This window comes from Fictibacillus phosphorivorans, from assembly GCF_023715845.1.
Classification (GTDB): Bacteria; Bacillota; Bacilli; order Bacillales; family Fictibacillaceae; genus Fictibacillus; species Fictibacillus phosphorivorans_D.
Map to the genome: position 1 here is coordinate 57,672 of NZ_JAMBOR010000004.1, position 115,343 is coordinate 173,014.

At 38.9% G+C, this 115,343-nt stretch carries 113 protein-coding genes and 1 other annotated feature (1 of these 114 only partly in view); of the genes, 21 read left to right on the plus strand and 92 right to left on the minus strand.

Annotated features, from left to right (window positions below; translation table 11 throughout):
* From M3206_RS04840 to M3206_RS04850, 3 genes are all read right to left on the minus strand, one after another.
* Positions 1-558, minus strand: the 5' portion of a protein-coding gene (locus M3206_RS04840) for an amino acid ABC transporter permease (RefSeq protein ID WP_251311364.1). Its footprint begins 99 nt before the window's first position; only the first 558 of its 657 coding nucleotides appear in the window; its start codon is at positions 556-558; its stop codon lies beyond the left edge, outside the window.
* Positions 559-576: 18 nt separating this feature from the next.
* On the minus strand, positions 577-1,380 hold the full coding sequence (locus tag M3206_RS04845; protein ID WP_425590708.1) for a basic amino acid ABC transporter substrate-binding protein: 804 nt from the start codon (positions 1,378-1,380) through the stop codon (positions 577-579).
* Between the two features lie 120 nt (positions 1,381-1,500).
* Positions 1,501-2,226 (minus strand): Crp/Fnr family transcriptional regulator, encoded by a 726-nt coding sequence (locus tag M3206_RS04850; RefSeq protein ID WP_251311365.1) that lies wholly within the window; start codon positions 2,224-2,226, stop codon positions 1,501-1,503.
* Positions 2,227-2,379: 153 nt separating this feature from the next.
* On the opposite strand from M3206_RS04850, the gene M3206_RS04855 reads away from it, so the two are divergent.
* A complete protein-coding gene (locus tag M3206_RS04855) occupies positions 2,380-2,886 on the plus strand; it encodes a hypothetical protein (RefSeq protein WP_251311366.1) in 507 nt (168 codons plus the stop codon).
* A 21-nt stretch (positions 2,887-2,907) separates the two neighbouring features.
* On the opposite strand, the gene M3206_RS04860 is transcribed toward M3206_RS04855, so the two are convergent.
* From M3206_RS04860 to M3206_RS04965, 22 genes are all read right to left on the minus strand, one after another.
* Positions 2,908-4,539, minus strand: a complete 1,632-nt coding sequence (locus tag M3206_RS04860; RefSeq protein ID WP_251311367.1) for a b(o/a)3-type cytochrome-c oxidase subunit 1 — start codon at positions 4,537-4,539, stop codon at positions 2,908-2,910.
* Positions 4,536-5,006: a cytochrome c oxidase subunit II gene (locus M3206_RS04865; RefSeq protein WP_251311368.1), complete on the minus strand. Its 471-nt coding sequence runs from the start codon at positions 5,004-5,006 to the stop codon at positions 4,536-4,538. The genes M3206_RS04860 and M3206_RS04865 overlap by 4 nt, the downstream gene beginning before the upstream one ends.
* A gap of 12 nt (positions 5,007-5,018) precedes the next feature.
* Positions 5,019-5,165 carry a cytochrome c oxidase subunit 2A gene (locus tag M3206_RS04870; protein ID WP_251311369.1) on the minus strand — a complete coding sequence of 49 codons (147 nt, stop codon included), beginning with the start codon at positions 5,163-5,165 and terminating at the stop codon, positions 5,019-5,021.
* A 133-nt stretch (positions 5,166-5,298) separates the two neighbouring features.
* Positions 5,299-6,405: a cyclic dehypoxanthinyl futalosine synthase gene (gene mqnC / locus M3206_RS04875; protein ID WP_251311370.1), complete on the minus strand. Its 1,107-nt coding sequence runs from the start codon at positions 6,403-6,405 to the stop codon at positions 5,299-5,301.
* Positions 6,406-6,541: 136 nt separating this feature from the next.
* Complete coding sequence (dnaI, locus tag M3206_RS04880) at positions 6,542-7,486, minus strand: primosomal protein DnaI (RefSeq protein ID WP_251311371.1); 945 nt, start codon at positions 7,484-7,486, stop codon at positions 6,542-6,544.
* A gap of 13 nt (positions 7,487-7,499) precedes the next feature.
* Positions 7,500-8,885 (minus strand): replication initiation and membrane attachment family protein, encoded by a 1,386-nt coding sequence (locus tag M3206_RS04885; protein ID WP_251311372.1) that lies wholly within the window; start codon positions 8,883-8,885, stop codon positions 7,500-7,502.
* A gap of 127 nt (positions 8,886-9,012) precedes the next feature.
* A complete protein-coding gene (nrdR, locus tag M3206_RS04890) occupies positions 9,013-9,474 on the minus strand; it encodes a transcriptional regulator NrdR (protein WP_130294516.1) in 462 nt (153 codons plus the stop codon).
* 72 nt (positions 9,475-9,546) lie between these two features.
* Positions 9,547-9,942: a cytosolic protein gene (locus M3206_RS04895; protein ID WP_251311373.1), complete on the minus strand. Its 396-nt coding sequence runs from the start codon at positions 9,940-9,942 to the stop codon at positions 9,547-9,549.
* Between the two features lie 125 nt (positions 9,943-10,067).
* The gene (gene speD, locus M3206_RS04900) at positions 10,068-10,451 is read right to left on the minus strand and encodes an adenosylmethionine decarboxylase (protein ID WP_251311374.1); all 384 of its coding nucleotides are present in this window, start codon (positions 10,449-10,451) and stop codon (positions 10,068-10,070) included.
* Positions 10,452-10,734: 283 nt separating this feature from the next.
* Positions 10,735-11,778, minus strand: a complete 1,044-nt coding sequence (locus M3206_RS04905; RefSeq protein WP_251311375.1) for a glyceraldehyde-3-phosphate dehydrogenase — start codon at positions 11,776-11,778, stop codon at positions 10,735-10,737.
* 319 nt (positions 11,779-12,097) lie between these two features.
* Positions 12,098-12,703 carry a dephospho-CoA kinase gene (coaE, locus tag M3206_RS04910; RefSeq protein ID WP_251311376.1) on the minus strand — a complete coding sequence of 202 codons (606 nt, stop codon included), beginning with the start codon at positions 12,701-12,703 and terminating at the stop codon, positions 12,098-12,100.
* A 14-nt stretch (positions 12,704-12,717) separates the two neighbouring features.
* Complete coding sequence (gene ytaF / locus M3206_RS04915; protein WP_251311377.1) at positions 12,718-13,350, minus strand: sporulation membrane protein YtaF; 633 nt, start codon at positions 13,348-13,350, stop codon at positions 12,718-12,720.
* Between the two features lie 60 nt (positions 13,351-13,410).
* A complete protein-coding gene (gene mutM, locus M3206_RS04920) occupies positions 13,411-14,232 on the minus strand; it encodes a DNA-formamidopyrimidine glycosylase (protein ID WP_251311378.1) in 822 nt (273 codons plus the stop codon).
* A 64-nt stretch (positions 14,233-14,296) separates the two neighbouring features.
* On the minus strand, positions 14,297-16,966 hold the full coding sequence (polA, locus tag M3206_RS04925) for a DNA polymerase I (RefSeq protein WP_251311379.1): 2,670 nt from the start codon (positions 16,964-16,966) through the stop codon (positions 14,297-14,299).
* 114 nt (positions 16,967-17,080) lie between these two features.
* Positions 17,081-17,539 (minus strand): hypothetical protein, encoded by a 459-nt coding sequence (locus tag M3206_RS04930; RefSeq protein WP_251311380.1) that lies wholly within the window; start codon positions 17,537-17,539, stop codon positions 17,081-17,083.
* Positions 17,540-18,013: 474 nt separating this feature from the next.
* Complete coding sequence (gene pnpS / locus M3206_RS04935; RefSeq protein WP_251311381.1) at positions 18,014-19,744, minus strand: two-component system histidine kinase PnpS; 1,731 nt, start codon at positions 19,742-19,744, stop codon at positions 18,014-18,016.
* Positions 19,744-20,451: a response regulator transcription factor gene (locus tag M3206_RS04940; protein WP_251311382.1), complete on the minus strand. Its 708-nt coding sequence runs from the start codon at positions 20,449-20,451 to the stop codon at positions 19,744-19,746. Before M3206_RS04940 ends, pnpS begins: the two co-directional genes overlap by 1 nt.
* A 175-nt stretch (positions 20,452-20,626) precedes the next feature.
* Complete coding sequence (locus M3206_RS04945; protein WP_251311383.1) at positions 20,627-21,103, minus strand: MaoC family dehydratase; 477 nt, start codon at positions 21,101-21,103, stop codon at positions 20,627-20,629.
* 82 nt (positions 21,104-21,185) lie between these two features.
* Entirely contained in the window at positions 21,186-22,124 is a 939-nt protein-coding gene (gene mdh, locus M3206_RS04950; RefSeq protein WP_251311384.1) for a malate dehydrogenase, read from the minus strand.
* Positions 22,125-22,202: 78 nt separating this feature from the next.
* The gene (gene icd, locus M3206_RS04955; protein WP_251311385.1) at positions 22,203-23,474 is read right to left on the minus strand and encodes an NADP-dependent isocitrate dehydrogenase; all 1,272 of its coding nucleotides are present in this window, start codon (positions 23,472-23,474) and stop codon (positions 22,203-22,205) included.
* A 114-nt stretch (positions 23,475-23,588) separates the two neighbouring features.
* Positions 23,589-24,704: a citrate synthase gene (gene citZ / locus M3206_RS04960; RefSeq protein WP_251311386.1), complete on the minus strand. Its 1,116-nt coding sequence runs from the start codon at positions 24,702-24,704 to the stop codon at positions 23,589-23,591.
* Between the two features lie 206 nt (positions 24,705-24,910).
* A complete protein-coding gene (locus M3206_RS04965) occupies positions 24,911-25,369 on the minus strand; it encodes a DUF441 domain-containing protein (protein ID WP_251311387.1) in 459 nt (152 codons plus the stop codon).
* Positions 25,370-25,464: 95 nt separating this feature from the next.
* Between M3206_RS04965 and ytvI the strand changes: the two genes are divergently transcribed.
* Positions 25,465-26,580: a sporulation integral membrane protein YtvI gene (gene ytvI, locus M3206_RS04970; protein WP_251311388.1), complete on the plus strand. Its 1,116-nt coding sequence runs from the start codon at positions 25,465-25,467 to the stop codon at positions 26,578-26,580.
* Positions 26,581-26,804: 224 nt separating this feature from the next.
* On the opposite strand, the gene M3206_RS04975 is transcribed toward ytvI, so the two are convergent.
* The 8 genes from M3206_RS04975 to dnaE all read right to left on the minus strand — a co-directional run bounded on the left by M3206_RS04975 (position 26,805) and on the right by dnaE (position 37,523).
* Positions 26,805-27,203 (minus strand): FxsA family protein, encoded by a 399-nt coding sequence (locus M3206_RS04975; protein WP_251311389.1) that lies wholly within the window; start codon positions 27,201-27,203, stop codon positions 26,805-26,807.
* A 135-nt stretch (positions 27,204-27,338) separates the two neighbouring features.
* On the minus strand, positions 27,339-29,093 hold the full coding sequence (gene pyk / locus M3206_RS04980) for a pyruvate kinase (RefSeq protein WP_251311510.1): 1,755 nt from the start codon (positions 29,091-29,093) through the stop codon (positions 27,339-27,341).
* A 92-nt stretch (positions 29,094-29,185) separates the two neighbouring features.
* Positions 29,186-30,145 (minus strand): 6-phosphofructokinase, encoded by a 960-nt coding sequence (gene pfkA / locus M3206_RS04985; RefSeq protein WP_251311390.1) that lies wholly within the window; start codon positions 30,143-30,145, stop codon positions 29,186-29,188.
* A 118-nt stretch (positions 30,146-30,263) separates the two neighbouring features.
* On the minus strand, positions 30,264-31,241 hold the full coding sequence (gene accA, locus M3206_RS04990) for an acetyl-CoA carboxylase carboxyl transferase subunit alpha (RefSeq protein ID WP_251311391.1): 978 nt from the start codon (positions 31,239-31,241) through the stop codon (positions 30,264-30,266).
* Between the two features lie 2 nt (positions 31,242-31,243).
* The gene (gene accD / locus M3206_RS04995; RefSeq protein WP_251311392.1) at positions 31,244-32,098 is read right to left on the minus strand and encodes an acetyl-CoA carboxylase, carboxyltransferase subunit beta; all 855 of its coding nucleotides are present in this window, start codon (positions 32,096-32,098) and stop codon (positions 31,244-31,246) included.
* Between the two features lie 16 nt (positions 32,099-32,114).
* A complete protein-coding gene (locus tag M3206_RS05000; protein WP_251311393.1) occupies positions 32,115-32,762 on the minus strand; it encodes a FadR/GntR family transcriptional regulator in 648 nt (215 codons plus the stop codon).
* A gap of 23 nt (positions 32,763-32,785) precedes the next feature.
* Complete coding sequence (locus M3206_RS05005; protein ID WP_251311394.1) at positions 32,786-34,024, minus strand: NAD(P)-dependent malic enzyme; 1,239 nt, start codon at positions 34,022-34,024, stop codon at positions 32,786-32,788.
* A gap of 115 nt (positions 34,025-34,139) precedes the next feature.
* Complete coding sequence (gene dnaE, locus M3206_RS05010; RefSeq protein ID WP_251311395.1) at positions 34,140-37,523, minus strand: DNA polymerase III subunit alpha; 3,384 nt, start codon at positions 37,521-37,523, stop codon at positions 34,140-34,142.
* A gap of 161 nt (positions 37,524-37,684) precedes the next feature.
* Between dnaE and M3206_RS05015 the strand changes: the two genes are divergently transcribed.
* From M3206_RS05015 to M3206_RS05025, 3 genes are all read left to right on the plus strand, one after another.
* Positions 37,685-38,017: a YtrH family sporulation protein gene (locus M3206_RS05015; RefSeq protein ID WP_251311396.1), complete on the plus strand. Its 333-nt coding sequence runs from the start codon at positions 37,685-37,687 to the stop codon at positions 38,015-38,017.
* On the plus strand, positions 38,017-38,526 hold the full coding sequence (ytrI, locus tag M3206_RS05020; RefSeq protein WP_251311397.1) for a sporulation membrane protein YtrI: 510 nt from the start codon (positions 38,017-38,019) through the stop codon (positions 38,524-38,526). The genes M3206_RS05015 and ytrI overlap by 1 nt, the downstream gene beginning before the upstream one ends.
* Positions 38,527-38,645: 119 nt before the next feature.
* Entirely contained in the window at positions 38,646-38,828 is a 183-nt protein-coding gene (locus tag M3206_RS05025) for a hypothetical protein (protein ID WP_251311398.1), read from the plus strand.
* 36 nt (positions 38,829-38,864) lie between these two features.
* Here the strand turns inward: M3206_RS05025 and M3206_RS05030 are convergent, their stop codons facing one another.
* Positions 38,865-39,812, minus strand: coding sequence for a DHH family phosphoesterase (locus M3206_RS05030; protein WP_251311399.1), 948 nt, complete (start codon positions 39,810-39,812; stop codon positions 38,865-38,867).
* A gap of 85 nt (positions 39,813-39,897) precedes the next feature.
* Between M3206_RS05030 and M3206_RS05035 the strand changes: the two genes are divergently transcribed.
* The gene (locus tag M3206_RS05035) at positions 39,898-40,197 is read left to right on the plus strand and encodes a YtpI family protein (protein ID WP_251311400.1); all 300 of its coding nucleotides are present in this window, start codon (positions 39,898-39,900) and stop codon (positions 40,195-40,197) included.
* Between the two features lie 373 nt (positions 40,198-40,570).
* Here the strand turns inward: M3206_RS05035 and M3206_RS05040 are convergent, their stop codons facing one another.
* The 7 genes from M3206_RS05040 to M3206_RS05070 all read right to left on the minus strand — a co-directional run bounded on the left by M3206_RS05040 (position 40,571) and on the right by M3206_RS05070 (position 47,216).
* Positions 40,571-41,887: a DRTGG domain-containing protein gene (locus M3206_RS05040; protein WP_251311511.1), complete on the minus strand. Its 1,317-nt coding sequence runs from the start codon at positions 41,885-41,887 to the stop codon at positions 40,571-40,573.
* Positions 41,888-41,969: 82 nt separating this feature from the next.
* Entirely contained in the window at positions 41,970-42,197 is a 228-nt protein-coding gene (locus M3206_RS05045; protein WP_251311401.1) for a hypothetical protein, read from the minus strand.
* A gap of 54 nt (positions 42,198-42,251) precedes the next feature.
* Positions 42,252-42,932: a metal-dependent hydrolase gene (locus tag M3206_RS05050; RefSeq protein ID WP_251311512.1), complete on the minus strand. Its 681-nt coding sequence runs from the start codon at positions 42,930-42,932 to the stop codon at positions 42,252-42,254.
* A 139-nt stretch (positions 42,933-43,071) separates the two neighbouring features.
* Positions 43,072-44,196: an alanine dehydrogenase gene (gene ald / locus M3206_RS05055; RefSeq protein WP_251311402.1), complete on the minus strand. Its 1,125-nt coding sequence runs from the start codon at positions 44,194-44,196 to the stop codon at positions 43,072-43,074.
* Between the two features lie 207 nt (positions 44,197-44,403).
* Positions 44,404-44,565: a hypothetical protein gene (locus tag M3206_RS05060; RefSeq protein WP_251311403.1), complete on the minus strand. Its 162-nt coding sequence runs from the start codon at positions 44,563-44,565 to the stop codon at positions 44,404-44,406.
* Between the two features lie 66 nt (positions 44,566-44,631).
* A complete protein-coding gene (argH, locus tag M3206_RS05065) occupies positions 44,632-46,017 on the minus strand; it encodes an argininosuccinate lyase (RefSeq protein WP_251311404.1) in 1,386 nt (461 codons plus the stop codon).
* Positions 46,014-47,216 carry an argininosuccinate synthase gene (locus tag M3206_RS05070; RefSeq protein WP_251311405.1) on the minus strand — a complete coding sequence of 401 codons (1,203 nt, stop codon included), beginning with the start codon at positions 47,214-47,216 and terminating at the stop codon, positions 46,014-46,016. The genes argH and M3206_RS05070 overlap by 4 nt, the downstream gene beginning before the upstream one ends.
* 214 nt (positions 47,217-47,430) lie before the next feature.
* Here M3206_RS05070 and M3206_RS05075 point away from each other — a divergent pair, with 214 nt between their 5' ends.
* Positions 47,431-47,745, plus strand: a complete 315-nt coding sequence (locus tag M3206_RS05075; protein ID WP_251311406.1) for a hypothetical protein — start codon at positions 47,431-47,433, stop codon at positions 47,743-47,745.
* 61 nt (positions 47,746-47,806) lie between these two features.
* Here M3206_RS05075 and M3206_RS05080 read toward each other — a convergent pair whose 3' ends face one another.
* From M3206_RS05080 to M3206_RS05115, 8 genes are all read right to left on the minus strand, one after another.
* Positions 47,807-48,313, minus strand: a complete 507-nt coding sequence (locus tag M3206_RS05080; RefSeq protein WP_251311407.1) for a MogA/MoaB family molybdenum cofactor biosynthesis protein — start codon at positions 48,311-48,313, stop codon at positions 47,807-47,809.
* A gap of 11 nt (positions 48,314-48,324) precedes the next feature.
* Positions 48,325-49,161 carry an EcsC family protein gene (locus tag M3206_RS05085; RefSeq protein ID WP_251311408.1) on the minus strand — a complete coding sequence of 279 codons (837 nt, stop codon included), beginning with the start codon at positions 49,159-49,161 and terminating at the stop codon, positions 48,325-48,327.
* 82 nt (positions 49,162-49,243) lie between these two features.
* The gene (locus tag M3206_RS05090) at positions 49,244-49,909 is read right to left on the minus strand and encodes a GNAT family N-acetyltransferase (RefSeq protein WP_251311409.1); all 666 of its coding nucleotides are present in this window, start codon (positions 49,907-49,909) and stop codon (positions 49,244-49,246) included.
* 182 nt (positions 49,910-50,091) lie between these two features.
* Positions 50,092-51,279, minus strand: coding sequence for an acetate kinase (locus tag M3206_RS05095; RefSeq protein WP_251311410.1), 1,188 nt, complete (start codon positions 51,277-51,279; stop codon positions 50,092-50,094).
* A gap of 205 nt (positions 51,280-51,484) precedes the next feature.
* Positions 51,485-52,483 (minus strand): class I SAM-dependent methyltransferase, encoded by a 999-nt coding sequence (locus M3206_RS05100; RefSeq protein ID WP_251311411.1) that lies wholly within the window; start codon positions 52,481-52,483, stop codon positions 51,485-51,487.
* A 155-nt stretch (positions 52,484-52,638) separates the two neighbouring features.
* Positions 52,639-53,139 carry a thiol peroxidase gene (gene tpx / locus M3206_RS05105; RefSeq protein ID WP_251311513.1) on the minus strand — a complete coding sequence of 167 codons (501 nt, stop codon included), beginning with the start codon at positions 53,137-53,139 and terminating at the stop codon, positions 52,639-52,641.
* Between the two features lie 84 nt (positions 53,140-53,223).
* The gene (gene ytfJ / locus M3206_RS05110; RefSeq protein WP_251311412.1) at positions 53,224-53,679 is read right to left on the minus strand and encodes a GerW family sporulation protein; all 456 of its coding nucleotides are present in this window, start codon (positions 53,677-53,679) and stop codon (positions 53,224-53,226) included.
* A 2-nt stretch (positions 53,680-53,681) separates the two neighbouring features.
* A complete protein-coding gene (locus M3206_RS05115; protein WP_251311413.1) occupies positions 53,682-54,353 on the minus strand; it encodes a DUF2953 domain-containing protein in 672 nt (223 codons plus the stop codon).
* Between the two features lie 117 nt (positions 54,354-54,470).
* Here M3206_RS05115 and M3206_RS05120 point away from each other — a divergent pair, with 117 nt between their 5' ends.
* A complete protein-coding gene (locus M3206_RS05120; protein WP_251311414.1) occupies positions 54,471-55,268 on the plus strand; it encodes an NAD kinase in 798 nt (265 codons plus the stop codon).
* 127 nt (positions 55,269-55,395) lie between these two features.
* Here M3206_RS05120 and M3206_RS05125 read toward each other — a convergent pair whose 3' ends face one another.
* The 6 genes from M3206_RS05125 to ezrA all read right to left on the minus strand — a co-directional run bounded on the left by M3206_RS05125 (position 55,396) and on the right by ezrA (position 63,398).
* Positions 55,396-56,979, minus strand: a complete 1,584-nt coding sequence (locus M3206_RS05125) for an amidohydrolase (RefSeq protein ID WP_251311415.1) — start codon at positions 56,977-56,979, stop codon at positions 55,396-55,398.
* 81 nt (positions 56,980-57,060) lie between these two features.
* A complete protein-coding gene (mbcS, locus tag M3206_RS05130; RefSeq protein ID WP_251311416.1) occupies positions 57,061-58,635 on the minus strand; it encodes an acyl-CoA synthetase MbcS in 1,575 nt (524 codons plus the stop codon).
* A gap of 145 nt (positions 58,636-58,780) precedes the next feature.
* Positions 58,781-58,969: an alpha/beta-type small acid-soluble spore protein gene (locus tag M3206_RS05135; protein WP_251311417.1), complete on the minus strand. Its 189-nt coding sequence runs from the start codon at positions 58,967-58,969 to the stop codon at positions 58,781-58,783.
* Positions 58,970-59,177: 208 nt separating this feature from the next.
* Entirely contained in the window at positions 59,178-60,389 is a 1,212-nt protein-coding gene (gene thiI / locus M3206_RS05140) for a tRNA uracil 4-sulfurtransferase ThiI (RefSeq protein WP_251311418.1), read from the minus strand.
* Between the two features lie 5 nt (positions 60,390-60,394).
* The gene (locus M3206_RS05145) at positions 60,395-61,537 is read right to left on the minus strand and encodes a cysteine desulfurase family protein (protein WP_251311419.1); all 1,143 of its coding nucleotides are present in this window, start codon (positions 61,535-61,537) and stop codon (positions 60,395-60,397) included.
* 169 nt (positions 61,538-61,706) lie between these two features.
* Positions 61,707-63,398: a septation ring formation regulator EzrA gene (gene ezrA, locus M3206_RS05150; RefSeq protein ID WP_251311420.1), complete on the minus strand. Its 1,692-nt coding sequence runs from the start codon at positions 63,396-63,398 to the stop codon at positions 61,707-61,709.
* A gap of 214 nt (positions 63,399-63,612) precedes the next feature.
* Between ezrA and hisJ the strand changes: the two genes are divergently transcribed.
* Positions 63,613-64,446, plus strand: coding sequence for a histidinol-phosphatase HisJ (hisJ, locus tag M3206_RS05155; RefSeq protein ID WP_251311421.1), 834 nt, complete (start codon positions 63,613-63,615; stop codon positions 64,444-64,446).
* Here hisJ and refZ read toward each other — a convergent pair.
* The gene (gene refZ / locus M3206_RS05160) at positions 64,411-65,097 is read right to left on the minus strand and encodes a forespore capture DNA-binding protein RefZ (RefSeq protein WP_251311422.1); all 687 of its coding nucleotides are present in this window, start codon (positions 65,095-65,097) and stop codon (positions 64,411-64,413) included. The two genes, hisJ and refZ, sit on opposite strands and share 36 nt — an antisense overlap.
* 151 nt (positions 65,098-65,248) lie before the next feature.
* Here refZ and M3206_RS05165 point away from each other — a divergent pair, with 151 nt between their 5' ends.
* Positions 65,249-65,734 carry a GAF domain-containing protein gene (locus M3206_RS05165; RefSeq protein ID WP_251311423.1) on the plus strand — a complete coding sequence of 162 codons (486 nt, stop codon included), beginning with the start codon at positions 65,249-65,251 and terminating at the stop codon, positions 65,732-65,734.
* Between the two features lie 38 nt (positions 65,735-65,772).
* On the opposite strand, the gene megL is transcribed toward M3206_RS05165, so the two are convergent.
* On the minus strand, positions 65,773-66,951 hold the full coding sequence (megL, locus tag M3206_RS05170) for a methionine gamma-lyase (RefSeq protein ID WP_251311424.1): 1,179 nt from the start codon (positions 66,949-66,951) through the stop codon (positions 65,773-65,775).
* 342 nt (positions 66,952-67,293) lie between these two features.
* Here megL and rpsD point away from each other — a divergent pair, with 342 nt between their 5' ends.
* Positions 67,294-67,896 (plus strand): 30S ribosomal protein S4, encoded by a 603-nt coding sequence (rpsD, locus tag M3206_RS05175; protein WP_251311425.1) that lies wholly within the window; start codon positions 67,294-67,296, stop codon positions 67,894-67,896.
* A 115-nt stretch (positions 67,897-68,011) separates the two neighbouring features.
* Here the strand turns inward: rpsD and M3206_RS05180 are convergent, their stop codons facing one another.
* Together M3206_RS05180 and tyrS are read right to left on the minus strand one after the other, a co-directional pair.
* The gene (locus M3206_RS05180; protein ID WP_251311426.1) at positions 68,012-68,914 is read right to left on the minus strand and encodes an aldo/keto reductase; all 903 of its coding nucleotides are present in this window, start codon (positions 68,912-68,914) and stop codon (positions 68,012-68,014) included.
* 64 nt (positions 68,915-68,978) lie between these two features.
* Positions 68,979-70,238: a tyrosine--tRNA ligase gene (tyrS, locus tag M3206_RS05185; RefSeq protein WP_251311427.1), complete on the minus strand. Its 1,260-nt coding sequence runs from the start codon at positions 70,236-70,238 to the stop codon at positions 68,979-68,981.
* A 53-nt stretch (positions 70,239-70,291) separates the two neighbouring features.
* Positions 70,292-70,516, minus strand: a binding site (T-box leader).
* Between the two features lie 124 nt (positions 70,517-70,640).
* Between tyrS and M3206_RS05190 the strand changes: the two genes are divergently transcribed.
* A complete protein-coding gene (locus tag M3206_RS05190; RefSeq protein WP_251311428.1) occupies positions 70,641-73,493 on the plus strand; it encodes a transglycosylase domain-containing protein in 2,853 nt (950 codons plus the stop codon).
* Between the two features lie 501 nt (positions 73,494-73,994).
* On the opposite strand, the gene acsA is transcribed toward M3206_RS05190, so the two are convergent.
* Positions 73,995-75,710, minus strand: a complete 1,716-nt coding sequence (acsA, locus tag M3206_RS05195; protein WP_251311429.1) for an acetate--CoA ligase — start codon at positions 75,708-75,710, stop codon at positions 73,995-73,997.
* Between the two features lie 159 nt (positions 75,711-75,869).
* On the opposite strand from acsA, the gene M3206_RS05200 reads away from it, so the two are divergent.
* The 3 genes from M3206_RS05200 to M3206_RS05210 are packed head-to-tail and all read left to right on the plus strand — an operon-like array spanning position 75,870 to position 78,341.
* Positions 75,870-76,502 carry a GNAT family N-acetyltransferase gene (locus tag M3206_RS05200; protein WP_251311430.1) on the plus strand — a complete coding sequence of 211 codons (633 nt, stop codon included), beginning with the start codon at positions 75,870-75,872 and terminating at the stop codon, positions 76,500-76,502.
* Positions 76,503-76,546: 44 nt separating this feature from the next.
* On the plus strand, positions 76,547-77,197 hold the full coding sequence (locus M3206_RS05205; protein ID WP_251311431.1) for an acetoin utilization AcuB family protein: 651 nt from the start codon (positions 76,547-76,549) through the stop codon (positions 77,195-77,197).
* Complete coding sequence (locus M3206_RS05210) at positions 77,187-78,341, plus strand: acetoin utilization protein AcuC (RefSeq protein ID WP_251311432.1); 1,155 nt, start codon at positions 77,187-77,189, stop codon at positions 78,339-78,341. The genes M3206_RS05205 and M3206_RS05210 overlap by 11 nt, the downstream gene beginning before the upstream one ends.
* Before the next feature lie 37 nt (positions 78,342-78,378).
* Here the strand turns inward: M3206_RS05210 and M3206_RS05215 are convergent, their stop codons facing one another.
* From M3206_RS05215 to M3206_RS05240, 6 genes are all read right to left on the minus strand, one after another.
* Positions 78,379-79,089 (minus strand): 5'-methylthioadenosine/adenosylhomocysteine nucleosidase, encoded by a 711-nt coding sequence (locus tag M3206_RS05215; protein ID WP_349773994.1) that lies wholly within the window; start codon positions 79,087-79,089, stop codon positions 78,379-78,381.
* 260 nt (positions 79,090-79,349) lie between these two features.
* A complete protein-coding gene (gene ccpA / locus M3206_RS05220) occupies positions 79,350-80,348 on the minus strand; it encodes a catabolite control protein A (protein ID WP_251311434.1) in 999 nt (332 codons plus the stop codon).
* A gap of 243 nt (positions 80,349-80,591) precedes the next feature.
* A complete protein-coding gene (locus tag M3206_RS05225) occupies positions 80,592-81,680 on the minus strand; it encodes a bifunctional 3-deoxy-7-phosphoheptulonate synthase/chorismate mutase (protein WP_251311435.1) in 1,089 nt (362 codons plus the stop codon).
* Between the two features lie 137 nt (positions 81,681-81,817).
* The gene (gene ytxJ, locus M3206_RS05230; RefSeq protein ID WP_251311436.1) at positions 81,818-82,156 is read right to left on the minus strand and encodes a bacillithiol system redox-active protein YtxJ; all 339 of its coding nucleotides are present in this window, start codon (positions 82,154-82,156) and stop codon (positions 81,818-81,820) included.
* An 81-nt stretch (positions 82,157-82,237) separates the two neighbouring features.
* A complete protein-coding gene (locus M3206_RS05235) occupies positions 82,238-82,663 on the minus strand; it encodes a YtxH domain-containing protein (RefSeq protein WP_251311437.1) in 426 nt (141 codons plus the stop codon).
* Positions 82,664-83,119 carry a DUF948 domain-containing protein gene (locus M3206_RS05240; RefSeq protein ID WP_251311438.1) on the minus strand — a complete coding sequence of 152 codons (456 nt, stop codon included), beginning with the start codon at positions 83,117-83,119 and terminating at the stop codon, positions 82,664-82,666.
* 173 nt (positions 83,120-83,292) lie between these two features.
* Here M3206_RS05240 and M3206_RS05245 point away from each other — a divergent pair, with 173 nt between their 5' ends.
* Positions 83,293-84,405, plus strand: coding sequence for an aminopeptidase (locus M3206_RS05245; protein WP_251311439.1), 1,113 nt, complete (start codon positions 83,293-83,295; stop codon positions 84,403-84,405).
* A 107-nt stretch (positions 84,406-84,512) separates the two neighbouring features.
* On the opposite strand, the gene murC is transcribed toward M3206_RS05245, so the two are convergent.
* From murC to M3206_RS05280, 7 genes are all read right to left on the minus strand, one after another.
* Entirely contained in the window at positions 84,513-85,820 is a 1,308-nt protein-coding gene (murC, locus tag M3206_RS05250; protein ID WP_251311440.1) for a UDP-N-acetylmuramate--L-alanine ligase, read from the minus strand.
* A 238-nt stretch (positions 85,821-86,058) separates the two neighbouring features.
* Complete coding sequence (locus tag M3206_RS05255) at positions 86,059-87,156, minus strand: nicotinate phosphoribosyltransferase (RefSeq protein ID WP_251311441.1); 1,098 nt, start codon at positions 87,154-87,156, stop codon at positions 86,059-86,061.
* Between the two features lie 213 nt (positions 87,157-87,369).
* Complete coding sequence (locus M3206_RS05260; RefSeq protein WP_251311442.1) at positions 87,370-90,111, minus strand: DNA translocase FtsK; 2,742 nt, start codon at positions 90,109-90,111, stop codon at positions 87,370-87,372.
* Between the two features lie 152 nt (positions 90,112-90,263).
* On the minus strand, positions 90,264-91,076 hold the full coding sequence (locus M3206_RS05265; protein ID WP_251311443.1) for a DUF1444 family protein: 813 nt from the start codon (positions 91,074-91,076) through the stop codon (positions 90,264-90,266).
* 67 nt (positions 91,077-91,143) lie between these two features.
* Positions 91,144-91,569, minus strand: a complete 426-nt coding sequence (gene queF / locus M3206_RS05270) for a preQ(1) synthase (protein ID WP_251311444.1) — start codon at positions 91,567-91,569, stop codon at positions 91,144-91,146.
* A gap of 62 nt (positions 91,570-91,631) precedes the next feature.
* Entirely contained in the window at positions 91,632-91,958 is a 327-nt protein-coding gene (locus M3206_RS05275) for a thioredoxin family protein (RefSeq protein ID WP_251311445.1), read from the minus strand.
* A 13-nt stretch (positions 91,959-91,971) separates the two neighbouring features.
* Entirely contained in the window at positions 91,972-92,979 is a 1,008-nt protein-coding gene (locus tag M3206_RS05280; protein WP_251311446.1) for a PTS transporter subunit IIC, read from the minus strand.
* Positions 92,980-93,147: 168 nt separating this feature from the next.
* Here M3206_RS05280 and M3206_RS05285 point away from each other — a divergent pair, with 168 nt between their 5' ends.
* Complete coding sequence (locus M3206_RS05285; RefSeq protein ID WP_251311447.1) at positions 93,148-95,310, plus strand: methyl-accepting chemotaxis protein; 2,163 nt, start codon at positions 93,148-93,150, stop codon at positions 95,308-95,310.
* A gap of 300 nt (positions 95,311-95,610) precedes the next feature.
* Here the strand turns inward: M3206_RS05285 and mltG are convergent, their stop codons facing one another.
* The 6 genes from mltG to queD all read right to left on the minus strand — a co-directional run bounded on the left by mltG (position 95,611) and on the right by queD (position 100,317).
* Positions 95,611-96,627: an endolytic transglycosylase MltG gene (gene mltG / locus M3206_RS05290; protein ID WP_251311514.1), complete on the minus strand. Its 1,017-nt coding sequence runs from the start codon at positions 96,625-96,627 to the stop codon at positions 95,611-95,613.
* Between the two features lie 118 nt (positions 96,628-96,745).
* Positions 96,746-97,267, minus strand: a complete 522-nt coding sequence (locus M3206_RS05295) for a DUF84 family protein (RefSeq protein ID WP_251311448.1) — start codon at positions 97,265-97,267, stop codon at positions 96,746-96,748.
* Between the two features lie 14 nt (positions 97,268-97,281).
* A complete protein-coding gene (locus tag M3206_RS05300; protein WP_251311449.1) occupies positions 97,282-98,355 on the minus strand; it encodes a M42 family metallopeptidase in 1,074 nt (357 codons plus the stop codon).
* An 87-nt stretch (positions 98,356-98,442) separates the two neighbouring features.
* On the minus strand, positions 98,443-99,114 hold the full coding sequence (gene queC / locus M3206_RS05305) for a 7-cyano-7-deazaguanine synthase QueC (protein ID WP_251311450.1): 672 nt from the start codon (positions 99,112-99,114) through the stop codon (positions 98,443-98,445).
* 4 nt (positions 99,115-99,118) lie between these two features.
* Positions 99,119-99,847 (minus strand): 7-carboxy-7-deazaguanine synthase QueE, encoded by a 729-nt coding sequence (locus tag M3206_RS05310; RefSeq protein WP_251311451.1) that lies wholly within the window; start codon positions 99,845-99,847, stop codon positions 99,119-99,121.
* A complete protein-coding gene (queD, locus tag M3206_RS05315) occupies positions 99,844-100,317 on the minus strand; it encodes a 6-carboxytetrahydropterin synthase QueD (RefSeq protein WP_251311452.1) in 474 nt (157 codons plus the stop codon). The genes M3206_RS05310 and queD overlap by 4 nt, the downstream gene beginning before the upstream one ends.
* 231 nt (positions 100,318-100,548) lie before the next feature.
* On the opposite strand from queD, the gene M3206_RS05320 reads away from it, so the two are divergent.
* Positions 100,549-100,857, plus strand: a complete 309-nt coding sequence (locus tag M3206_RS05320; protein ID WP_251311453.1) for a PepSY domain-containing protein — start codon at positions 100,549-100,551, stop codon at positions 100,855-100,857.
* A gap of 46 nt (positions 100,858-100,903) precedes the next feature.
* On the opposite strand, the gene M3206_RS05325 is transcribed toward M3206_RS05320, so the two are convergent.
* The 3 genes from M3206_RS05325 to trmB all read right to left on the minus strand — a co-directional run bounded on the left by M3206_RS05325 (position 100,904) and on the right by trmB (position 103,143).
* A complete protein-coding gene (locus M3206_RS05325; protein WP_251311454.1) occupies positions 100,904-101,440 on the minus strand; it encodes a hypothetical protein in 537 nt (178 codons plus the stop codon).
* 126 nt (positions 101,441-101,566) lie between these two features.
* Positions 101,567-102,406 carry a YtnP family quorum-quenching lactonase gene (locus M3206_RS05330; RefSeq protein WP_251311455.1) on the minus strand — a complete coding sequence of 280 codons (840 nt, stop codon included), beginning with the start codon at positions 102,404-102,406 and terminating at the stop codon, positions 101,567-101,569.
* A gap of 95 nt (positions 102,407-102,501) precedes the next feature.
* Complete coding sequence (trmB, locus tag M3206_RS05335; RefSeq protein ID WP_251311456.1) at positions 102,502-103,143, minus strand: tRNA (guanosine(46)-N7)-methyltransferase TrmB; 642 nt, start codon at positions 103,141-103,143, stop codon at positions 102,502-102,504.
* Positions 103,144-103,263: 120 nt separating this feature from the next.
* Between trmB and M3206_RS05340 the strand changes: the two genes are divergently transcribed.
* Positions 103,264-103,548 (plus strand): YtzH-like family protein, encoded by a 285-nt coding sequence (locus M3206_RS05340; protein ID WP_251311457.1) that lies wholly within the window; start codon positions 103,264-103,266, stop codon positions 103,546-103,548.
* 51 nt (positions 103,549-103,599) lie between these two features.
* Here M3206_RS05340 and M3206_RS05345 read toward each other — a convergent pair whose 3' ends face one another.
* The 6 genes from M3206_RS05345 to thpR form a co-directional block, all read right to left on the minus strand.
* Entirely contained in the window at positions 103,600-104,382 is a 783-nt protein-coding gene (locus M3206_RS05345; protein WP_251311458.1) for a phosphotransferase family protein, read from the minus strand.
* Positions 104,383-104,523: 141 nt separating this feature from the next.
* Positions 104,524-106,665, minus strand: a complete 2,142-nt coding sequence (pulA, locus tag M3206_RS05350) for a type I pullulanase (protein WP_251311459.1) — start codon at positions 106,663-106,665, stop codon at positions 104,524-104,526.
* A 100-nt stretch (positions 106,666-106,765) separates the two neighbouring features.
* Positions 106,766-106,966 carry a hypothetical protein gene (locus tag M3206_RS05355; protein ID WP_251311460.1) on the minus strand — a complete coding sequence of 67 codons (201 nt, stop codon included), beginning with the start codon at positions 106,964-106,966 and terminating at the stop codon, positions 106,766-106,768.
* 29 nt (positions 106,967-106,995) lie between these two features.
* Positions 106,996-107,919, minus strand: coding sequence for a diacylglycerol/lipid kinase family protein (locus tag M3206_RS05360; protein ID WP_251311461.1), 924 nt, complete (start codon positions 107,917-107,919; stop codon positions 106,996-106,998).
* Between the two features lie 50 nt (positions 107,920-107,969).
* On the minus strand, positions 107,970-108,752 hold the full coding sequence (locus M3206_RS05365; protein ID WP_251311462.1) for a hypothetical protein: 783 nt from the start codon (positions 108,750-108,752) through the stop codon (positions 107,970-107,972).
* A 25-nt stretch (positions 108,753-108,777) separates the two neighbouring features.
* Positions 108,778-109,338, minus strand: a complete 561-nt coding sequence (gene thpR, locus M3206_RS05370) for an RNA 2',3'-cyclic phosphodiesterase (RefSeq protein ID WP_251311463.1) — start codon at positions 109,336-109,338, stop codon at positions 108,778-108,780.
* 115 nt (positions 109,339-109,453) lie between these two features.
* On the opposite strand from thpR, the gene cysK reads away from it, so the two are divergent.
* Positions 109,454-110,389: a cysteine synthase A gene (cysK, locus tag M3206_RS05375; RefSeq protein WP_251311464.1), complete on the plus strand. Its 936-nt coding sequence runs from the start codon at positions 109,454-109,456 to the stop codon at positions 110,387-110,389.
* Between the two features lie 94 nt (positions 110,390-110,483).
* Here cysK and M3206_RS05380 read toward each other — a convergent pair whose 3' ends face one another.
* Both M3206_RS05380 and pepV read right to left on the minus strand, forming a co-directional pair.
* A complete protein-coding gene (locus M3206_RS05380; protein WP_251311465.1) occupies positions 110,484-111,662 on the minus strand; it encodes an MFS transporter in 1,179 nt (392 codons plus the stop codon).
* A 25-nt stretch (positions 111,663-111,687) separates the two neighbouring features.
* Positions 111,688-113,085, minus strand: coding sequence for a dipeptidase PepV (pepV, locus tag M3206_RS05385; RefSeq protein WP_251311466.1), 1,398 nt, complete (start codon positions 113,083-113,085; stop codon positions 111,688-111,690).
* A 466-nt stretch (positions 113,086-113,551) separates the two neighbouring features.
* Here pepV and M3206_RS05390 point away from each other — a divergent pair, with 466 nt between their 5' ends.
* Positions 113,552-113,770 (plus strand): DeoR family transcriptional regulator, encoded by a 219-nt coding sequence (locus M3206_RS05390; RefSeq protein WP_251311467.1) that lies wholly within the window; start codon positions 113,552-113,554, stop codon positions 113,768-113,770.
* A 79-nt stretch (positions 113,771-113,849) separates the two neighbouring features.
* On the opposite strand, the gene M3206_RS05395 is transcribed toward M3206_RS05390, so the two are convergent.
* Together M3206_RS05395 and M3206_RS05400 are read right to left on the minus strand one after the other, a co-directional pair.
* On the minus strand, positions 113,850-114,479 hold the full coding sequence (locus M3206_RS05395; RefSeq protein WP_251311468.1) for a PRC-barrel domain-containing protein: 630 nt from the start codon (positions 114,477-114,479) through the stop codon (positions 113,850-113,852).
* 42 nt (positions 114,480-114,521) lie between these two features.
* Positions 114,522-115,250, minus strand: coding sequence for a pseudouridine synthase (locus tag M3206_RS05400; RefSeq protein ID WP_251311469.1), 729 nt, complete (start codon positions 115,248-115,250; stop codon positions 114,522-114,524).
* Positions 115,251-115,343 lie beyond the last annotated feature (93 nt).

Here is a 115,343-nt window from a genome sequence, read left to right on the forward strand (position 1 = left end):
TGGACGATAATACTGACCCATCATCGCTCGTGCATAATACATTAATTCTGGTGTGGCAATGATGGAAACGAGTGAGGAATCTTTGATTAATACGATAAATTCATTGCCTAATGGTGGGATCATTCTTCTTGAAGCTTGGGGAAGAATAACATGTTTCATAGCTTGTACATGATTCATCCCTAATGATCGAGCTGCTTCCATCTGCCCTTTATCAATCGATTGAATACCCGCTCGGAAGATTTCTGCTATATAAGCCGCCGCATTTAAAGACAAGGCTAGTACACTTGAAATAAACACATTAGGCGGTTTCATGATAAGTGGCATCATTGCTGAATGGATCAACAAGATCTGCACAAGTAAAGGTGTTCCTCTGAAGAAACTTATGTACCAGTTACAAGGAAGGTTAATTAACGGGTTTTTTACCATTTTTCCGAGACCGATAAACAAGCCTAATATTGTTCCGAATAAAATACCTAGAAAAGATAGCTGAATCGTGATCCAAGTACCTTTCAAAAAGAGTGGCATGTATTCGCTAATGATTTGAAATGAAAATTCCATGTAGACCTCCTGAAAGTATTATTGTTTCAATGCATCTACATTTGGTTCTTCACCAAACCATTTTTTATAGATTTCAGCATACTTTCCATTTTCAATGATTTTTTTCAAAGCTTTGTTGACTTCATCTTGATGCTCACCGTCTTTTGGAAAGATAATGCCGTAGAATTCACTCTCAAAATTTTCTGGATCGTTGATGGCGACGAGCTTTTTATCAGGATTATTTTTCGCGTATTCCTGCACAACCGCATTATCAGCTACAACCGCTTCTACTTCTCCATTTAATAAAGCTTGAATAGCTAAAGTGTTATTTTCAAACTTTTTAATATTTCCGCTCTTCCCAAACATTTTTTCTAACGCTTCCTGACCAGTCGTACCGTTTTGAACACTTACTTTTTTCCCTTGTAAATCTTTTGCGCTCTTAATCGAAGAGCCTTCTTTCGTAAGTATCATATTGATAGATTCAAAATACGGCGAAGAAAAATCGTAGGTTTTCTTACGATCATCATTAATGGTAATGGCAGATATCCCTGCATCTACCTCTTTATTTTTTAATGCAATAAAAAGTGGTTCCCACCCAGTGTTCTTCATTTTATACTTGAGACCCGCTTCCTTCATCACTGCGTCAAGCATGTCCACATCAAACCCAACAATCTTTTCTCCCTCTAATGATTCAAAAGGAGCATATGCGGCATCTGTTCCAATTGTTAATGCTTTAGAATCAGAACTAGTACCAGCATCCGAACCAGATTCTACACCACATGCAGTCATAAATATTGCAGATAATCCGATTACACCCCATTTTAATTTTTGTTTCATGTTCATTACTTTTCCCCCTTATTCTAAATACTCTTATATTATACACAATATTCTTAATTTAAGGAAAATTCAAATAGTAAATTCAAAAAGAAAAAAATCCCAATTGTTTGGGATTCTTAACAAGCCTTATATCCTGCAGATTTCTAGAGGACAGTCCTCACAGCTGCATGCTTCTTTTAAATAAGCTAAATCGATAATTTTGATCATCCCTCCAGCTTCAAAAGTCACAATACCTTCTTTTTTCAGCTGACTTAACATTCGGTTAACTGTCTCACGAGATGTTCCTATAAGCTCTGCCAAATCAGTGTTTGTAAAATGCTGTGAAAGAGCGATTCCTGTAGAGGTCATTTTTCCATAAGAATTAGCAAGTCTGATTAAGGTTGAGCACAAGGCACCCTTTTTTCCATACAGCATAAGATCTCTAAATTTCGAGCGGGTTATCCCATGCATGTTACTCATCCACTTCATGAATTCAACGGCTACTTCACCATGCTGCCAAATGATCGTTTCCAGATCTTTTTGCTGAATAACCCCCACATCACAATTTCTGGTAGCTTTTGCGCTGTAATTATACCGAGAAACTGACGAAACCCCCAGTTCACCGATTAGATCACCTTCTTGGAAAATATAAAGAACTAGTTCTTTTCCTTCTTCAGTCACCTTCGTAATTTTAATTTGCCCTTTTCGTAAATAAAACAATTTGTCAGCTGTATCATGATCCAAAAATAAAAATTGACCGGTTTCTACTTTCTTTGGATACATAATACCTTCTAAATATTGAAAGGCATTTTTAGAAAAAACGTCTGTATTTTGATAAGAACAAAAATTTTGTTGCTGTTTGCAGGCTCCCATCTTTAAACCTCCCCGCTTCTCGTATTTCCATTATAATCCACTTAATGACATATAAGTGTGATTTAAATCACTTGAACGGTGAACAAAGTGTGATTTTTGATACATCTTAGATTGAAAGTTTGTTTTACCCTTTATAAAAAGGAGAGATTCTAAATGACTGCAGCAGTCATACTTACCGAGCCCAGCAAATCTAATCCATTATCATACGGTGATAAATCAGCAGTCGTCCGCATAATCATCGAACTTACCCCCTATTTCAAAGAAATCATTGTAATAACCGAACAGCCCCGCGCTTATTTGCCTTATGTAAAAGATTCTGCGCGAATTCTAACGCCTTTTTACAAAGGATTGAAGCCTTTATCTTTTATCTATGCTGCATTATCCCTTGCGATCTCTGAAGAGATTTGGATTCTTCACGAGTCTTTTCCTTTTCCCGGCATTCATACGTTTAAGGAAATCAAACGATTAAAAGACTCCAAGGGTTCCCAATGTGCAGTATATGATACAAATCATAAAGACCTTTTATATAGTATATTGGATAAACGTGTTGTTTCTGTTTTATATGAAGTCATGACCACCGGAAATCAAATAGCTGATTTTTACAACCATATAAACTGGACAGCTCTTTCCTTACAAAAAAAGAAAAGCTTGCAAACTTGATGAAGTTTGCAAGCTTTTTACTTACCAAAATTTATAACCTGGGGATCCTGGTGGTCCATGTTCGATCATATGCCAAAATGGCAGCGTATAAGCAATGAAGATTAATGCCGCAGAAATGCCTACCCAGAGCTTCCAATTCTCTAGAATGATTGGAGTAGATGTCGCTTTCTCTTCTACCTCACCAAGTGGAAAATCCATCTCCCCTATTGGTGCTTTAAAAGCGAGATATCCAATGATATAGATCAATAGTAAGATCGCTAGAAAAAGAATCGTCCCTCCGATCGCCATCGCTGCTTGGTAAGGGACCCAGTCCAAGGCTTGAGGATGATCGGAGTATGTCGTATAAGCAGTTCTACGTGGTGCTCCAAACAGACCTACTACATGCATGGCACCTGACATAAAGGCCATCCCTATCGTCCACATGATTGTCTGAATGATTCCAAGTTTATTCATTTGTGGCGTTAGCGTTCTTCCACTCAGATATGGAACAAGCCAATAGGCGATCCCGAAAAAAGTAAGTGCAACCGTTGAAGCTACTGTTAGATGAAAGTGTCCAGTTACCCATAAGGTATTATGAATAACCTGGTTTAATTGGTGACTCGCGTTAATGATTCCCCCAGCCCCTGCGGGTACAAAAATCAGCATACCCATCATCGGCGCAAAGAAACGTACATCTTTCCATGGTAAAACTTTTACCCACCCAAAAAGACCTCTTGCACCTTTTTTCCTGCCTGCTGTTTCAAAAACGGCAAACATAGAAAATGCAGTCATTAATGAAGGAACGATTACCATAAATGTAAGAACGACTTGGAAAAACTTCCATGAATGCGAGATACCAGGTTCTAATAGCTGATGGTGAAAGCCTACTGGAATACTAAATAAAAGAAAGAGCACGAAGGCAAGCCTTGCTAATGCATCACTGAATATTTTTCCTCCAATAATTTTTGGAATGACCACATACCAGCACATATAAGCGGGAAGAAGCCAAAAATACACGAGTGGGTGCCCAAAGTACCAGAACAGCGTCCGGCTGATTAAGATATCAATCTTATCTACCCAGCCGATCGACCAGGGAATGAACTGCAGGAGGATGGTAGCAGCAACACCTAAAGTTGCAATAAACCATAAGGCCATCGTCATAACAGCCATGTAGCTAAACAGAGGCGACAGTTTGTTATTCGTTTTTTTCTTCCAAATATAATACTGATTCCACATGGAGAAAGCGCATAGCCAACTCCCTACTACGACATGAACGAGTGCTACATAAAACCACGGTGATGCCTGCAGCGGAGCGTAGAACGTATAAAGCACAGTAGCTTTGTTCAACAGAATAAAGATGGTTGCTAAGATCGTTCCAAAAGTCATCATGACAAAGCCAAGCCATCCCGTTCTTCTTGGAACATCATAAAGTGCTCCCATCGTTTTGCTTATTCCCGCATATAAAAAGCCAACGATAAAGAAAGTTGTAAATATAAGTGCTAATAAAACACCATGTGCCGTTAACAATTGATAATATCCGATTGATAGCGGAAGCTCGATCGTTCCGCTTCTCACCAGTGTCTGTAACAGACCTGCTATGGCACCTATAAATAAAGCCAGAAAACTAATACTTAAAAAAAACAGACTTAACTTTGCATCTCTTTTATCAATCATGACATCACCTCCAATGTCACCGCCATTACTTGATGACCTACTCCACAATATTCATTACAAAGAATAAGATATTTGCCAGGTTCCTCAAAAGTATATGAAATTTTGCTCACATATCCTGGGGTTACCATCATGTTTACATTTGTTGAAGGAATCTGGAAACCATGAACAACATCTGTACTCGTCACTTTAAAATGAACGGTAGATCCTTTAGGAACGGTCATTTTAGAAGGTGTAAATGTGAAAGCTTGCGCTAACATAATAGCTTCATACTCCTGGTCACCGACCTTCGTCATTCTAGGTTTATCGAATGGTGCTGTTACAGCCGCTTCTTTAGGGTCGATTGTTTCCATATGGCTAGGAGGCTGATTGCCCATCGCATAAGCTGAGACACCTACAATTAATAAAAAGACCGTTAAACATACTGCTCCCGACCAAAGCCAAATTTTTTCGTATTTATGCATATGCATCTTTAAAACCTCCTATCTAGATAGATACAGCAAGTAAACAGCGCCCCACGACAAAACGATAAACAGACCCACACCCATAACGGAAAGGAGTGTTCCTAGCAATTCATTTTCTTTTTTCACCTTTACTTTCTTATTCGTCTTTCTTTGCAGTTGAGCCATCTTCATTCCCCCTTACATTTCACACTTACAGAATACGTGCAATAAAAAAATACCGCTGTGACAAATGTCATAACGGTATCTGAACTAAAAAAACACCTGACACATTGAAGAAATGCTGTCAGGTGTTCTTGTATTAGTTTTGCATAACAAAATCTTTTTCCGCGTTCTCTTCATCTTTAAAAGTACGAAGAATTTCGTATTTCGTGTTTCGCTGAGCAGGAATTTTCCCTGCTTCACGGATAAGACGAAGTGTTAAGTTCGTGTTTACTTTATGCGTCGTTCCTGCAGCAGAAACAACGTTCTCCTCCATCATCGTACTTCCAAAGTCGTTGCATCCGTAATGAAGAGATTTTTTACCAACTTCAGGTCCCATCGTTACCCATGAAGATTGGAAGTTTGGAATGTTATCCAAGAAAATTCGCGAGATGGCCACATTCTTCAGATATTCTCTAGGTGTCGTTTTTTCAGCTTTCATATTGGTATTATCCGGTTGGAAAGTCCAAGAGATAAAAGCAAGGAAGCAGTTCGTTTCATCTTGAGCATCCCGTACTCTCTGTAAATGAAGAGCTCTTTCCTCAAACGTTTCCCCAAATCCGATAACCATCGTAGCCGTTGAATGCAGACCTACTTTTTTAGCTGTTTTCATACAATCGATCCACTCAGTCCATGAACCTTTTAATCTGCTGATTTTTTTCCGTGTACGATCATCAAGAATCTCCGCTCCTCCGCCAGGCAGTGAGTCAAGACCCGCTTCTTTTAATTCCCGAAGAACCTCTTCCAATGATAATCCTGATACCTCAACCATCTTCCACACTTCAGCTGGCGAGAAAGAATGCATCGTAATATCAAAGCGCTTTTTAATCTCTCTTAATAGATTCGTATAATAGCTAAACGGCAGGTTGGGGTTCGTTCCACCCTGCATTAATATTTCTGTACCGCCAACATCAACCGTTTCCTGGATTTTTTGAAAAATAATTTCATCATCCAGTACATATCCTTCTTCACTTCCAGGAGGACGGTAAAAGGCACAAAATCTGCAATATGTATCACAAAAGTTTGTGTAGTTCACGTTGCGTCCAATTACAAAAGTAGTAACAGGATCTGGGTGCCACCTTTTCATAATGATGTCAGCAACTTCTCCCATACGTTCTACTTCATCACTTTCATATAGTTTAACGGCATCTTCAACAGATAATCGTTCTCCATCTAAGGCTTTTTGTAAAATAGGTTCAATACTCATCGGTAACCTCCGAATCGAATTTCTTATGTATTTATCCTATCATATTTTTACTAGAAGACACAGCTTGTAAGGCAAAAGAAAAGGAAAAACAGCATAAAAAAAGACCCCCTGCCCGTGTTTACGGACAGAAAGTCTATTAAAATTCTTCTCGGAAATTTTTATTGCCACCCATGAAAACAGGCGTACTGAGATGCTTAATGCGCTCCATGATTCTTAGAGCTTTCACCTCATCAAGCCCACCCTTTTGCGAGTATGATAAATGCTGCTGCAGCATGTCAAAATCACAATTCGATGTATAAAGAGTTGGTAGCCTTTCCATCATTCGATATTGAAGGATGACCCCGATAATCTCATCACGAACCCAGTTCGTCATGTTCTCTGCTCCGATATCATCAAGCATCAGCACAGGAACGGTCTTTAAGAGTTCCATTTTAGTGTCAAAACTTCCATCGGAAAGAGATTGCTTCATCTCTCGTAAAAATTCCGGTGTATGGACCATCAGTGAATGAATACCTTTTTCAGCAAGACCATTGGCGATTGCTCCAAGAAGATAAGTTTTCCCTACACCGAACTTTCCATAGAAATAGATTCCTTTTACCTGCTGGTTGGTTCCCGCCATCTGTACGAACTCATACGCTTTAGAAATCGCATTCCGTCTCGTATCATCAACGGTATGTGTATAAAGACGATCGAACGTAGCACCCAAGATCTCTTTTGGTATAAAATAACTCTTAATGAGTGATGCCATCGATTTTTTCTGTTCATCGTGTACCTTCAGCTCACAAGGCTTGTACCGGAGTTCCACAGTCTGTCTCACTCTTGTAAGCTCTGACCGATAACCTTGCATCAAGTTCGGACACTTTTCTAGACCAGGACAATTGCTGCATGCCTGCTGTTCATTTTTAAACGTATAAAAACTAGATAATAATTTTGCTGCATGAGCATCTGAAATATCAGGGTTTTCTCTTAAAAAACGCATCACTTTTGGATCTGTAAGGACTTGTTGTTTCATTGATTCAAATTTTTCCTGAAATTTATCAAATCCCGGCATTTGCTTCACAGATTCCTTTATTGATTCCACGTTCATTCCCCCCTTATTTCGAATTATTTAACAAACTTTCAAGCCACTTACGATTTTCATCTTCATTTGCCGTGTTGCTGCTTTTATCTTCTGCTGACTGATTTTTTTCTGGTTTCAGCCAATCCGGAACAGACACATTTGGCTTTTGATCTCGATTGTAATACTTAGGTTTTGATGTTTTCTTTTCTTGCCATTCTTTTGCTTTTCTTTTTTCCTCACGCGCAAGCGCCATCGCTTCTGGAACTGTCTGTACCTTTTTCCGAGCCCAATGTGATGATATGCGTTCTATTAGTCCCTTGGCAAGTTTCATGTCATTTCCTGATAAGACATAATCTAATAAAACATTTGTTACACCAGGTGTTAAGTTTTGATCTAACATGCAATAGGCAACAAGCTTCAAATCAACTTCAGAAGGAGTTGTTCCGCTATAATCTTCTAACAGATGAAACGGTGAAACTTCTTCAAAGTATTTAATAAGTTCTTCCTCTTTTGATTTTGGTGTCATTCCTTGAAGTGCTTTAAGGTGCACAGGCTGTGTCCTTAAAGCGAGTACAGGCAGTCCCTCTTCATGTTCAAATCGATACCACTTTTGAATCTCTCTTTGCAGATCTTCAACTGTAATATCCCCTGTAGAATAATACACATTTTGTATCTGTCTGCTCATGTCCATCGGCTCAAGCTGATAGATATAAGCTAGTTTATAGATAGCTTCTTTAAGTTTTGGTGTTATTACTTCTTTCGGAACAACAAATGTTGAAATTTGATTAGCCATTGCTTCAAAGTCAAAGTCAGACTCACCTAAGTTAACCTTGCTCTCTACTCCCTTTTCTAAATATGAAACATTTTCAGAAGTAACCTTCTCATTGATTTCAGCGTAACTCCTTGAAGTCATTTCAGAAGGATGCAAGGAGGTAAAGACATCACTAAATGATGCCGTTACGTCAGTAAAGCCGGTTGAATCTACTTGCGGAATTAAAAAGGATTCCCTGATCTCATTAAACTTGGTTTGCCCAAGTCGATTGAATAAATAGATACTAAGGAAACCATCTGTAAAGAATGCTTTTGGAGAAAGGGGCATCTGTAGATCATAGAGATATTCCCTCGCGTCCTCACCCTCTTTTTTCAGCGTCTTTAACAATCCGATCGCCTCAAGCTTTTTTCTTCCGGTCAATATATCTTTTAAAGAAAATTGCGTTACGTTCATGAGATGCTGATGTTTTTTGGGACTGTGTTTCATTTTAGCTTCAGACCATAACGTTAAATATAAGCTATGTGCAAATGCGCCAATTAATGGCTGATAGAGCAAAGTAAGTACGTTTTGATCAACCTCATTCAATAAGCCTTTGCACTGGACGGAATAAGTATCAACGGGCACTACTTCCTGAAAATGTACCGTCATCGTTTTCACCCTTTGTATGCGTAAAATTCTCTTAACTATGAAAGAAAGGTGGCTGACGTTCTGTTTATCCGTCAGCCAAAGTTGCGCTATTACGATAAAAGAGCGTTATAGCTGTTCAACTGAAGCTTTAACGCTCATCTTTGTTAATCAGTTCCTTAAGTTCTTGAATAAAAACATTAATATCTTTAAACTGGCGATAAACAGAGGCGAATCTAACATAAGCGACCTCATCCGTTTTTGAGAGATGTTCCATCACCTGTTCTCCGACTGCTGTGCTGGAAACCTCAGACGTACCACTGTTTCTTAGTTCTTTTTCTATATTATCCACTATATTTTCAAGTGTTTCTAAGGGGACAGGTCTCTTTTCACATGCTTTAATAAGCCCTCTAAGGATCTTTTCGCGGCTGAATTCTTCTCTTTCCCCGCCCTTTTTAACAATGATAAGCGGTGTTTGTTCTACCGTTTCAAATGTTGTAAATCTATAGCTGCAATCTTCACATTCCCGTCTTCTGCGAATGGAACGGCCGCTATGTACAGGTCTGGAATCAAGCACTTTTGTTCCATTATGTTGGCAAGAAGGACACCTCATTGTAATCATCCCCAAAAAATTTTCTATTCTATATCTATCTTAAAGAAAAGGGAGGTTTGTGACAAGCTATTCCTATAAATTTTCAGCCATAGCTGTCCCCAAAAATGGAAGTCTTTGTTTTAATCTTTCATATATACTTGTTACTAGACGCTGGTTATAGCCAAAATTAAGAGGCAGAGCAGACTCCGTTGAAACATTCAGGTCTACGGCTGTGTGATTGTGTCTAACAGTAACTATACTTACGACAACAAAAGCATTTTTAGGTTTTTTTACCTCAAAGGTTACTTCTCCCCTCTCCTCAGAAAACGCTAGCTCTTTAAAGTTTGTTTCTTCTTCTAAGATTTGTTTTAATTCGTTCATCACTTTTGTCTTGCTAGCTTTAAAGTAATGGGTTTGAAGCCTTTCGTCCACATGACGTTCGCTCGTTTCTGCGTGATTTCCCAGTAGATTTTGAAGCTTTCTAAACATAGCAATCCTCCAAAACAACATAATTTATATCGCATTTTTCTCTATTATATATAAATTAAAGGCTCAAAACAGAAAAAATAAAAAAGAGGTGTGAAATTTCACACCCCGCTTACATTCTGTTTAAATTATTGAGCAGTAACTTTTGATTTGGTAAAGGCGACTGGACCCATTCCACGAGGAACTTCCAGATTTTCACGTTTTTTAGCGCCTAACGCTTCTGAAATATAATCAGCAGCTACGTTGGGATCAATACGATCTCCACACGTATAAACATCAATACTTGCATAACCATGCTCAGGAAAACTGTGAATAGTTAGATGAGATTCAGAAATAATGACTACTCCACTTACACCGTGCGGAGCAAATTTATGAAAAGCCACCTCACGAATTTCTGCACCAGCTTTCAATGCAGCATCTACAAATGTCTCTTCAATAAACTTCATGTCATTTAATTTTTCAGAATCACAACCCCATAACTCAGCAATTACGTGTCTTCCCATTGTATCCATTAGCATAGTCCCCCTTTTAAAAATAATCATGCCTTCAAGCATGCGGTATCGAACATCTACCACGGGGGCAAGTTAGTCCAAAGAGGTCCTAACCCTTTAAGTAGCATTCAATGCCTTAGTTTGCTTTATTTGAAGTTCACGAAACATAGTATACTTCTTTTAAAAATGATTTGCAATAACTCAAGGTAAATTTTTTAAATAGTTTTTTTGAAAATGCATATTGCGCCAAACGTAAAGAAGCCGGGGGAAATTCCCGGCTTCTAAATCTTACACATTATAATCTTTAGGAAACAGATGCGTTCTTTTCTAAAGGCATTTCGCTGTAAAGAGCATTTGCTACAAGCTTCGCTAAATCAACCACTCGGCAAGAATAGCCCCATTCATTATCATACCAAGCTAATACTTTAACTTTATTACCATCCATAACCATCGTTGATAATCCATCTACAATAGAAGAGTTTTCATTTCCGTTGTAATCAATCGACACTAAAGGAAGATCACTGTATCCCAAAACGCCTTTCATGGATCCATCAGCGGCAGATTGGAATGCATGATTCACTTGGTCTTTTGATACAGGTGTTTTTAACTCTATCACCACATCTACTAAGGATACATTTGGTGTAGGAACTCTAAGTGCCATTCCATTCAATTTACCTTCTAGATGCGGAAGTACTTTCGCAATCGCTTTAGCTGCTCCTGTTGAAGTTGGAATGATAGATGTTCCGCATGCACGGGCACGTCTTAAGTCCTTGTGCGGGTTATCTATATTTTTTTGATCATTTGTATAAGCATGTACCGTTGTCATCATACCTGATTGAACGCCGAACTGATCATCCAGTACTTTTATAACAGGGGCGAGACAGTTAGTCGTACATGAAGCATTCGAAATGATATGGTGTTCTGACGAAATGTAATCGCTGTCATTTACGCCCATAACAATTGTAATATCTTCATTCTTGCCTGGAGCTGTGATGATTACTTTTTTAGCACCGGCATCTATATGAAGTCCAGCTGTTTCTTGTGATACAAATTTTCCAGTCGCTTCTATTACGATATCAATTCCTAGATCACCCCAAGGTAACTCACGAGGATCGCGGGAATTTACTAATATTACTTTTTTTCCATTAATAAAAAGGGCATCTTCTGCAGCTACAACATCTCCTGGAAAAGTCCCATGTATGGAATCGTATTTAATCATATGAGCAAGTGTTTCTGCTGGATAGCTGGCATTAACAGCTACAACCTCGAAATCATCATTCTCCATCATTTTGCGGAAGACCATTCTTCCGATTCTCCCCAAGCCATTAATTGCAATTTTTGCTTTCATGAAGCTGCTCCTTCCAATGTGTTATACTTTATAGAGTCTCTCTCTGCAATTAGTATATCATAATACACGTTAAAAAGAACACACTTTTATTGAAATTAGGCAAAAAAGAGGCACGAATTGGTGAAAAAAAGGCTGCTTTTTGAATTGAGCCTTCCTTTTACGGTGGGTGGAGATTTCAAGTTTTGTTACGGTGTTTATTTCGAATTTGACCTAATAATCTTGATTTAGACGTAATTCCTAAATAAGAAGACCTAATTCCTCGCAAATCAGACTCAATAACAAAAAAAGGTCCTCTGCCGAGGACCGTTTTCTTACATAATTATATTTTGGAGTCAGTGTTCATAACTTCTTGAAGTTGAAGAATTAATTTTTGTTTTAATTCTTCTATTGTTTCATTATTTTCAATCACAACATCAGCTAACTCTTTTTTCTCATCAATAGGCATCTGAGCTGTTATCCTTGATAAAGCTTGTTCTTCCGTATAGCCATCCCGCTCCATTAAACGTTTAAGCTGAATGTTTGGATGAGTATAAATCAGCCATGTTTTATCAACCATATGGGTAAGTTTACTCTCAAATAATAAAGGGATATCCATGACCACTAAAGGATTACCCCTGCTCAAATATCGTTCAGCCTGGTTTTTCATTTCTTTCCGTACAGCCGGGTGAACGATTTCATTCAACTTTTGTCGTTTTTCAGCGTCATTAAAAATGATTTCTCCTAATTTTGCTCTGTTTAAAGTTTTATCAGCTAAAAGAATTTCATCTCCAAAAAACGCAATGATTTTTTTGTAAGCATCTTTTTCAGGCATAACAACTTCTCTTGCAATAAGATCAGCATCTATGACAGGTATCCCTTGTTCGCTTAAGATACGACTGGCTGTAGATTTTCCGGTTGCGATTCCGCCTGTTAATCCTATAATCAATGGTTTTCCTCCTGTTACATTCTTAATAAACCCATAACAATCAGTAGAATGCCTGGCAAAACAGATAAACGTTTCATCCAATTCGTATTATTAAAAAAATATAACCCCAATGCCATACCGCCCCATAAGAACAAAGCACTCATTACTGCAATGGATGCTGTAGTCAATAGAGGCGAAAGATTGATCAAGGCAGCTCCTATTCCCGCTCCGAAAGCATCGAGTGACAATGCAATACCCAGCAGAACCGCTTCCCATCCAGTAATGGAACCTGATTTATCTATATCAGCCATGACAGGTTTTTTTAAAATATGGATCACTATTCCCAGCGATTTTATTTCGAAAAGCACTAAATTTTTTGGTTCTGTTTCAATGTTTTCTTTCTCTGGTAAAAAAACCTGCCATAAAGAGTAGATGCCGATTCCGAGAAGAATGAGGCCGCCTAAAATCTCACCTGTTTTTGGAGTGATAAATCGTTCTAGCGTAAATCCAAGAAACATTGAAAGTAAGAAGGTAACTGCTGAACAAATGGCGATGATTAGTATCGAGCGAAAAGGAATTTTAATGGATTTCATTCCATACGTTAATCCTGCTCCAAAACTGTCCAGGCTGACGGCCAGTGCCAATAATACAAATGAGTAAGCCACCATGTCCCTGTACTCCTTTCAGTTAACGGTAAGAGCAGTATATGAAAGGAGTATAAAATTGGTTTATTTTTGACAGTTCTTACAAATGTGAGTACCTCTCCCTGCAACAACCATGCGCTCGATCTCGTTCCCGCATATCCGGCAAGGCTCGTTCTTTCTTCCATAAACGAAAAGCTTAAGCTGAAATCCCCCTGCTTCACCCATCGAATTCGTGTAGGAACGAATCGTACTTCCACCATGTTTTACGGATTCAGCTAATGTTTCCGTAATGGCATTCTTCAATTTTTTTAGCTTGTGTATGGATAATTCATTTGCTGGTGTTTCAGGATGGATTTTTGCCTGAAATAATACTTCGTCCACATAGATGTTCCCGAGTCCTGCTATGAAAGTTTGATCGAGAAGCGCTGCTTTAATGTTACGTTTTGTTTTCAAGAATAATTTTTTCATAAGTCCCGCTGTAAGAGAATCCGATAAAGGTTCAACACCTAACGTACGTAAGGGAAGATGATTTTCCTCTGTACCCTTAGGATAGAGATGCATAGTACCAAATTTACGGACATCTCTATATCTGAGTTCTGTCCCATCTGTAAAAGAAAAGATCACGTGTGTATGTTTATCAGCAGGTTCTTCACTGTTAAACAGCCCGTATTTTCCTTCCATCCTGAGATGAGAAGCAAGAGAATCTTCATTAAGATAAAAGACCAGGAACTTTCCTCTTCTGTACACTTCTTCAAAACTCTGGCCTTTTAGCCTTAAAACGAATTCTTCTGTTTCTGGATGCTTGATGATATTATTCCAAAAGATTTTTACTTCCTTAATGACTTTTCCGGGTAGAAATTGGTTGAGTGTATTTTTTACATTCTCAACTTCAGGTAATTCAGGCACACGTTTCACCACACTTTACTATGAAAAACAGCACCCCAAGGGATTTGGGGATGCTGTTTTTTATTTATTTCGCTTCATACCATGAGTCGCCATAGCTTACATCGACTTTCAGAGGTACATCTAGTTGGACTGCATGTTCCATAACATCACAGACGACTTTCTTCAGTTTTTCAATCTCATTTTCTGGTGCTTCAAAGATCAATTCATCATGAACCGTTAACAGCATTTTTGCTTCGAGTTTTTCTTCAAGGAGACGTTTGTCCATATCAACCATGGCTTTCTTAATAATATCAGCGGCTGTTCCTTGAATAGGTGTATTCATTGCAGTCCGTTCTGCGAAACTTCGCAAATTAAAGTTTCTGCTGTTGATCTCAGGCAGGTAACGGCGGCGATGAAGCAACGTTGAAACATATCCGTTATGTTTAGCTTCTACAATGCTATCCTTCATATATTGCTGTACACCCGGGAAACTCTCCAGATAAGATTTAATAAACTCTCCAGCTTCTTTTCTCGTAATTCCTAAGCTTTGAGACAATCCATAATCACTGATTCCATAAACGATTCCAAAGTTAACAGCTTTTGCGTGCCTTCGCATCTCAGAAGTTACTTCGTCCTTTTTCACATTAAAAACATCCATAGCTGTTTTCGTGTGAACATCCATTTCGCTTTGGAATGCTTCCATCAAGTTTTCATCCTGAGAAATATGAGCGAGTACACGAAGTTCGATCTGAGAATAATCCGCAGCTAAAATCTTCCACCCTGGCTGTGATGGTACAAAAGCATGTCTGATTTTTCTTCCTGCTTCCAGACGAATCGGTATGTTCTGCAGGTTTGGATCGATCGAACTTAGACGCCCCGTCTGTGCCAGCACTTGGTTAAAACGAGTATGAATTTTCCCTGTATCCTCATGGACTACTTTTAACAAGCCTTCAATATAGGTGGATCTAAGCTTTCCTAACTGGCGGTAAATAAGAATTTTATTAATAATTTCATGTTTGCCTTCTAGTTTTTCTAATACATCAACGGAGGTAGAATAGCCCGTTTTGGTTTTTTTAATTACAGGCAGATTTAATTTTTCAAAAAGAATCTCACCAAGCTGTTTTGGTGAATTAATATTAAATGAAACACCTGCAAGTTCATGTATATCTTTTTCAAGCTGTGAAAGCTGAGCTTCTAAATCAGTTCCCATTTCTCTAAGGGTATCCGCTTTAACCTTCACACCGATCTCTTCCATTTTTGCAAGTACCAAAGCCAATGGCATCTCTAAATCATAGAACAAGTTGCTTTGTTCATTTTCTTTTAATTTATCTGCTAACACATCGGTTAACGAGAAGATAGCATGTGCCTTTCGGCTAAGGTGCTCTGCAAGAATATCTTCTTCAGGCAGTTTTTTCTTTGCTCCTTTTCCATATACCTTCTCATTTGAATCAACGTTTAACTTTCCATACTGCTTTGCAACATCAGCTACTTCGTCTAATGACTCCGACGGATTTAAAAGATAAGAAGCTAGCTGAATATCAAAATCGATGCCTTTGAGTTGAATCCCTTGCCCATTTAAAGCTACATGCGCTCTTTTAGCGTCAAACATCCTTTTTCTTTGTTCCTTATCTTCAAGCCATTCTCTAAATTCATCGGAACCTTCAGCTAGACTTTTGGAAATATAATACGTTCCGTTTTCATTGCTTATCGCATAACCTTGAATTTCAGCTTTATGATAATCCTCAGTAAGCGTTTCTACAACTAAAGCAGATGGACTCTTCAGCATTTCAGAATTAATCGAAGAAACTCTTTGAAAATTTAATTCTTCTTTTTCAATCTCAGGTAAAAGTTCTTCGTCTCCGCCTAAACGTTCCAGCAAAGATTGGAAACCAAGCTCTTTAAACAAAGGAAAAACAGACTGGTTTTCATACCCTTCATAATTCGTATCTTCTAAACCAACCTCAATCGGTGCTTCTTTTGTAATGGTCGCAAGCTCCTTACTCATTAATGCCTGCTCTTTATTTTCTGTTAGGCGTTCTTTTAATTTGGCTCCAGAAATCTTATCGATTGAATCTAATACCTTTTCAATTGAGCCATATTCTTTGATAAGTTTGATGGCGGTTTTTTCCCCTACACCCGGAACACCAGGAATATTATCGGAAGGATCCCCCATCAGACCTTTCATATCTATGATCTGATCAGGGGTAATGCCGTATCGCTCGTTTACTTGCTCGACGTTATAAGCCTCTACTTCTGTTATCCCTTTTCTCGTTAGAACAACTTCTACATCGGGTGTTACAAGCTGCAGTAAATCTTTATCCCCTGTAAATACTTTTACATCCCAGTTGCCATCTGCGGCTTGTGAAGCGAGTGTTCCGATGATGTCGTCCGCTTCAAAATTTTCAAGTTCATATCTCTTAATCTTAAAAGCATCCAGCAACTGTCTGATAAAAGGGAACTGCTCTGAAAGTTCCGGCGGTGTTTTTTGGCGGCCACCCTTATATTCACCAAACGTTTTATGGCGAAATGTTGTTTTTCCCGCATCAAAAGCTACCAGCATATGTGTAGGCTTTTCATCTTCTAAGATTCTAAGAAGCATTTGTGTAAAACCATACACCGCATTCGTATAAACACCCTTATCATTGTTTAACAGCGGCAAAGCAAAAAACGCTCTATAGGCAATACTATTTCCATCTACTAAAACTAATTTATTTTTTCCCAAGTCCGTTACCTCCTGAGGACATTTCTCTATCATCTATTGTATCATGTCGACTAAAAGAAACAAAAAAGAAGGAACGAGTGGATCATTCCCCGCTTTTAAAATAGTTTTGTTAGCGTTGAATGTTGAAATGAGATTCTAAATTCAACGTTAGCGTCTCATGGTTTCTGGAAAAAGGATGGATAATACAATGAATGCTATCTCACCAATAATGAATATGAACGTCCAAAATTTTGCTTTACGAGAAAGTGGTGGCCCTTCACGTAACACTTTAATACCAAGTGGTACCAAAGCTACGCAGAGTCCAAATAAAATAAATGGGGATTCCAGTCTTGTGCCTTTTAAAGTCCCCAAAGGTAAGAAAAACATGGAAGCCAATGCTATTGAGCGAATTAAACCTAAAGTGTGTGAACGATATGCGCCGATTGCAAGTAGTACCCACCCTGCCATCATCCAGCCATTAAAGTAACGAATGATATGGAACACTTGATACGAATCATTTACTGCGTTTTTCGCAAGCTCAAGACTTTGTACATTTACAAGCTGGAAGGCTAAGTGATCAATGCCGCCATGAAAAACACGTCCTATTAAACCAATGATTGTAAACATACCACTGTCCTATGAATCTTACTAAAGTAATAACTCCTGGCCAGAGAAGGATACAACCAAGCACAAAACAACTGTAACTAGCAGTGATGAGGATAGGGTGCTCTGCATAGGCAGCAAGTTGAGCGTCATAGAAAAAATGAAACTCTATCCTAAGAAGAGAAGCGGTTAGTAATAAAAGTGGTCCTATAATTAATGAGAGTCCCCCCATCCAACGTCCAGGGAACCAAAAAGTTTGCTCTCTTACTTCTCTATCATTCATTCAATTATGAACCTCCACCCATAAAATTTTCTTTTCACCCATTTTCTATTTTAATGAGGATCCCCTAATTTTAACTCTTCTTTAAAATTCCCATATTTAAGATTAGATTTCCTTTGATCATTAACTCTTTTATATAATTGCTATTACTTTTTAGACGTAAAAAAAGCGAGGAGCTATAGTGAGCTCTCGCTAAGGAAGTGATAGGATTGTACACCTTAACACTCTATCTTTTTAGGGAATTGAATTGTAAATTGAGAACCTTTTCCTACCTTGCTTTCTACTTTTATTGTGCCCTGATGCGCTTCCACGAGATGCTTGACAATCGCAAGACCAAGTCCTGTCCCGCCTGAATTCCTGCTTCTTGCTTTATCTACCCGGTAGAACCGCTCAAATATTCGGGGGATCTCACTCTCTTTAATCCCGATCCCTGTATCTTTAACAATCAGTATCACATGCTCCTTCGTTTCGTTTACTTGTATAGTGATTGATCCACCAGCTGGTGTGTAGTTGAGACTGTTTGATACGAGATTGATAATAATTTGTTTTAGACGAGGGGCATCTCCTTCAATCATCGGAATACCCGATACATTTAGAGATAGTGAGATATGTTTCTTTTCAGCCTTTGGCATTAAGATCTCAAGGCTTTCGTTAGCCAATTGCTCCACGTTAACACTTTGTAATTCCAGGTTAAATCCTTGTTCACTTTTTGAGAGATCCAAGAGATCTTGTATCAAAGCTTGAAGGCGGTCACTCTCATTCAAAATAATCGTTAAAAACTTATTGCGATATTCTTCGTTCTCCCCAGCTCCATCTAATAGGGTTTCTGCAAAACCTTTTAAAGATGTGATGGGGGTTTTCAGTTCATGAGATACGTTCGCAACAAAATCCTTTCTGACCTGCTCGAGCTTTTTTAATTCCGTTATGTCATGGAAGACAAGTACGATCCCTCTTAGCTTACCTTTTACATCTAAGACAGGAGCACTGTAAACTTCAAAGTGTTTACGCTCAATATGAATCGGAATGACCACAATCTTTTTAACATTCATTTCTGTTAAATAGGTTTCTTTTACAATATCTTTAATTTCAGTATGCGGAAAAACTTCATAAAATAAATGCCCTGTCCAATAGCCAGCATGCTCTTTAAACAATTCTTTAAATGCTTTATTCACCAGATTAATGTACCCGTTAGAATCAATCAAAATTAAGCCGCTGCCCATGTTTTCAATCAATGTCGTAAGCCGATCATGCTGAGATTCTTGAGACTTTGTCATTTTTTTAAGATTTCGCGCCAGAACATTTAGTGAATAGTTGAGTTCACCAATATCTTCTCCATAATACTCGAATGTTCTAGCTTTAAAATTTCCTTTGGCGAGCTCTTTTGCCGTTCTGGTTGCCTCTTCAACTGGGCGTACAATTTTATGAATAACTTTAATAGATACATATAGGATGATCATAAAACAAGCTAGAAAACCGATAGACATCATCATCCAGATGGATCTTTCTTCATCTTCTGCCGTACCTTTTGTGACAGCTAACTGGATATAGCCTTTTTTTTTTTGATTTCGCTCAAACGTATAATAAATTTTATCGTCGTCCAATTGTTGAATGAGTGCTTTATTTGAAGATTGCTTTTCCGAATAATGAGAGGACATGTTTTTTGGACTATTTTCATCTGAAGTATGTGTTACGTTTCCGTTCGAATCCAGAACATAAATGTCTCCATTTAAATCCTTTGCTGCATATTTCAATAAACTTTTAATAGTAGATGACTCTTCTTCTTCATCCATTACTTGTTCAAGTAATCCTAATTCTCCCGTGTAAAATTGCAACCTTTTTTCCTTAACAGTATGATTTACAATGTTGCCCATAAGGAGTGCTAAAAGTATAAAAACCAATAATATCCCGAGTAAAAAAAACGTGAGTACTCGGTTTTTCATTTCATTCATTATTGAGGCTCCTCTAATTTATAGCCTAGTCCCCTAATCGTTTTGATATAGGTTGGTTTCCTTGTATTCATCTCAATTTTATCGCGAAGATGGCTGATATGAACATCAACAATCCTAGTATCGCCAACAAAATCATAGTTCCAAACAGCTGACAAAAGCTGTTCCCTGGAAAGAACGCGTCCTTTGTTCCTTGTCAGGTAAACCAATAATTCAAACTCTTTTGGGGTTAATTCAAGGGCCTCTCCTTTAAAATAAGCTTCATAATTTTCGGGGTAGATATCTACTTCTCCGATCTGAAGATGTTCTACTTTTTCTTTTTTGTTTTTTTCAGTATCTGTCGCACCGGTCCTGCGGAGAATTGCTTTTACTCTTGCAACAACTTCTCTTGGACGGAAAGGTTTTGTCATATAGTCATCTGCACCCAATTCAAGACCCAGCACTTTATCAAATTCATCATCTTTAGCTGTTAGCATTAGAATGGGTATATTTAATTTTTTTGAGTGAAGCTCCTTGCATACTTCAAGTCCATCCATTTCTGGAAGCATCAGATCTAATATGATCAGGTCAGGAATTTCGCGTTCTGCTTTTTCTAGTCCGTTTTTGCCATCCATTGCTGTTATTACTTGAAATCCTGCTTGCTCTAAGTTGAACTGCAACAATGTTGAAATTGAAATTTCATCTTCTACAACGAGTAATTTTTGGCTCATTTAAAATTCCCACCCTTTATACTGACTTTTACAAATTTATCATACTATTTTTTTGATAGTGTGTACAAAAAACACCCAATTTTCATCCTTGTTTAACAATATCTTTACACACTTTTTACATTTTCCGTGCTTCTTGAAGTTATTATTTAAAAAAACCCTTTCATCAGAAAGGGTTTTAAAAGTTTTCCATCGTGTGAGATGTTATAGGTTTAGGCGGATATGGTGGGCAAACTTGTAGATCTGCGTACAGTACTTCCTTGTCTTCTTCATTTTTTGCAGATACTTTTATATCAACCAAATGATTATTTCTGTCTACATCGGTAATTTCAAACAAAAAAGTTAGTTTTGAATAATGATAAACAGGTTTCACAAAATGAAAGTTTGATTGTGTGATTGAGCTTCCTGGACCAGGCAAGTATTTTGATACAGCTGAAGTTACCATTCCCATCAGCATAATTTGAGGTACTACTGGTTTTTTAAAAGGTGTAAGTGTCGCATAATCATGCTGGATAAAGAGCGGATTGTTATCATTCGTTAATCCTAGATACAGCAAAAGATCCTTATCCTCAATCGTTTCTTGCATTTCGAGCTTCTCGCCGATCTGAATCTCATTAATTTTTCGGCCAAGCTTTCTCTTTTTTCCAATCAACACTTTAGTTCCCCCCTTCAATGATAACGCTTTCATTTCAAATAGGAGAAAAGATTCGGGATATCTTCCCGAATCTTTTCTGTCATTATGCTAGAACCTTCATTACAGTTTTTACTGATTCTGCTGATTGATCAAGTGCAGATTTTTCTTCAGCTGTAAGCTCCAGTTCAATGATTTCTTCTAAACCATTGCCTCCAAGGATTGTAGGTACACCTAGACAAATGCCACTGTAACCATACTCACCTTCTAAATAGGCGATTGAAGGCAGCACTCTGCGCTGATCCTTCACGATAGCTTCTACCATCTCAACTAATGAAGCAGCTGGTGCATAATAAGCGGATCCGTTACCTAATAGGTTAACGATTTCACCGCCGCCTTTACGTGTACGTTCCACAATCGCATCCAGTCGATCTTTTGAGATTAATTTTTCTAAAGGTATTCCGCCCGCATAAGAGTAACGGACTAAAGGAACCATGTCATCACCATGTCCGCCAAGAACGAACCCAGTGACGTCTTTTACTGAAAGGTTTAACTCCATAGCAACAAAAGTTCGGAAACGAGCTGTATCAAGAATTCCAGATTGACCGATTACGCGATGTTTAGGAAATCCAGACTCTTTTAAAACCGTATAAGTCATGGCATCCACTGGATTTGTTAATACAATGAGCGTACATTCAGGAGAATGTTTAACAATTTCCTTTGTAACACTCTTCATGATCCCTGCATTCGTATTAACAAGATCATCGCGGCTCATACCAGGTTTGCGTGCGATACCAGCAGTGATTACAACAACATCAGAACCCGCTGTATCAGCATAATCGCTTGTACCCGTAATAGAAGCGTCAAATCCTTGAACAGGACTTGCTTCCATCATATCGAGCGCTTTACCTTTTGTAGGATTCTCCATTTGGGGAATATCGACTAAAACGACATCTCCAATCTCTTTCTGCCCTAAAATGAAAGCAGTGGTCGCCCCAGTAAATCCTCCACCAATAACTGAAATCTTTTTACGCTTGTTTGCCATGTCTTTCCCTCCAGAAACAGTATCGAAAACGTTTACTAAATGAGTGGAAGCAAAGCCCCTCATTAAAGGGGCTGTCGCTTACTTCATATTTTTAATTAGTTCATCTGCAAACTCAGAACATTTAACTTCTGTAGCACCGTCCATCAGACGTGCAAAGTCATATGTTACTACTTTGCTTGCGATTGTATTTTCCATGGATGCAAGAACAAGTTTAGCTGCTTCTCCCCAGCCTAAGTGTTCAAGCATAAGTACACCTGAAAGAATAACAGAAGAAGGGTTAACTTTATCTAGGCCAGCATATTTAGGCGCTGTTCCGTGAGTTGCTTCAAAAATAGCATGTCCTGTTTCATAGTTAATATTTGCTCCTGGTGCAATACCGATTCCACCTACTTGTGCAGCAAGTGCATCAGAGATGTAGTCACCATTTAAGTTCATTGTTGCAACGACATCAAATTCAGCTGGACGAGTAAGAATCTGCTGTAAGAAAATATCAGCGATTGAATCCTTAACGATAATCTTTCCAGCAGCCTCAGCGTCAGCTTGAGCTTTGTTCGCAGCTTCTTTTCCGCTCTCTTCAACAATACGGTCATATTGAGCCCAAGTGAATACTTTGTCTCCGAATTCAGCTTCTGCAAGCTCATAACCCCAGTTTTTGAAAGCTCCTTCTGTATACTTCATGATGTTTCCTTTATGAACAAGTGTTACACTCTTACGGCCTTCGTTGATCGCATATTGGATCGCAGCACGTACAAGACGCTGTGTACCTTCTGAAGATACAGGCTTAATACCAATACCAGAAGTTTCAGGGAAACGGATTTTGTTAACACCCATTTCATCTTGTAGGAATTGAATAAGCTTTTTCACTTCGTCAGAACCACTCGCATATTCGATACCTGCATAGATATCCTCAGTGTTTTCACGGAAGATAACCATGTTAGTATCTTCCGGACGTTTTACTGGTGAAGGTACACCATTGAAGTATTGTACAGGACGCAAGCAAGTGAATAGATCTAACTCTTGTCTTAAAGCAACGTTTAGAGATCGGATTCCTCCGCCGACTGGTGTAGTAAGAGGTCCTTTAATCGCAATTATGTAATCACGAATCACATCTAAAGTTTCTGATGGAAGCCATTCTCCTGTTTGGTTAAACGCCTTTTCTCCAGCAAGAACTTCTTTCCATACGATCTTTTTCTCACCGTTATATGCTTTTTCAACAGCAGCTTCTAAAACTCTTGAAGCCGCAGCCCAGATATCTGGTCCAGTCCCGTCACCTTCGATGAAAGGGATGATTGGTTGATTTGGTACATTCAACACTCCGTTGTCAACTGTAATACGTTCTCCGTTAGACATTCTAAATTCCTCCTATTTCTACAAATACATTTACTCTACTAGTCTACTAAAAAACATAGTGAAAAGAGAAGAAGAAACCCTTCTCTTTTTCAAATGGTTGTTATTCTTATAATTTTATCTTTGCTCTAATGGTACAAATTGCTGCCTATCCGGTCCGATATACTCAGCACGAGGACGGATCAGACGGTTATTTTCGTATTGCTCTAAGATATGCGCGATCCAGCCTGAAAAACGGCTGATAGCAAAGATTGGTGTGAATAGGTCATGATCGATACCCAGGCTGTGATAAACACTAGCAGAGTAAAAATCCACGTTAGGAAGCAAGCCTTTCTTTTGCTTTAACGTTTCTTCGATCTTTACGCTCATTGTATACCATTTTTCTTCTCCAGTGATCGAAGTTAACTGTTTAGACATTTCACGAAGATGTTTCGCACGTGGATCTCCGCTTTTGTAAACACGGTGTCCAAAGCCCATGATCTTTTGTTTGTTTTCAATCGCTTTATCCAAGTAAGCATCTACGTTAGCTTCTTCACCGATCTCAGAAAGCATTTTCATAACCTGCTCGTTCGCACCACCATGTAATGGCCCTTTGAGAGCTCCGATCGCAGCTGTGATACCAGAGTAGATATCGGAAAGTGTAGCAACACATACACGTGCAGTGAATGTAGAAGCATTTAATTCATGGTCTGCATGCAAGACAAGCGCTTTATTAAAAGCACTTTCAGAAATTTCATCAGGTTCTTTACCTGTTAGCATATATAAGAAATTTGCAGCATAGCTTAAATCTTTTTTAGGAGATATAGGATCTTTTCCATCTCTAATACGTGCAAATGCCGTAACTAGTGAAGAAATTTGTGCTTGAAGACGGATGGCTTTATTGTAGTTTCCTTCCGTAGACATATCCTCTGCATCCTTATCATACATCGCTAATGTAGACACGATTGTACGTAATACTGTCATTGGATGCGCGTTCTTCAAAGGAAGCGATTTCATTTGTTCCAACAATTCTGCAGGGAGTTCACTCGCTTTTGTAAGCTCTGCTTTAAACTCATCTAGTTCAGATTGATTAGGCAGTTTACCATTCCAAAGCAAGTATACAACTTCCTCAAACGTTGCATACTCAGCTAGGTCATCAATGCTATATCCTCTATAGGTTAAAACATCGTCAATGATAGAGCTGACAGAAGATGTTGTTGCAACAATTCCTTCTAATCCTCTTGTAGCTGTCATGGCTATCTCTCCTTTTTTTCTGTTATTCTCTCTTCTCCTTTAATTGTTTCATTTTTTAAAAAATAGAAAGAGCTTACAATTTTCTTCTCAAAAAAAGAGAAAAGAAAATGAAAGACTATTTAAAGGAAACGGGACATACACATCAATTATAAACAAAAATCTGATTTTTGTGAACGGTTAACGCTTAATTCATGAGTAATATCGGATTATGCTGTAAACATTCCTACAATTTTCATGGCAAGGTATGCAATTCCTGCACCGATTAAAGGTCCCACCGCAACTCCTTTAAAAATGGCAACTGCAAGAATCGTACCGAATACTAAAGCAGCGGTAATATGCGGGTCATTTTGAAGGAGTATCAGCCCTCTGCTGGCGATTATGGCTACAAAAATGCCTGAAAGCAGTGCAATCCACGCATAGAATGAACGGACTGATTCCTGCAGCTGTTTATACCCGATATCTCCCGTTGCAATTGGAATGAGTACCGCTATCGTTATAATAGTAACTCCCCAATTTATACCCTTTTGCTGTATGACAGAAAACCACTTATCACCTAAACCGGTAAATTTAAAGACTAACAAAAAAACGATAGCGATTATAAGGGATTGATTTTTGGCAACAAGTCCGATTACTAATAGACCGATTAAAAAAAAGAATGATTCCATAATAAATTCCTTTCTAAATAAGACTGTAGTTTCCCCGGCAATTTTACTGTTCTTTGAAGAATTGACGCAAGACATATGAAAGTAGGTGATGAACTTTGCAGATCGATCTGGTACAGCGGATCATTCGTTTGAGTTACATTATTATCATAGCTGCTGCACTGATTTTTACAGGATATTATGTTTCAGCCATTCTTTATCCCTTTATCGCAGGTGCTATAATTGCACTTATCATAAATCCATTAGTAGATTTTTTATCCAATCGTTTTAAGATGAACAGGACCATTGCAGTCATCATTTCTATTATAGCCCTTCTCGGATTTCTGGTTCTAATCCTTACTTTGCTTATCCAAGAGATGATGACTGGATTTGCTTATATTGCACAAGAACTGCCTTCTTATATTCAAGAACTCGTTTTTTATTTTGAGAACTATTTTAAAACGCAAGTACTTCCCCTATATCATGACTTACTTTCCATATACAGTAAGTTAGGTACCAATCAGCAGGAAACCGTAATGGACAACATCGAAAAAATAGGAACAGGGATTACGACAAGCGTAACAGGCATTACACAAGCTATTATTAATAGCGTGTCATTAATGATTGTAAGTTTGCCTACTTTTCTTACTGTATTTATCTTTTCCCTTCTGGCTGCCTTTTTTATCAGTAAGGATTGGTATCGGTTAACTGGGTTTTTAACCGGCATCTTTCCAGAAAAACTTACATTCACAGTTAAAACCGTTTATTTCGAGCTTAGAAAAGCTCTTTTTGGCTTTTTAAAAGCACAGTTTACTTTAATTTCGATTACGGCTTCCATCGTTTTAATCGGTCTTCTTATATTGAGGATTGATTATGCTGTTACCATCTCTGTTTTGATAGGAGCGATCGATCTTCTTCCTTATTTAGGAACTGGCGCCGTGTTTCTCCCATGGATCGCTTATTGTTTTTTGACAGGCAATTACACACTTACGATTGGATTATCCATTCTTTATGGGGTAGTTGTGATACAAAGACAAATCATGGAGCCTAAACTGCTTTCTCAAACAATAGGGTTAGATCCACTGGCAACATTAGCTGCTCTCTTTGCAGGATTTCAACTGTTTGGGTTCGTCGGTTTGATCATTGGTCCCGTTTTCCTCGTTGTAATCCGTGCTTTATACGAGGCTAAATTCTTTCATGAAATCTATCAGTTTATCATAAAGCCAGTGAAATAAATTACTCTTATGTAAACTCGTATATACAATGTTGTCCCTTTGAGAGCCTTTGATTTTCACTCCTGGTCCTTGCTTTCCATAGGGCGTGCGATGATCCTCCTGCCGCTTTGCGCTCTTCAATCAACTTTCATAAGAAGAGAAAACATTTTTAGCAACGATTACTTAGTGAAAACGGACATATAAAAAAGAACGTCTGCATACTGCAGCGTTCTTTTTTAGCGCTTTTAGAATGGTCGTCTTATGATATAAAACTGGCCAGACTTTAATTTATTATACAGTTTCGCTTTGAGCCACATCTTTACTACTTTACGGATTAGTGGAAGCAGCAGGGAGAATCCAGCTATGTCTGTAAGAAATCCAGGTGCTATTAGCAATGCACCACCTAACAAGATACAGGCTCCATCTAGTACTGCATCTCCTGGCATCTGTCCGTTTGCTAACTGCATGCGGATTTTTTTAAGGGTCTCTGTTCCTTCTCTTTTTGCCAGAAATGCACCTAGCAAGCCAGTAAGGAAGATAATAGCTATCGTTGCTGGAATTCCAATGTATTGTCCTACAGAAACGAAAAGTCCTACTTCAATGGCAGGCACAAGGATAAAAATTAGCAATAAGATTCTAAACATACTCTATTCACCGCTTTCACTCACAAAGGATAAAGATTCACTTTGTTTGCTTTTCCTTTGTCTAACCTATACATGTTTACGTATAAAAAAAGAGAAGGTTTCATCCCTTCTCTTTTTATTTTAGCTTATAACTTATTAGATTACATTCTTTCTGCCGTCATAAATGTATCCCATTGAAGCGTCAATGGTAATCTCTTGTCCATCCGTAAACAGTTCAGTCGCATTTTCAAGGCCGACGATTACAGGAATGCTCATAGAGACTCCACAAACTGCAGCATGACTTGTAAGACCGGCTTCTTCTGTAATAACAGCAGCAGCTTTTTCAAATGCAGGAATCATATCACGATCTGTTCCAACCGTAACAAGTATAGCTCCCTCTGTCATTTTTTCCATAGCCTCTTGCGCTGTTTTCGCTACTACTACTTTACCTGATGCTGAGGATTGTCCAATTCCTTGGGCTTTAGCAAGTACATCTCCGATGATATGCACTTTCATCAAATTCGTAGAACCTGATTCACCTACAGGTACTCCTGCAGTAATAACAACTAAGCTGCCGTGCTTAACTGCGTTAGCTTTAAGTGCTGAATCAATCGCCACCTGGAACATTTCATCTGTTGTTGCTGCTTTTTCACCAAACACAGGTGTAACACCCCAAACTAATGCAAGCTTGCGGCATACATCCTCATTACTTGTTACAGCAATGATTGGCGCTTTTGGACGATATTTTGAGATCATGCGTGCAGTTTGACCTTTTTCTGTAGCTGTAATAACAGCGTCTGCTTCTAAATTTAATGCAGTAAAGGAAACAGATTGTGAGATTGCATCTGTAATGGTTGTTTTACTTTCTTTGCTCTTAGAAGATAAAAGGTTCTTATAGTTTAGTGAGTTTTCTGCACGGCTAGCAATCTTATGCATCGTTAATACCGCTTCAACAGGATAAGTTCCTGCTGCTGTTTCACCAGATAACATGATTGCATCTGTGCCGTCAAAAATAGCGTTAGCTACGTCACTTGCTTCGGCACGTGTCGGACGTGGGTTGCGCTGCATGGAATCAAGCATCTGTGTTGCAGTAATAACCGGCTTTCCAAGTTCGTTACACTTTTTGATAAGCATCTTTTGAACAAGTGGCACTTCTTCAGCTGGAATCTCAACACCTAAGTCTCCACGTGCTACCATCAGACCATCTGAAACTGCAAGAATTTCATCGATGTTATCGACACCTTCTTGGTTCTCAATCTTAGGAATGATTTGAATATGATTTGCTTGATGTCTGTCTAAAATTTCACGAATTTCTAGAACATCTGTTGCACGGCGAACGAAAGATGCCGCAATAAAGTCAACACCTTGCTGAATGCCAAACTCAATATCCTTTGCATCTTTTTCTGTAATTCCAGGGAGTTTCACACTCACATTAGGTACGTTTACACCTTTTTTATTCTTTAAAGTGCCAGAGTTTAAGATTTTTGTTTTAAGTTCGTTGTTTCCGATCTCAATCACTTCAAGCTCAATAAGACCATCATCAAGTAAGATTCTTGATCCTACTTCAACATCTTCCACAAGTCCTGGATAAGTTACGGAGATTCTTTTATCGTTTCCGATGACTTCTTCCATAGAAATGATAAGTTCATTTCCAGCCACAAGCTCTGCAACTCCGCCTTCAAGGGTTTGTGTACGAATTTCTGGACCCTTCGTATCTAAAAGAATAGCAACCGTTTTGCCAAGTTCTTTTGCAGCTTTACGTATATTTTGGATTCTTTGACCATGCTCATCAAAATCACCATGGGAAAAATTCAGACGGGAAACATTCATTCCGGCGTTCATTAGATCTTTAAGTTTATCTATACTTTCGCTCGCCGGACCTATAGTACAAACGATTTTAGTTTTGCGCATCATATAAATGGCCTCCTGATTCTCTTTTTCGCAGCAAGAAGGCACCGTACAGACTGAAGAAATACTTCATCTATACGATGCTGTTGTGCGGGTTATATGGATAGTTCTTGAGATAACCTGTACATGTCTTTGTCGATTAAATGTTTTCTGGATAAAACCTCTGTAATGTCATAATCTACAAGTTTGTTATTTTCAATACCTACGGTTCGTCCTGCTTTTCCTTGCAGCAATAGCTCTACAGCTTGAGCTCCAAGTCGGCTGGCTAATACGCGATCGAATGCAGTAGGTGATCCACCACGCTGAATATGTCCTAAGACGGTTACTCTCGTTTCAAAACCTGTAAGGGATTCAATTTCTTTTGCCACATTGACACCACTGCCGCAGCCTTCTGCAACAATAATAATACTGTGCTTCTTGCCACGCTCGTGCCCTCTTTGCAGTTTCTGAACAACCTGGTCCATCTTATGTTCTTCTTCAGGAATAAGAATGGTCTCTGCTCCATCTGCAAGTCCTGCCCAAAGAGCAAGGTCACCTGCATCGCGTCCCATTACTTCGATAATATATGTGCGTTCATGGGATGTAGCTGTGTCACGGATCTTATCTATTGCATCAATAATTGTATTAAGGGCTGTATCGAAACCAATTGTGAAATCAGTTCCAGGAATGTCATTATCAATTGTTCCAGGAACCCCGATCGTCGGGTATCCTTGTTCGGACAGTTTCTTCGCTCCTTGGAATGAGCCGTCACCACCGATAACAACCAAACCTTCAATCCCAAATTTCTTCAACTGTTCGATTCCTTTTTGCTGCCCTTCTGGTGTTTTAAATTCCAGACAGCGAGCAGAATGAAGCATCGTTCCGCCTCTATGAATAATATCTCCAACAGAACCTAGCTCTAGTTTTTTGATATTTCCTGAAATCAGTCCTGCATAACCATTGTATATCCCATAAACTTCTAAATCATGATATATACCTTTTCGAACAACCGCGCGAATCGCAGCATTCATACCTGGAGAATCGCCGCCGCTTGTTAAAACTCCTATCCGTTTCATGAAACCTTTCACCTCTCTAGTTCTCTCGTCTTACTAAAATATCATGTTCAAATGTTGAACACAATAGACAACAATAGGCAAAAAAATGCGCCCTTCCTAAAGCGGAAGAGCACATTCCTTATTTAACAACAATGGAATCGTTTACAAACCCAAATTGTCCGATTTTTTTATATTTTTCATAACGCTGTTCGATGAGTTCATCTTCAGACATTGTAAGTAAATGATTTAATGAAGACTCTAAAACAGCGTCAATTTCTTCTGATTGGCGTTTTGGATCTTTATGAGCTCCGCCTTTTACTTCTTCGATAATTTCATCAATAATTCCTAATTCTTTTAAATCAGGAGCTGTTATTCTCATAGATTCAGCCGCTTTTTTAGCTTGTGAAGCATCTTTCCAGAGAATAGCCGCGGCACCTTCTGGTGAGATAACTGAATAAGTAGAGTTCTCTAGCATATGAACATAGTTACCTACACCAAGTGCTAAGGCGCCACCACTTCCGCCTTCCCCGATGACAATACAAATAACAGGAACCGTTAAGCCTGCCATCTCAACGAGATTGCGTGCGATCGCTTCACTCTGTCCTCTTTCTTCTGCAGCTTTACCAGGGTAAGCACCTTTCGTATCGATAAAACAAATGATCGGACGATTAAACTTTTCAGCCTGTTTCATCAATCTTAAAGCTTTTCGATACCCTTCTGGATGAGGCATCCCAAAGTTTCTGCGAAGATTTTCTTTCGTATCTTTTCCTCTTTGGTGACCAATCACAGTAACTGGAAGGTCTTTATAAAAAGCTACTCCTCCAACGATGGCTTCATCATCACCAAATAAACGGTCTCCATGAAGTTCAATAAAGTCCGTGAATAAATACTTAATATAGTCAAGGGTAGTAGGGCGTTCAGCATGTCTGGCAATTTGAACACGATCCCATGGTTTCATCTCAGAATAAGTGCTATTCTCCAACCTAGATAGCTTCTCTTCAAGATTTTGAATTTCATCTGTAAGATCGATTTCTTTCTCTTCCATAAATGACTTTAATTCTGCAATTTTCTTTTCGAGTTCGTGTATCGGTCTTTCAAATTCTAACTCTGCCGCCATGCTTAACGCCTCCCTTCTGAATGAATTTTTAGTAATGTACCTAACGTTTTCTTCATATCGCTACGGTGAATGACACCATCGAGCTGACCATGCTTTAATAAGAATTCCGCAGTTTGAAAATCATCCGGTAATTCCTGTCTGATCGTCTGTTCAATGATTCTTCTTCCTGCAAACCCAATTAAGGCTTTTGGTTCCGCAAAATTATAATCTCCTACTGATGCGAAACTTGCAGAAACACCACCAGTAGTAGGATGAGTCATTACTGAAATAAATAGAAGTCCTTTTTCGCTGAGTTTCTTCAATGCCACGCTTGTCTTGGCCATCTGCATAAGACTAAGAACGCCTTCTTGCATACGTGCGCCGCCTGAAGCAGTAAAGATGATAAACGGCTTTTCTGTCTCGATTGCTTTTTCAATAGCACGTGTAATTTTCTCACCTACTACAGAGCCCATGCTTCCCATTCTGAAACGGGAATCCATTACAGCTATCGTTACATCCAAACCATCTAGTTTTCCTTCGCCAGTAACTACAGCTTCATTGATCTTTGTTTTCTTTCGATCACCCTCAAGTTTTTCAAGATAATCAGGAAAATCCAATGGATTTTTTGAAATCATTTCTGTGTCATACTCAGTAAAAGTACCTTCATCTATCAGACTCGCTATTCTTTCCTGCGAAGACATCGAATAATGGTACTGACATCCTTGGCATACAAGCAGGTTCTTCTTTAATTCTTTCGTGACCATAATATGCTTGCATTCCGGACATTTACTCATAATCCCTTCTGGTACATCTTGTTTGACTTTACCTGTTGGGATTGTGGCATATTTTTTCTTTTTTACGAACAATCCTTTAATCATGAATGAATAACACCACCTATTCGATTGCGTTTAGGGCATCGTTTTGTTTTGATAACAGATCCGTCAACTTCATGGCATCCTTATTGGTAAGAAGAGCAAGAACTTCTTTACAGAATTTTGGAGGCCAAAATGAATCTGTTTCCTGTAAGGATGACCCATAACCTGTGAGTTCTACATATAAACGATAGAGAAGATGATTGCCGCATGACAAAATGACAGTCTTTTCGAATGCTTTACAAAGGTTTTTGATCTCTTGAGAGTCATCTTCCATCTTCTGAGTTAATTCCTCGAGATTCCTTAACTCTATAGATGTTATCCTCTTTGTCGCAAGTTCCATACAGTCTTTGATGACTATATCTCGTGTTTCTTGCAAATCGCGTCTGGCCTTTTTATCGTTAAGAATAAAGGAGGCTAGTACTTCTACTAGTCTATGCCCACTTGCCTCACAGATAAACGTACCTTCGCCTCTTCTCGTTTCAATTAATCCAAGCAGTTCAAGAGCTCTGAGTGCTTCACGGACAGAAGACCTTCCAGCGTTTAAGCGATCACTGAGCTCTCTTTCTGATGGAAGCTTATCACCCGCTTGTAGGCGGTCTTCCACAATAATAGCCTGAATTTTCTTCAGGATTTCGATATATACTTTTTCGGTAGGTTGGACAGACATTCCTCTCTCCTTTACCAGTTTCATCAATCTTTTCCGATAATAGCAAGCCTCTTTGTTTTTTCTGCAATGTCTGCTGGGTTTACACGAATTCTTGCTACACCTGTTTCCATAGCTGCAGTCGCAACAGCCGCAGCAACAGCAGGAGCTACTCTTGGATCGAATGGAGCCGGAATAACATAATCTGCACTCAATTCCATAGGGTTAACAAGATCAGCTATAGCATGAACGGCAGCGATTTTCATCTCTTCGTTGATGTGAGTTGCTCGCACGTCCAACGCTCCACGGAAAATACCCGGGAAAGCAAGAACATTGTTCACTTGGTTAGGGAAATCCGAGCGGCCTGTACCAATAACCGTTGCCCCTGCTTCACGCGCTACATCAGGCATGATCTCAGGATTAGGGTTAGCCATTGCAAAAATGATTGGTTCCGGATTCATAGACTCAACCATAGATTTAGTAAGAGCACCTTCAACAGATACACCTACAAAAACATCCGTACCGCTGATCACATCAGCAAGGGTACCTTCTTGTTTTGCGCGATTTGTAAAGGATGCAACTTCTGTTTTAACAGAGTTCATACCAAATGGACGACCTTCATAGATTGCACCTTTTGTATCACACATGATTATATCTTTGACACCAAAGCGGTCCAATAATTTAATAATGGCAATCCCAGCTGCACCTGCGCCGTTTACGACTACTTTGATTTTAGACATTTCACGGCCAGTTAACTTCAGTGCGTTAACTAGTCCTGCTAAAGTAACAATAGCTGTACCGTGCTGGTCATCATGAAAGATTGGGATATTTGTTTCTTTTTTCAGTCGTTCTTCTACAACGAAACAATTTGGGGCTGCGATATCTTCCAGATTCACACCACCAAATGTAGGTTCAAGCAACTTAACGGTTTCAACGATCTTATCAACGTCAGTTGTGCTTAAACAGATTGGAAAAGCATCAACGCCTGCGAAACTTTTAAACAATACGGCTTTTCCTTCCATAACAGGCAGCGCTGCTTCAGGGCCGATATTACCCAGTCCTAATACTGCAGTTCCGTCTGAAACTACAGCTACAGTATTCCCTTTCATCGTATAGTCATAGACTTTGGATTTATCGTCATAAATATCCTTACAAGGTTCTGCAACACCAGGGGAGTAAGCAAGGCTTAAATCCTTTGCATTTCGGACTTGAACCTTTGATTTTGATTCCAGTTTTCCCTGATGTGTTCTGTGCATGTGTAGTGCTTCTTCTCGTAAAGTTGACATCGTTTCATCTCCTAATGTTTTTATATTTGAAGGTTGATGAGTCAAATTAGGAGGTGGTCAGACCACTATTATTGACTCATCCATTATAACAAAAGTTAACAAGCTGTAAAGTTTTTTAATTTCTTTTAAATACTACGTTCCCTTCACCAGCAACGGATTGGAGCTCCATGAGCATATCCTCTGTTGCATGAACCTTTTGTGAAATCTGGACTTTTTGTTTTGTTTCTTCATAGATCAAAACCACGGGGATGCTCCCGTTCGACTGATCCAGGATGTGCTTGATCGCGTTCAGATATTCAGGTGAGTGGTGCTGTTTATCGATTTTGATAAACACAGCCGCTTTCTCTTTAAATTTCAGTTCATGCAGCTGCTTGCATTTATTGATCAATACTTGCAGGGCATCGTTCCGCTGTTCGACACTTCCTTCCAAAAACAGCTGCTCACCTTTTTGCAAAAGCCCATGGTAAGACTCATACACCTTAGGAAAAACGACCGCCTCTATCTCTCCGCTTTCGTCACTTAATGAAAGAAAGGCCATTAATTCTCCTTTTTTCGTTTTTATGACACGGACTTTATCAATCAAAACACCTAGCCGTACAGATGAATTTTTCTCCTTAATCCCCGCAATATCAGTTGCTTCCCAGCTATTCAGTACTTTACGATACCGTTCTAAAGGGTGTGAAGAGAAGAAAAAACCTAATGATTCTTTCTCGAATTTCAACTTTTCACTATCTTGAAAAGGCTGTACTTGAACATAAGAAGGTTTAGGCAGGTTGATATCATCATCAAACAGGTACATCTGATTTTTTCTTGAGATTTCTTGAAACTCTTCTCCATATTCAATGGCCGTCTCCAATGAAGCAAGCAATACAGCTCTGTCTTCACCTAAATCATCCATCGCTCCAGCAAAAATTAAAGACTCTAACGTTCTTTTATTTACTATCTTCTGAGGACATCGTGCACATAGATCAAAAAGATCCCGAAATGGCTCTTTTTTATTTTCTTGCATTAAGGTTTGAATGGCATTTATTCCTACATTTTTAATAGCTAAAAGACCAAACCGGATCCCTTCACCTTCTGGTATGAAGGTTGCGGTACTCTTTTTAATAGAAGGAGGAAGAATCCTAACTCCCTTTTGCCTGGATTCCTTAATATACTGATTTACTTTATCATGATTGCCAATAACGCTTGAAAGTAATGCTGACATAAACTGAATCGGGTAATTAGCCTTTAAGTAGGCGAGTTGATAAGCGATCACACTGTAAGCAACAGCATGGCTCCTTGGAAACCCGTAATCAGCAAATCGTACGATTAAATCGTATAATGCATCTGCAGACTTCTCATCATATCCCTGTTTTAAACAACCCGCAACAAAATGTTCGCGTTCTTTTATCAATATTTCACGCTTTTTCTTCCCTACAGCTCTTCTTAGCAGATCTGCTTCCCCTAAGGTAAAGCCAGCTGCTTTTGTAGCGATCTGCATGATCTGTTCCTGATAAACGATAACTCCATACGTGTTCTTTAAAATCGACTCAAGATCAGGATGCATATACTCAACGGTTTTCAAACCATTTTTCCCAGCGATATACTCTGGGATATTCTGCATAGGTCCTGGCCGATACAGAGCATTTACAGCAACGATATCTTCAAATTCTGTCGGCTTCAACTGCTGCAGAACTTTTCGCATACCATCAGATTCTAATTGAAAAACCCCTGTCGTGTCACCTTGAGAAAGAAGATCAAACGTTTTTCGATCATTAAATGGTATTTCGTTCAGATCGATCTTAACTCGTTCATACTTTTCTATAGAAAGTATAATATTTTCAATCAAAGATAGGTTTCGCAAGCCGAGAAAATCCATTTTCAACAGTCCGGCAGCTTCCAGCCATTCCATACTGTATTGTGTCAGCGGAATCCCATCATGTCCTGTTTGCAACGGAACCGTTTGTACGAGAGGATTTCGAGAAAGCACTACTCCTGCTGCATGTGTAGAAGCATGCCTCGGCAGACCTTCAAGCTTCATCGCGACTTCAATGAGTTTTTTCACACTATCATCGGATTGGTATATCTGTTGTAAACCATGTGATTCTTTTAATGCATCTTTTAAAGAGATACCGGGTCTTGATGGAATATTTTTCGCCGTTTGATCGATGATACCTGGAGGCAAGTCCATCACTCTTCCTGCATCTCTCACAGCAGCTCGTGCCGCAAGAGTACCAAACGTAATAATCTGAGCAACATAATCTGTACCATACTTTTCGGCTACATACCTTAACACTTCATCGCGGCGATTATCCGGAAAATCGATGTCAATATCGGGCATCGTAATCCGTTCAGGATTTAGGAACCGTTCGAAAATTAAGTTGTGCTGCATGGGATCAACATTAGTAATCTCCAACACATAGGCAACTAAGGATCCCGCCGCTGAACCTCTTCCTGGTCCTGTTATCATCTTTACATCATGAGCGTATTTCATAAAATCCCATACGATCAGGAAATAATCTTCAAAATTCATGTTCTTAATGATGGTAAGTTCATAATGAAGACGTTTTTTGATTTCAGAAGTCACCGGATCAAATCTATTTTCTGCACCTTTTAAGCAGAGCTCTGTTAAATATTCAAAACTATCCCTGCCACCCGGAACAGGGTATTTCGGAAGTGCAATCTCTCCTAACGTGAGTCCAACATTGCACATGTCTGCAAGTCGTTGAGTTTCTTCTATCAATTCAATAGAATGAGAGAATAATTTTTTTATTTCATGTGGAGATTTAAAATAATAGTCTCCCGTTGGCAGTTTATACCTTTCAGGATTATTTATCTTCTCCCCATTTTTAATGCAAACCAAGACATCATGAGCCTGTGCGTCTTCTGCATGTAAATAATAGGTTTCATGTGAACAAAGGAGTGGAAGGTTATATTCCCTTGCAAGGGATTGAAGCTGAAGATTTAGAGTTTTCTCATAGCCTGTCCCATGATCCTCCAGTCCAAGGTAGAACCGTTCAGGAAATGTTTCTTGATAAAAACGGATGCACTTTTCCGTCAGATCTGCTTTATCTTTTTCTGATGAGAGATGCTGCTGAACCTCACCCTCCATTCCTGATGACAATGCAATTAATCCTTGCGAATGAGCAGCAAGTTCTTTATGAGAAATGGGTGTAACCTCACCATCTTGCTTGGTTTGCAACAGTGTTGAAAGTTTCAACAAGTTTTGATAACCATTCTTGTTTTGTGCATATAAAAGGATTTTACCCGATTGTCTTGTTTGGGCATGAGTCTCTGAATCAAGTTCTCCAATTTCCGCTTCTAATCCTAAAATGGGCTTTATACCGGCTTTCTTGCATGCCGTATAAAACTTTAATGCTCCGTACATATTGCCTTTATCGGTTAATGCCAAAGCAGAAAAACCTGATTCAGCTGCCTGCCTTACAAGTGCATCGATCCGGCAAGAGCTTTCGAGTAAAGAATACTCGCTATGTATATGCAGAGGAACAAATCCCATATCTTCACTTCCTTTTTTGCACCTATTTCCAACTCCTTATAGTATAGAGGACAAAATGTTTTAATGAAACACGCTTTCTAAGGTCTGGCAAACTCTTTATCTGTAAAACGAGCATACTCTTCTTTTATTGTCCATACATTGGTTAAGAGAGGAGGGTTCTCATGGTACGCGATTTTTTTGCAAATATAATACTTGATTTTGCGATTGCATTTGGTGTGCTTCTTGGAGGAGCGCTGATTGGCGGACTTGCAGCTTTTCTTGTTGGAAAAGCCCCTATTCTCGAAATGATAGAACTGGCTAAAAAACTTAAGATCTGGGCGATTGTCGCAGCAATCGGTGGTACCTTTGATACCATATCAAACTTTGAAAGAAGTTTTGAGAATGGAGCAACTTTTGAGATTTTCAAACAGCTCACCTATATATTTGTTGCAATCGCTGGTGCCAATACGGCCATTATATTAATACAGTGGTTGAGCCAGGAGCAAATCGACTAATGAGAATTCCACCGCTTTATCAACGAAAAGGCTATCAGCGCTTTTTTGCAGGTGTGGCAATCGGATTTATCATCGGATGGGCATTTTTCCTTTTTCAAGGCGGTTTAGCTCACGAAAAATTGATTCATAAGATCGCAAAACTTCAGGCAGAAATAATAGATTATAAGAAAAAAAATGAAATTCTGACTTCCGATGATGAAAAGGCAAACGAGGAATTAGCAAAAAAATTCAAATTGCATGAGATAAATGTGCGTTTTTCTAATACGTCATCCGATAAATTATCTAACCTTACAAAGCTGCATTTAACAAAGGCCGTAGAGGATGACCTGGAGCATCTGATAGGTGAGGACACGGAGACAATTGCAAAAAGTCATGCATTGCTCGTGCAAGCTATAGAAAATAAAATTTTTGAACTTGATGATGAACAAAAATATGAAGTGCAGATCGATCACTTATATCTTTACACCGGTATACTCAGAATTTATATTTCTGCGCATAATGTTGAATGATTATGCATAAATTCGGGAATATATATTACGTTTTTATGAATCTTTGGGCAATAGAATAGCACTCACCCCACTTTTTGTATAGAATAATAATAAAAGAGTGAATAATGGGGGGAAACTACATGATTATTAATCGAAAAGAACTTGCGCGTGAAAAAGTTAAAGAACTACAGAATGGTTTCTCTGCTTTCGCAGAAACGAAAGAAGTAGCAGAATTAATCAAACGAGAAATTGCTAAGTTAAACTTGAAAGTTCATGAAGATGTAACTGATCTTGGCTCTTGGTTTATCCCAGAAAAAAATTAACGAAAAACGTGTAAAAGGCCCCCGATGAGGCCTTTTTTATTTGTTCTTATATTCCATGCAAGCCTTTCTTAATTCTGAAAGAACGGCCTGAGTCTCTTCCTTTGTATAAACAGTAGCCCCTGATGCCCTTGGATGCCCGCCTCCATTAAACTTTGCTGCAACCTTATTCACAACAGGTCCTTTTGAACGGAGTCTGACTCTGATTTGATCAGGCTCATCTACAAAGAAAACCCATGCTAACAGACCCTCCACATGTGAGAATGAATTAACCAGTAAGGAAGCCTCACTCGCACTCGATTTATACTTTTGTAAAGTCTCTTCTGTGAGATGAATATAACCGACACATTCATCTACAATCGAAAAATGCTGTAGAACATATCCATTTAACCTTACTAATTTTTCTGAGATTTTATAGAGATTTTCGTGAATCTCAGAAGGAGAAAATCCTGTTTCAATCAGTAATGCTGTATGTCTGTGGGTCTTTTCTGTAGTATTTGAAAACAAGAAGCGTCCTGTATCACCAATAATGCCCGCATACAGAAGTCTAGCTGCATGATTATCCAGCTTCAGTCCTTTTTCTGCTCCAAAAAGGTAAAAATCCATAATCATCTCACTTGTAGAGCTAGCACTTGTATCTACCCATACCAAGTCGCCATAAGGATCTTCATTTGGATGATGATCGATTTTTATAACCATATCACCTAAAGTGTACCTCTTATCACTCACTCTTGGAGAATTCGCCGTATCACATACGATTACTAACGATCCGCGATACAGATCGTCCTCGATGGTATCCATTTTATTTAAGAAGATTAAACTCTCTTCCTCTTCCCCTACTGCGTATACTTCTTTCTCAGGGAAGCTAGCCTTAATAATAGATGCGAGTCCTCCTTGAGAACCAAGAGCATCAGGGTCTGGCCTTACATGTCTGTGAATAATAATTCGTTCATATTGTTTAATTTTGTTTAGAATTTCCTCTTTCATAATGAACTCCTTTTACACCTAGTTGTGGCAATTCTTGTTTTAAACGTTTACAATATAGTGGAGTAAATACTTGGGGGAATTTTTAATGCCAATTTTTATTATTCTTATTATACTTTCTTTTGCTCTTTATGTGTTTTATAAAGTTCGGGAAGTGCGTGCAAAAGAGCCTTTTTATAAACGTTGGACAGGAACAAAAGCAAAGATGGCGCTCGGAGCTTTTATAGCTTCCTTTGGTTTAAACGAATTAACTGCTGTAGAAGGCCGTGTTCAGCTATGGGTGGCTCTGATCTTCCTAGTATACGGGATTGTGCTTCTCCTAATGAACTGGAAAATGTACAAGCATTTTTTTACACTTGCTCGTCAAGAAGCTAAAGAAACGAACTAATATAATAGAAGTAAAAGTCCCTCCAACAGGGACTTTTTTCTTTAGCTTTGTTGATCATGATCGTGGGTGGTTGATTTCCGTTTCAGGTACTCGCTTTCCGGGGGGCGTGCGGTGAGCCACCTGTCACACTGATCCCCCAGGAGTCTCGCATCTTACACTCCAATCAACCAGTCAGTGATGTCTTTTGACGTTCATCTAAACAAGCACTTGTTGGTACTGGGAGTTTTTAATGCATCATTGTAGAGAAAGGACGAGACTCCTGCAGGATGAGTGGGACAGGAGAGACCATTCATTGGCGCGTAGCGATGAATGGGCTCTCCGCACACCCTGCGGAAAGCGAGCCCTGTAACGGAAACTAACATCTTTCAAAACATTAAGAACGGTGGTCGATCAATTGGGCCATCATCATTGCTTTTCCTACGATCTTTCCATCATGATAAATCTCTACGTCCACTTTTCCAAATTTTCTGCTCACTTCCAACACTCTCGGAACAATTTGTATTTCACTGTCTATCTGAACAGGCTTAATGTAATAAAAGGTTACATTCTCAACGACTACATCGCCTTTTTTGATCTTTCTTAAAGCCTTGCGAGCAGTCTCTGTAACAAGGGTCATTTGTACTCCGTATGACACGGTTCCTAAGTGATTTGTCATCTGCGGAGTGATTTTACATGTGAAATAAACCTCGTTCTCGTCTTTATGTTCTTTTAACTCTGTTGTAATTAAATCATCAAACGTCGCACCCACTTGAGGCTGCTTCTGCATCATCTGCATCGCTTTTAATACATCTTGCCGGGTTAGTATACCAATCAGTTTATGTGAAGAACCTGTTACCGGAAGTAACTCAATGCCTTCCCAGATCATCATGTGCGCGCAAGCTGCGACAGATGTTTTCCCTGTTACGGTCAAGGGGTTTCGGGTCATTACTTTTTCAATACTCGTATTCTCAGAAACACCTATAATGTCTTTTGAAGTGACTACACCCGTTACTCGATTCGATTGATCGACTACAGGATAACGACTATGCATGGTTTCACGGTTCAATTCATGCCAGCGCTCAACTTTATCTGACTGAGAAAGATAATGTGTTTTATCGATTGGTATTAATATATCTGAAGCGAGTACGATATCTTTTTTGATTAACCGGTCATGAATCGCTTTGTTGATCATAGTTGCCACTGTAAACGTATCATAACTGGTAGAGATGACTGGCAGTTCCAATTCATCAGCAAGTCTTTTTACTTCTTCTTCCGTATCGAAGCCACCTGTTACCAAAATCGCACTGCCGGCTTTCAATCCTAACTCATGAGCTTTAAAACGGTTTCCGACAATCAACAAGCTTCCTGCATCCACATAGCGCATCATCGCTTCTAGTTTCATCGCACCGATTACAAATTTGTGCAAGGTTTTATGAAGTCCAGTTCGGCCTCCAAGTACTTGTCCTTCAACAATATTAACAACCTCAGCAAATGTTAATTTTTCAATATTGCTTTTCGCTTGTCGTTCAATACGAATCGTCCCTACACGTTCAATCGTACTGACGATTCCTTGATTTTCTGCTTCTTTAATAGCTCTATATGCGGTTCCTTCACTTACCGTTAGGTCTTTTGCAATTTGCCGAACGGAGATTTTCGACCCAACTTCAAGCTCTATAATATGCTGCAATATTTGTTCATGCTTTGTTAGCATTCTATTCACCGTTCCTTCTACCTGTATCTATCTGTTTCGTTTATTTGACTAATACAGATTATACAGGCAATGAAACAGAAACTCAACTTCCCATGTGGATCCTTTTTCGTGCCTTTTGATGCCTTTTAACTGTTCGCATCCTCCTTTTATTTTCATTAAACAGTAAACTTAACAATAGGATAACCGCAAATCCTATCCATACGATTGAAAAAAGAGTTTGCAGCGTAAGTCCTTCAAAAGATAATGCAGGTAATCCAACGTATGCCAAAACGACTAACATAAGCAACTTTGCGATTTTTTCCTGGTTCATAAAACAACCTCCCTTACTATCATTGGTATGCATAGAAAGGGAGGTTAGAATCATTTATATGGTTATGCTTTCGCCGCTTTGCATCACTTTGCCTTTAGATCCGAGCTTGGCTCCAAAAGAGCTTTTCGGATCTTGTTCGATAGGCGGGAATGTATTGTAATGAATAGGTACGGTTACAGAAGCTCCGATCCATTCGGCAGCGATTAATGCATCTTCCGGCCCCATCGTAAAGTTATCTCCAATAGGCAAGAAAGCTGCATCCGGTTTTTCCAGTTCACCGATCATTTTCATATCTGAAAAGAGGGCTGTGTCTCCTGCATGATAAAGTTTTTTATTTTCGTATGAGAATAAAATTCCAGCAGGCATGCCTGTATAGACGATTGTACCGTCCTCTTCTTCATAGCTAGATCCATGAAAAGCTTGTGTGAATTTAACTTTCCCCCAAGGAAATTCCCTGCTGCCCCCAATATGCATCGGGTGTGTTTCTACCCCTTTTGAAGCGATATAGTTTGCAAGTTCAAACGGTGCTACAACAAGGCTGTTATTCTTCTTGGCAATTTCTACAGTGTCTCCTACATGATCATTATGGCCATGTGTTAAAAGAATCACATCTGCTTTTACATCTTCAACGCTGATTTTACATTGACCATTTCCATTAATAAACGGGTCGATCCAAACGGAATGCTCACCCGCTTGAATTTCAAGTACTGAATGTCCATGATACGTCACTTTCATGATCATTACTCCCTCCTTCAACTAGTAGGATTCGTTATGACATCCTACTTTCCTCTTCATTCCCTATTATAGGACATAAAAAAAGTCCGATTCCAGCCATAAGGGATAAATGGCTGGACCGGGACTTTTATGAAAAAATCTATTGTTTTTGAGCTAAAATGGAACCTGCATCTTTATAGTCTAACTGATGTGCTTCAGCAACTGCTTTATAAGTTACGAAGCCATCAAGTGTATTAATCCCTTTTAATAGGGCTTCATTATCTAGACACGCTCTAATATATCCTTTATTAGCAATCTGGAGAGCATACGGAACGGTTACGTTTGTTAGTCCGATTGTAGAAGTACGCGGAACAGCTCCTGGCATGTTCGCCACCGCATAATGAAGCACGTCATGCTTTTCATAAGTAGGGTTATCATGTGTTGTAATTCGATCAACTGTTTCAAAAATTCCACCTTGGTCAATAGCTACATCCACAATCACTGAGCCAGGCTGCATACCTTTAATCATTTCTTCTGTCACAAGCTTTGGCGCCCTTGCTCCTGGAATAAGTACGGCACCAATGACTAGAGCTGATTCTTGAACAGCATTTGCTATGTTTAGCGGGTTAGAAATGAGCGTATTAATCTCTACTCCAAAAATATCATCAAGCTGACGAAGCCGTTCTGGATTCAAATCGATGATCGTAACGTCAGCACCAAGACCCATCGCAATTTTAGCAGCGTTCGTTCCTACAACTCCTCCACCGATAACTGTTACCTTTCCGCGTTTAACACCTGGAATTCCACTTAAAAGAATTCCGAGTCCACCTTTAGGCTTCTCTAAAAACTGCGCACCAATCTGGGCAGCCATTCTTCCAGCAACCTCACTCATCGGTGTTAAAAGGGGCAGAGTGCCATTCGGAAGCTGCACCGTTTCATATGCGATTCCAATTACTTTATTTTCGGTTAACGCTTTTGTCAATTCAGGTTCGGGAGCCAGGTGTAAATAAGTAAACAATATGAGTCCTTCCCGAAAAAAGCAGTACTCTTCTGGTAACGGTTCTTTCACTTTCATTACCATATCCATTGACCATGCTTGAGTCGGTGTATCAACAATGACTCCGCCTGCTGCTTCATATTCTTCATCTGAAAAACCAGATCCGACCCCAGCGCCTTTTTGAATAAATACTTCATGTCCAGAAGCAACCAGGTTTAGTACACCAGCAGGAGTCATCGCAACTCTGTTTTCATTATTTTTAATTTCAGTCGGCACACCAATCTTCACTGCATTCCCTCCCTGAAAGTTATTGGAAATTTTCTTCTTCTCTATAGTTACCATACCACCAAAAAATAAAAATAAAAAGGTGGATTATTTCTATATGTATGCAGCTTTTAATGTTCCCGAATGAATAGAGAAACATTCAATATTCGTAATTAATGGGAGAACTAATAGAAAAAGGGTAACTCGCTGTGAGTTACCCTTTCTTTATTCCTATCGAAGACTTTCCTCTTCGTCTAACTTTGTACGCTGCTGGCCCTGATCAACTTTATCAACTACACCACTTTGGTAAGCTTCCGTTATCTGCTGATGAACGGTCATTTCTCCTTCTTGATCATATTCCAGCTGCTGATTCGGATGTTTCTTATTTTCCATTTTACTTCCTCCTTAGATTTAGAAACCTTATTCGTAGTTTCTGTCGTCAGAAGAAAGTTATCTCGGTTAATTACTGGAAATATAAACAGCTGCTTTTGCTGCCTCGAGTTGTTGTCTTACTGCTTGGAATCCAGTTCCGCCTTCAGAATTTCTCTTTTCAACTGCTGTCTTAGGAGAAAGAGCTTCATATAAATCTTCTTCAACGACTGGAGACCATTCTTTGTATTCCTCAAGGCTAATATCTAGAAGATAGCATCCCTTTTGGATACAATGAAGAACCATCTGACCAACTAATTCATGTGCTTCTCTAAAAGGAACTCCCTTTTTCGCCAGATAATCCGCAAGTTCAGTCGCATTAGAAAAATCTTGATGAACAGCTTTGTTCATTCGTTCTTCATTAATCTTTACTTCATTCATCATGCCAGTCATGATGCTCAAGCAACCTTTAACTGTTTTAACTGCATCAAATACAGGCTCCTTGTCTTCCTGCATATCTTTATTATAGGCAAGTGGAAGACCTTTCATCAAAGTGAGCAATGAAAGCAATGAGCCATATACTCTGCCGCTTTTCCCTCGGATCAACTCGGCCATGTCCGGGTTCTTTTTTTGCGGCATCATACTGCTGCCCGTTGTAAAGCTGTCGCTGATCTCGATGAAACCGAACTCTTCAGATGACCAAAGAATGAGTTCTTCACAAAAACGGGATAAGTGCATCATGATCATGGAAGCATTGCTGCAGGATTCAATAGCAAAATCTCGGTCGCTGACTGCGTCTAAGCTGTTCAAATATTTTTTAGAGAATCCCAATTCGTTCATCGTCACATTTCGATCGATCGGAAACGTGGTTCCGGCAAGCGCTCCTGCTCCAAGCGGCATCATATCTGTTCTTTTCAAACTATCTTCGAGTCTTTCTTTATCTCGTTCTAACATCCAAAAATAAGCTAAAAGATGATGAGCAAATGAAACAGGCTGTGCGCGCTGAAGATGTGTATAACCTGGAATAATGGTTTCAACATGTTCTTCTGCCAGCGTTAATAATGCGTGTTGAAGTTCTTTAATATGATCGATAATCACCAAGGTCTCTTCTTTTACAAAAAGGTGAAAATCCGTTGCTACTTGGTCATTTCGGCTTCTTGCTGTATGGAGTTTTCCGCCATCCGGACCGATTTGATTTGTAAGAAGCTTCTCTAGATTCAAATGGATATCTTCGTACTTTACGGAATACTCCAGTCTACCTTCTTGTTCTTGCACTTGAAGATCTAAAAGGCCATTTTTTATATTCTCATAAGCACTCTCATCGATAATTTCACTTTGAAATAACATTTTTGCATGAGCGAGGCTTCCCTTGATGTCGTGACTAGCCAATTGTTGATCAAAAGAGATGGAAGCCCCAAATTCATCTACCCATTCTTCCGGTTGTTTGGAAAAACGGCCTCCCCATAATTTTTTCACACTTTCACCTCATTTTTCTGAACCATGCTGCTTACTTTTGTAGGCAGACCCCACAATGAGATAAAACCTTTTGCAGCTTCATGGTCAAACATGTCTTCAGATGTATACGTTGCAAGCTTCTCATCGTAAAGTGAGTATGGTGATTTTCTTCCTTCCACAATCGCATGGCCTTTGAAGAGCTTAACGCGTACAGTTCCCGTTACATGTTTTTGTGTTTCCGCTAAGAAAGCTTTTAATGAAGCATGTAATGGAGAGAACCAAAGACCTTCATAGATTAATTCTGTCATTTTCTTTTCCACGATCGGCTTGAAATGAGCGACTTCTTTTACGAGCGTCAAATCTTCAAGCTCTTTATGAGCTTTGATTAACGTCGTTGCTGCCGGACATTCATACACTTCACGTGATTTAATGCCAACGAGTCGATTTTCAACATGGTCAATACGTCCAACACCATGTGCACCACCTAATTCATTTAGCTGATCGATAAGCTTATCAAGTGATAAACTCTTACCATCTAATGAAACGGGAACACCTTTTTCGAATCCAATCTCAATGATTTGAGGCTTATCTGGTGTATGTTCGAGTGGTGTTGTCATCTCATATGCTTCTTCTGGAGGTGCTGCCCATGGATCTTCTAAGATTCCACACTCATTACTTCTTCCCCATAAGTTTTGGTCAATTGAAAAAGGACTTTCTTTTTTGATCGGAACAGGAATATTATGCTGTTTTGCATATTGTATCTCTTCTTCACGTGACCAGCTCCATTCACGAACTGGCGCTAACACTTCAAGTTCCGGAGCTAGAGCTGCAACTGACACTTCAAAACGAACTTGGTCGTTACCTTTTCCAGTACAACCATGTGCTACGGCTGTCGCGCCGTATTTCTTAGCTGTTTCTACTAATTTTTTCGCAATGAGAGGTCGACTTAATGCAGAAACCAAAGGATATTTCCCTTCATATAATGCATGTGATTGTAAGGCAACCAATGCATATTCTTCTGCGTATTCTTTTTGTACGTCTAGTACGATCGATTCTGAAGCACCAATGGATAATGCTTTCGATTGAACAAACGGAAGGTCTTTTCCTTCGCCAACATCCAAGCATAATGCAATAACTTCATAGCCTTTTTCTGCTAGCCATGGAATCGCCACCGATGTATCTAATCCCCCAGAGTATGCTAAAACTACTTTTTTTGCCATATGATATCTCTCCTCCTGAATACATAAGATGTATATTTTATTTATTTTTATACATAATCATTTATAAAAATACCATTTAGGATAATTCATACTATAACAAAAATAGAGAAGAAAATGCAAGGTTATTCTTAAATTTGTATAAAAATAATATCTATATTTATTCTGGCTTAAGAAGAGCGCCTTTTGTACAATGGTAGTAAGAGGTGATGATCGGATGCAGAACCATTTTATTTGGGATGAGAAGCTCGGAATATCAGTTCCTCAATTGCATAAAGCATGGGAAACGTATGATAAAACGGAACAAGCAGCCATACTGTTGCAATGGGAAAAGATCAGAGGCACAATACCAGACCGAATCAAAGAAATTGAAATAGAAATCAATCAACTTCAAGACCGGTTATCAGCAGAAGAAAACTTTGAGTTATCCTGTGAATACAACGAAAAAATTGCAAGCATGGCTTCAATCATTAATGATCTATGGCTATGGTATAGATTGAACCAGCAAGTAACATCGAAAATGCATGGATAAAATATAAAAAGAGGATGCATATACATCCCCTTTTATGTAAGTACCACCTTAATATAAATGTCTATTTATACAGCTGTTGTATGATATGTGTGAGTTCCGGTAAAATTAATTTTTCCATTCCAAGTTTTACAGCACCTGATGAACCCGGTAATGCGAAAATGACGGTTTTACCCCTTACACCTGCAACTGCTCGGCTGAGCATCGCAGCCGATCCTATGTCTTCTCTATAACTTAACATACGAAACAGCTCCCCGAATCCGGTAATTTCCTTTTCAAATAACGTCGATAAAGCTTCTATTGTAACATCCCTCTGAGCAATTCCTGTTCCTCCGTTAAAGATAACAGCATCCATCTCATCATTGATTAAAGCCATTCGAGCTGCTTCCAGAATGTGTTTCTCGTCATCCTTTACAATTTTATAATCACGAATGTCGTGATTATGTTCAGTTAAGAGTGACCGGATAAGCTTGCCGCTTTTGTCTGTATCTTCATTTCTAGTATCACTTACAGTTACAATCATGCACCTTGCTTTTTCAGGTGCGAGCGCCTTATGTTCTTGTATACTCATAAATTAAACACCTATCCATAATATTTTTCATTCAGGTATCTCTTTTGATAAAACTTGTGAGCAATTTCCGTTATTTTTCTCGATTGCTGGTAGTTCATTATAGCTCCTAACGCCATTCCGAAAATCGGAAGACCTTGAGTCAGTTTTTTTCTGAGGAGTAAGATCGCCATCATCTTAACGATCTGTTGGATCGGATGAGACATCCAAGAGATATCCGCAATAACATCTTTTCCTGAATAGAAAATAGGATCTTCTTCTTCACGCAGCTCCTCCATTAGTTCATCCCATTTTTCTAGTTGGTACCGCTTCGGCATCGTAGCGGCGTGATACACCTTTAATGAACGCATCATTTCTGATGGCCTTTGAATATCATAACCATAGTGCATGGCAATAGACTGAACGGAGCGGATACCGAGAACTACCATTGCAGGAAAGTCAGTTCCTAAAAAAAGCAACCCTCCCGTTCCAGCGAGTCCTCCCTGGGAAAAGGATAAGATTCTATTTCGTGCAATTTGTTGCTCGGCCATATAGGATAGCTGATCGATCGAACATTTCTTCAAGTCTTCAATTTCAAAAATATCATCTCGAAAGACCCTCGCTTCAGAAAGGAGTCTTTGCTTCATATCCAGCTGAAATTGAGAGTTTTGTATAAGAGCATGAATATGGAAAAGTACAGAGTCTACATATTCACCGATCGTTTCCTGCATCTCTTCAGGCAAAAGATCCATCTGTCTTTGAGCCCATTTTTCATATGTACGTCCAAAATCGGTGGGTTCGTAAGTAAAATAATGCTCTTCCCAGCTTTTTATTTCTTGCCATAATTGTTCTTCGCGTTCTGTTAATGGCATGCCCGCTCCTCCTTTAACCTTTTTTATTAGTTTATAATAACAACCTCCTGAAGTAAAAAATCTGAAGGAATACTTTTAACATTCAAGATTTAAAAGGGTTCTTCCATTCCATCAAGAGTCCATAGTGATGTGATTCTTCATCTTCTAAATAACCAGGCACTAATACAAGAGGTGTTCTTCCGCAGCGTAATAGAAAGGATATAACTTGATCATGAATATTACCATCTACTACTTTTTCAATATATTGCTCTGGTGTCATCTCACTTGCATATTTATGATAACCCGGCATCCTTCCCCCGCCTAACAACCGGTCAAGACCTAGATGGATGACAGTCTCATACATTGATTGCATAAGGAGTTTCCCTAGTTCAAGTTTTCTAAAAGAAGGCCGAATGCATATATCCACGATATAAAGAGTATCCCCCTTATTATTATGTGTTCGAATATAACCACGATCTGTAATCTCTTCCCAAGTGTGCTTAGGAGATTCAGAGTCAAAATCTACTAGCAGCCCGGTAATGGATCCAGCTAGAACCCCATCGATTTCTACACATAATGCTCCTTCTGGAAAAAGAGTGATGTGATGATTAAGCTGTTCTTCCTTCCACCAAAGGTCTGATGGAAATGGTGGCGGAAAACTCTCCTTTTGGATTTGAATGAGCTCATTGAAATCTTGTTTCACATAGTTTCGGACAATTGCTTTAACCTTTTTTTCTTTCTTATAAAAGTATTGTTCCTTTTTATACATGAATAGATCTCTCTCCCTTTCAATTCGAGCATCTCAAATAAAGGCACCTATAAGGATATACACGATGGTGGCCTGTTTTCCTTCAATAAATTTAAAAAGATATTTTGGTGTACTTCATGTTTTATTAAGAACAAAAAACCTTTCATCATGGTCGTAACCACGATGAAAGGTTTTTAAATTTATTATACAGCGAAGCGCATAGTGTCTCTAGCGATCATAACTTCTTCGTTTGTAGGGATAACGATTACTTTTACAGGTGAATGCGGATAGCTGATAAATGCTTCTTTCCCGCGGACTTGATTTAGAGCAGGGTCCCAATATACACCCATGAATTCTAATCCACGCAGCACACGTTCACGAACGGATGTACTGTTTTCTCCGATTCCAGCTGTAAAGATAATCGCATCGATTCCTGCCATTCTTGCAGCGTAAGAACCGATGTATTTGTGGATACGGCTTGCAAATACTTCTAAAGCAAGCTCTGCACGTTCATTTCCTTCTTCTGCTTTACTCTCGATATCACGAAGGTCAGAAGAGAAACCAGAAACGCCAAGCATACCACTCTTATTATTTAGTACATTTAGTACTTCTTCAGCACTTTGTCCTGTTTTTTGCATGATATAAGGAATCAAGGATGGATCAATGTTTCCAGAACGAGTTCCCATCGTTACACCAGCTAGAGGAGTGAACCCCATAGATGTATCGATTGATTTCCCGCCTTCAATGGCAGCAATACTTGCTCCGTTACCAAGATGACAAGAAAGAAGACGAAGCTGTTCAACCGGACGTCCAAGAAGTTCAGCAGCTCTTTCAGAAACGTACTTATGGCTTGTACCATGGAATCCATATTTACGGATTCCGTATTTTTCATAATACTCATACGGTAGACTGTACAAGAATGATTTTTCTGGCATGGACTGGTGGAAAGCCGTATCAAATACTGCAACAGCTGGTACATTCGGCAATACTTTTTTAAATGCTTTAATTCCTACAACGTTCGCAGGGTTATGAAGCGGAGCAAGATATGAAATCTCTTCAATTTCTTTTAACACTTCATCTGTAATCAATACAGAATCATTAAACTTTTCTCCACCGTGTACAACGCGGTGGCCGATTCCTTCAATCTCTTCAAGAGAAGAAATAATATTATGGTTGATTAGTTTATCTAAAAGCATAGATACAGCTTCAGCATGGTCTTGAATATCTTTTATTTCTTTTATTTTTTCACCATCCACTTCGATTGTGAAAACAGAATCGTTCAAACCGATACGTTCAACAAGTCCTTTTGTTAAAACTTCTTCTTCCGGCATTTGCAGAAGTTGAAACTTTAAGGACGAACTTCCGGCATTGATCGCAATAATTTTAGCCAAAATAGCCATCTCCTTCATAATCAATGAAAAAGAAGAGCGCTCTGGTGCACACTTCTAACTCATACTTATAATAATCCTTCCTTATTTAAACATTGACCTTCTTTATAATCAAGGATGTTAAACGCTTACACACTATATTCATGCAATTCAGATTTGAATGCGTTTGCAGATTCATTAAAAAAACAGCATAGGTTATCCCACGCTGTTATTTTTCACGTTCCCATTCTGTTTTAAACCACTCATTTATTTGTTCCATCACTTTTGCAAGTCCTGTTTTATTTGAAAAGGAAGGAAGCTGAGCCAGCATAGCTTGTTTAGGTTTAATAGCTCCTTCACCGTTTTTCTGAAGAATAAGGATACTTTTTTCATGAACCTTTGATTTAAACAGTGATTCAGGAAGTTGAAACAATCCTAAAACCGTTACGGTGTCTTTCATCCAGTTCTTGAGTAAATCAGCTTGTTCACTTTCAAATAGATTGTTCGGAACGATATAGACCCCAATCCCCGTATCCTTAAGGTGATTCACGGATTGCTCCATGATAAGATGGTGTGCGAATGTGTGGCCGTCCTTCTCACCGACTTTAAATCCTTTAGCCGTCTCGTCATCAGGGTAGTACCCTACCGGAAGATCAGCTACAACCACATCTACAGGATCAGCATAAAGAGGTTTAATCACATCTTGATGGAAGAGCTCTACGCTATGTTTTTGAATATTTGCATTAACCCAAGCTAAACGCAATAGTGTTTCATCAACTTCAACACCAAACACATCACATTGTTTTTCTTTAAGCTGGTTTAATACAGCAGTTAAAAGGTTGCCAGAACCTGTTACAGGATCTAAGAGCGTAATTTGTTCCGCTTTTTTAATAAATTTTTGTACAAGATATCCCGTGAATAAAGCAACAGCATCGGGAGTCATCGCATGATGTGGCTGAACCGCTTCTTTCATTCCTTTTAAAACAGCCAGCTGAAATGCCTTTCGCAATTCTTCCTTGCCAAATTCAGTGAGGTTCACTTTTTTGTATTCTTCTGTTAAATCATTGATCAGCTCTTTTGGATATTCTTTAGGAATCTCTTGAAAGAAAAGATTTTCCCCTGTTTCAACAAGAGCATCTAGATAAGTAAGTTCAAGTTTGTCCTTAATCTTAGTTGTTGAGTTGTCCATTACGATAAACATTTTTTCTACATCTTTAAAAGTACTCATTACCGGTCCTCCTATGTTTGCACAGGAAACATTTTAACAAATGAAGTGCATGATACACAATCTATAGGTTTAGAGACTGTAATCGAAAGCGATATATACATTCCCTGACAAAAAAACCTCCGGCACAAACGGTGCACCGGAGATGACTGACTTGTTTATTTTGCAGCTTTAGCCGCTTCAATAGCAGCTTCATAATTCGGATGACTTGTTACTTCATCTACATATTCAACATATGTAACCTTGTCCGAGCTATCTATAACGAATACTGATCGTGCAAGAAGACGAAGCTCTTCAATCGCAACCCCATAAGCTTTTCCAAACGAAAGATCACGGTGATCAGATAATGTTTGGACATTTTCAATTCCTGCTGCAGCACACCATCTTTTCTGTGCAAAAGGCAAATCTACAGAGATTGTTAATACTTTAACATTATCAAGTTTTGATGCTTCTTCATTAAAACGGCGTACTTCTGCGTCACAGACACCTGTGTCAACGGAAGGGACCGCTGCAATTAGTCTTACACTGCCTTTTGAATCTGCTAAAGTAACTTCTGACAAGTCATTTGCCAAAACTTTAAAATCTGGAGCTTGATCCCCTTCTTTTACCTGAGTTCCTAATAAAGTGACTGGTTTATCTTTAAATGTTACGCTCATGATCGATAACTCCTCCTTTAAATTATGTACTTCCCTATTTATCTTAAATCATCACAGAAGAAAAAGCTAACAAGACGTTAGCTTTGTTTAAAACTCATTTGTTTGTGTGTTTGTAGAACTCTGCTGCTTATTTTTATTCATTAAATGTTGCAGTTTATCAATCACACCAGGAGCTAAATCTAAAATTCTTTCGTATAGATGCGTGCTGTTGTCCAAGTGGATAGTCTTTATTCCTGTATTGCTTACTACTAGGAATGCGATTGGAGTGATTGAAACTCCTCCACCACTTCCTCCACCAAACGGCATTTCTTTTGCACCGTCCGAAGAACCTTGTTGAGAACCTTGTGAAGATTGTTTAGATTCTTGCTTATTACCGAATTCACTTCCTCCAGCCGCAAATCCAAACCCCACTTTCGAAACAGTAAGGATGACACTGCCGTCAGGAGTTTCGACGGGATCACCGATGATTGTATTAACATCAATCATTTCTTTAAGATTTTCCATAGCGGTTTTCATTAAACCCTGGATTGGATGTTCACTCATTCTTACACTCCTCCAGTCATATATTCAGAATTCACATGAGATGAACGTCTTGAATGACGCCAAGACTTTAATATTTTTAACATAACGACAATAGCATGCCCGATTTTAAAAGAAAGCATACAAGAAAGCCTTGTTTCACTATGCATCCCTTGAAAAACGGGAGCTACAGAAATGGATGGGTTTCCTTTCAAACGAAAAAAGGTATTGATTAATTGCAAGACAACTCCTTTGATTCCCCATACTGTACCAGCAGCAACCGCTGATGATGAGGCTTCGCCGAGACCGATGGCACTATGCCATTCAAACTGTGAGATTTTTATCTTTTTTAAGAATCCCGCAAGTATAAGATATAGCTGATGAACATGTTTGAATATCTCCTTGAACGTTTCATATTGTTGTTTTAATTTTTTGAAGGTAATCTTCTTTTTCTTTTCTTTATTCTTTCCAATCGTCTTTTTCTCTTCTTCTCTTACTTTGAATGAATGGTCTTCTGCATCAATTTGGACAAGCGGTATATGCAATTTGTATTTAATAATTCGATACATACGTATCGTGATCTGTATATCATTGTTATCGTTACGATGGACTAAATGAAGTGTGATATTCAGCGTTGAGAACATCAAAATAATAAATATGAATAATAAAATGCCTAAAATAATCAAGATCCATTCCATATAAGCTCTTCCCTTCTGTTTTTTCATTATAGGCAAGTGACTTTTAATCTAAACGTGTCACGAATGTTTGATACAATGGAATAGGAATCTGGACAATAGTTAAAGGAGGAATGGAGAATGCCAGAAAGAAATAACATATTCTTTTACTATAAAAGAGAAGAGTCCATTCTCAAAAAAGTGGAAAATTTGAAGTCGTTAGCGGTAAGAGAAGGATTTAACGTTGTGGAAGATGAAAAAGAAGCCAATATTATTGCAAGTTTAGGTGGAGACGGTTCATTCTTGCAAGCGGTACGAAAAACCGGGTTTAGGGAAGATTGTTTATACGTTGGTGTAAGTACATTGGATTCAGAATTTTATTGTGATTTTCATATTGACGATGAAGTAGGCATGATAGAAGCCATGAAGAATGAACAGATTGAAGTTCGCAGATATCCGGCACTTTCCGTAACAATCGATGGACAAGGATCTTTCTACTGCTTGAATGAATGTTCACTTCGATCCTCTATTATTCGAACACTCGAAATCGATGTTTTTATTGATGATCTTTATTTCGAAACTTTCCGTGGAGACGGTTTGATCATTTCCACTCCTACAGGTAGTACGGCGTATAATAAATCAGTAAACGGAGCTGTCGTTGATCCTATGCTGCCTTGTTATCAGATCAGCGAGCTCGCTTCTTTAAACAATAATAATTATCGTACTCTCGGTTCATCATTTATTTTGAGTGATAACCGAAAAATGACTTTAAAGATTAAACACCACAACAGCCATTACCCGATTATCGGAATGGATAACGAAGCAATGAGTATAAAACATTGTGACAGCCTTAGTTTTGAACTGACAGAGAAAAGAATCAAAACGGTTAAACTAAAAGATAATTCCTTCTGGCATAAAGTGAAAAGAAGCTTTTTGTAGGGTACTAAACGCATTAGTTACAGTAAAAAAGCAGGTTCCTCGACGGGAACCTGCTTTTTTCAATGGAAGACTATTTTGGTATTCATATGTCGTTTATGAAAGTGATTGATTAAGGTTGTATTTTCGGCTATTTGCTGAATGCGATCTCTCCGTCTACCACCGTGTACATTACATCTGCATTTAAGATATCATCTACAGGCACCGTAAACAGGTCTCGGTCATAAACCGTAAAATCTGCGGCATATCCTGCTTTAATATATCCTCTTTGATGTTCTTGACTGATAGCTGCCGCACTCCCATATGTGTAAAGACCAATCGCTTCATGCCTAGTAAGCTTTTGTTCCGGAACATATCCTTCATGATCTTCACCAGGTTTTCTTCGGGAAACAGCTGCATGAATACCTAGCAATGGATCAACGGGTTCTATTGGAGCATCTGATCCTCCCGCACATACAATTCCTTCATCCAATAATGTTCTAAAAGCATAAGCATATGGAATTCGTTCTGTACCAAGACGTTCGATCAGCCATGGAAAATCGGAGGCCACAAAACCTGGCTGTACATCTAAACTTACAGACATGTTTTTCATCTCTTCGATTAAATGCTCGGAGACTAATCCTGCGTGGATTAAGCGGTCTCTGCCATCAAGAGGCGGACATTTCTTTATGGCTTCGATTGTTTTCAGTAAAGCCATATCACCAATTGTATGAACCGCAATATTCATGTTTTCTTTCCGTGCCTTTTGAATCAGGTTTAATAGTGCATCATCTTCATGAATGTAAACACCTGAGGTTTCGGGAGCATCATTATAAGGATGAGAAAGCCATGCTGTTCGTCCTCCAAATGCTCCATCCCCAAATATTTTCATAGCACCATACTCTACATGTGGCAGCTGATAATCTTTTTTGACCTTCTTAAAATCATCAAGCGCTTCATGATGAACAAGTAGATGAGCCTTAAATCTTGTCCCATGCTCTGCAAAGACGTTTTTGTAAGCTTTTAGTGGTCGTTCCACATATCCATAATAACTAAGATCCTCCGTATGACCTCCAGTTAAACCTAACGAGAGCAGATTCTCGACCGAGGTTTTTAATGCTTTGTTCAAATACTCCTGGGAAACTTCTGGCACTACTTTTTTTACGAGCTCAGCCGCACTGTCATGCAATAAACCAGTCGGTTCGCCGTCCGCATCCCTCTTTATTATGCCGCCTGCTGGGTCAGGTGTTTCACTTGTAATACCTGCGAGTTCAAGAGCTTTTGAATTCGCTAAGAAGGCATGCCTGCATACTCTTGATAATAAAACGGGCCGTCCCTCTGCAATGGCATCCAATTCGAGCTTGTGAAATATTTTCCGATCAATAAAATTGTTCTCGTTCCATCCCTCGCCAAGCAGCCATTCATCTTTTTCTAACGTCTGAGCTTTTTCTTTAAGCGCTTTCTCCATTTCTTCTGCAGAAGTCATCTTCGATAGGTCTAATCTAATCAGCTTTTCACCATGGCCGATAAGATGGAGATGACTGTCTACAAAACCCGGAAACATCACATTTCCTTCTAAATCAACAGTATTGGTGATCCCTCTGCTATATAAGACTTGAAGCTCATTTTTTGTTCCTGTTTGTACAATTTTCCCTCCTTCTACATATACCGCATCACATTGATCACCTTCACTGGCCATCGTGTATATCGTTCCGTTGTGAAACAAAGTACCCACTATACTCCCACCTTTGTACATTTACATTCCTATAATAACGTTCACAATAAAAAGCAGACAAGAGTCTGCTTTTCATAAAGCTTATCTCATTTTCGATGCTTCTAATTGACGAAGCTCAATACGCCGAATCTTTCCTGAAGTCGTTTTTGGAAGATCGCTCACATACTCAATTAAGCGTGGATATTTATATGGTGCTGTCAGTTTTTTTACATGTTCCTGCAATTCTGGTGTTAGAGCTTCCTTACTCGCAGATTCATCTCTTAATACTACAAATGCTTTTACAATGTGTCCTCTTACTTCATCAGGACTTGCTACAACAGCACACTCTTTAACTGCTGGATGTTTGACAAGGGCATCCTCTACTTCAAACGGGCCGATCGTATACCCTGATGAAATGATGATGTCATCTCCTCTTCCTTCGAACCAAAAATACCCATCTTCATCTTTTTTTGCTTTATCTCCTGTAACGTAATAATCTCCTCTAAACGCCATTAACGTTCGATCTTGATCTTTGTAATACTCTTTAAAAAGGGCTGGACAATTTTTGTGGACGGCAATATCTCCTACTTCACCAGCCTTTACTGGAACACCATTTTCATCAATGATTTCTACATCGTTTCCTGGTGTTGGTTTTCCCATAGAACCAGGTTTGATTTCCATCCCTTCCATAGTACCAACCAGTAAAGTATTTTCCGTTTGGCCATATCCATCACGGACTTTAACCTGAAAGTGCTTATCGAATGTATCCATTACTTCTCTGTTTAAAGGTTCACCTGCGGATACAGCACTTCTTAACTGCGGTAAACGATACTGTTCCAGATTGTCTACTTTCGCCATTAATCGGTATTCCGTCGGGGTACAGCATAATACAGAAACCTGTTCATTCTGTAACAGCGTTAAATATTTTTGAGGATCAAATTTACCTTGATACACAAATCCTGTGGCACCAGTACCCAAAGTGGATAAGAATGGACTCCAGATCCATTTTTGCCATCCAGGTCCTGCGGTTGCCCACACTTTATCACTTTCAAAAATATTTAACCAGTTTTTAGCTGCTGTTCGGATATGTGCATATGCCCATCCATGTGTATGAACTACTCCTTTAGGTTGTCCGGTTGTTCCTGATGTATAGGATAGGAATGCCATATCATCTTTTGAAGTTTCAGGTGACTTAAAAGTAACACTTACATTCTCTGTGATCGCCTGTAAACTTAACCAATTTTCGGTGTCACCATTGGCACTTATCTTATATGTAAGAGTTGGAAGAGAATCTTTTATCTCATCTACCTGATCAGTAAAATGATGATCAGCAATGATGGCTTTCGCTTCACTATGCTGAACCCGATAGCTCAGATCTTTTGCTCTAAGCATCTCAGAACACGGGATAACGGTGATCCCTGCTTTTAAGCATGCGATATATACAGCATAAGTTTCGATTAACCGCGGCATGATAACGAGGACTCGATCCCCCTTAACTAAACCCAATTCCTCAAGTGAATTTGCAATTTGGTTTGATCGCTCCATTAATTTTTTATAAGTGATGGTGTGTCTTTCATTATCTTCATTCATCCAGATTAAAGCTGATCTTTCCGGGTTCTCTGCATATTTTTCAATCTCTTCTGTTAAATTATAGATACTTGGAGCTGTTAAATTCATTTCAACATCCACCCTTTCGTATACCCTCTTTGGTTGACTACACTTAACATTATAATATATTTTAGAAAATTTTTAAAATTTGGTCAGTAGATGAAGACAAACCAAAAAGGAGCGGGAATTACCCGCTCCATTAGCCATTTACTATTTATTTTTGGAATCCACCTAGAGCTTGAGCTACTAGACGCTTAGTGATTTCTCCACCTACAGATCCGTTAGCACGAGAAGTTGAATCTGGTCCAAGGTTTACACCGAATTCAGAAGCGATTTCATATTTCATTTGGTCAACAGCTTGTTGTGCACCTGGCACTACTAATTGGTTGCTTTGGTTTGCCATTTTGTTTCACCTCCTTTGTACTAATAATGTGTGAAGAAATGACCGTTTCAATTCTTGGAAATTGTTGTGAGTATTGCCATTTCACAAGGTTTTGTCCCTTTTCGTAGAAGTTATTTTTAACGTTTTTTCTTGAAGCAATTCGTGATCTCTCTGTATAAAAAAAAGCTCTATATAAAAAAGCCTGCACAATCAACTGTGCAGGCCTTTATTAGAACAGATCTTCAAACGATTCTTCCGTTGTCTTGCCTTCTTCAAGGATGATGGTTTCCACATTTTGAACGGCTTCTTCAACTAGTTCTTCAAGATTTTCAATATTTTTTTCAAACCAAATCGCTTTATCGCGTTTTGGCTTTGTTTTAGGAGCAGACGGTAAGAAGATCGTACAACAATCTTCATATGGGCGGATTGAGATATCATAAGTCCCTATTTTATGGGAGATATTCATGATTTCTTGTTTGTCCATTGTGATCACAGGGCGCAGGATCGGCATGTTTGTTACTTCGTTAATCGCATACATGCTGTGCATCGTTTGACTTGCAACCTGTCCCAGATTCTCCCCGTTTGCGATTGCCATGGCATGGTTATTTTCAGCAAGCTTTTCTGTTATTCTCAACATGACACGTCTCATGATCGTCATGCTATAGCTTGCAGGAATTTTGTCTTTAATCGTTTGCTGAATCGTTGTAAAAGGAACGATATGAAGCTTAATCTTTCCTCCGCTGTAACGTGTCAACTCTTGAGTTAGATCTACCACTTTTTGTTTAGCACGTTCGCTTGTAAATGGAGGACTGTGAAAATGAACACCTTCTATACGTACACCGCGCTTCATGGTTAGATAGCCTGCCACAGGACTGTCTATCCCGCCAGAAAGCATGAGCATTGCTTTCCCGCCAACTCCTATCGGCAATCCGCCAGCGCCCTCATAAGTCTGGCAGCTTATATAAGTCCCTGTATCTTTAACTTCTACTTTTACGTTTACATCAGGATGATGAACATCAACGGTAAGACCATCGGTATGCTTTAACAGATAGCCCCCTACTTCTTGGTTAAGCTGCATCGAGTTTACGGGAAATGACTTTAATGAACGCTTTCCTGTTACTTTAAAAGTTCCTTTTTCCACCATTGCTTCTTTAAGAGCACGTAAAGCTGCTTTTTGGATCTCTTCTATATCATTTTCAGCTCGAAGTGCTAGGCTTATGGAATGAATACCAAAGATGTCCTGAAGTGCTTTTATAATCGGCTCATGTGGCTCACCGTTTAATTCAACAACGATTCGGTCAAATAATTTTGCTATTTTCAGCTTGTCGTATTGGCGCAGCTTTCTTTTTACAGTAATAAATAATTGAGATTCGAAGTGTCTTCTGTTTTTCCCTTTTAGAGATAATTCTCCATAACGTACAACTAAATGATCATTAAGCATCTATATTACCTCATTACCTTTTTAATATTTGAAATCTCTTCTTCTAATACGTTTAGCGTTGTTTTGGCCTCATCTACTGTGTTGTCATACGATGTACTAATCCGTATAGCTGTAGAGGCACGTTTTTCTCCATGGCCCATCTCCAGCAGTACCCTGCTAGCTCCTCCTTGTTTAGAAGAACATGCCGATCGTGTAGAAACGTATATATCTCTTTTATCCAGCGAGTGTATAAGTACTTCTGGCTTAATGCCTTCAACGGAAAAATTAATTATATGAGGAGCTGAATGTTTCTCTGGTGTATTGAGTGTTACACCCTCTATTTTTTTCAAGCCTTCAAAAAATGTTTGCTTTACTTCTAATAACTTTTCTTTTTTTGTGCGCATCGCATCCATCGTTAAACGTAAAGCTTTTGCCATTGAAGCAATTCCAGCTACGTTCTCCGTTCCAGCGCGCTTCCGATGTTCTTGTTCCCCGCCAGTAAATAGTGCAGACAGTGTTACACCATTTTTTACATATAGCAAACCGGTTCCTTTCAAACCGTGTACCTTATGTGCAGAGATGGTACAAAGGTCGATTCCCCATTCTTTCAACGGAAGTGGTACCTTCGCAATTCCTTGCACATTATCGACATGAAAAAAAATCTTTTTATGTTCCTTTACTACTTCACCAATTTCTTTTATGGGCTGAATCGTTCCAGTCTCATTATTGACATGAAGCATCGAAACCAATATCGTTTCTGGGCGTATTGCCTTTTTTAAGTCTTCTATTGAAACCAAACCTGCTTCATCTACTGGCAAATAGGTTATGTCGAAGCCTTGTGTTTCTAAGTATTGAAAAGATTCATAAGAGGATGGATGTTCTACTGCTGTAGTAATGACATGTTTTCCACGGTTTTGATGCTGAAAAGCTATCCCTTTTATCGCAATATTGTTTCCTTCCGTACCACCTGAGGTGAAAACAATTTCAGAGGGATCTACATCTAATAAACCAGCGATAGATTTTCTCGCAGCTGTAAGCAGATTCTCCGCTTCTCCTCCTTTTGAATGAAGAGAAGATGGATTAGCAAAATATTTTTGGGAAACCGTAATAAACGTATCAAGCACTTCCTTATATGGCTTTGTTGTAGCACTATTATCAAAATAAATCATTGTTCCAATCCTCCAATAAAAAACATACCGTCCCTAAATCATTACAATATCATAACATAATTCAAATTCCGTGGCATCTATACAAGTCTAATCAATAGTCTTTGCAAGAAGGTAAAATTCACTCTTTACCCACAGTAAAAAAACTGCAGGAAAATGATCCTGACAGTTCTTATACATGAGATTTCATATTGATTTCCATTTCTTTTAGTATACCCGGCTGAACACTTTCGATCGCAGAAGCAGCAATCTGAAGTGCGTCATCATACTGATAATTTCTGAATGCAATTTCAGCCTCAATCAGTCTGATCGAAACGGATTGATAGGAACTTCTAAATCGGTTTCCATATTGAATCAGCTTTTCTGCAAGAAAGGCATTCTCGATCATTTGAGAGGTTTCTTCATATCCTTCGTTTACAGCCTCATGAGCCTTATTAAGTACATAAGAGACATCCGACATTTCTAAAGGTTTTTCATCTAACTTTTTCGAGACTTCGATGATGTATTCTTCTGCTTTTCCAATCGTAATTAAATAATGTTCTGGAAGACCAGGAAGATTGCTTTTTTGAACCATTCTTCTTGCTTCTAAAAGCTTTCTTCTTAATTCTTTCAGGCTCTGCTTTGTCTCTAATTCATCTTTTCTAAGATTATGAAGCATCTCTTCATACACTTTTTGAGAACGTTGCAGTTCTTCCATTTGTTTGCGCATCTCTTCCATCATTTCACGTATAACTGAAAATGACTCTCTTTTCTCATCTATGGATTCTTCAATAATCATGAATCGACTATGCAGCTTGTGGAAAAGCTTTTCAATTTTCTTTTGCATGTCCGCTTCATTCTGTTCGATCAAGTATGTGGAGGACACAATTTCTGTTTCCGCTTTAAGATTTTGAATGCGTTCCTCCAGGTCTTGTATATTATTCGAAAATACCTCTAGTTCTTTCAAAACAAACTGTTTTGAATGTACTTCATTTTCAAGCATTTCATATAGCTGATCCATTTTGTGTGTCAGCTCATCCATATCCTTTTGAGCAGACTCGAGCTCCAATTCAAACACTTTATTCAGAGCCGTTTCATTTAATTCTTTTAAAGAGGCAATCTCTTTTTCAATCCCTATGTGATGCAGTACATACCCTTGTTGTTCCATTTCAACAAAACCTGCACTAAGTTCTTTTAAAGATACGGGGATATCTGATTGCAAAGCAACAAGTAACTCTGGCACCCCTTGCATCTTGGTCTTGCACTCCGAAATTCGGTTTAAACTTTCAACAAGTTTTTGTCTCGCTTCAAGATGACTGCCTTGTACAGTAAGTGATTCAAACTGTTCAAACAATGATTTGATTTCATCTAGTTCTTTATCAAAATACGTGGCAGTTTGTCCAAGCGAACGAATATGTGTTAAATAGTACTTTTTTGTTTCCTGAAGTTTTTCTTTTGCTTCAACGATTTCTTCCCTGTTTAGTTCTTCACTCGTTACCAATTCATTGATTTCAGAAGTTATTTCTTTCATTCTGTTATCCATGCTGTCAAGTAGGTTATTTACTTTGGTCAAAATGGTGCGAGCTTTCTTAAAACGGTATTTGTCCGTATACTCTTCTGCATCAAAAAGATCTTCTTCGAGATTTGGAAGGTGTGTCGTAACCATCTCATCCCATTCCTGACGCCACATTTCAAATTTTTCTTCCGTTTCTCCAATCATCGCCAGTCCCTTTACTTTTGAAATCTCTTCCGTTAAAGGACGGTTCATAATTTGCATTTTCCATGCTTCCAAGCGGTCGATTTCTTTATATATTCTTCGGCGTGACATGGTACCATAAAGGATTAATGCTAGGAATGTTACTATGGCAATGACTATGTATATCATTGGAGGCACCCCTTCTACTGTTCTATTTCTTACATTCTCGGTATTATGTATTAATAATTTCTTTTTTCATAAGAATCGTTTTTCTATTTATAAAATTGAAGTTTAATGCTTTTATGATAACATGTAAACACACATTTGACGTAAAAAAAATTGCATAATCTGATAATTTTTTTCCAAATAAATGAATATATTGTCGAAAGGAGGAGGAAAAAGATTGTATTATGATGGACACGTTCATACGCCATTTTGTCCGCATGGATCTGATGACTCATTCGAAAAATATATTGAAAGAGCAATTGCTCTTGGAATAAAAGGTCTTTCCTTTACAGAACATGCCCCGTTGCCTAAAAACTTTGAAGATCCTGCTCCTGCTAAAGATAGCTCCATGCAGTATGCAGATCTGAATTCCTATTTCCAAAAGATTCGGGATGTAAAGAAGACGTATGAAAAATTCATTACGATTCAAACAGGCCTGGAAATTGATTTTATTGAAGGATATGAATGGGAGACGGAACAGTTGCTTCGCGAAGTAGGACCGGAGCTGGACGATGCGATACTTTCTGTGCACTTTTTAAATATCGAAGGAAAGTATTATTGCATGGATTATGATGAAAATGTTTTTGAAGAGATGATCAAAAGATCCGGAACTTTAGCTTCTGTTTATAAACAGTATTTCACTGCCGTTGAAAAATCGATTGATTATCCGTTTATAAACGTTCAGCCGCTACGAATCGGTCATATTACGCTAGCGAAAAAGTTTCAGAAGCTTTTCTCTGCAGATTTTAGTATCGAAGAGGATATAGATCATATTCTTCATAAGATTTCACAACGTGGAATGTCTTTAGACTATAACAGCGCCGGAGTGGTTAAACCTTATTGTGGTGAGCCCTATCCTCCAAGCTGGATTATTAAAGAAGCACAAAAAAGAAAAATCCCTCTCGTTTACGGGTCGGATGCCCATAGCGCTAAGGGACTCGGTCAAGGATTTGAACAGATTGAACCATATGCAAAATTAACTTCCCCACTTCTCTTGGATGGTGCCAAATAAGGGTGCTTGAACAGCAGAAAACAGGGGTTTCTTTCTTTCGTTTTGACAAACGCATTTATCAAACCAACTAATCATCCACTTTTTATACGGTTTAATAAAGGTCTCTGTTTCTGCCGAAATTTGATAAACTTCAGCTAAATACAAAGGATGTAAGAAAGGGAGCATCATCATATCTTTAAATTGAATCGTTAACAAATCTACGGGCTGTCTCCGGAACTCTTTTTTCTTCATACCTTTCTCAAACATCGTTTGCAAGAAATACTTTTCTTTTAAAAGGTATGTCGACATGAGCTCTCGAACCAGTGTGGAATCGAGCGTCATTTCCCGATAAACAAAACGGGCAAGTGGGAGATTCTTTTGCTGGTAAATCAATAGTGTCTCAACAAGTTCAATAAAACTGCCTTTAACCGATGAAGCGCTCGAAGTATGATAGACGATCTCAATTCTTCTGATATATCCTTCAAAAAATGAAGTAATCAGTTCTTCAAGCAATCCTTTTTTGCCGCCGAAGTGGTAGGAGATAAGCGCCAGGTTCACCCCTGCCTTTTTTGCGATCTGTCTTACTGTTGTTCCTTTAAATCCTTGGCTTGTAAAAAGATAAATGGCAGCTTCAGCAATTTTAAGCTTCGTTTCTGCTGGATCCCTCTTCATTTTTTTCACCTTCCTTCCATATAGTATAAAATTCTTGGATGGAAGACATAAACCTTTAATAATCGCTCGACAAATAAGGGCTTTAGGGTGTATAGTTCAACATAATTTGATAGGATAGAGTAAACAATTTATCAGGTTTGGAGGAATCGTGATGTTTTCCGTTCAACAATATAGTACAGACAGAAATAAAGCATATGACCTTTTATGCAAACAGTTATCTGCTCTTCTTGAAGGTGAAACAAATGCAACAGCAAATTTAGCTAATGCATCCGCTTTATTGAATCAATTCTTAGATCGAGTAAACTGGGTTGGTTTCTACACGTTCGAAGAAGAATCGGATCAGCTTGTTTTAGGACCTTTTCAAGGGCTTCCGGCTTGTGTAAGGATCCCTTTAGGAAGAGGAGTCTGCGGTACTTCTGCCCATAACCAAGAAACACTTGTCGTTAAAGATGTACACGAATTCCCTGGACACATCGCATGTGATGCGGCTTCTCAATCTGAAATTGTCGTTCCCCTTGTGAAAAACGGGAAACTTTTAGGCGTTTTAGATATCGACAGTCCTGAAAAAAATAGATTCGATGAAGTGGATCGAGAGAATTTAGAGAAATTCTCAAACATTCTGCTTCAATATCTTTAAACAAGAAAAGGAAGGGGCAGACTGATGTCTGCCCCTTCTTATAGGCTATCTAATGCCTTTTTCAGGTCTCCCCAGATATCTTCCCACGCTTCTAATCCAACGGATAAGCGAAGAAGTTGATCGGTAATCCCCATTTGCATTCTATTCTCTTCAGGTACTACTGCATGTGTCATGGTTGCTGGGTGTTGAATCAATGTTTCTGCATCACCAAGGCTAACAGCGATTTTTATTAACTTTAAGGCATTCATAAAAGATTGTGCAGCAGCTTTATCGCCCTTAATCTCAAAGCTGATCAGACCGCCTGTATCTTTCATCTGTCTATTCGCGAGTTCGTACTGAGCAAAATCAGGATCACCAGGGAAAAGAATTTTCTCAACAGCCGGATGCTCCTTAATCAATTCAGCAAGTTTTTTTGCGTTGTCACAATGACGGTCCATTCGAACAGGCAGCGTTTTTATACCTCGCAATAGTAGCCATGCATCAAAGGGAGACATGATACCCCCAATATCTTTTTGCGTGGTCATGGCAAGCTGGCTCATAAGTTCATTTGTTCCTACTGCCAACCCGCCAATAACATCACCATGGCCGCATAAATACTTCGTCGCGCTATGGATGACAACATCACAGCCTAATTCAAGCGGACGCTGTAAATATGGCGAAGAAAATGTATTGTCCACAACAACAGGTATTCTATACTCTTTTGCGACCCTAGCCACCATCTCTAAATCCACAAGCTTCATTGTTGGATTGATTGGAGATTCTATATAAATGACAGTTGTATGATCGGTAATAGCTGCTCGCAAAGAATCTTCGTTTTCCATGGAGTGAAAATCATGAGTGATATGATATTTTTCTTTCATTAACTGCAACAAACCAAACGTGCAGCCATACACGCCTTCTGAACAAAGGATATGATCACCCGTTCTCGTAAGTCCAAGTAAAATGGCTGAAACAGCAGCCATACCGGATCCAAAAGCAAGGCCTTTCTCCCCTTTTTCCATGGATGCTATGCGTTCTTCAAGCATCGCGACAGTAGGGTTGCTTAGCCTTGAATAAATGTACCCTTCTTGCTCACCTGCAAAGCGGCTCGCTCCTGTTTCAGCCGTATCAAAAACAAACGTAGACGTCTGAAATATGGGTGGAGACAAACTTCCGTTGTGTTGCAAAGCATTATAACCTTTATGAATAACTTCCGTTTCAAAGCGTTTTGTATCCATTTGACTTCTCCTTTTAGGAACGTTTTAAAATGTAAGCGCTTTCTTACTCATTATCATATATGATTTAAGACTTTTTTACAAATTGTCCTCTTTAATTTTTGTGATTATAAAAGCTTGGTTGACACAAGGGACAAAAAAAGGATATACTGTTCTTTGTGTAAAATAAGTAGCACTATGCCCATCAATAGTTATTATTTTGTACCTTGGTTTTATATCAGGGAACACCGTGTAGCTTCATGGCTGCTGGAGTGAAAGTGTTTTTTATACAAAATAAGCTCTTGAAAAGGTCATAGTCACTGTATTGTTTTAACACAAAACAAACAAGTGAAGGAGGAGTCATTCATGGCTCGTTATACAGGTTCAACATGGAAAGTTTCCCGTCGTCTTGGAATTTCTCTAAGCGGAACTGGAAAAGAATTATCTAAGCGTCCTTACGCTCCAGGACAACATGGTCCTACTCAACGTAAGAAAATCTCTGAATATGGTTTACAACTACAAGAGAAGCAAAAGCTTCGTTTTATGTATGGTGTAAATGAGCGTCAATTCCGCCGCATTTTCAATGATGCTGGTAAGATGCCTGGTATCCATGGTGAGAACTTCATGGCTCTATTAGAAGCTCGTTTAGACAACGTTGTTTACCGCCTTGGTCTTGCTCGCACTCGTCGTGCTGCTCGTCAATTAGTAAACCACGGTCACATCACAGTAAACGGAAAGCGTGTTGATATCGCTTCTTACCGTGTATCTGCTGGAGATGTAATCGGTGTTCGTGAAAAGTCACGCAACCTTACAGCTATTAAAGAAGCGATCGAAGTAAACAACTTCGTACCTGACTTCTTAACGTTTGACGAAAACAAATTGGAAGGTACTTTCACTCGCTTACCAGAGCGTTCTGAACTTCCAGCTGAGATCACAGAACAACTTATCGTTGAATACTACTCTCGTTAAGAGATTAAAAACCCTGATCCCCTTTATTGGTTTCAGGGTTTTTCTTTTTTAATGAACAGTTCCTTAATAAAAACCCTCTTAACTAACAATCAATAGTTAAGAGGGTTTAATTTTTTCAATCTACGTCTTTTCCCATGCACTCCTGAAGAATTTCAAACCATTGTTCACGAGTTAGCGTTATATTTGCAGCATTAATCGCTGATTGAATCCGATTCATTTTACCCGAGCCTACGATTGGCATTACTCCTGCCGGATGAGCCAAAAGCCATGCATAAGCTACTTCATCAATGGATGCTGTACCTATTTCTCCCGCTACTTTTTCAAGAACGTTTCTTGCTCTCAAGCTTTTTTCATCTTGTTCTTTAAAGAGCTTACCGCCAGCTAATGGGGACCAAGCCATTGGTTTAATGTATTCTTTTTGGAGATAATGTATCGTGCCGTCAAAGAATGGCTGTTCATGAAGCACGGATAATTCGATCTGGTTAGTTACTAAAGGACCGTTGAATTCTCGCTGCAGCATCTCCATCTGGCGCGGGGTAAAGTTAGAAACCCCAAAGTGTCTTACTTTTCCTTCTTCCTTTAATTGATGAAAAGCTTCAGCTGTTTCGTATGGATCCATAAAAGGATCTGGGCGGTGAATTAAAAGCACATCGATATAATCGGTATTCATCTTTTGCAAAGAATTTTCAGCCGAAGAGAGGATATGTTCTTTGCTTGTGTCATAGGACTTTATGTTATGTTGCGGTCTGTTTTCCGATACTAGTTTGATGCCACATTTTGTAACGATCTGCATCTCTTTTCTTAACGATGGTTTTAATGCAAGTGCTTGTCCGAAGATTTCTTCACACATATAGTTCCCATAAATATCTGCATGATCAAATGTCGTAATTCCTGCGTCGATACATTGCTCCATAAGATACAGTAATTCTTCTGATGATAGATTCCATTCAGCTAATCGCCAATGACCATGAATGATCTGTGAGAAAGAAAGATCTTCTTCCAGTTGAATTCTTTTCATAGCTGCACATCCTCTTTTGTATATAGAGAAGAACCCTAATGGATAAGGGTTCTTCCTATTAGTTTTAGTATCTGATTAATGTGTACTTCTTCTTCCCTCTTCTAATGATGACAAAACGATTTTCAATTCTGTCTTTCGCATCGATTGTGTAAGAGGTCTCTTGTACCTTTTCACCGTTTACAGAAATAGCACCGTTCGTTACGTCTTCTCTTGCTTGACGTTTAGATGGAGAAATTTTTGCTTCCACTAATAGATCTACGATATTCATATCATCCTGGTTCTCTACAGTAAACGATGGAACATCTTTAAATCCTTGTTCGATTTCACTTGCAGTGAGTTCACTAAGATTGCCGCTGAATAATGCTTCGGTAATTTTTACTGCTTGATGGTAAGCTTCTTCCCCATGTACAAGGATGGTTACTTCACGTGCCAATGCTTTTTGTGCTTCACGCTTTTCAGGAGCTTGAGCTAACGATTTTTCAAGTTCTGCAATTTGATCCTGAGATAAGAATGTAAAGTATTTCAGCCAGTTAATAACGTCAGCATCAGCAGCATTCACCCAGAATTGGTAGAACTCATAAGGTGTCGTTTTTTCAGCATCTAACCAAATTGTACCTGAAGCTGTTTTCCCAAACTTCGCACCATCGGCTTTCGTAATCAAAGGAATCGTTAGTCCATAAGCCTTTTCTTCTTCACCCGATTTTCTGATTAATTCCATTCCGGCAGTAATGTTCCCCCATTGGTCGCTTCCACCGATCTGCAGCTTAAGACCTTCTTTTTGGTAAAGGTTTAAGAAGTCATAGGATTGCAGGATCATGTATGAAAACTCCGTAAAGGAAATACCTCCCTCTAAACGTGAATCTACAGACTCTTTTGCAAGCATGTAGTTAATAGAAAAGTTCTTCCCTACATCTCGCAAGAATTCGATCATAGTCAATTCGCTAAGCCAATCATAGTTATTCACTGTTTTTGCGGGATTACCTTCTCTTTCGAAATCAAGAAGTCGAGAAAGCTGGTTTTTGATCTTTTCTGTCCATTGAACAACGATTTCAGCTTCGTTTAATGTTCGTTCTGTTTGTCTTCCACTTGGATCACCGATCAGCCCCGTTCCGCCGCCAACTAGAGCAAATGGCTGATGCCCCGCTTCTTGAAATCTTCTTAATGTAAGAATGGGCAGTAAGTTACCAATATGAAGACTATCCGCTGTAGGGTCAAACCCGCAGTAAAGTTTAACTTTCCCGCTCTCAAGTTCTTTTTCTAATCCTTCACGATCTGTAACCTGATTAAGCAGACCTCTAAATTCTAAGTCTTTTAAAATGTTCATCTTTTTCTTTCCTTTCTCTTTTTAATGGCAATAAAAAAAGTCCCTTTCAAATTGAAAGGGACGTGATTACAATCTCGCGGTACCACCCTAATTAAAAGCTCGATAAAAAAGCTTTTCACTTCATTTCATAACGGTTTCTATCCGTTCCTTGCTACTAGTCCGTTCACAAGGAAAGCTCCAGGAGGTAATTCACAAACTGCCTTTGTACTGGTTTGCATCAACCACCAGCTTTCTGAAACAGGGAGACATCTGCTACTCATTCCTATCTTAGCTATTTCATATTCTTGTTCATTTATTTTTACCATATGGACGAAATTCATGTCAATCTTATACTTCCAAAAAAACTGCCCATTTCTACAATTCGACCGTATGTTATACTTATGCACAGGGGGGGAATACCAAATGATGTCTCATTTTGATGAACTTAAACAAAAATGGGAGAAATTTGTCCACTTTTTGAATGAAAAAGGGATCATTCGAACAGCGCGTATTACATATAACGTTACATGGAACATGTTCTTGATCGTTGCCGTTCTTGTTATCTTAGGTGGTGTTTTCGCTGCTGGAGTTGGTGCAGGTTTCTTTGCCTCACTTGTGAAGGATGAGCCCGTTCGTGCTTACTCTGCTATGAAAGAAGACATCTACAACTATGAAGAGACAAGCACAGTTTACTTTGATAATGATCAATACATGGGTAAACTTCAATCGGACTTGGACAGACAAGAAGTTAAGTTAGAAGACGTTTCTCCATTCGTAATTAAAGCAATCATCTCTACAGAAGATCAATATTTTTATGAACATAATGGTATAGTGCCTAAAGCGATCATGCGTGCCATGTATGAAGAATTTTCAGGCGCACAAATCGTAACAGGCGGAAGTACACTTACACAGCAGTTAATAAAAAATCAGATCCTTACAAATGAAGTTTCATTTGATAGAAAAGCAAAAGAGATTCTTCTAGCGATGCGACTTGAAAAAGTCTTAAAGAAAAATGAGATTTTAGAAGCTTATCTCAATATCGTACCTTATGGCCGTAATTCTTCAGGACGAAACGTTGCAGGAATTCAGGCAGCATCAGAAGGAATTTTTGGTGTAGAGGCATCCAAGCTTAATCTGGCACAAGCCGCTTACATTGCAGGGCTTCCAAAGAACCCGTTCGTGTACACGCCATTCACGAATGGCGGAGAACCTAAAGAAGACATCTCCGCAGGATTAAAGCGAATGAAGACTGTACTGAGCCGAATGCTATCAGCCGGAACGATTACACAAGCCGAATACGATGAAGCAATCAAATATGACGTTAAGAAAAATCTAACAACGAAAAAACAATCTTCTTTTGAAAAGTATCCGTTTTTAACTGTAGAAGTCCAAAGACGTACAGTGGAAGTTCTCACAAAGCTTGAAGCTGAAAAAGATGGTAAAAAAGTAGAAGAATTAAGCCCTGAGGAATTAAAAGAGTATAAAGACAATGCACGTACACAAATCAGGCAAAAAGGCATTAAAATTCATACCACGATCAATCAAAAGATCTATGATGACATGCAGCAGGTTGTGAAGAATAACAATTTATTTGGACCGGATAATCACTATGTCTACAATAGTAAAGGTCAGAGAATTAAACTTGAAAAACCACAGCCTGAGGAAGTCGGAGCAACATTAATCGATAATAAGACAGGGAAGATTATCAGTTTTGTAGGCGGTCGTGATTTTAACCGAGAACAAACCAATCATGCAACAAGAGCGCCTAGACAAAACGGCTCAACCATGAAGCCTTTACTCGCATACTCTTATGCGGTTGAGACTGGGAAAGTCCAACCGGGTACAATTGTTCCTGACACTCCAATTAACATTAATGGATGGAAGCCAAATAATTATGATAAAGGTTTTGATGGCCTGGTTTCGGTTCGTCACTCACTTAAGAAATCTAGAAATATTCCTGCTATCCGATCTTATCAAAGAGTAGATCATGAGAAAGCTACCGAAAAGCTGATTCAAATGGGCGTTACTACTCTCACTAAAGGTGATAGAACCCAACCCGCAATGGCGTTAGGTGCTCTTGATGTTGGGATTACGGTAGAAGAAAATGTAAATGCTTTTTCTACATTTGCAAATGGCGGAAAATTTGTTGATGCGTATATGATTGATCGAATTGAAACAAATGACGGTGAAGTGATCTATCAGCACAAAAGTGAACCGAAACAAGTTTATAGCCCACAGACATCCTATCTAATGATTGATATGATGAGAGATGTGCTTGCTTCTGGTACTGCAGCGGGGGTTCCTCGAAAACTTGCATTCCAGTCTGATTGGGCAGGTAAAACAGGAACGACTAATGAAGATAAAGATTCTTGGTTTGTAGCCTCTAATCCGAACGTTACATTTGGCGTCTGGATCGGTTATGATACTCCTGCTGATTTAGCTGGAAATACCGGACAAAGAAATCAGACAATATGGGCTCAGCTTATTAATGTAGCTCATAAACATGCTCCACAGTTAATAGATCCTGAACAAAGATTTGCGATGCCATCAGGAATCGTACGCCGGGAGATCTGTGGAATCTCTGGTAAACTACCATCTGATTTTTGCCGCAGTGCAGGTCTTGTAACGACTGATTTATTTAACGCAAAGTTCACGCCTAAAGACGTGGATGATACGTTAACAAAAGGCCGTTACGTAGTTGTCGGCGACTCCAAATACAAAGCATTGCCAACAACACCTGAAGAATTCACTAAAGAAGGTGTGCTTATTAAAGAAGAGTTCTTAAAAGAGCTCGGATTAGAATCGTTGAATAAGCTCACACAAAAAATAGATCTCTTGAACAACATCGTTCCTGAAAAAGTGTTAAAAGACAATGGAAAAGCTCCTTCACCTGTTGCAGGAACGAAAATGACTAATGGTGTGTTAACGTGGTCCAAACATGGTGAGAATGATGTGATCGGCTACCGAATCTATTATTCTACCGATGGGAAGTCCTTTAAGAAGATAGGATCTGTTACATCAGATAAGACTTCTGCAAAAGTTCCTAATGGGGTCGTCTATGTAACGGCTGTTGATATTACTGGAAAAGAATCAGCTGCTCAAACAAAGGTTACGGTCGGCGAAAAGAAACCACCGGCTAAGCCAGGGACACCTGGTACACCACCACCTCCTCCTGGAGATGGAGATAAACCAGACAAACCACAGGATCCTCCACCGCCACCTACCGATCCTACTGATCCAGGCACAGGAGATCCTCCTCCAGTAACAACGCAATAAAAGCGAACAATCAACTAAAGAGGCTGACTTAAAAGTGTAGAGACTTTTAAGTTTAAGCCTCTTTTTTATAATAAAATAAAAAGGATGTATTGATCAGATCAGGTACTAACCTTGTAATTTGCTAAGAAAATAACGCATATAACGCTATTTCTAGAAATAAGTAAGACTCGAACAGCAAGTTTGCGCAAAAATCGACTCATTCTGCGCGAAGATCAGGAATTTTGCGCGTAGCTTGGCTTGGCAATTCTGCGTGGTACTCGAAGATTTTGCGCGAAACAAGGGTAATCTTGCGCGAACGTATAACAGAATAAAAGAACACGTACTGTGAAAGATCTTTTTAGATTAAAAAAGAAGGCTGACGTTAGTCAGCCCACCTATTATAAGAAGTATTTACTTCCATTTCTAAACTCATTGGATAAGTTTAAAAAAATGAGGAGCTGACCCGAAAGGACATGTAACTTGTCCTTTAGAGTTAGCCCCCTTTTTACTATCTTCTTTCTTTTAGTCTTCCATCGTGGAAAGATCGCCTGTTGGAAGATCCAGCTCCCAAGCCTTTAGTACACGGCGCATAATTTTACCGCTTCGTGTTTTCGGAAGTTTATCGCGGAATTCAATTTCACGAGGAGCCGCATGCGCTGCGAGACCAGATTTAACGAAACTTCTAATCTCTTCAATCAACTCATCGTTTGGCTGATACCCTGAACGTAGTGCGATGAAGGCCTTGATAATTTCACCGCGAACCGGATCAGGTTTACCGATTACACCCGCTTCCGCTACAGCCGGATGTTCTACAAGTTTGCTCTCTACTTCAAACGGTCCAACTCGTTCTCCAGAAGTCATGATCACATCATCAATTCTTCCTTGGAACCAGAAATATCCGTCTTCGTCCATGTAAGCCGAATCACCGGATACATACCAGCCGCCAGGAGTAAAGTAAGAATCATACTTTTCAGGGTTGTTCCAAATTTTACGCATCATAGACGGCCAGCCCTTTTTGATCGCTAAGTTACCCATTCGGTATGGAGGCAAAATATTATCTTGATCATCAATAATGGCTGCTTCTATTCCAGGGAATGGTTTCCCCATTGAGCCAGGTTTGATCTCCATTGCAGGATAATTGCTAATCAATTGGGCACCGGTTTCAGTCATCCACCAGTTATCATGAATGCGAAGATTAAATACCTTCATTCCCCAGCGTACAACTTCTGGATTTAAAGGTTCCCCTACACTTAAGATATGACGAAGTGAGGACAGATCAAATTGCTTCACGACTTCATCCCCAGCGCCCATCAACATACGGAAAGCTGTAGGAGCACTGTACCATACCGTTACGCCATATTTTTCAATCGTTCCATACCAGTCTTCTGGTGAGAAACGCCCGCCTCTAATTACACTAGAAGCTCCATTCAACCATGGACCAAAAATTCCATAAGAAGTACCTGTTACCCAGCCTGGATCTGCTGTACACCAGTATACATCATCTTCTTTTAGATCCAATACCCATTTAGAAGTCTGATAATGCTGGAGCATGGCGTTGTGTACATGCAGCACACCTTTCGGCTTACCTGTTGACCCTGATGTGTAATGAAGGATCAAACCATCTTCTCGGTCAACCCATTCGATATCAAGGTTTTTAGAAGCCTTAGCCATACGCTCAAAGTAATTTACATAAGGTCCTTCTTCTTTTACATCTTCTCCGACAAGTACAACATGTTTTAAGTTTGGTAATTCACTTACTGGTACACGGTCTAAAAGTGAAGGTGTTGTCACTAGCACTTTTGCTTCACTATCTTCAAGTCTATCTCTTACAGCACCTTCCATAAATGCTTCAAAGAGCGGACCAACAATCGCTCCTAATTTGATAGCACCTAAGAATGTAAAATAAAGTTCTGGTGAGCGCGGCATAAAGATAAATACTCGATCACCTTTTTCTACACCTAACTGACGCAGCATGTTTCCTGCTTTATCAGACATTTCCTTCATTTCTTTGAACGTGTACTTCTCGTCCCTCTTTTGATCTGAAAAATAAAGAGCGACTTTGTTTTTTCGATGGGATGCAGCATGCCGGTCAATCGCTTCATGCGCCATATTTACTCGACCAGTTTTATGCCAGGAGAATTCTTTTTCAATGTCTTTCCAATCAAATGCTCCGTATGCTGCCTCATAATCTTGTAAATTAAAATCCCCTTTTATTATCGGAAGCGCTTCCAGTTTCATTGCTATTTCTCCTTTCCCTATTGAATATCTCTTTCAGTATAACATATTATCAAAATTTTTTAACTTATTAGAACTATCTATAAAAAGGCTATGAAATCCCTTACATAAGGAAAATATCATGTATAATAGAAGGTGGAAACAATCCTAGGTGGTGTAGATATGAAACACAATAAAACATATAACTGCGTAGCTTTAAAAACATCTCATGGCACAATTACGGTAGAAGGACCCGTCTCAGCTGAAACACTGAACGGTTTTCATTTTCATGAAGATCTAAAGGCATTCAGGCCCGCTAATGAGCAGAAAAAAGCAGTTACGGAAATCGCTAAGCTTGATGAAGGAAGAATTATTATCGCAAGAAATAAAGACACCGTAATCGGCTATGTTACATACGTATATCCTGATCCTCTTGAACGATGGTCAGAAGGTAAGATGGAAAATCTATTGGAGCTTGGAGCTATTGAAGTAATACCTGACTATCGAAACTTTAAGGTTGGCAAAACGCTTTTAAAAGTTTCAATGATGGACGATGCGATGGAAGATTACATCATCATCACGACCGAGTATTATTGGCACTGGGATTTAAAAGGAACGAAACTTTCTGTTTGGGATTACCGAAAAATCATGGAAAAAATGATGAATGCAGGAGGTCTTCAATATATGGCGACCGATGACCCTGAAATCAGTTCCCATCCTGCAAACTGTTTGATGGTACGAATCGGAAAGCGAGTCGACCTGGATAGTGTTCAGCAGTTCGATCGGATCCGTTTTAAGAATCGATTCATGTATTAATGCTACTGAATACATAGAGAGACTATAGTTGGGAGTGGTAGATTATGATCGTTCAAAATATGATGCAAAAAGACAGTGTGACGATTCATGCGAAAGAAACGATTGGAAACGCCTTACAACTAATGCTTGATAAAGATGTACGTAACCTTCCTGTTGTTGATGACAGCGGCAATTTATTAGGTCTTGTTACTGACCGGGAAATAAAGGATGCAAGTCCATCTATTTTTCACCAAAACGAACATCCGGAAGATTTTGAAAAGCCGGTGTCAACCATAATGAAAGATGCGGTTTTCACAGCACATCCACTAGATATAGCAGAAGAACTCTCAACCATTTTTTATGAACACAATATTAGCTGCATTCCCGTTCTAGAAGATCAGAGATTAGTAGGTTTAGTTACCGAACGAGAAATGCTTCATGCATTTATTCAGCTGACAGGGACTCATCAGCCAGGGTCTCATCTGGAAGTCGCTGTACCTAACGAAAGTGGTCAACTAGCGAAAGTAGCAAGTGTATTAAAGGATTTTCATTTGAATATTAGCTCTGTACTCGTTTATCCCTCTGATGATGAAAAAGAGAAGATCGTTGTGTTTAGAGTGGGTACGATGAATCCGCTGCCTGTAATTGAACACTTAATCAAACATGGGTATGAAGTGAAGTGGCCTCCTGTACCAGGTGAGAACAATGGCAAATGATTCTGTCTTTGTTTATTCACCTGACCTCTTAGGCTATAAATTCAATGATACGCATCCCTTCAACCAGCTTCGAGTTCAGCTGGCTTATGAACTATTAAAAGAATCTGGCTGTCTCTCAGATAACAGGATCGTTCTTCCGAGACAGGCTACAGATGATGAAATCATGCTCATTCACGACAAAGGTTATATGGAAGCTGTTAAAAAAGCGGGAGAGGGAACGCTCAGCAAAGAAATCGGTCTTAATTACGGGCTTGGTACAGAAGATACGCCGATTTTTAAAAACATGCATGAAGCAAGTAGCTGGATCGTTGGAGCTACCCTTACTGCCGTCGATTGGGTCATGGAAGGGAAAGCCAAGCATGCACTCAGTTTGAGCGGAGGACTTCATCACGGTTTTAGAGGAAAAGCATCTGGTTTCTGTGTTTATAATGACAGCTCAATCGCCATTGAATATATGAAGCAAAAATATAAAGCCCGTGTTTTGTATGTAGATACTGATGCTCATCACGGTGATGGTGTTCAATGGGCTTTCTATGATGACCCAGATGTATGTACGTTATCGATTCATGAGACGGGAAGATATTTATTTCCCGGAACAGGTTCCATTCATGAAAAAGGGGCAGGAAAAGGTTATGGCTATTCGTTTAACGTTCCTGTTGATGCCTTTACGGAAGATGAATCTTTCTTAGAATGCTATGAAAAGAGTCTGTGGGAAGTAGCTGATTTTTTTAAACCTGATGTGATCATCACCCAAAATGGGGCTGACGCTCACTATTATGATCCTTTGACGCACTTGTCTGTCACGATGAAAACATATGCAAATATACCGAGAATCGCAAAAGAGGTAGCAGATAAATACTGTGGCGGTCGTTGGATTGCAACAGGCGGAGGGGGCTATGATATTTGGCGTGTCGTACCAAGAGCCTGGTCTTACATATGGTGTGCGATGAATGACCAGGTACCTTCAGGACCGATCCCTGAAAGCTGGCTTAAACGGTGGGAAGAAAAGGCCAAGCATGAATTACCTCGAACATGGGAAGATGAGGGAAGCATTTATAAGCCGATTCCAAGAAAAGAAGAAATCACTTCAAAAAACAGGGCTACGCTTGAAAAAAGCCTCTATTCCATTAGAAAAAGCTCATAAATAAAAAAGGAGGACTCCATTCGGAGACCTCCTTCTTTTATAATGATTCAATAATACTTTCTACCATATCAGATGAACGCTTTGCTGCAAGTGTAGTAAATTCTCCAAAACTGGCTGGGGCTTCACCGTTTGCTTTATCAGAGATGGAGCGGATAATAACGAAGGGTACCTCGTTTAAGAAACAGGCTTGAGCGACAGCTGAGCCTTCCATCTCAATGCATGTTCCATTAAATGCAGCTCCAAAATACTCAACTAAATCACGATCTGCAATAAACTGATCGCCACTTAATACTTTACCGACCTTTACTTGAGGCCCAGAAAGACTTTCAGCTGCTCTCTCTGCCAATTTTATAAGCTTCTCATCTGCTTTAAACTCAGAATCAAAGGCAAACATAGGAATCGTCCCTTTTGGAAAGTCAGGGCTCAATGAAGAGGCATCGATATCATGCTGCATCGCACTGGACGAGATAACGATATCCCCTACTTCAAGAACCGGATCAAGTGCACCAGCAACACCCGTAAACAGAATATGAGTCACTTGAAATCTGTCGATCAGAATCTGAGTAGTAATCGCCGCATTCACTTTTCCTACACCAGATTTACAAAGCACAACTTCCTTATTATGATGTGTGCCTTCATAAAATTTATTTTGCGCAAAAGTACTTTCCCCATATATATCTATTGCTTCTTTCATATATACGATTTCTTCATCCATTGCACCGATAATGCCAATTCTCAATTCTCCCACCTCATCAATCATCTTTACTAGGCTGTTCCCAGAACGTATGCTGCCTCGACTATTGCCTAAAATAGAAACTTTTAAAAGAAAATGACTTTTTAAATATATTTCTTTTATCTTCCTAGCAAGTTGATTGGAGCAGAATGTTGCCGACTGTTTCGGGACGAGCGGTCAGGCGAAGACTCCTAATGGCGCAAGGCGGCAGGAGGCTCACCGCACGCCCCGAGGAAAACGAGCAACCTGGAGCCAAAACAGCCTTAAAAAAATTATTATTTTGTAGAATCTCTAAATTGAATACGATGAGGCAATACAACTGTTTGTTCTTCCACCGTCTCTTTATTCATCAGCTTTGTCAACAATCTCATAGCTACCGCTCCGATATCATACATCGGCTGCACGACAGTTGAAAGAGTTGGACGAACCATTGTAGCCAGTCTGGTATTGTCGAATCCAATTACTTCAATATCTTCCGGAACCTTTAAACCGCGATCTTGGGCCCCATGGATGACACCCAGTGCCATTTCGTCTGTTCCTACAAAAATAGCAGATGGTTGTTTACCGCTATCTAAGAAAGACTCGACAGCTTCAATACCTGAATCATACGTGTACTCACCTACGTATACTTGACTGTCATCTACCTTTTTACCATGCTCTTCTAACGCTTTTCGGTAACCGTTAAACTTATAGTACCCGTTGATCGGATCCTCAAGTGGTCCTGTAACCATAGCAACAGATGAATGTCCTTTTTCAAGAAGATTCGTTACTGCTTCATATACAGCATTTTCATAATCGATATTAACCGAAGGTACTTCTTCGTTCATGTCTACCGTTGCTGCCATTACAATCGGAACCGGTGCTCTCTTGAACTCATCCACATGCTCTTCTGTAATCTTTCCGCCCATGAACACGATTCCATCTACTTGCTTTCCAAGTAACGTGTTTAGCAAATGGATTTCCTTTTCTTTGTTCTGATCAGAGTTACATAAAATAATATTGTATTTGTACATCGTCGCAATATCTTCAATTCCTCGGGCTAATTCCGCAAAGAAAATACTGGAGATGTCTGGGATAATAACACCTACCGTAGTCGTTTTTTTACTTGCCAATCCTCTTGCTACTGCGTTAGGACGATAACCTAATCTTTCAATGGCATCTAATACCTTTTTACGTGTAGATGGCTTTACATTTGGGTTTCCGTTAACAACACGTGAAACCGTTGCCATAGAAACGCCTGCCTCACGGGCCACGTCATAAATTGTTGTATTCAAAAAAAGTCCTCCTTTTTTACTGCATGTCCGACAGTTATGTAATGCTAATATCATACGATAAAGTAGTAAAGTAGGCAACGAATAGAGGCATGTTTCACGATTTATTCACTAATTAATCCGATATTAAAAGAAAACATACCTATTTTGCTTATTTTTGGCGAAATTCGAGTTTATCATACTCTTTTTTAATCCGTGAACCATAATAAATACCGGCAGTGTATCAACTGCCGGCACATGAGACCCTTATACCATCTGATTCATTTTAAGAAAGCCTGTTTTTACAAGTTCACCGACAAAGTTTTCAAACTCATTGATGTTCATTTGCTGTAAAGCATCCGATAAAGCCACGGACGGATCAGGATGAACTTCAGCCATGACGCCATCAGCTCCAATCGCTAAAGCAGCTTTAGCAGCCGGGAGAAGCAGATCCTTCCTTCCAGTCGAATGAGTTACATCTACAAATACAGGCAGATGTGTTTCCTGCTTTAAAATGGGAACTGCCGTTATATCCAGTGTATTTCGAGTCGCTCTTTCATAGGTGCGAATCCCTCTTTCACAAAGAATGATTTGACCATTTCCTTGAGACATGATGTATTCCGCCGAATAAATAAACTCTTCGATCGTAGCAGCTAACCCTCTTTTTAACAGAATAGGTTTGTCTACTTTCCCTGCAGCTTTTAATAATTCGTAGTTTTGCATATTCCTTGCACCGATTTGGATAATATCCAAATACTCAGAAGCCGTATCTAAATCATCCGGATGGACAATTTCACTGATGACTGCACAGTTGTATTCATCTGCAACTTTCTTCAAAATCTTCAAACCTTCGATTCCTAGTCCTTGAAAATCATATGGAGAAGTCCGCGGTTTAAAAGCCCCGCCACGAAGGATGCTCAAACCATTATCCGTTACTGCTTTGGCCACTTCTGCTGTTTGCTCATAGCTTTCAACAGCACAAGGACCGGCAATAAGTACCGGATTTCCACTTCCAATTTCAGTTCCTTTTACCGGAATAATCGTATTTTGTGATCGTTGTTTTCTCGATACAAGAAGTGCCTTTCTATGATCATCTTCTTGTAGTTCGAGACCTGCCTTAAATATCTCTTTAAAGAGATGCTGCAAAGTTGAAGTTTCAAACGGACCCTTATTTTCGGATGCGATCAAGTCCAACATGTGTCTTTCTCTTACAGGGTCATATTTCTTAATGCCTTGTGCATTCTTAATCTTTCCGATCTTCTGTACAAGTTCGCCGCGTTGATTAATTAAGGTTAAGAGCTCTTTGTTAAGTTCATCAAGCTCGTTACGTAATCTGTCTAACTCTGGATGATTCATCTATATACACCTCTGTATTTATCAAATGTAAAACTTCGTATTTCAACGACCTTACGTCTATCGTATCAAAAAGAGGTGCCTTCGTGGACAAAAATCTTTATTCGACTAAAAAATAAAAAAGCGCAGCAGGTTAACTGCTACGCTTTTGTTTTTTCGTTGGCTTGAGTCAATTTTTTATTCGTAATATTCCAGTGTGAATCATGCCACACAACTTGATCACCTTCAAAAATCAAAACCTGTGGTGATTCATGCTTTACTCCGGTTTGCTCCGCAATAAGATTTGAAAGTGGTCTAGAGTCTTGAACATTTAAATAATAGAGTGTTTCCTCTTCATTCTCAGAAGCGAATTTTTGGAATTCTTTAAACGCTTCATGGCTGACAGGACACGTTGTACTGTTCTTCATGAGGATGATACGGTTTTTTTGTTCCTTAACTAAATTCCAATCCTGTTCATTCTGCAGTTGAACCAATCCCATAAATAATCTACCTCCATAATAAAAAGACAAGAAAAAGAATTAAATTCTTTTTCTTATCTTTTCATATTTGGTATTAACTTATCAATATTTTTGCTCTACTAATTCTTGCTCATTAGCAGGATCATAATCTAATTGCTTTTCTTCTTGGATATCGTCTGTAATTTCACCATAAAGTTCAGACGCATTCTCTTCCTCTTTTGAACGCCACTTATCAATGTCTTTACGCAGATTAGACGTTAAATCTTTAACTTTTGTAGCCACTTGATTCGATTGCTCTGAAACGGTGCGGACAATATTTGAGGATTTCTCACGAGCTAAATGAGAAATCTCGTTGCTCTTGTCCTTTAAGTACACAGCTTGCTCATTTAAATCACTACGCAACTCTTTTCCTGCTTTAGGAGCTAGTAATAATGCTGCCGCTGCCCCTAACATTCCGCCAACGAGAGCACCGATTATAAAATCTTTACTGTCGATGTTTTGATTGTTGTTGTTATTGGTATTGCTCATTTACACTCCTCCTCTTGAATATTGGTTTGTTGCAGAATCAACATTGGATTTTTTGAGTTTATACTTCTCCCATAAATTCAATGCTGCATTGCCCCATTGAACCGCTTGCGATATTTGCTTAGACTGCCGCTCTGTTTCTAACGAGATCTTGTCAGTCACTTTACGGACAGATTGGTTCACCTTTTGAACAGATTGACCAAAATCCTGAACTGCAGAGAAAACATGGTTTAACGAATCTGATTTCTTTTGAACGTCCTCGGCTAACTGGTTTGTCTTATGTAACAAATCGGTTGTCTCGCGCGTCACGCCGTCTAACTGCTTTTCGAGACTGCCAAGCGTTACCGCGACATTATCGAGGGTTACTTGCAAGGACTTGAGAGCTCTTGATAAAAAATAAACGAGTACAACAAATGCTACTGCAATAATAGCTACACTGATTGAAATAATGGTTTCCATTATACGAGACACCTCCTGAAAGTATATTATTAGCTTTTCCCGAGTTTTTTTCAAAGAAAACGTGTTTTATAAAGTATTCTTGGCTAATATCTAAATTCCTTTAATTGAACATTACAAATTGTTTAAATTAAGTTAAAATAAAGAAGATATTATTAAATAGGGGGATATTCAACATGAGAGACCCGCGAATTCAGCAACTCGCGAAGAATTTAATTACATATTCAGTAAACTTGCAGCAAGGTGAGAAAATTCTCATTGAAAATTTCGGACTTCAAAAAGAACTAGTTAATGCTTTAATTCAAGAAACATATGCAGCAGGCGGATATCCATTTGTATTATTAAAGGATCATTCAGTCATGCGTGCCCAGTATTCTCAAGCATCAGAAGAGCAAATGGAGATCATCGCCAAACATGAAGGTGAAATGATGAACCAGATGGATGCCTATATCGGACTCCGTTCAGGCGACAACATTAACGAAATGTCAGATGTTCCTTCTGAAAAGATGGCACTCTATGAAAAAACCATTTTTGCTATGCACCGCAAAATCCGTATTAAGAAAACAAAATGGTGTGTACTTCGTTATCCAAACGCTTCTATGGCTCAATCCGCAAGCATGAGTACGGAAGCTTTTGAAGATTTCTATTTTAATGTATGTAACCTGGATTACGGAAAAATGGATGAGGCAATGACAGCTCTTAAAGATCTAATGGATAAGACTGATAAAGTTCATATAACAGGTCCAGGAACGGACCTGTCGTTCTCTATAAAGGATATCCCATCTATCAAGTGTTCGGGTCAGAACAACATTCCAGATGGAGAGGTATTCACTGCACCCGTTAAAGATTCAGTAAACGGTACGATTACCTATAATACTCCATCCCCTTATAATGGTTTTACTTTTGAAAATGTACAGTTAACTTTTGAAAATGGGAAAATCATAAAAGCAACGGCGAACGATTCAGAGCGTATTAACAAAATCTTTGATACGGATGAAGGTTCACGCTATGTTGGTGAATTTGCAATCGGAGTTAACCCATATATTAAACACCCGATGAAAGATATCTTATTCGATGAGAAAATTGACGGAAGCTTCCACTTCACTCCGGGTCAGGCGTATGAAGAAGCTTATAACGGAAATGATTCTAACATTCACTGGGATATGGTCATGATTCAGCGCCCTGAATATGGCGGCGGAGAAATTTATTTTGATGATGTTTTAATTCGTAAAGATGGCGTATTTGTACTACCTGAACTTGAACAGTTGAACCCAGAAAACTTAAAATAATACGAGAAAGACCGCCTAAACACCAATCTAGGCGGTCTTTGTTTTTCTATTTTAAATGAAAAGAAGCTGACACGATAATCGTTATTACCGGCCAGCTTCTTCTTTTATTATGGGGTTGCTGTAAGTGCCTCTTCGTATGCTCTTTGGAACTTTTGGATGTCTCCAGCTCCCATAAATAGAAGAACGCCATTTTCGTATTTCTTCAGAACATCGATGTTCTCTTCTGTGATAAGTTTCGCATTTGGAATCTTCTCTTTCAGATTATCAATTGATAGATTACCTGCATTTTCTCGTGCTGAGCCAAATATATCACACAAATATACCTGGTCTGCTTCACTTAGGCTCTCAGCAAATTCGTCCAAGAATGTCTTGGTGCGTGTAAATGTGTGTGGCTGGAAAATAGCAACCACTTCACGATTTTTATACTTATACTTTGTAGCTTCAATGGTAACTTTGATTTCAGTCGGATGATGCGCATAGTCGTCGATCAAGATTTGATCGCCAACTGCCTTCTCTGAAAATCTCCGCTTTACACCTGTAAAGCTCTTTAACTGTTCTTTAATGATATCCATTGGTAATGTTTCATAATGACAGATTGCGATAACAGCTAATGCATTCAATACATTATGAGTACCGTAACCTGGGATTTGGAACGTGCCATAAAACGTATTGCGAACAAATACGTCAAATGTTGTTCCTTCATCACCACGTTGAATATTTTTAGCTTGGAAATCATTATGATCTTCAAATCCGTAGAACACTACCGGGACTTGAGCATGAATCTGTTGAAGATTCGCATCATCACCACATGCGATAATCGCTTTTTTCACTTGCATTGCCATCTGCTGGAATGCGCTGATTACATCATCTAAATCTGAAAAGTAATCAGGATGGTCAAAGTCGATGTTTGTAATGATCGCATAGTCTGGTTCATACGACAGAAAATGTCTGCGGTATTCACAAGCTTCAAACACGAAGTACTCACTGCCCATACTGCCTTTTCCAGTTCCATCACCAATTAGGAAAGAAGTCGGCTTTGCTGCACCTACAACATGTGCAAGCAATCCAGTCGTTGAAGTCTTTCCGTGCGAACCAGTAACGGCAATAGAAGTGAATTTTGAAAGGAACTCACCAAGAAAATGATGATACCTGTGAATCGGTATGTTTTTTTCATTTGCAGCTTGAATCTCTTCATGCTGCTCACCAAATGCGTTACCCGCAATAATGGTCTGACCTTCTTTAATGTTATTTTTGTCAAACGGTAAAATAGGAATGTTTCTTTCTTCAAGCGCTGACTGTGTAAATATATACTGAGTAATATCAGATCCTTGTACATCATGACCCATGTCATGAAGGATTTGTGCCAACGGGCTCATCCCTGTCCCTTTGATTCCAATAAAATGGTATTGTGTCATGTAAAGCCCTCCACAAAAAGAACACCTTCTAAAAGGCCTATTTGTTTTATTATATGCCTGATCACTTGAATGGTTATATCTTACAAATTACAGGCTGATTCAAATACTTGAACCATTATAGCAAAAATAAAGTTTCATCACCATGATAGAAAAATGATAAGATTCTAAAAGACCGATATTCAAAGAATACCTTCCTATTAACTTCACCCAAAAAAAGAATATTTAATCCAATCCAAACCTATTCTACACGTTCAAGTCTTGGATTATGTCGATAGATTCTTCCTGCTTTTGCTTGATGGTTATCATGCATCAGGACGTTGTCCCCTGTAAAACCAATATTGATCTTTAGCAGATTACTGCCAACTCCATAGATATCAACAGGAACTTTCTGCTCCTCAAACTGCTCAATTCTTTCTTTTGTGAATCCTCCGCTTACTACGATTTTTACATGATGATAGCCTTCTTTATCCAGAGCCTGACGAAGTGCAAATATCAACTCAGGGTTAACTCCTCTTGGATCGAATGAACCGAGTACATCTGGATTTCTGAAAAAGTATTGATCAACCATCGTACGCGAAGTATCAACTCTTACACCTTTTAGTGTATCCCCAAACTCTCTCGCTACCTTTAGAGCATCTGTAATTACATCGTTGTTATAATCCACAAGTGAGATAAGATCATCTTCAGGAAATTTTGCATGATAGGCTTTCGTAGCTTCAACGATATCGCCATTAAAAATTTGTATAAGAGCATGAGGCATAGTACCCATCCCTTTTTTGCCCCACCATTCGTTCATAGCATGTGTAGCTTGTGCGGTCGAGCCTCCGATATAGGATGCATATCCATCACCAGCTTGCTGAGCAAAGTGGTCGTCTCTGTCACCCATAAAAATAACGGGCTTTTGGATACCCGATTTACTCGCAGCCTTCACTACATTATAAACATTCGTCGCAACTGACGTTCTTCTGGCCAGGATTCCATCAATCATCCCTTCTAAGAAGCCAAAATTCTGATAAGGTCCTTTTATAGTAAGTACTGTTTCAAAAGGTGAAATTTTGTCTCCGTCTTTCAAGGAGTAGATTTCTAATGAGTCAGGATCTTTAGCAAACGTTTTAATAAGGGCAATCGCCTCATCCGATCCACATAGAACAGCATCGCTCTTTTGGAAGAATTGCATGGTTACTACATTATCAGGTTTAAATGATTCAACGATTTCACATGTTTTAAGAAAATAAACAGCAGAGAACCAACCCTCTCTGATCCGTTCATCAAATTTAAATGTTTTATTCGTCAGCCGCTTGATTTTTCCCTGCAGCTTTAATTCTATTTCTTTCATCTATTTACTCCTCATGACTTTTTCATGGTTAATAACAGAAAGGAACTATTCCCCACATTATAATAGCCGACCAATCCCAATAACTCAAGGAAATCCTTTAAGACGTTGTCTTCTTAAATGACATTCGTCTAAAAAAAGAAAAACTGACGGAATCTCCGTCAGTTCATGAAACATTCTTTAAAAAGCATCACATTTATTGAAAAAATCGTTATCTTAATCTACTTGACTGTATAAACGATTCTCTAATTCTTCTTGCGTAAGAAGAACGTGTCGTGGTTTGCTTCCCATTGCCTCAGAAACTAATCCGAAGCTCTCCATCATATCAACAAGTCTTGCAGCACGATTATATCCGATTCTAAATCTGCGCTGCAGACTAGAGGAGGATGCAGCCCCTACTTCGATCACATAATAGCAAGCTTCTTCAAAAAGCTCATCTTCGACCTCTGTTGTTTGCTGATGCTGAATCAGTTCCTCGCGAGTGAAGAGATATTCTGTTTGGTATTCTTCTTTTACATATCGCGTAACTTCTTCAATTTCTTCATCAGAAACAAAAGTACCTTGGATACGGACGGCTTTATTCGATCCGTTTTCCATAAATAACATGTCCCCGCGACCTAATAAACGTTCAGCTCCACTCATATCTAGAATCGTTCGTGAATCAATTGCCGAGGAAACCGCAAATGCTGTTCGAGTCGGCACATTCGCTTTTATCAGACCCGTTATTACATCAACCGATGGTCGTTGAGTTGCGAGCAGCAGATGAATACCACAAGCTCTAGCTTTTTGAGCAATTCGGCAGATGGCTTCTTCGACTTCCTGTGGAGACACCATCATCAGATCAGCAAGCTCATCAATAACGACTACAATATAAGGCATCTTGTTCTGATAGAGTCTTTCCTGTTCCATCTTTTGGTTATAGCGTTTGATCTCTCTAACACCCGTTTTTGCAAACTCTTCATAGCGTCTTTCCATTTCTTCTACCGCCCATTTTAAAGCAGCCGTAGCTTCTTTTGCATCGGTTATAACAGGTGTAACAAGATGAGGAATATGATTATATGGTGCCAGTTCAACCATTTTAGGATCAACAAGCAAAAGCTTTACCTCATCTGGTTTTGCTTTATATAACAAGCTTACTAATATGGAGTTAATGCAGACACTCTTACCTGATCCTGTGGCACCTGCAATGAGACCATGTGGCATCTTTTGCAGATCGGTTACGACAGGCGCTCCAGAGATATCAAGACCTAAGGCAACCGTCAAAGGTGAAACAGAATTTCTAAATACGTCATCCTCAATGATTTCTCGCAAGAATACAGCTCTACTATGCTGGTTCGGCACTTCAATACCAATTGCGTTTTTACCTGGGATAGGCGCTTCAATACGAATATCTCTAGCAGCAAGACTTAATTTGATGTCATCTGTTAGATTCGTAACTTTGTTAACCTTAACACCAGGTGCAGGCTGAACCTCAAATCTCGTTACAGCAGGCCCTTTTGTCATATGAACAACTTTTGCATTCACGTTAAAGTTATCCAATGTTGACTGAAGAGTATGCTTTTGTTCATTCAGCCAAATATCATCATCTTCTAGTGAGACAGCCGTCTTATTTAAGAACGATAAAGGAACATATAACGGTTTGTCCTCATTGCCCTTACTTTCTAGTGTTGTTGGAAAAGTAGGCGTTTGAGGCTTTACTGTTGTTTGCTCTTTTTTAGGCTGAGACCTGTTAGACTGTCTGTCTTTTTTAAGCATCAACACATTAAACGGCACATACTGCCCACCACTTCTTGGTGTTTCGCGTCTATTAACTGGTGCTGTTTCTTTTTGTTCTGAACTTTCATGATCGATTCTTTCTTTTTGAACGGGTTCTGCTTGATCAGAAGAAGAACGATGGCTAGGATTTCTTTTTTCTTCTATCTCAACTGGTTTATTGAATACCTCTGGTGCTTCTTCTTGAAAAGGTACCCCCGTTTCCTCAGTCTGGATTACTTGTTCCCGTTCAGGTTCTTGTAACTCTTGTTCTTGCACCCGTTCCTGTACCAGTGTTACTTTTTGTTCTTGCTCTTTTTGTTGTTCAGTTTCAAGCTCATATTCAGGTTCAAATGGTTGTTGTCGTTCTACTTCCTGTTCTTGTTCTACTTTAATTAGAGGCTCGACATTATGAATTTCTTGAACACGTGGTTCTTGTGCTGTAATAGTTTCTTTAGGAGTCTCTGGACTTAAAACAACATTTTCTCTCATTTCTTCAGAAACAAAAACCTTTTCTTCAGTTGATGAAGGGAGTACCTCATCTACAGATTTCAGTAGTTCTTCTGCAATCGAGTTCTTTGGAGGAATATCTCTTCCAATAAAAAGAATCCCTTCAGGTTTTCGTTTTCCATAACCATAAACAGGCGACGGAACATCAGTAGGGGTAAACCGTGATTTATTCTCTATAGATGAATCCTTAAATTCGCCTGTATGCTTTTTCAAAGCATTGTTATTCTTTTTCTCAAAACCATAAATCGGCGATGGGATCTGAGTAGCCTTGAAAGCTGGGCGTTTAGGCTCTGGTTTCTTCTGTTCCGAAGCTTTAGAAGATGCCCTTCTGCTTTCATTTCTAGCCGTTCTTTCATCTCGGCGAACTACTTGTTCTTTCTCAAAGGTGTTTTCTTTTGGCTGATATGTATTACGTTGTTTTGGTGCGTTTTTGCTTGTTTTTTCATCAGGTATTACAGGAAAACGGAAAGGAGCATTCTCTGGGTACTTGTGCAGCATTTTTGCCGAATGTTGGTTCTTCGACTGAACGGACTTTCTCCCATTTTTGAAAGCTGGTTTTTTGACCGGCTTAGGCGGTGGTGTGCCTTTCTCATCTGCAGGCTGTTTTTTCACTGAATCTTCTTCATGCTCATATACAGATTCATCGTCATTATCATCGTCAAAAAAAGTATTCATTAATTTTTTTATCCAACTCATTTTTCTCACCTATTTCTGTTGGTTGTTTCTTTATTGTAGCGAAAATAGAAGAGAAACAATAGTAAAAATATTAATTTGAGCACACACGATTCAAAAAGAGAAATAAAAACCACTAGAATGTTCTAGCGGCTTTTATTTAGTAACATTTTTGATCAATCGTTCGTCTCATCCTCTATCGGCTTATTTTTCGCTAAAATAAAGACAGGCTCCAGTTCTTTATTCTCATACATAAAAGGTAAAGCCGTTACAGGTACGCGGCCGTTCATGAAAAATTGCATAGCCATTTGGGCCAATATATCATATCCCTGCTTGTTTTGAATATCTGCAAGAATTAAGACATCTTGATGAGGTACAGCTACAGCCATCTCACCTTGTATAAGCTTCTTCATCTCTTCTAAAAAGCTTATATTCAGGATCCTGCTCGCATCATAACCATCATTATGATTTAAAAAGAAAAAAGTATTTCCGGCTACCTGATCCTGTTTATAGTCTGTTGACAAGCGCTTCACATTAAATCTTGCAGCATCAACAACCTGAGACTCTTCGATATTTAATTCCCTCATCTTATGATTCGTCAAAAGTTTATATGTTTTGCCTAGGTCTAAAGCATAATAAATTCTAGTTTCTGCAGTATGTTCCTGATAAAAGAGTTTCTCACCCTCTGGGGTTTCTGAAGGAAATGACGCTGAACGGATAACAGGGAAAATCTGCGAAAGAACCTTTTCATCAGCAGATAGATGAGGCGCCTTTAATCCTTCTTCAACATAATAGACGAGCTCCTCTAACAACTGATCTTTTTCTTTCTCCCATTTCGCACTAAGTCCACCTAAAGAGAGTGTCACACCTTTACCTGTTTTCGTATCTTGTACTCTCAGCGTTTCTTCTTCTCTCATGTAAATTATTTCGCGTTCAGGATTCGAGAGTTTTTGTTCCAATGCTTTTTTTAGTTTAATCGTATTGCTCAAACCGCTGCCTCCTTTCGTTTATCGAAACGTATATCAACGTGAAAAACCTCCATATGGAGGTTTTCATTTAGTTGCTGCTATCTTCTTTATATTCTACTACTACTTCTGTTCCTAATCCGCCGCGTGCGTTCCAGTTTCCTGTAACTTTTAAATATTTAGGCTTTAAAAGTTTTACTAAATCTTCTTTAATACGGTTTGTTGCATGTTCTTGGTAGATCCCAACGTTTCGATAAGAAGTTAAATAATATTTTAAAGACTTCATCTCAACTAAATCCTTGTTTGGAATATAGCTGATGATAATATCCGCAAAATCCGGAAGTCCTGACCAAGGACATACAGAAGTAAATTCAGTGGTAGGAATAGTAACCAATGTTTCTTTACCTTCATATTCAAACGGAATAGTTTCTAATATATCAACTAAAATAACATTCTCATCTTGTATATCAAAACGAATTCCTTCATATTTACTGTGGTTCACTTCAACTTTTGCCATACTGTGTTACTTCCCTTCGTTAAAAAGATCACTATACCGCTATTATACCATATACGTTTCGCCTATTTGTTTAGGATGTTTAATTCGTTTAAAAAGGCTGTGATCTGCTCTTTTGTTTTTCTCTCTTTATTCACATAACGACTGATTTCTTGTCCGTCTTTAAAAGCTACAAAACTGGGAATTCCAAAGATGTCTAATTCCTGGCAGAGTTCGATGAGTTCATCACGGTCTACATAGACGAATGGATAGTGTGGGTATTCTTTTTCGATTTCAGGAAGGATGGGTTTAATCACAACACAATCCGGACACCAATCGGCAGAGAAAACCGCTACAGTTACACCAGATTTTATTTGCTCGCGAAATTGTTCGATTGATTTTATATGTTCCATTTTAAGCAGCTCCTTATTGATTTAGTTTCATATCACCGAATTTGATTCGGCCTGTCTTTCTTAGCCATTCTGATAGTAGCAGACTAACAATGATAGGGCCTGCAAAATGCAAAATAAATATAGCAAGAAATGTTTCAAAGGTAAAGCCCATCGTCCTGAGTGTCATTATTTGACCCACAAGTCCGCTCGTCCCCATCCCTGCACCAGCCGGAATATTCTCCATTTTAAAATACAACGTTCCGACCGGAGCTAGGATCATACCAGCAAAGGTTGGAGGTATAAGGATATAGGGATTTTTTACGACGTTTGGAAACTGTAGCTTCGATGTCCCAATTCCTTGTGTTAACCAGCCTCCAAAGCCATTTTCTCTATAGCTGCTTGTTGCAAATCCAATCATCTGCGCTGCGCATCCAATTGTTGCTGCTCCCGCAGCAATCCCCTCAAGCCCTAACATCATTGCGATAGCTGCTGAAGATATCGGTCCCGTTAACGCAAGTCCTAATAAAAGGGCTACTAAAATCCCCATGATTAAAGGTCTTTGCTCCGTGGACCACATGACAAGCTGGCCAAACGCTTTCATAAATTGATCGATTCCCGGTCCTATAAAAGCAGCAACGGTATAACCAATTAAAATGGTTACGGCAGGAGTGACCAAAATATCAAATTTTGTTTCACCTGACACTAGCTTTCCGATCTCAACCGCTAGTAGGGTTGCGACAAAACAACCCGCGACACTGCCCAGTTCAGCTCCCGCTGCTCCCGCGATTCCAGCTGAAAAGAGCACAAGCGGAGGAGCTTTTAATCCATAAGCAACTGCGGTACCAATTACAGGTCCCATTAAGGTCATAGCCAGTTGCCCCATTTTAATAAAGAAAGGAATAGATAACTGCTCACCGATTGTTTTAAAAATCAGCCCCACTACTAGTGAAGCCATCAAACCAAGAGCAAAATATTGAAAGCCAGTAATAAAGTATATCTTTGGTGACAAACTTACCCCTTTTTTATGTAAAAAACTTCTCATGAATTTACTCCTTTATACGAGTTAGAAAACATAGCACTATCACATTATAACTCCTTTTCCAGAGGTGTAAAGACACATGTAAACAAAATGTGCTGTTCCTTCACTGCCTTTTAAGAAAAACTTCAAAACCCATAAAAAAAGCCGATAAAATGGCAGGGAGGGATACATATGAACATGACGATACGAAAAAGGGTTCGACTGATGCTTTTTATCAGTTTAGCCGGAATGATAGTAATACTTGCATTTATCGGTTTATTTTTATGGCAGAATACGAAAATGGAAAGCGATCGAGAAAGCGTGCAAAATGCCTTTCTTTCAAGCAGCAATATTCGAAGTTCCTTTAATGAAGTCCGTAAAATGGAACAAGAATACTTGCGTGCCCCAAGTACAGACGGCAAACAGAACGTCCTTACTCATATAATAAAGTTACAAAACGAAACAACGAAGTTTGCAAAAGAGACAGGTAACACATCCATCAAAGGGATCGAAAATGATCTGTCTTCTTATCAAACCTCATTTGAGTCTGCGACAGGTCTAACTAGCCAGCTGAATTCACTAAAACAACTGATGACAGATACTTCAGATGAGTTTGCTGAAACAGTAAAGACTATGAATGATCAGGAATTGCTCGTAAACTTTTTGCAAATGCAAACATATGAAAAAGATGTTCATATTAAATACGATAGTACTTCCGTAAAGGACTTTAAGGACAGTGCTAGTACATTCGATCAAATGCTGGATAAAAAAGATCTGCCTGAAGACCAGCTTTCAAATTTCAAATCAAAACTATTAAAATACACAAATTCTGCAGATTCCATTCAAACCATCACAAAGCGAATTGAAGATGACATAAAAACTTTTGAAAAAATTGCTAGCGTTGTAGACCAATCAACAGCAGATGCTGAAAAATCCTTACAAAAGGAGAATACAGCTCTTATTGAAAAACAAAAATCGGTTAAATTTTGGCTGACAATCTCTTTACTAGCTCTTAGTATCATCATTCTTGTTATTTTAGGGGTCATTGGTGTATGGCTTTTACGCTCCATCCAATCATCCATTTCAGTACTTAAGGAAGGGGCAACCATTATCGGTGAAGGTGACCTCTCTTACCGTGTACAAACTTCTTCTAAAGACGAGATGGCTGACCTTGCTAAAACCTTTAATGGAATGGCAGAAAAGATGCAGAAATCGATGAACGAAGTAAAGAACGCTGCTGAAAAGCTTACAGGTTCTTCTCAAAATCTAGCAGCTGTTTCAGAAGAGACAACTGCACAAAGTGATGAAGTAACAGAAGCGATCTCCCAGGTTGCAACGGGTGCTCAAAGTCAGGCAGATCACCTTCATGAATGTACGGTTCTTTTATCTGGTGTAACAGAATCCATTAAAGAAACAGCAACGATTAGTGACAAGATTTCCCTCGATGCACAAAAAGCAGAAAACGAAGGTAAAGCTGGCTCAGAAACCGTACAGCGGCTGAATATGCATTCCGAACAATTCTTAAAACTGGCTCAAAGCTTAATTTCTGAAATCCAAGATGCGTCTAAACAGTCAAAACAAATCAATTCGATCGTAGAAACGATTCAAGAAATTGCCGGCAGTACTGATTTACTTGCCTTAAATGCAGCCATTGAATCAGCAAGAGCAGGTGAAGCAGGACGCGGGTTCTCTGTAGTAGCAAGTGAAGTTAGAAAACTTGCAGAACGATCTAAAAATGAGGCACTGCGTATTCAACAGCTTGTAAAATCAATGACAAACCAGATGGAGCTATTATCAAAAGAAACCGTCCGATTTGAGCAATACAGAAACGATCAGCAAGTTTCTGTACAGCAAACAGAACAAGCTTTCACAAGTATTATCCATAATGTTTCTAAAATTAATGGCAGGATCACTCAAGTCAAAGGCGCGATCGGTCGTGTTGAATCTGCAAATGAAAACTTATCGGAAAAATTGTTCGAGGTAAGCGCCATATCAGAGGAATCTGTTGCAACAAGTGAACAAGTAAGTGCTTCAAGTGTTCACCAAAAAGAAGCGATCCACCAAGTGAACCTAGCTGCCACCGAATTACAAGAAATTGCACTGACACTTCAACAGGAAGTCGATCAATTCCGTTTAAGCGAGGAGCTAATTCCTGAAGAAGAAGTTCAATTTATAGACGAGTATCAAGAAGTTGCAGCGACAAAAGAAGAGGATGAATATGTCGCAGGTGACTTTTCAAATGAAGTGGCTGTTGAAGAAGCAAGTGAGAACGGAGATGATATTTATTCCCTTTCCATTGAAGAAGAGGTAACTGAAGAAGAAGACCCTATTCATGATCGTGAAAGCCAAAAGTAAATAATAACGGAAGAGGATGATTCAAAAGGAAGAACTTTTGAAATCATCCTCTTTTTTGTTTGGAAGATGTGCCGCGTTGTTGAATAATGAAATTCACGGTACGTGTTCTTTTATTTGTTACACGTTCGCTCAGAATTTTTGAGTACCGCTCAAAAACGCTGAGTTACGCTCAAGATTCTCAAGTTACGCTCAAAACACTCCCCGTTTCGCTCAAAATCCTTCTTTTTCGCTCAAACTACCTCAAAATAAATCATTCAAACTTAAATTCAGACACGTAGAAGGCCAAATTTCTAATCGAACTTAATAATTCCCGCTTAGTTTCGTATATTTTCGGTGTTCTTTATAGGTTTTAGCAAAATAATGACTCCATGTGCCGTCCTGTTTAGCAACAAAGTAATAGTAATCATGTTTCTCAGGGTCAGCCGCAGCTCTTAATGAATGAAGATCTGGACTGGCTATCGGTGCTGGGGGCAAACCGGGATTTTTATAAGTATTGTATGGACTTTTTACCTTTAGATCTTTTCTTTTTAGTACAGCTTTGGGTTTGTCCAGTAAATACTGAACAGTTGAACAGGATTGCAGTTTTTTCTTGTCCTCGATCCTGTTTACAAAAACACCTGCGATTTTAGGTTTTTCTTTATTTAATAGAGCCTCTTTTTCAATAATCGAAGCGAGTGTTATCCATTCATAGGGAGTTTGGCCGGTCTTGATTTCAATCGAATTGGTTTTTTCAATAAAACGATCTGTCATTTGACGAATTACTTCTTTCGCATCCAGTTGTTTTTCAAAAAAATAGGTATCGGGAAAAAGGAGTCCTTCCATTGCATATTTGGTCCCCTTCTGTACTTTTTTGTCTTTTAATTGTAAATGTTCCAATTGATCGTCCCTTAAATTATTCCAGGTCTTAGCTGTATTTATAAATTTATCTCTTGAAGTGATTCCATTTTTACTTAACCGGTCAGCAATTTCTATTACTGTTATACCTTCAGGAATTACGATCTCTACAGCTTCGGTTTCTTGGTCTAGTGTAGATAGGTCTTTAAATAAACTTTTGTAGTCTGACCCTTGTTTTAATGTGTGTTCACCAGCAGTCATGTTAGACTGTTTGCCAGTAATCATTCCATACATAGTGAACATAAATTTATTACGAATGAATCCTTCTTTCTCTAACTTCTCGGCAAGCTCTCCTATATCGGCCTTCTCTTTAAGAATAAACGGTTTTTCTGCTTTGCCTTCCACTGGTCTCATCTCATAGAAGGACCATAACAAAATGCAGACAAGAAAGACTAGAGAGACTCCTATAATTCCCTTCACCATTTTGTTCAAGATTAATCCGCCTCACATTTTTGTTTCTAATCTGCCCAGATCACTGCAAATCATTCTTATTGTCTGTTTGTGATCTAAAAGTTGAAAATACACAAAAAAAGAAGCGCCTCTATGAGACACTTCCTTTATTTCGATAAACATACTGACCTAAAAGGATGGTAGCTATGTGAGAGAACATTTCGCTTCGGGATAAGTGCCCTGCTGTAAATACGCCGATGGCACCATCCTTTTTTCTGATTTCTGGATCATTTGTCCATTCTCCCATCAACTGTCCAAGTTCCTTGCCTTGGCGCAACCCTTCAACGATCAAAGGAGGAAGCAAGATTCTGGCTCCCGCGGCAGTTAAGATAATTCCTTGTTGATCAGCAATTGCTCCCCAATTACTCAAATACATGCCATCTTCCATTTCCATGACGCCACCTTCGAAACCAAGACCAATGTCAGCACCTTTTTCTACACAATCTTTGGCACGATTGATAGCACCTGTCTTTGTTTCTTCATCTGAAAATGGCTGTGAGGAAACAAGGGAATTCGATGAGAAGACAGAGAGCTCTGCTTGCTCAAAATGATGCAAGAAAGCATCTGCAGCTTTTATTTTTGCGGGATTCGATGACCCGATTCCAATTTTCATTGCACATTCATTCCTTAACTGTTTTCTAAAATGGTTTGTAGCGTGGAAGTATCCGCAGTCTTAATCAAATGAATTAGCAACTCTTTCGCCGCCGCATAATCATCGACATGAATGATTGAAGCATGCGTATGAATATAACGCGAGCAGATACCAATCACGGCAGATGGTACACCATTACCTGACACGTGAACGCTTCCGGCGTCTGTCCCGCCTTGCGAAATAAAATACTGATATGGAATTTTATTTGATTCAGCGGTATCTAAAATAAATTCTTTCATTCCTCTATGTGTAACCATGGTTCGATCTAGAATTCGTAATAACGCCCCTTTTCCAAGTTGGCCGAATTCACTTTTATCACCCATCATGTCATTCGCAGGGCTCGCATCAAGTGCAAAGAATAAGTCTGGCTGAATGAGGTTGGCAGCAGTCTTTGACCCCCTGAGTCCTACCTCTTCCTGAACGGTTGCACCGCTATAAAGTTCGTTCGGAAGAGTTTCATCTTTAAGTTCTTTTAAGAGTTCAATCGCTAGGCCCACACCATAGCGGTTATCCCAAGCTTTGGCCAAAATCTTTTTAGGATTCGCCATCGGATTGAATGGACAGATTGGAACAATTTGCTGACCGGGTCTTACTCCCATGTTATACGCATCTTTGTCATCATCTGCTCCAATATCAATATACATATGCTTAATGCCAACCGGTCGATTGCGCTGATCGTCAGAAAGAAGATGCGGAGGTGTTGAGCCGATGACCCCCGTGATCACTTCTCCAGAGTCTGTGTATACGTTCACTCGTTGAGCCAGTAAAACTTGGCTCCACCAGCCTCCGAGTTCCTGAAACTTCAGCATTCCATTCTTTGTGATCTTTGTAACCATAAAGCCCACTTCGTCCATATGGCCAGCAACCATGATTTTAGGTCCACCGTTTCCCTTTTTAACACCGAAAATACTCCCTAGTCCATCTTGAATGATTTCGTCTGAAAATGGTTCGATCTCCTGACGGACAAACTTGCGAAGATCTCTTTCGAATCCTGGTGCAGCAGGCATCTCGGTCAACGTTTTAAACAATGCGAGTGTTTCTTTATTCATAACAAAAACAACCCCTTCTCGTTAATCCTATGTACTCATTTATTGTACACCTTAACTGAAGGGGTTATCTAGATTTATGACCTTTGTTTAGTTTTCATATGCGATTGGATCAACAGAACCGGCTTCTTTAAATCCTTTAAGCCGTAGCTGACAACTGTCACATTTACCGCATGCTGTTTCTTTTCCGTTATAGCAAGAAGTTGTTAGTCCGTACGGAACATCAAGTGATAATCCAACTTCAATCGTTTCCTTTTTCGAAAGATTGATCAAAGGGGTTTTCACAAGGATGTTCTGTCCGGTAACCCCGGCTTTCGTTGCTAAGTTAATCGTCTCTTCCATGCTCTGAATAAACTCAGGCCGGCAGTCTGGGTACCCACTATAATCAACTGCAGAGACTCCTGTAAAAACAGCTGTTGCACCTATTACTTCTGCATAAGCACTTGCTAATGCAAGGAATATCATATTTCGGGCAGGCACATAGGTAACGGGGATACCCTCTTCAGCCTCGGTTGGTACATCTACTGTTTCATCAGTTAAAGCACTTCCACCTATATCTTTTAAGAATGTAAGGTCTACAATTCTATGATCAGTAACTCCATAGATTTTCCCTACTTCAACAGCTTGTTCTACTTCACGATTGTGACGCTGTCCATAATGAAAGGTAATAGGGTAAAGATCATAGCCTTCCGCTTTCGCAATGCCCATGCATGTTGTGCTATCTAATCCTCCGCTAAGGACAATCACTGCCTTTTTACTCATGAAATTAAACCCCTCTCTCTTCTGGGTGCCAGATTACTTTATGAAGCTGCAAGCTAAGTTTCGCATTCGGCAAATGACTTTGTAATAACAACTCCACTAGTCTTCTTGGGGGCATACTTTCCCAAACAGGACTTACACAAATTTGCCCTTTTCGATAATGTTCTGTCACCACTTGCTGTGTGATTTCAAAATCTTCTTCAGATCCGATCACGAATTTTATTTCATCCTGGTTTTGAAGTTCCTTAAAGTTGTCCAAATTCATTTTTTCCATCTCTCCGGAGGCAGGAAGCTTATAATCCATTACAAACCTCATTTTCCTTTGAAGTTCTGGGTGAGAATTACGAAGGTTCTCAAAAGGTTCGAGATCTATGGCACCATTAGTTTCGATATGAATATCTACGATGTGATCTAGATCAGCCATGGCCATGAGCAAGGCTGCGGACTTTTCTCGATGAATCAGCGGTTCTCCTCCAGTGAAACAAATTCGGGTAGACCGAAATGACCTTATCTTTGAGATGATTTCATCAATGGTTGCTTCAAATTCAGGTTTTGCAGGTGCATAGCTGTATGCCGTGTCGCACCATGTACAGCGAAGGTTGCAATGGAAAACTCTCACAAAAACAGTGGGATAACCTGCTTGAAGTCCTTCACCTTCAACCGTTTCAAAAATTTCAACCATCGGTAGTTTCCAATGATTCCAGATGTCTTTAGATGGCAAAACAAATGAACTCATTCTCCCACCATCCATTCTCTTTTTAAAACAGCATAACTTGTTGGTGTTTCATACAGTTTTAATTCTTCAATACGGTGTCCTTGTTCAGACAAACCTCTTTCATTTAGTTCTTCTTCAATCTGTTCCCAGATCCAAACAATCATATTTTCAGCCGTTGTATTCATAGGCGGGAGCACTTCGTTTAAATAGCGATGATCAAGTTTTACATCTATTGATTTTTTAAATATTTCTTTCACTTCTCCAAAATCTACGGCTATCCCGATCTCATTTACATACCCGCTCATCGTAATGACCAGTTTATAGGTATGGCCGTGAAGGTTCTTGCATTTCCCCTCATAACAGTGAAGATGGTGAGCTGCGTCAAACGTAAATTCTTTGCATACAGCAACACGCTTATTGTGGTATTTTAATTGCTCACGCTTTATATCACGATCAAGCATTTGTACATCTTTTGGAATTTTAAATGTCATTCCAGTCCATCCTTTCAATGGAGAGCACGAAAACAAAAAAATCTCTGCACATGCAGAGAGTGTGTAAATCATTCTTCACGCTCCCTAGTTTTGTTTTAGGAGGGGTGGGAATCTCGAACCCTCCATCTGTATCAAGAGTATCTTAACAAAAACAGAGAAGAAAAAGAAGGCTTTTCTTTGTTATACTAACAAATAGGAGAAATGAAACTCTACATAAGGTGGTTATTGAATATGAACTGGAGAAACCTGATTTTTGCTGGACTATGCGGGGCTGCAGTAGGATATGCAGTTACGAAAAAACAAACAGAGTGGCTTTCACCGGAAAAAGCGTTAAAAATGTTAAAAACAAAAGCAAATGAAACCTACAACATTTCAGGCTCATGGATTTTAGTAAACCGGGAGAGTGCTTCTGTCTTTGGTCTTCCCTACACAGTCTATAAAGGTGGTTTTTCTGATTCCAGTTATGGTAATGCCCCTGTGCATTATGAATTTTTAATCGATGCTAAAACAGGAACCCTGCTTCAGCTGGAAGAAAAATAAAAAACAAGCCCCGCATTGGCTTTTTCAGCTAATGTGGGGCTTTGTTTTAACGATATAGGCTGTCTTGATTAAAAAGGTTGTTTTCAATCTTGAATTTTGTAGTAAGGTACTGACGCTTTTCCCAAACAGTCAAAATAAATAGTGGTACTAGAATTAAGACAAACAATAAAGCTGTAACCACGATAACATCCATATGAGTTCCTAGATCAGACTCATGTTTCTTTTTATATTCTTCGATCTTATCGTTCGCTTTTGCAACTGCACCTTCAGCTATTAATTCATTTTTGTCAGCATCATAATACACAACTTCAGTATGATCGAAGTAAAAAATATTATCTCTGACTGTGTCATAGTTAGCAACCGCAACAGTTACTTCAGAAGCATCTAACTCAGAGTCTTCATTAGGAAAAGATTGCACATCAGTAAGTGTTAGAGAACCTTTTTTGTAGTCTTTGTGCTCACTTTTAATTCCTTTTTCAATGGTTTTCTTCATTTCATCAGTTGCTGTATCTGCAGATGCGAAAGATCCGAATGATAGAAACAGCGCAAAAACGGTAAAGATGGCAATTAACTGCTTTTTCATTTTTTAATCCCCTTTCAATTCACCTCTAGAATCATTAAAGAAATAGATCATTTCATACCTTTCATATTTTAACATATCCTGTCGATTTCTACATTCACTTTAAAATGGAAACTCTATGACTTTTTTTCACATTTTCGGAGAACGTGGTATTCTTTCCACTAAGTTTCCGTCTTTGTCCCACTTTACAGCTCTGTAAATGCAGTCATGGTAGAAGAAATACCACGTATCAGGCTTGATCCACTGTTGCTTCGCGAAGATCGATGTCATGGGATAATCATCATAGGCTAAAACCCAAAGTGGGTTATGGTGAGCGTGTGTTGGCATGATATCACCTAAATGATAGATCTTTTCGCTGCCTACAGTTAGCTCAATAATCGAATGACCGTCACTATGGCCACCAGTATGGATCATCTTAATTCCTTTTATCGGTTCGATCTCTTTTTCAAAAGTTTTCACTTGGTGCTCAATCGGCTCCCAATTTTCACGCCAATATGTATTTTGTGAACGAATATTAGGGTCTTTCAATTCTTCCCACTCTGTTTTCGAGGTGTAGATGACAGCGTTTTCGAAAACGGGTACCAATTTCCCTTCTTCCCATTTAGATAGTCCGCAGGCATGGTCAAAATGCATATGAGTCATCAGGACGATATCGATATCAGCCGGCGTTAGTCCTTCTTTTTCCAGACTCTTTTCAATAACTGACTCTTCCGTAACACCATAGTTTCTTAACTGTTTATCCGATAATTTTCCGGATCCGATTCCAGACTCAACTAAGATATTTTTACCCTCAAAGCCTTGTATAAGAATCGGCTCTGTTCTTAACTCAATCTGATTTTTTTCATTAACAGGGTATCTTCTTTCCCACAAAGGTTTTGGAACAACACCGAACATAGCTCCACCATCCATATGTGTTACTCCGCCGTCAAGCCAAGTTAATGCAATCTCTCCGATTTCCCACTGGTCCATATCAATCATTGTCTCCTTTCTCTTCACTCCTCTTACAAGTGTATCATAAGACCTTCATTCCGAATAAAAGAAAAACCCGGTGAAATCACCGAGTTTTAAGAACGAAATTGTGCTTCCATTCGATAAATACGAAATCCTTTTTCTGAAAACTTTTCTTCATATTCAGTCATGATATTATCTTCCATCCCACTGTTATGAAGATCAAGACTAACATCCTGAAAAATCATGCCATATTTAGACATACTATGAAGGGAATATTCAAATAAACCTTGGTTATCCGTTTTAAAATGAATTTCACCTTGTTTTTTTAGGATGGTTTCGTAACGTTCTAAGAAGCTTTCATGTGTAAGCCTTCTTTTTGCATGTTTTTTCTTCGGCCATGGATCAGAGAAATTAAGATACACACGATCAATTTCTCCCTCTTCAAAATAATCTAAGAGGTGTGTAGCATCTGCACGTATTAATTTAACATTGGAGGATCCATCTTCTAAAATTCTGTCCAATGCACTTACGATGATGCTGTCATAAAGCTCCATTCCTAAATAATTGATAGATGGATTCTGCTTACCCATGCCGTTAATAAACTGACCTTTACCCGTCCCGACTTCAATATGGATCGGGTTGTCATTTCCAAAAAAAGAGCTCCATTTTCCCTTCATGGACTCAGGATGTAATGAAACGATTTCAGTGTTTTCCATTAACTTCTCTTTAGCCCAAGGCTTAAACCGTTGACGCATAACAAATTCTCCCGTCTTACTTGTGTTTTTATATAAATGATTTTATTCGTACAGATTATTATTTCAAGGATATTTTTTTCTTAACTCCATAACCTATGCAATGAAAGGAAGTGCAGCAAAATGCCATTAAATCATCATGATCAATTGCATATTATTCGAGATCTACTACAGGACCATTACACGGATTGTACCGGTTCACCTTCAGAATGTGCACAAATTGAACGCTTGGCTGCACAATTGATTGAAAATGGTGAAATTCATGAAGAAGTAAGGAGTATTTTGGCCAATATTAACGAATATAGCCATACAGGTTCCTCCCATCAACACTTGGAAGAACATATAACTAATCATCGTCCTCACCTGGAATCTTGGATTAATACAATTCAGACACATCACCCATATTAAGACACTATTCCCTAGGAAATAGGAAATAGTGTCAGGTTTACATTTAAATTGTCAGATCGTTCCCGCAAGTTCCTTAATACTTTCAGCTAACTGGGCAGTTTCTTTTGACTGCCCTTTTTCTTTATACCAGAAAAACGAACTGATCGTTTGTGCAAGTACATACCAATGCATCCTGCGTTCAAGATCATCATCTAATGTTTGACCATAAATGTTAAGCCAGTCATCCCACTCTTCATAAGGAATATAGCTATATAGCAGCATACCCAGATCCAAAGCAGGGTCTGCAATCATCGCACCATCCCAGTCAATTAAAAATAATTCATTCTTATCACTGAGAAGCCAATTGTTATGGTTCACGTCACAATGACATACCACCAAATTCTCAACTTCGACTTCTGATGCCGTTTCCATGAGATAAGCAAATGAATCATTAATAATTTCAAGATAATCTTTTTCTTTTCGCATCTGTTTTTGGATATCATTGAGCATTTCAACAGGTGTCAGACGCTTTTTCTCTAGACGGTTCATCATACCCAATAGCTCCTGAGACTGATGGATCTTTGCTAATAGTTTAGCAACGTGTTTGCTCTTCATGTCAGCGGCTTTTAATTCCCGTCCGTTAAGCCATTGCTGTGCAGTAATAACATCACCGTTGCCAAGCCTTTTGGTCCATAATAATTTGGGTACTATGCCTTCAGCTGAAAGAACAGCTAAAAACGGAGAGGAATTACGCTTTAAGAACAGTTTTTGGTTCCCGTATTCAGCTATATATGCTTCACCTGTTGCTCCACCAGCAGGGGAAACCTGCCAGTCTTCTCCCAAAATCTGTTCCAAAATGTTCACCTTCTTGTCTAGTTAAATCCGTATTTTATTTATGTTCTTTCAGCAAAAGAATAGGATTCCGTATCAAATAAAATACTGCGAAGACATTATTTTAACACAAAAAGTCAATAAAAGCACTTGAATATTAAGACATCAAATCTCATCGTGTACGATTAAAGAAAATGATAAGGGATGAATTACATACGTACTTGAATCCAATTTTTTTATCGTACGTTCTCCGTCTTCAATCGCGATTCTCCAAGATCCGGAAATGATCGGAATCTCAACCGCATTTACAGTTTGATTGAAGATAAGCAATACTTTTGCCCAATGAAAATCCCTAACCTTTTTATCGGTTAAAGAATGATTGATTTCCACACCAAAGACACCTTCGGGCAGTCCATGTAACTGCTTAATCCTGCTTTCCTCTTCACGAAAGATAGGCTGTTCATTTCGAATCTTAATCAACTCTTGAAAGTATTTAACATCCTTTTTGTTTTTTTCACAATCATGCCAATTCAGTGCATTAATTCGGTCTGGCATATTATAGCTGTTCTCAGCCCCATGTTTTGTACGATAAAACTCCTGCCCCGAATGAATAAATGGAACTCCTCGTGAAAATAAGGTAAATGCAAGTGCAAGCTGCTGACGCCTTTTTCGTTGCCATTCATTTTCATCTGGATGACGGATCTTTAACAGATCATATAACGTATGGTTATCATGGCATTCTGTATAATTAATGCTTTGTTTTGGAGATGAAAACTTGTCATCTGTTCCGGAGTACCCTTTTACGGATTTCAGTATTTTATCTTTCATGGAATCATCCTGATTGCCATTTATAAATCCTGCAGAACCATCAGTAAATATACTTCCTTTTACACTATCGCGAAAGGAATCGTTAAAAAACGAATAATCAGGAAGGGCTTTTGCTGAGGCTAAGGTAGCTCTTTTATCTGGTTCGAGATTCGTATTCAAGTCCCAGCCTTCTCCAAGCAAAAAGATTCCAGGATTTAAAGATTTTAGTTTTTGAGCCGCCATATTCATTGTTTCTACATCATGTATTCCCATTAAGTCAAAGCGAAAACCGTCGACTTTATACTCATTTAACCAATATAAAAGCGCATCTATAATGAACTTTCGAACCATTTTACGCTCTGAGGCTGTATCATTTCCAACCCCTGTACCGTTCACAGGATTTCCGCCTGCATCATATCGAAAATAGTAGCCGGGCACCAGCTTTTCAAAAGAGGATTCTTCTAAAATATAGACATGATTAAATACGACATCTAAGATAACCGAGAGTCCATTGTCTTGCAGCGTTCGAATTAATGTTTTCAATTCTTGAATCCGCGAGATTGGATGGCTGGGGTCGGTTGCATATGACCCCTCCGGTGCAAAGAAATGAACAGGATCATATCCCCAGTTATATTGGGAATCTGGTTTTGTTTCATCTACACTTCCGAAGTCTGCGACTGGCATTAACTGAACATGCGTAATCCCCAAACTTGTTAGATAATCTAGCCCCGTCATCATTCCAGTAGATGTTTTTGTATTTCTTTCGGTTATACCGAGATATTTACCTTTATGTCTCACACCACTGTCGGGGTGTATCGTGAAATCTCTAACGTGTAGTTCATAGATGATACTGTCGGTTTTCGAACGAAGATTCATCCTTTTTTCGGAACGGTGCCACTGGTCAGGATCCGTTTTCTGCAGATCGATGACGACGGACCTCTCACCATTAATGGTTACGGAACGTGCATAGGGATCTGTTGTTTCTACCCACTCATGATTAACGTTAGCTTTGTACATGTACTCTGTTAAATGATGGTCACCTTTTAATGTGAATTGCCATACTCCTTTTTCTGTTCGTTCCATGCTTGCTTCTGAAAAACCGATTTCCCCTACACGTTTATATTTTAGCCGCATTTCAACAGCAACAGGAGACCATACTCTGAAGACTGTAGAACCAGGTGAATAAAGAGCGCCAAGAGGACCATCTTCAAAAAAGAGCGCATCAAATTGCTCTGTTCGAACTATACTGCCTATTTTAAGAGGGATTTGATCTTCGTTTATCTTTATCCAATAACCTTTGCCCATAACGATTTGAATTGGAGATTTACATTTGTAAATATATTTATTATGATAATTTTCTTGTTTCAGTAATATTAAGGAATGTATAATCCCATCCGCTTGTAATAATCCAAACGATGGTATGATTGAAAAAGGCTTTTTAGCTACTATCGTTATTAGTGAAAAGTCATCAATATAAGCTATTGTTTCAACGTTCTCCAACCCTGTTCACACCCCTTTAGTCTGCTATTACATCATATTGAACTTAAATTCAAATGGTTATTCGTTCATATGAAAAAGAGAGAGCGATGTCCCGCTCTCACTAATCGGTTAAATATTTATTTTTCAGGACTCTTCCTGTAATCACTAAAGCTGCGTACAGGATGATCGGAATAATTATCCCCCATATCAGATTTCCGCTAGTCAGATCTGACAACCATTCTTTTATACCCGGTTTCTTCTGAATCAACGCAACCCAAAGGATCGAAAACAGTGCAATATTAAAAAAGTCGGTCCATTTCATTTTCTTCACCACTCAAGTATTAATAGATTTTAGACTTTTATCGGCACAGACGAAGGATTAATCTCGATGGAAACAGGTGTTGTTCCTTTATATTCACCATCTGCATGAACCGCAACAGGTTGATTTGTACTCACTTTAATCGTACGGCCAATAAACTGTGAAACTCCTTTAAACTTTACGTGTCCGCCCCAAAAAACAAAAACAAAAAGCATAAGAAGTTTTTGTATTGTGATCGTATGTACAATACAAACATCAAGTTTTCCATCGTTGTAACGAGCTTCTGGACATATTTTCATACCCCCTCCATAATAGGGCAAGTTTCCAATAGCGACAAGCCAGACCGAGTTAAATGTATGGACCTGCCCATCAATCTCAACTTCTATAGAGACCGGTTTATACGATTTCAACACTTTAAATAAAGTGATAACGTATGCAAAAGTCCCTAATCTTAACTTGTGAAGTACTTTTTTATAACGAGCTTCATTTGTATATTTCGCTACTTCTCCATCGAGGCCGATGCCGATCGCACTTAAAAATACTTGATCTTTCTTACTTCTTCCAATCATTCGAATTACACCGGAATCACTTTTAATCAGCCTTGTTCTTTTTATGTAATTAATTTGATTCTTTACACTTTTTACTTTTGGAGCAAATACACGAACGATATCATTTCCTGAACCGCTAGAAATGAAGCCAAGAGGAATTTCAGGATCATCTTTTATCCCATTGAAAACCTCGTGAATGGTTCCGTCTCCACCTACTGCGATGATGGCTTTAATCGAATCTTTGTTTACGTAAATAATTTTCTTAGCGATTTCAACAGCATGCCCTTTATGTTCTGTATAAAAGGTACGATAGGGTGTCTCTTCTTGATCTAATTCTTTTTTTAAGTGATTGAATACCTTAACTGCTTCTGAGTTATTTGCATTTATTATAAAAAAATATCTTTTCATGAATGAGTCCTCGATTGTTCATTTTACATTAAAAAATTCGACATTATCTATCAAATTCCTTCAAAGCTTCCCTCAGACTCATCATTCAAAGGATCTTTTCGATATAGCGAATTTGTTACACCCATATTTAAGAGATCTGCAACAAATTTTAATTGCTGACGCTTAACAGGAGCGGGTTCATTAACCATTCGCCTATACCATTCTTTAAAGTTCCGTTTATCCGCAAATTGAATTTTTCTCCAGTCGTTTGATAGATCAATATAGGCATCAGGTGCTAGTATGGATTGCTGAATGGAAAGCTGTTCTTTATATGGTTCAGCCCACTCTTTGATAAGTCGGTTCATTCTTTCCAGCCTGATAAGAGGACTTAATCTTGTTTCCTTTTTTTCAAGACTGGCATTTTTCCAAAACCGGTTATTTTCGTCTTCCTGCCAGATCCCTTCACCGCTCATCCAGACAATAAGCGATATTGTTGCAGGGCCCACCAATAAGATATCAAGTTCAACAAGTGCATTCTTTATTCGTAATACAGGTTCGTAGAATAAAAAATAATTATCAGGGATATTCTGTGTTAAAAATTGCAGCCGCTGGTCTTTAAAATATTTCGGCTCAACCGTCGAGATCTCTTTGACAGTTGATGTAGCCCAATTCATTTGGTTTTGAAAAAGCCTTTTTCTAAATTCCTTTTGGTGAAGCAAACGGGTCTCTTTTTCATGGTCAGAATAATACTTTTTTCTGCGATTTTCCTTAATTCGCATAAATAGAGCTTGATAATGATATACGTTCTTTTCATAACGTGAAACATAATCTTGTAGTTTAACAAGCTGTGCCATTCCGGCCTCCCCCTCCTTTTACTGTTTATCTCTGTAATGAAAAGGATTGTACAATATGATATTTCGGCTGCTTTTCAAAATGAGTTTCATATAGAACCACTTGTTCAGCTAGAAAATGACTGTCTCTTCCGTAATCGTTCCACCATTTTTCTGAATCCACCGGGTATGTTGAAGAATCCAGTAGTTTTCGTGCAAGCGTAATATGTGGAGAATATGATCTTTTTTCTAAGCTAAAACCAGCTTTTTCACACGCAAGTGCTATCTGATTTTGCAGATTATACAATTTAACCTGTTCCTCAACCCCTGCCCAAAAAATTCTTGGTCGCTCTTTGTTTCCAAAGAAACCAAAATGGTTCATGTATAATTCAAAGGTTTTTTCATTTTGAACGACTTCTTCTAGTAAAGAAGGCAGTTGTTTTAATTGATCTTGTGATGCTTTCCCTAAGAAGGTAAGAGTAATATGATAATCCTCGGGATGAACCCATGTTTTAAAGGAGTTGTCCTCTTTTATTTCTTGGCACATGTGATGAAGGGCCTTTTTCAGATCAGCCGGAAGCTTAAGAGCAATAAAAAAATGTCTTTCCATAACTTTCACCGCTTTCCATTTTTATTCTATCAGATAAACGTTTCCCCCTATCTGCTTTTTTACCGAATGGTTTATTTGTTATACTAATAAAAGCAATAATAAGGGAGTGCAATAAATGACAGTCGTAAACAACATAGCGGAATTGATCGGAGATACACCTATTGTTAAATTGAACCGCTTGCCTCATCAAGACGGGGCAGACGTGTATGTTAAACTCGAGTACTACAATCCGAGCCGAAGTCTAAAAGATCGGGCTGCTTACAATATGATTATTGAAGCTGAGAAAAAAGGCGACCTAAAAGAAGGTGCTACGATCATCGAACCTACCTCCGGAAATACAGGAATCGGTCTTGCGATGAACGCTGCAGCAAGAGGTTATAAATCGATAATCGTTATGCCAGATACGATGACAGAAGAACGAATAAATTTGTTAAAAGCTTATGGAGCAGAAGTTGTACTGACTCCCGGAGATGAAAAAATGCCTGGTGCGATAAAAAAGGCAAGGGAACTTGCAGAAAAGATTCCAAACAGCTTCATGCCCATGCAATTTGAAAACCCATCGAATCCGGATGCACACCGTCATAGTACAGCGGTTGAAATAAAAGAAGCCATTGAAGAGATCGGAAAACCGTTCAGTGCGTTTATCGCCCCAGCTGGAACAGGAGGAACTATAACTGGTACAGGGGAAACGCTCAAATCAATGTTTCCTGAACTTACGGTTCACGTTGTCGAACCTAAAGGCTCTCCCGTACTTTCAGGGGGAAAACCCGGTAAACACAAACTAGTAGGAACAAGCCCAGGGTTCATACCCACTATCCTAAACCAAAACGTCTATGATGAAATCATTCAGGTAAATGATGAAGATGCTTATAACATTACAAGACGTCTTGCTTCAGAAGAAGGGATCCTGGTTGGACCGTCTTCAGGAGCTGCTGTTTTCGCAGCTTTAAAGATTGCCGAAAAACGCAAAAAAGAAGAAGTAGTGATCTGCATGACATGCGACTCAGGCGAACGCTATCTATCAAGCGACCTATTTCAATTTGATTCATAAGACAAAAAAAGACATCCCATATTTTTGGGGGATGTCTTTTTCTTCGCTATATTTTAAAAGATCTATTCAATAGTAGAGAATACTTCAATGTACTTTAAATAGATCTATGAACAAGAGCGGGTTCTTGTTCCATCTTTGAAAGAATAATGACCATCAATAGACCCGCAAACGAAAGAACACCAAAGAATAGGTACGTATAAAAGATCGAATATTTATCAAAAATGACTCCTCCAACAAATGTACAAAACCACGAACCTAGTCCATTTCCTACAGCTGAATATAAAGAAACCGCAGTTGCCCTTACTTCACTTGGTGTATACATTCGTATATATTCCATAGCTGCTGGGATGAATAGTCCCACTGAAAAACCTTGTGCAACAGTCGTGGCCAACACTATTGGAAAAGAGGGTTCGAAAAAATAGAACGTCCAGCGAACAGCAGAAACGGCTGCTGCAAACATCATGATCTGCATCATACCCCATTTTTTTATCGTTAGTCCTGCAAATTTCATAAATGGTGCTTCACTTCCCGCAGCCAGCAAGAAGGCTAAACCAACACCTGCTAAAGTGCCTCCCGTTTCTTGAACATAAAAACCAAAATAAAAGTTATTTGCAAAAATCGGCCCAAACACAAGGAATGTAGCAAAAAGAAAAATAATAAAAGATGGCATTTTGATGAGCTTATCAATACCCTTTTTCATATTCGTTTTGAGTGACTGATTTTCTTTTGGCATCTTAAATACAAACAAAACACATAGAAAAAGAACAGCAGTAAACATATAAAAAATCACACTTGTACCAAAAGTTTCAGCAAATCTTCCTGCAATAAATACCGCTATCGCGAACCCAACAGCACCAAATAATCGATAGTTCCCATACTGCTTGTTCTCTTTTTGAACATAATTAAGCAATATACTATCAGAAACAGGTACAAGAGCACTCTGCATGAAAGAGAATAAGATCAGCAGCAGCAAAAGCCACAGATACGAATCCAATATTAATATGCTGAATCCCAATCCGCCTGTGAGAATTAAAGTTAAGCCAAGAACTGAACGCGGACGTTGGGTGAAATCCGTGATCATTCCCCAGATGGGCTGAGCAAAGATCATGACCACGGGACTGATGGACATTAAGGTCCCAATTTCGGTTCCACTTAGTCCGACTTCTTCTTTAAAATAAACCCCCAATAAGGGAAATAAGCTTCCAAGACCAAAAAAGAAAAGCAGATAAAAGCCTTTTAAACTAATTGAGGTTTGATCAAACGTTTTGTTCATGATGTTTCCCTCTTCTCTTTCTTACCTATTTTGCGAGCTCGTAGATAGCCTGTGCGTAAATAGCTGTCGCTTTCAATAAATCTTCAATGTACATATATTCATCTTTTTGATGAGCCACATCTTCTCGTCCTGGGAACAATGCACCGAATGCTACCCCAGTATTAAGAGATCTAGCGTACGTACCTCCTCCAATCGCAATCAATTCACCTTTTTCTCCTGTCTGTTCTTCATAAACGTTTTGGAGCGTTTTGATCAAAGGATGTTGATCATCCACATAGTTTGGTGGATTATTTTCGATGATTCTGAGGTCCCAATTATCCTCTTCCGCTTTTTTAAATAATGTTTTTTCGATTTTTTCACTGTCATGAGTTACAGGATAACGGATATTCATTCCAACTTTTCCGCCTTCGGAATTATATTTCATGACTCCGACGTTTACGGTTAATTGACCGCTTGCTTCATCCTCTGCTGCAATCTCAAGTTTATTGCCTGTATGTTCTCCTGTTACCTTCTCAAGTAATGACAAAAACGCTCTTCCTTGACCTTCAAAAGGGAGCTCATTCAAAAATATTGCAAGCTCTAACCCTGCATTTATACCGACATCAGGTGTACTGCCATGTGCCGATTTTCCTTCTGTCTTTAGCGTTAATTCTCCGCCTTGTATAAAAGAATGATATGGAATTCCCTTTTTTTCTACATATTCAGCAAATGCTTTCTCGATATTTTCTAGATCACTTCCTTTTATTTTTGCTATTGCGCGATCCGGAACCATATTCAAACGTTGTCCTGATTCGAATAAGACAAGCTGTAAACTATTCCTGTTTTCATCATTAGCATTTTTTAAAGAAAACTCAACATCAAAAATCCCCTTTTCGGCATTAATGATCGGGAAATCTGCATCAGGTGCAAATCCGAAATCAGGCATTTCTTCGGTTTGAAAATAATGTTTAACACATTGCCAATTGCTTTCTTCATCACAGCCTATAATCATACGAACTCTGTTGGACAAGGGAAGATTTAATTCTTGAATGATCTTCATCGCATAAAAAGCAGCCATCGTAGGCCCCTTATCATCCATTGCACCTCTGGCATAAATTTTCCCGTCCTTAATTTCTGCTCCAAATGGATCGACGGACCATCCTTCACCAGCAGGTACAACATCTACGTGACAAAGAATCCCGACTAATGCTTCTCCACTTCCCATTTCTAAGTGACCGGAATATCCATCTATGTCTTTAGCAGTCATCCCCGCTTCACTTCCAAGGTCTAACAGATACGTCAAAGCTTTATGTATTTCAGGGCCAAATGGAGCACCTTGTGTTCCTTTAGTTTCATCCAAGATACTTTTGATTCTCAGTAGACCTTTCGTATCTTCTATTAGATTTTCTTTTCTTATTTCAACTTCATTTGTCCAATTAATCATCACAAACCCACCTTTTCACTTTTGCTTAAAACCATATGGAACCCACAAATAGAGTCCATTTACTTCATTAACTTTTTTATTGTACCTTAAATTATTCTTTTTTGTTATTGTTCCTTTTCTAAGTATTGGTAAAAAAACGGTATTGACATTTTTTTGTTTTCGTGTATAATGATGCGTAAATGGGAGGTGTGGTGTGTTACCTGAACTGACAAATATTCCTTAAGTGAGGATTATATGTTCGTTACAAAGGTTTTGCTGCATAGCCGCACAGACATCTTTTTGAAACTTACATGATGAACAATTGGCTTACGCAGCGAAGAAACCGTTTAGGGATTCTTCGCTTTTTGTTTTTTAGAATCATGGTTTTGTACAAATTTAAATAATTGTAACCTTACATTCATACTTCATTAAATTTTGATTGGTATCATATAGTATGTTAACAACAAACTTAACAAGGAGTGGTTTTTTGAGTCCTTCAACTGACAGAATGTTAAATCGTGTAAAAGCCCTGTATTTGTTTATTCGCAAGAAAGGTACTGTAACAACACGAGAATTAGTTGAAGAATTTGGAACTACACAGCGAACGATCCAACGGGATTTAAATGTACTTTCGTATAACAATTTAGTAACAAGTCCTGCCCGTGGAATATGGGAAACGACAACCAAGAAAGTAAAAGTATCATAAAAAAACAAGCAAAGAATATATATGGATAAGCATAAAACAAAAAGTTCCCGCTGAATGAATGCGGGAACTTTTTTTATGATTATAACTCTTCAGGACTGTTTTTGAGCAGCAGGTCTGGCGTACGTTCGATTTTCCACTCTTTTGTTTTCCAATCAGGTTGGCCAGTAATCGGCATATACTTTTCTTCGTGGCCCAATAAACTTTTCCAGAATCCTTCGGAAAGAACAAAACCTACAGCCTGTTTCCTTTCTGTATCCATCACGAGATCTTTAATCTTTCCTACCGTTTCACCACTTTGATCAATCACTGGCCAATCCTTTATGGCTTTATATGAGTAACACTCAATTGGTTCTTCCTTTTGCCGTTCGTTTCCTTTAAATACAAGCTTTTCTTCATTAACATCTACGATTTGATGCCATGGAATAAAGTAAGTTTCTTTAACATCCTTATAAGTTGCTTCCGGATAGGCGCTTCCGGTCATCGGTGTATGTTGAGTTCCAATCCCTGACGTTGCTGCGACAACAGATTCCATATGCCTATCAGCAGGCATTGCCTCATGATTAGGACTTCTATTTTCTATGGTAAAAGTGAAGTAACATAAACGATGATCATACATGTTGAAAAGAATATCGTTCACTTTGTGTTCATCCTGAGGAGCTGCATCGTGTTCAGCTTGTGCACCTATTATCCGATCAGCATATAATCTCATATAGGAATCATCTCCTTTTTATTGGAAGATACCCCTTATGATTTATTCAAAAACATTTCTTCTTTCAGATAGCAAAGAAAGTTCCTCTTCCGTTAGTTCTCTATAAGTGCCTAACGGCAGCGATTCATCCAGTTTTAAGCTACCCATTTGAACTCGTTTTAGATAGATGACTTTTCTCTCAACTGCTTCAAACATTCTTTTTACTTGATGAAATTTCCCCTCTGTAATCGTTAAGTAAATTTCTGATTCCTCCAGTCCGTTCGTAATAACTTCTAATTTAGCGGGCTGAGTATGATATCCATCTTCTAACACAACACCTTGTTTAAATTTTTCATAAGTGTCCTCAGGAATAGATCCGTTAATTTTTGCAAAATAGGTTTTAGGCACATGCTTTTTTGGTGAAAGGAGAGAATGAGCTAATTGGCCATCATTTGTTAAGATAAGAAGCCCTTCCGTATCTTTATCCAATCTTCCAACAGGGAACGGTTCAAAGCTTTGATCTTCAAGTTCTAAGAGATCAATCACCGTTTCATGCCTGGAATCTTCCGTAGCAGATATGACCCCATCAGGCTTATTCATCATTAAATAAATAAATTCTTTATAAATAGCTTCTTCGCCATGGACAACAACTTGATCTTTATCAGGATCAGCCTGAGTTTTTGGATCTTTAATAACTGTTCCATTAAGCTTAACTGCACCTGATTTTAATAATTGTTTTACTTCTTTCCTGCTACCAAATCCAGTATTAGATAGCCATTTATCAATTCTCATAAGAACCTCCAGTGTATGATCTTTTATTCCTATTATTATTGTAAAACATTGATTGAATTTAATATAAACGGGGTATTTTAGTACTATAGGAGG

What these genes read in the sequence shown, in the direction of transcription:
- M3206_RS04845 (WP_425590708.1), bottom strand. Translation starts at nt 1,380, where the DNA reads ATGAACATGAAACAAAAATTAAAATGGGGTGTAATCGGATTATCTGCA.
- M3206_RS04850 (WP_251311365.1), bottom strand. Translation starts at nt 2,226, where the DNA reads ATGGGAGCCTGCAAACAGCAACAAAATTTTTGTTCTTATCAAAATACA.
- M3206_RS04855 (WP_251311366.1), top strand. Translation starts at nt 2,380, where the DNA reads ATGACTGCAGCAGTCATACTTACCGAGCCCAGCAAATCTAATCCATTA.
- M3206_RS04860 (WP_251311367.1), bottom strand. Translation starts at nt 4,539, where the DNA reads ATGATTGATAAAAGAGATGCAAAGTTAAGTCTGTTTTTTTTAAGTATT.
- M3206_RS04865 (WP_251311368.1), bottom strand. Translation starts at nt 5,006, where the DNA reads ATGCATATGCATAAATACGAAAAAATTTGGCTTTGGTCGGGAGCAGTA.
- M3206_RS04870 (WP_251311369.1), bottom strand. Translation starts at nt 5,165, where the DNA reads ATGGCTCAACTGCAAAGAAAGACGAATAAGAAAGTAAAGGTGAAAAAA.
- mqnC (WP_251311370.1), bottom strand. Translation starts at nt 6,405, where the DNA reads ATGAGTATTGAACCTATTTTACAAAAAGCCTTAGATGGAGAACGATTA.
- M3206_RS04885 (WP_251311372.1), bottom strand. Translation starts at nt 8,885, where the DNA reads ATGACGGTACATTTTCAGGAAGTAGTGCCCGTTGATACTTATTCCGTC.
- nrdR (WP_130294516.1), bottom strand. Translation starts at nt 9,474, where the DNA reads ATGAGGTGTCCTTCTTGCCAACATAATGGAACAAAAGTGCTTGATTCC.
- M3206_RS04895 (WP_251311373.1), bottom strand. Translation starts at nt 9,942, where the DNA reads ATGTTTAGAAAGCTTCAAAATCTACTGGGAAATCACGCAGAAACGAGC.
- speD (WP_251311374.1), bottom strand. Translation starts at nt 10,451, where the DNA reads ATGGATACAATGGGAAGACACGTAATTGCTGAGTTATGGGGTTGTGAT.
- M3206_RS04905 (WP_251311375.1), bottom strand. Translation starts at nt 11,778, where the DNA reads ATGAAAGCAAAAATTGCAATTAATGGCTTGGGGAGAATCGGAAGAATG.
- ytaF (WP_251311377.1), bottom strand. Translation starts at nt 13,350, where the DNA reads ATGGTGGCTTACTCATTTGTATTATTGGCACTGGCCGTCAGCCTGGAC.
- polA (WP_251311379.1), bottom strand. Translation starts at nt 16,966, where the DNA reads ATGATAGAGAAATGTCCTCAGGAGGTAACGGACTTGGGAAAAAATAAA.
- M3206_RS04930 (WP_251311380.1), bottom strand. Translation starts at nt 17,539, where the DNA reads ATGTTTACAATCATTGGTTTAATAGGACGTGTTTTTCATGGCGGCATT.
- pnpS (WP_251311381.1), bottom strand. Translation starts at nt 19,744, where the DNA reads ATGAATGAAATGAAAAACCGAGTACTCACGTTTTTTTTACTCGGGATA.
- M3206_RS04940 (WP_251311382.1), bottom strand. Translation starts at nt 20,451, where the DNA reads ATGAGCCAAAAATTACTCGTTGTAGAAGATGAAATTTCAATTTCAACA.
- mdh (WP_251311384.1), bottom strand. Translation starts at nt 22,124, where the DNA reads ATGGCAAACAAGCGTAAAAAGATTTCAGTTATTGGTGGAGGATTTACT.
- icd (WP_251311385.1), bottom strand. Translation starts at nt 23,474, where the DNA reads ATGTCTAACGGAGAACGTATTACAGTTGACAACGGAGTGTTGAATGTA.
- citZ (WP_251311386.1), bottom strand. Translation starts at nt 24,704, where the DNA reads ATGACAGCTACAAGAGGATTAGAAGGAATTGTTGCAACAACATCTTCT.
- M3206_RS04965 (WP_251311387.1), bottom strand. Translation starts at nt 25,369, where the DNA reads ATGGAATCATTCTTTTTTTTAATCGGTCTATTAGTAATCGGACTTGTT.
- M3206_RS04975 (WP_251311389.1), bottom strand. Translation starts at nt 27,203, where the DNA reads ATGTTTAGAATCTTATTGCTAATTTTTATCCTTGTGCCTGCCATTGAA.
- pyk (WP_251311510.1), bottom strand. Translation starts at nt 29,093, where the DNA reads ATGCGCAAAACTAAAATCGTTTGTACTATAGGTCCGGCGAGCGAAAGT.
- pfkA (WP_251311390.1), bottom strand. Translation starts at nt 30,145, where the DNA reads ATGAAACGGATAGGAGTTTTAACAAGCGGCGGCGATTCTCCAGGTATG.
- accA (WP_251311391.1), bottom strand. Translation starts at nt 31,241, where the DNA reads ATGGCGGCAGAGTTAGAATTTGAAAGACCGATACACGAACTCGAAAAG.
- accD (WP_251311392.1), bottom strand. Translation starts at nt 32,098, where the DNA reads ATGATTAAAGGATTGTTCGTAAAAAAGAAAAAATATGCCACAATCCCA.
- M3206_RS05000 (WP_251311393.1), bottom strand. Translation starts at nt 32,762, where the DNA reads ATGTCTGTCCAACCTACCGAAAAAGTATATATCGAAATCCTGAAGAAA.
- M3206_RS05005 (WP_251311394.1), bottom strand. Translation starts at nt 34,024, where the DNA reads ATGTCAACTTTACGAGAAGAAGCACTACACATGCACAGAACACATCAG.
- dnaE (WP_251311395.1), bottom strand. Translation starts at nt 37,523, where the DNA reads ATGGGATTTGTTCCTCTGCATATACATAGCGAGTATTCTTTACTCGAA.
- M3206_RS05015 (WP_251311396.1), top strand. Translation starts at nt 37,685, where the DNA reads ATGGTACGCGATTTTTTTGCAAATATAATACTTGATTTTGCGATTGCA.
- ytrI (WP_251311397.1), top strand. Translation starts at nt 38,017, where the DNA reads ATGAGAATTCCACCGCTTTATCAACGAAAAGGCTATCAGCGCTTTTTT.
- M3206_RS05025 (WP_251311398.1), top strand. Translation starts at nt 38,646, where the DNA reads ATGATTATTAATCGAAAAGAACTTGCGCGTGAAAAAGTTAAAGAACTA.
- M3206_RS05030 (WP_251311399.1), bottom strand. Translation starts at nt 39,812, where the DNA reads ATGAAAGAGGAAATTCTAAACAAAATTAAACAATATGAACGAATTATT.
- M3206_RS05035 (WP_251311400.1), top strand. Translation starts at nt 39,898, where the DNA reads ATGCCAATTTTTATTATTCTTATTATACTTTCTTTTGCTCTTTATGTG.
- M3206_RS05040 (WP_251311511.1), bottom strand. Translation starts at nt 41,887, where the DNA reads ATGCTAACAAAGCATGAACAAATATTGCAGCATATTATAGAGCTTGAA.
- M3206_RS05045 (WP_251311401.1), bottom strand. Translation starts at nt 42,197, where the DNA reads ATGAACCAGGAAAAAATCGCAAAGTTGCTTATGTTAGTCGTTTTGGCA.
- M3206_RS05050 (WP_251311512.1), bottom strand. Translation starts at nt 42,932, where the DNA reads ATGAAAGTGACGTATCATGGACATTCAGTACTTGAAATTCAAGCGGGT.
- M3206_RS05060 (WP_251311403.1), bottom strand. Translation starts at nt 44,565, where the DNA reads ATGGAAAATAAGAAACATCCGAATCAGCAGCTGGAATATGATCAAGAA.
- M3206_RS05070 (WP_251311405.1), bottom strand. Translation starts at nt 47,216, where the DNA reads ATGGCAAAAAAAGTAGTTTTAGCATACTCTGGGGGATTAGATACATCG.
- M3206_RS05075 (WP_251311406.1), top strand. Translation starts at nt 47,431, where the DNA reads ATGCAGAACCATTTTATTTGGGATGAGAAGCTCGGAATATCAGTTCCT.
- M3206_RS05080 (WP_251311407.1), bottom strand. Translation starts at nt 48,313, where the DNA reads ATGAGTATACAAGAACATAAGGCGCTCGCACCTGAAAAAGCAAGGTGC.
- M3206_RS05085 (WP_251311408.1), bottom strand. Translation starts at nt 49,161, where the DNA reads ATGCCATTAACAGAACGCGAAGAACAATTATGGCAAGAAATAAAAAGC.
- M3206_RS05090 (WP_251311409.1), bottom strand. Translation starts at nt 49,909, where the DNA reads ATGTATAAAAAGGAACAATACTTTTATAAGAAAGAAAAAAAGGTTAAA.
- M3206_RS05100 (WP_251311411.1), bottom strand. Translation starts at nt 52,483, where the DNA reads ATGAGTACTTTTAAAGATGTAGAAAAAATGTTTATCGTAATGGACAAC.
- ytfJ (WP_251311412.1), bottom strand. Translation starts at nt 53,679, where the DNA reads ATGAGTGAACATCCAATCCAGGGTTTAATGAAAACCGCTATGGAAAAT.
- M3206_RS05115 (WP_251311413.1), bottom strand. Translation starts at nt 54,353, where the DNA reads ATGGAATGGATCTTGATTATTTTAGGCATTTTATTATTCATATTTATT.
- M3206_RS05120 (WP_251311414.1), top strand. Translation starts at nt 54,471, where the DNA reads ATGCCAGAAAGAAATAACATATTCTTTTACTATAAAAGAGAAGAGTCC.
- mbcS (WP_251311416.1), bottom strand. Translation starts at nt 58,635, where the DNA reads ATGAATTTAACAGCTCCAAGTATCTATAATTTAACAGAAGAGATTGAA.
- M3206_RS05135 (WP_251311417.1), bottom strand. Translation starts at nt 58,969, where the DNA reads ATGGCAAACCAAAGCAACCAATTAGTAGTGCCAGGTGCACAACAAGCT.
- thiI (WP_251311418.1), bottom strand. Translation starts at nt 60,389, where the DNA reads ATGCTTAATGATCATTTAGTTGTACGTTATGGAGAATTATCTCTAAAA.
- M3206_RS05145 (WP_251311419.1), bottom strand. Translation starts at nt 61,537, where the DNA reads ATGATTTATTTTGATAATAGTGCTACAACAAAGCCATATAAGGAAGTG.
- ezrA (WP_251311420.1), bottom strand. Translation starts at nt 63,398, where the DNA reads ATGATATACATAGTCATTGCCATAGTAACATTCCTAGCATTAATCCTT.
- refZ (WP_251311422.1), bottom strand. Translation starts at nt 65,097, where the DNA reads ATGAAGAGGGATCCAGCAGAAACGAAGCTTAAAATTGCTGAAGCTGCC.
- M3206_RS05165 (WP_251311423.1), top strand. Translation starts at nt 65,249, where the DNA reads ATGTTTTCCGTTCAACAATATAGTACAGACAGAAATAAAGCATATGAC.
- megL (WP_251311424.1), bottom strand. Translation starts at nt 66,951, where the DNA reads ATGGATACAAAACGCTTTGAAACGGAAGTTATTCATAAAGGTTATAAT.
- rpsD (WP_251311425.1), top strand. Translation starts at nt 67,294, where the DNA reads ATGGCTCGTTATACAGGTTCAACATGGAAAGTTTCCCGTCGTCTTGGA.
- M3206_RS05180 (WP_251311426.1), bottom strand. Translation starts at nt 68,914, where the DNA reads ATGAAAAGAATTCAACTGGAAGAAGATCTTTCTTTCTCACAGATCATT.
- tyrS (WP_251311427.1), bottom strand. Translation starts at nt 70,238, where the DNA reads ATGAACATTTTAAAAGACTTAGAATTTAGAGGTCTGCTTAATCAGGTT.
- M3206_RS05190 (WP_251311428.1), top strand. Translation starts at nt 70,641, where the DNA reads ATGATGTCTCATTTTGATGAACTTAAACAAAAATGGGAGAAATTTGTC.
- acsA (WP_251311429.1), bottom strand. Translation starts at nt 75,710, where the DNA reads ATGAAACTGGAAGCGCTTCCGATAATAAAAGGGGATTTTAATTTACAA.
- M3206_RS05200 (WP_251311430.1), top strand. Translation starts at nt 75,870, where the DNA reads ATGAAACACAATAAAACATATAACTGCGTAGCTTTAAAAACATCTCAT.
- M3206_RS05205 (WP_251311431.1), top strand. Translation starts at nt 76,547, where the DNA reads ATGATCGTTCAAAATATGATGCAAAAAGACAGTGTGACGATTCATGCG.
- M3206_RS05210 (WP_251311432.1), top strand. Translation starts at nt 77,187, where the DNA reads ATGGCAAATGATTCTGTCTTTGTTTATTCACCTGACCTCTTAGGCTAT.
- M3206_RS05225 (WP_251311435.1), bottom strand. Translation starts at nt 81,680, where the DNA reads ATGAATCATCCAGAGTTAGACAGATTACGTAACGAGCTTGATGAACTT.
- ytxJ (WP_251311436.1), bottom strand. Translation starts at nt 82,156, where the DNA reads ATGGGATTGGTTCAACTGCAGAATGAACAGGATTGGAATTTAGTTAAG.
- M3206_RS05235 (WP_251311437.1), bottom strand. Translation starts at nt 82,663, where the DNA reads ATGAGCAATACCAATAACAACAACAATCAAAACATCGACAGTAAAGAT.
- M3206_RS05240 (WP_251311438.1), bottom strand. Translation starts at nt 83,119, where the DNA reads ATGGAAACCATTATTTCAATCAGTGTAGCTATTATTGCAGTAGCATTT.
- M3206_RS05245 (WP_251311439.1), top strand. Translation starts at nt 83,293, where the DNA reads ATGAGAGACCCGCGAATTCAGCAACTCGCGAAGAATTTAATTACATAT.
- murC (WP_251311440.1), bottom strand. Translation starts at nt 85,820, where the DNA reads ATGACACAATACCATTTTATTGGAATCAAAGGGACAGGGATGAGCCCG.
- M3206_RS05255 (WP_251311441.1), bottom strand. Translation starts at nt 87,156, where the DNA reads ATGAAAGAAATAGAATTAAAGCTGCAGGGAAAAATCAAGCGGCTGACG.
- M3206_RS05260 (WP_251311442.1), bottom strand. Translation starts at nt 90,111, where the DNA reads ATGAGTTGGATAAAAAAATTAATGAATACTTTTTTTGACGATGATAAT.
- queF (WP_251311444.1), bottom strand. Translation starts at nt 91,569, where the DNA reads ATGGCAAAAGTTGAAGTGAACCACAGTAAATATGAAGGAATTCGTTTT.
- M3206_RS05275 (WP_251311445.1), bottom strand. Translation starts at nt 91,958, where the DNA reads ATGGAACATATAAAATCAATCGAACAATTTCGCGAGCAAATAAAATCT.
- M3206_RS05280 (WP_251311446.1), bottom strand. Translation starts at nt 92,979, where the DNA reads ATGAGAAGTTTTTTACATAAAAAAGGGGTAAGTTTGTCACCAAAGATA.
- M3206_RS05285 (WP_251311447.1), top strand. Translation starts at nt 93,148, where the DNA reads ATGAACATGACGATACGAAAAAGGGTTCGACTGATGCTTTTTATCAGT.
- mltG (WP_251311514.1), bottom strand. Translation starts at nt 96,627, where the DNA reads ATGGTGAAGGGAATTATAGGAGTCTCTCTAGTCTTTCTTGTCTGCATT.
- M3206_RS05295 (WP_251311448.1), bottom strand. Translation starts at nt 97,267, where the DNA reads ATGAAAATTGGAATCGGGTCATCGAATCCCGCAAAAATAAAAGCTGCA.
- M3206_RS05300 (WP_251311449.1), bottom strand. Translation starts at nt 98,355, where the DNA reads ATGAATAAAGAAACACTCGCATTGTTTAAAACGTTGACCGAGATGCCT.
- queC (WP_251311450.1), bottom strand. Translation starts at nt 99,114, where the DNA reads ATGAGTAAAAAGGCAGTGATTGTCCTTAGCGGAGGATTAGATAGCACA.
- M3206_RS05310 (WP_251311451.1), bottom strand. Translation starts at nt 99,847, where the DNA reads ATGAGTTCATTTGTTTTGCCATCTAAAGACATCTGGAATCATTGGAAA.
- queD (WP_251311452.1), bottom strand. Translation starts at nt 100,317, where the DNA reads ATGACATTTAAAATTCCAAAAGATGTACAAATGCTTGATCGTGATATA.
- M3206_RS05320 (WP_251311453.1), top strand. Translation starts at nt 100,549, where the DNA reads ATGAACTGGAGAAACCTGATTTTTGCTGGACTATGCGGGGCTGCAGTA.
- M3206_RS05325 (WP_251311454.1), bottom strand. Translation starts at nt 101,440, where the DNA reads ATGAAAAAGCAGTTAATTGCCATCTTTACCGTTTTTGCGCTGTTTCTA.
- M3206_RS05330 (WP_251311455.1), bottom strand. Translation starts at nt 102,406, where the DNA reads ATGGACCAGTGGGAAATCGGAGAGATTGCATTAACTTGGCTTGACGGC.
- trmB (WP_251311456.1), bottom strand. Translation starts at nt 103,143, where the DNA reads ATGCGTCAACGGTTTAAGCCTTGGGCTAAAGAGAAGTTAATGGAAAAC.
- M3206_RS05340 (WP_251311457.1), top strand. Translation starts at nt 103,264, where the DNA reads ATGCCATTAAATCATCATGATCAATTGCATATTATTCGAGATCTACTA.
- M3206_RS05355 (WP_251311460.1), bottom strand. Translation starts at nt 106,966, where the DNA reads ATGAAATGGACCGACTTTTTTAATATTGCACTGTTTTCGATCCTTTGG.
- M3206_RS05360 (WP_251311461.1), bottom strand. Translation starts at nt 107,919, where the DNA reads ATGAAAAGATATTTTTTTATAATAAATGCAAATAACTCAGAAGCAGTT.
- M3206_RS05365 (WP_251311462.1), bottom strand. Translation starts at nt 108,752, where the DNA reads ATGGCACAGCTTGTTAAACTACAAGATTATGTTTCACGTTATGAAAAG.
- thpR (WP_251311463.1), bottom strand. Translation starts at nt 109,338, where the DNA reads ATGGAAAGACATTTTTTTATTGCTCTTAAGCTTCCGGCTGATCTGAAA.
- cysK (WP_251311464.1), top strand. Translation starts at nt 109,454, where the DNA reads ATGACAGTCGTAAACAACATAGCGGAATTGATCGGAGATACACCTATT.
- M3206_RS05380 (WP_251311465.1), bottom strand. Translation starts at nt 111,662, where the DNA reads ATGAACAAAACGTTTGATCAAACCTCAATTAGTTTAAAAGGCTTTTAT.
- pepV (WP_251311466.1), bottom strand. Translation starts at nt 113,085, where the DNA reads ATGATTAATTGGACAAATGAAGTTGAAATAAGAAAAGAAAATCTAATA.
- M3206_RS05395 (WP_251311468.1), bottom strand. Translation starts at nt 114,479, where the DNA reads ATGAGATTATATGCTGATCGGATAATAGGTGCACAAGCTGAACACGAT.
- M3206_RS05400 (WP_251311469.1), bottom strand. Translation starts at nt 115,250, where the DNA reads ATGAGAATTGATAAATGGCTATCTAATACTGGATTTGGTAGCAGGAAA.